Origin of the sequence: Curtobacterium sp. SP.BCp, from assembly GCF_051903255.1 — a bacterium.
Classification (GTDB): Bacteria; Actinomycetota; Actinomycetes; order Actinomycetales; family Microbacteriaceae; genus Curtobacterium.
The window spans coordinates 3051752-3161440 of the sequence record NZ_CP194338.1; the positions used below are offsets into that span (position 1 = coordinate 3051752).

Here is a 109689-nt window from a genome sequence, read left to right on the forward strand (position 1 = left end):
CTCGTCCGCCAGGGTGATCGGGATCGACGCCGGGCCGACGTTGCCGTAGCGCTCGTAGGTCGTCGGCACCTTCGACCGCGGGACGCCGATCGCGTTCACGAACGCGTTGGTGTGCACGTCGGAGACCTGGTGCAGCACGTAGCGGTCCATGTCGGACCAGTCGAAGTGCGCCTTGGCCTCGTTCCAGGCCTCGACCACGAGCTCCATGCCGCCCTTGAGCAGCATCTTGGCGTCGGTGAACATGCCGTCCGGGCTGCCGACGCACAGGTCGTACCACTGCGTCGCCGCACGGGTCACGCCGCCGATCAGCCGGTGGCCGGTCGGGTGGGCGTCGGTCCGGCCGAGCACGGCGGCCGCGGCGCCGGACCCGAGGGTCAGGCTCGCGAACTCGCTCATGAAGTCCTTGCGGTTCCGGCCGCCCTGGTTGAGCCGGGCGATCGTGTTGAGCTGCACCTGGTCGGCGTCCTCGCCGTCCACGATGAGCGCGTACTGGATCTGCCCGGAGTCGATCATCCCCGCGGCGACGCTCATGGCGTTGACGAACCCGAGGCACGCGTTCGCGATGTCGAAGTTGATCGCCGACGACGGCAGGCCGAGGCCGTGGTGCAGCCGGACCGCGACCGAGGGTTCGAGGTGCGGACGGGTCACCGAGGTGTTGATGAGCAGCCCGATGTCGTGCGGCTGGACGCCCGCCTCGGCCATCGCACGACGACCGGCGTCGATCGCGGCCTCGTGGAAGGTCTGGCCCTCGCCCCAGTTCCGACGTTCCTTGACCCCGGCCACGCGTTCGAGCAGGCCGCTCGGCAGGCGGAGGCGACGGAGGGCACCGCGGAGGCGCTCCTCGATGTCGGCGGAGGTGGTCACGCGGTCCGCGGTGGTCGTCGCGACCGACAGCAACGAGACGTTGCGGTGCTTCGCGGTGGCGTTGCCGGGTCGCGCTGTCTCCGCTTCGGACGTCGGGTCGACGGGGCGGTCAGCGAGGATGGTCACCGGCTCATCATTCCGCACAAGTGCTGGACGTGCGGTCCGGGTGCCCTCCACGCGCACTAGGACTGCTCGGTGACGGCGTCCTTCGGCAGCTTCCGGACCTTGCTCCGACGCTTCCGGCGGTCCGGGATCATCGAGCGCATCTCCTCGAGCTTGCCGAAGCAGAGCAGCCGGTCGCTGGCCTGGAGCGTGACCCCGCTGCGGGGGTTCGGGATCACCGTGGCCCCGCGGTGCAGGGTCAGGACGGTGATGTCGCGGTCCCAGAGCCCGGACTCCTTGATCGTCTTGCCCACGAGGTCGGCGTTCGTGTGCACGAGGAGCTCCGCGACGCCGTACCCCGTCGACACGCTGAGTCGCTGCCGGACGTCGATCTCGGGGAACGCGACCTGGTTGCCGATGAAGTCGATGATCGCGCCGGCGACGTCGAGCCCCGTGGCACGCTCGATGCCCTCGAGGCCCGGCGACGAGTTGACCTCCATGACGAGCGGTCCCTCATTGCCCTCGAGCATGTCGACACCGGCGACCCGCAGCCCCATGATCTGCGCCGAACGGACCGCCGCCTCCTCGTACTCGGGCGTCAGCGTGACCTTCTCGACGGTGCCGCCGCGGTGCACGTTCGAGCGGAACTCGTCGCCGGACGCACTGCGGCGCATCGCGGCCACGACCCGGTCGCCGACGACGAGCGCCCGGATGTCCTTCCCGCGGCTCTCCGAGATGAAGGACTGGATGAGGACGTTCTGCTTCGTACTGTGCAGCGTCTCGACGATCGACTCGGCGACCTTCGCCTCGGGCGCGAGGATCACGCCGATTCCCTGCGTGCCCTCGAGCAGCTTGATGACGACCGGAGCGCCTCCGACCCGGTCGATCGCGCCGCGGACGTCGGCCCGGCTGTTCACGAACGTCGTCGCCGGCATGCCGATGTGGTGCCGCGACAGGATCTGGTTCGCCCGGAGCTTGTCGCGCGAGTTCGTGATCCCCGTGGCCGTGTTCGGCGTGTACACGTCCATCTGCTCGAACTGGCGCACGACCGCGGTGCCGTAGTACGTGATCGAGTTCCCGATGCGCGGCAGCACGGCGTCGTAGTCGCTGAGGAGCTTGCCGCGGTACAGGAGGTCCGGTTCGTCCGCGGTCAGGTCGATCGCGAACCGGAGCGTGTTCAGCACCTTGACGTCGTGCCCACGGTCGATCGCCGCGGCGCGGAGACGCTGGGTCGAGTACGCGTGCGGGGCGCGCGACAGGATGGCGAGTTTCATCGGGGGTGCTCCGCTGGGTGTTCGGGGTATCGACGGCGACGCTCCATCAAAGCATGCGACAGGATGGGCACATGAGCCGCACCCCGACGATCGCAGGATGGCGCGAGTGGGCTGCCCTGCCGGGGCTCGCGCTGCCGTGGATCAAGGTCAAGCTCGACACCGGCGCCCGGAGCTCGGCGCTGCACGCGTTCGACCTCGAGGAGCTCCCCGGCGACCGGGTCCGGTTCTCGGTGCACCCGTGGCAGGACACCGACGCCGACGCGGTCACCGTCGAGTGCGACATCCACGACCGCCGGACCATCCGCAGCTCCACGGGGCACACCCAGGAGCGCATCGTCATCCTCACCCCGATCACCCTGCACGAGCAGACGGTGGATGCCGAGGTCACCCTGAGCAACCGCGACCAGATGGGGTTCCGGATGCTCGTCGGCCGCGAGGCCCTGCGCCAGGGGTTCCTCGTCGACCCCGCGCGCTCCTTCCTCGGCGGTCGCGCCCCGAAGGCGATCCGACGCCGGAACCGGGGTCGGGCGTGACCACGGCGCGGGCCGCCCTCGACCGCTTCGTCGCGGCCGTCGATGCGGAGGGCCTCGGCGCGTACGGGGTGCACGTCCGTGTCGGCGACGACGAGGTCGCGCACCGGTGGCGGAGCGACGACCGCGAGAACGTGTACTCGGTGTCGAAGGGCGTCTGTGCGCTGGCCGTCGGCATCGCGGTCGACGAGGGCCTGCTCACGCTCGACACCCGCGTGCCCGAGCTGCTGCCGGACGTGCAGCTCGGCGAGGGCGTCGACCGTGTGTCGGTGCGGCACCTGCTCACGATGACGAGCGGCATCGACTTCGCGTGGTTCGGCGACGAGCCCGTGCCTGGTGACGACCTCGCCGCGACGATGCTCGCCCTGCCGGCGACAGGGACGGGCGAGCGCTTCCGGTACACAGATTCGAGCCCGTACGTCGCGATGCGGATGCTCGCAGCGGTGGTCGGGGACGTGCGCGACTGGCTGCTCCCACGGCTGTTCGATCCGCTCGGCATCGACAACCCGCAGTGGCACCGCTGCCCGCTCGGCTTCGTCGTCGGTGGGAGCGGGCTCGAGCTCCGGACGTCCGAGCTCGCACGCATCGGTCGTCTGCTGCGGGACCGCGGCTCCTTCGCGGGGCAGCAGCTGGTGTCGGCGTCGTGGGTCGACGGGATGCACGCGGGCTGGGTCGAGGCGGGCACGGACGGCCCGTTCACCCGGTACGGCCTCGCGGTGTGGGACGGTCCGGGCCCGGCGTGGCGGCTCGACGGCCGCTACGGGCAGTACGTGGTCGTGGACCAGGACCGGGACGCCGTCGTCACGGTGACCGCGCACGAGGAGACGCACGACCACCGGCTCGCGGAACTCGCGGTGTCCTCCGTCCGATCGGCCTGACACGGCGACGACCGTGTGTTCCGCTCAGGCGTTGGCCGATCCGGTGGTCGGGTGCCGACCGTCGCGTACCGGATCGGCCACGACGCGGAGAGCGGAGGCGGTGCCTGCCGGCATCGGTGTGGGCACCCGCACCGGCACCGTGACGCCCCGTGACGCCCGCCGGCCCGCAACGCCCGCGTCGTGCCTACGCTCCATCCACCGGCGCCGCAGCCGGCACCCGACTCGAGGAGCACGACCGTGACCGACCAGACCATCGCCCGCCAGGTGGAGACGTTCAACGAGGGCTTCACCGCCCAGATCGGCCCGGAGCTCTCCGCGGTGTTCGACGGCGAACAGCGGGACCTCCGCGACGCGGGGGTCCCCGACGGCGTCGTCGCCGTGGGCGACACCGCCCCTGATGCACCGCTCGTCACCCCGACCGGCGACACCACCTCGTTCGCCGAGGCCCGCGGCACCACCCCGACCGTCGTCGTCTTCTACCGGGGCGCCTGGTGCCCCTACTGCAACATCACGCTCCGCACGTACCAGCAGGAGCTCCTGCCGGCGCTCCAGGAGCGTGGGGTCGAGCTGGTGGCCGTGTCGCCGCAGACGCCGGAGGCCGCGGAGCAGTCGATCACGAACGGCGAGCTGGCATTCCCGGTGCTGACCGACCCCGAGAACGTCCTGGCCGGGCGGTTCGGGATCGTGACCGAGCCCAGCGCCGCGGCTCGCGGCGCGCACACGCAGCTCGGGTTCGACGTCGCGGACAGCAACGCGGACGCGACGGCGGCGATCCCGTTCCCGTCGGTCTTCGTGATCGACGCCGACGGCGTCGTCCGCTTCGCGGACGTCCACGTGGACTACACGACGCGCACCGAGGTGGCGACCGTCGTCGCAGCGGTCGACGACCTGCTGGTCGCGAACCGCTGGCGCGGATCGGCCAGGGCCCACGCCGCCGGTTCGGAGCGACGCGCCAGCGGCGGTCCGGCCGTGCCGGTGGGGAGAGGCACGGCACGGGTGCCGCGCGTGTCGGACGCGAGCCGTGCCTCCCGTCCGCTGCCCGCGTCAGGCGTGCAGGTGCCGCGCGAGGAACGTGATCTGTGCCGGGGCCATGCGTCGCCAGAAGGCGGCGTCGTGGGCTCCGGGCTCGAAGCCGCCGGCCGGCGCCGTGTCGAACCCGTCGACGTAGGTGCGCACGGCGGGTTCGAAGCCGTCGCCGTTCCCGACGTCGATGCGCACCGGAACGCCGTCGAGCTCGCGCTGCCGACCGAGCACGGTGTTCGCGCGGAAGTCCGCGGCGTCGTCGAACGCTCCTCGGGCGGTGTCGCCTGCGCTGGTCCACAGTGCAGGGCTGAGCGCTGCGACGGCACGGACCCGCGAGGCCCGGAGGAGGCCGCCGAACCGGAGTGCGCCGTAGCCGCCCATCGAGTTGCCGGTGAACGCCAGGCGCCCGGTGTCGAAGCCGTGCTGCTCGAGCATCGGCACGAACTCGTCGAGGACCATCGCGCCGGGGTCGTCCCCGTCCGCCCGACGGTGCCAGTAGCGGTTGCCGCCGTCGACCCCGGCCACGGCGAAGGGCGCCCCGCCGTCCGCGATGTGTCGTGCGAGGAACCGGTCGTACCCGAGTCCGTTGCCGAAGAAGGTCCGGTGGGAGCCGCCGTAGCCGTGCAGGGCGACCGCGATCGGCAGCGGCCCGGCCGACTCGGGCGCCGCGATCGTCCAGCCGACGGTGCGGCCGCCGCGGGCCTTCGACACGAACGAGCCGGAGGTGGTCGGGACGGGCGTGACGTCGGGGATCTCGCCGGGCTGCCCGTTCAGCCCGAGCGCGCGGTACATCGACGAGCGTCCCGGTAGCCAGCGGAGGTTGACGGCCTCGGCGACCGCTGCGGCGGCGACCACGGCGCCTCCCCCGGTGATGAGGGCTCGACGGGTGATTCGGGACGCGGTCGGGTGCACGATCGGAGCGTAGTGTCCGGCGGTGCCGTCGTGAGCCTTGTTCAGCCGGGTGTTCCGTGTGAGGTCGTGCAGGCGCCGTCCGCGCGGTGGGCCCGCACTACCGCGTCGGCGACGGCGCGGGCGGTCGCCGTGCCGGTGCGCCGATCGCGGAGTCGCATCGCGAGGGCGCCGGACACGACGAGCAGCAGGTCCTCGGCGAGCGCGGGAGCGTCGGCGGTGCCGACGAGCGGCTCGGCGGCGCCGGTGAGTCGGTCGCGCAGGGTGTCGGTCTCGCGGGCGAGGACCGCGCGGACCTCCTCGGGGGCGTCGGCGAGCTCGGCGGCGGTGCCGAGGAAGGCGCACCAGCGGGAGCCGGTCGGGGTCGAGCGGAAGGCGTCGAGTGCCTCGAACACGGCGTCGAGCCGGGCACGGTCGTCCGGTGCCGCGGCGATCGCGCGGTCCCACGTGGCGGTCCACTCGTCGTGGCGGCGGTCGAGGGCCGCGGCGACGAGGGCTTCCTTGCTGCCCCACTCACGGTAGAGCGTGGCGGAGGAGACGCCGGCTCTGTCGAGGACGGCGTCGACCGGGGTGGCGGCGATGCCGTGCGTGAAGAACAGTTCCTCGGCGGCGTCGAGGAGCTTGCGCCGGGTCCCTGTGCGCATCGCCATGGGTGCAGCCTAGGCTCCGAGAAGTGAAACGATCGTTTTCGTTACGGAGGGCCGCCCTCCTCGGCTCAGGGCTGGCGCTGATCGCGGTGACGTACGGCCTGGTCCGACTCGCCTTCGGACTCTTCCTGCCCGACGTGCAACGTGACCTCGACCTCGAAGCGACGGCCGCCGGGTGGGTGTCCGCCGCTGCGTCCGCGTGCTACTGCGTCGGAGCGCTGGCGGGGTTCGTGCTCGCTCGGTCGCACGCCCGGGCGCTCGTCCTCTCGGCCGCCGTCACGGCCGCCGCGGGGGCGCTCGGGATGGCGGCGAGCTCCGGCGCCGTGCTGTTCTCGATCGCGGCGGTGGTCGGCTCGGCGAGCGCCGGTCTGGCGTCGCCGTCGCTCGTGCGGCTCGTGGAGGAGCGGGTGTCCGCGCCCGGTCGTGCCCGGGCGCAGGCGTTCGTGAACGCGGGGACCGGCCCGGGTTCGGTCGTCGCGGGGGTGCTCGCGCTCCTGCTCCTGCCGGACTGGCGGACGGCCTGGGCGGTGTCCGGTGTCGCAGCGGTGCTCGTGGGTGCGGCGGTGCTCGTCGCCGCCGGCCGTCGCGACGAGCACGACGGCGGTCGGGGACCGTCGACCCCCGGGCGTCGGTGGTCCCGTGCGCACGCCCGGCTGCTCGTCGTCGCCTTGCTGTACGGCGCCGGGACCGCGAGCGTGTGGACCTTCGGTCGGTCGACGCTCGTCGATGCCGGGGCCTCGACGGTGACGTCGGTGCTGCTGTGGCTCACGGTCGGGGTCGGTGGCGCGGCGGTCACGGTCACGAGCCGTCGGACGGCAGGACTCCGGGCGCGGACAATGTGGCTGGTGACGGCCCTCGTCACGGCCGCTGCCGTCGCCGTCGAAGGGGTCGTTCCGGCATCCGGTGCGGTGTCCCTCGCGGCCGGGGTGGTCTTCGGGTGGGGCTACACGGCCGCGACCGGTGCACTCATCGCGTGGACGACGGAGATCGCCCCCGAGCACGCCGCGGCGGGCACGTCGGTGCTGTTCGTCGTGCTCGTCCTCGGTCAGGCTGTCGGGGCGGCCGGCCTGGGGGCCGTGCTCGACGCTGCGGGTCCGGCGGTGGCGTTCCTGCTCGCAGCGGCGGTCACCGCCATCGGTGCCGTGGGGTCGGTCCGGTCGCGTCGGTCACAGGAGCGCGCGGAGCTCGACCTTCCGGTTGCAGGCGCGTGACGCCTCGGTCGCGATCCGCTCCGCGGTCTCCCGGTCCGGGAGGTCGAGGACCCAGAAGCCCGCGACGTACTCGGCGGCTTCGACCGCCGGCCCCGGTCGGACGATCGGTCCGGCACCGCGGGCGTCGACGACCGTCGCGTCGGCGGGTGCCGAGACGCCGGCGGCGAAGACGATCCGGCCGTCGGCGTCGAGTCGCTCGTTGAGGGCGTCGACCGCTGCCGCCTCGGCTTCGGTCGCCGACTCGGTGCGACCGACCGCGGCGGCCTGGCCGTCGTCGATGACGTTGACGAGGAACCGCATCGTGCCTCCCGCTCCGGATGGCCAGGAGACCACGCCCGGCGGAGCAGCGCGGTTCGGTACCGTGGACGCATGGGGGCGACGCCGAGCGAGTGGTCACGTCTGCCGGTGGGCCGGCAGGAGCTGCGGCAGGATGCCGTGCTCGCGGGCGCGCTCGCGCTCGGCATGGCCACGACGGTCACGCTGTACGGGTCCTCGGGGGCGTACGACGACGACCAGGCCGCGTGGTGGGTGTCCGCGCTCATGGTGCTCGCGAACACGGTGCCGATCGCGTTCCGGCGGCGGTTCCCGATGTCGGCGCTCGTGGTGGTCGCGCTCGCCTTCGTCGGCACGCAGCTGCTGCACGTGCCCGAGCTCTTCGTCGTCAACTTCACGCTGTTCATCGCGCTGTACACCGTGGGGGCCTGGTGCTCGGACCGGGTCCGCGCCGAGGCCGTGCGGTGGGTGGTGATCGGCGGCATGTTCACGTGGCTGTTCCTCGCGATCGTGTTCGGCTGGTCGATGCCGACGGCGCTGCCGAACGACGGCGAGGCCCTCATCCCGCCCTACATCGCCTACTCGCTGCTCAACGTGCTCATCAACGTCGTGTACTTCGGGGCCGCGTGGTACGCCGGCAACCGTGCGTGGAGCGCCGCGGTCGCCCGGCACGAGCTCGACCTGCGCACCGCCGAGCTCACCGCGGAGCGCGAACGCTCGGCGGCGCAGGCGATCACGCTCGAACGGGTCCGGATCGCCCGCGAGCTGCACGACGTCGTCGCCCACCACGTCGCACTCATGGGCGTGCAGGCCGGCGCAGCACGTCGCGTGCTCGGCCGTGATCCCGAGCAGGCCGCGTCGTCGCTCTCGGTGGTCGAGGACAGCGCCCGCACCGCCGTCGAGGAGCTCCGGCGGATGCTCGGCACCCTGCGCGCGCACGACGTGGGCGACGCCGGTCGCGACGGTGCGGCCCCGGCGGGGAGCACCGCCGCCGGCGCCGCGCCGAGCACCGAGGGGATCGGTCGGATCGCGGAGGTCGTCGAGGCGGCCCGGACCGCGGGCCACCCCGCCGACTGGTCCGTCGTCGGCGAGGAGCGGCCGGTCCCGCCCACGGTCGCCGCGGTGGCCTTCCGGGTCGCGCAGGAGGCCGTCACGAACGTCCTCAAGCACGCCGGGCACGGTGCACGAGCGGACGTCCGGCTCCGGTACCTCGCCGACGCCGTCGAGGTCGAGGTCACCGACGACGGCCGCGGCGGCACACGGGACACCACCGGCAGCGGTCTCGGCCACGTCGGGATGCGGGAGCGGGTCGCCGCCGTCGGCGGGACCGTCGAGATCGGGCCGCGCGCCCGGGGAGGGTACCTGGTGCGGGCATGGCTGCCGACGACCTGACCATCGTGCTGGCGGACGACCAGGACCTCGTCCGGGCCGGCTTCAAGGTGATCCTCGAGTCCGAGCCGGGCCTCCGCGTCGTGGGCGAAGCGGCCGACGGGGAGCAGGCCGTCGACGCGGTCGTGCGGCTCCGGCCCGACGTGGTGTGCCTCGACGTGCAGATGCCCGGCGTCGACGGCCTCGAGGCAGCCCGGCGCATCGCCGCCCTCGACGACCCGCCCGCGGTGCTCGTGCTCACCACGTTCGACCACGACGACGCGCTCTTCCAGGCGCTCGAGGCCGGCGCGAGCGGGTTCCTGCTGAAGAACGCCTCCCCCGAACGGCTGATCGAGGCCGTGCGCACGGTCGCCGCCGGGGACGCCCTGCTCGCGCCGGACGTCACCCGCCGGGTGATCAGCCGTGCCACCGCGGCGCCGGTACCGACCCCGACGACGCCGGTCGACACGACCGCGATCGCCGCGGCCGCCGTCGCCGGCGCGGGCCTGACCGAGCGGGAGGCCGAGGTGCTCCGGCTCCTCGCCCGGGGTCTGAGCAACGCCGAGATCGCCCGCGAGCTGTTCGTCGGGGACGCCACCGTGAAGACGCACGTGTCGAACGTGCTGCAGAAGCTCGGACTGCGCGACCGCATCCAGGCCGTGGTCTGGGCGTTCGAGCACGGCGTCGCGGGCTAGTCGTCCCGCTTGGCGCAGGTGACCGTCGCGGCGCTCTGACCCGAGACGTTGTCCGGCAGCGGCGCCGCCGAGGTCCGCGGGGCGCTCGGCGTGCCCGCCGGGGCCGATGCCGCACCGGCCGGGGCCGATGCCGCACCGGACGACGAGCCTGTGCCCGAGGACGCACCCCCGGACGGCGAACCGGACCCCGACGACGGCGACCCCGACCCGGAGCCCGACGACGACCCGGTCCCGGCCGACGGGGACGCGCTCGCGTTCGGGTCCTTCACCGCTGAACGACCGAGGCTGTCCTCGCCGAGCACGACCGGCTCGTTCGCCTTGAGCACCGCGTTGAGCTGGGAGGCCGCGTCCTCGGAGACGATGACCCGGTTCGTGTCGGACGGGTCGTCGGCCACCGGGTACTGCACGAAGACCATCTGGGACAGCCCGACGTTCTGCACCGCGAGTGCCATCCGGGCGAGCGTGGTCGGGTCGGCGAGCGTGTCGGACAGCGTCATGTGCTTGGCCGCGGTCTCCGCCAGCCGCAGGACCCGCCCGGGGTTCGTCAGCGTGCCCGCGGACACCGTCTGCCGGGCGAGGGCGGACATGAACGTCTGCTGGTTGCTGATCCGGCCGAGGTCGCTCCGGTCGCCGACACCGTGGCGCGAGCGGAGGAAGGCCGCGGCCTCGGCCCCGGAGAGCTCCTGGTTCCCGGCCTGCAGGTCGAGTGCCGGGGAGACGTCGGTGTCCACGATCGGGGTCGCGAGGCAGACCTCGACGCCGCCGACCGCGTCCGCCATCGCGACGACGCCGTCGAAGGTGATCATGCCGGCGTAGGGGATCTGCAGGCCGGTGAGGTCGGAGATCGTCTTCGCGACGCACCCCAGACCGTGCTTCTCGCCGCCGCGGGACAGGGCCGTGTTGAGCATCGCCCCGTCGGTCGCCGGGGTCACGGAGCCGTTGTCGTTGGTGCACGCGGGGATCGGGATGACGAGGTCACGGGGGAAGCTGACCACGGCCATGTTCGTGTGGTCCGCGGAGATGTGCACGAGCAGCGTGGTGTCGTTGTTGCCCACGCCGGAGCTCGCCCGACGACTGACGGGGTCGTCGAAGCCGGCACCTTGGCCGTCACGGGTGTCCGTCGCGACGAGGAGCATGTTCACCTCGCCGGACTGCGCGGTCAGTTCCGGAGCAGCCTTCGCCGTCGTACCGGGCATCGCGAGCGACACCGGCGGCTTGGCCTGGCTGACGACCTGGTAGGAGGCGATCGCGGCGACCGATCCCGCACCGACCAGCGCGACGGCGGCGGACATCGCGACGACGCGGGCGGCGAAGCCGATCGGGCTGCGCGGGGCGAGGCGTCCGTGGCGGACGACCGCTGCCGGTTCCTCGACCGCGGTGTGCTCCTGCTGCTCGGTCACGTGCTCCCCCTCGACGGTGCTGCGCCCGGTCGGGACACGGGCTTCGGCCGCGCCCTGCGCGCGGCGACGCGACCCTCTCGGGAAGGAGCGCGGTCGCCGCATCGTACCGACGGCCGCCGCCGGATCGCTGGGACGCGCCCGGCGCCCGGGGCGACACCCCTCAGCGCGACGGTCGCCCCCCTGCCGCGGCGTCTCCCCCGTACGACGGAGGCGACCAGCTCGGGAAGTCCCGCCGACAGCCGGAGGCGAGCCGGGCCTCCCGGCAAATAGCGTCGAGACGTCGGCGAGGTGCGTCGACGGAAGGGGAACCAGCGATGCTCACCATCGAGGGCGTGACGAAGCGCTTCGGCGAGCGCCGGGTCCTGGACGACGTCGGGTTCGACGTCGGCCGCGGACGCCTCACCGGCTTCGTCGGCGGCAACGGCGCCGGCAAGACCACGACCATGCGCATCCTGCTCGGGGTGCTCGAGCCCGACGCGGGGACGGTGTCGATCGACGGCAGCGCCATCGGTCCGGCGGACCGGAAGCGGTTCGGGTACATGCCCGAGGAGCGCGGCCTGTACCCGAAGATGCGGGTCGCCGAGCAGATCACCTACCTGGCCCGGCTGCACGGCGTCGGGAAGCGCGAGGCCGCCGACCGGACCGGGCAGCTGCTGGAGCGCCTCGAACTCGGGAAGCACGCCGACGACGAGGTCGAGAAGCTGTCCCTGGGCAACCAGCAGCGGGTGCAGGTCGCCGCCGCACTGGCGCACGACCCCGAGGTGCTCGTCCTGGACGAGCCGTTCTCGGGCCTCGACCCGATGGCCGTGGACGTCGTGCTCGGCGTCCTGCGCGAAGCAGCGGGCCGGGGCGTGCCGGTGCTGTTCTCGAGCCACCAGCTCGACGTCGTCGAGCGCCTGTGCGACGACGTCGTCGTCATCGCCGACGGGCGGATCCGGGCGTCCGGGCCGCAGGAGGACCTCCGGAAGCAGGCCGGGCCACCGGCCTGGGAGCTGCTCGTCGACGGCGACGTCGCCTGGCTCCGCGACGAACCGGGCGTCAGCGTCCGCGAGTTCGACGGCGGCTACGCCGTGTTCGAGGCGTCCGATGCGGTCGCCCAGTCCGTCCTGCAGCGTGCGGTGTCGTCCGGCACCGTCGGTTCGTTCGCTCCGCGGGTCCCCCGGCTGAGCGAGGTCTTCCGGGAGGTCATCCGGTGAACGGTTCGTTCGTGTCCGCGGTCCGGCTCGTCAGCGCCCGGGAGATCCAGGCGCGCCTCCGGAGCAAGGCGTTCATCGTCTCGGCGCTCATCCTCGTCGTCATGGTCGTCGCGTCCATCGTGATCGCCGGCGTGGTCGGCAACGCCACGTCCGACGACAAGACGCCGGTGGCGGTCGCGGAGGGCGTCAGCCTGCCGTCGTCCGCCGGTCTCGACGTCACCCCGACGGCGACGACCGCGGCGGCCGAGCGTCTCGTCCGGAGCGGGGACGTCGACGCCGCCATCGTGCCGTCCGACGATCCGCTCGGCTTCTCGGTCGTGGGCCTCGACTCCACCCCGACCGGTGTCGTGCAGGCGCTCAGCGTCTCGCCGAAGGTGGAGCTGCTGGACCCCGACGCGCTGCCGGAGGGCCTCGTGTACATCGTCGCGCTCGCGTTCGGCGTCGTGTTCTTCGCCTCGGCGGTGACGTTCGGACAGTCGATCGCGCAGAGCGTCGTGGAGGAGAAGTCGACCCGGGTCGTCGAGATCCTGATGGCGGCGATCCCAGCCCGTGCGCTGCTGGCGGGGAAGGTGCTCGGCAACAGCATCATGGCGTTCGCGCAGATCGTGGCGGTGGCGATCGCGGCGACCATCGCGCTCGCCCTGACCGGCCAGGACAACCTGTTCACGCTGCTCGGCCCGAGCATGCTGTGGTTCGTCGGCTTCTTCGCGATCGGGTTCGTGCTCATCGCGTCGCTGTTCGCCGCGTCCGCGGTGCTCGTGTCGCGGCAGGAGGACGTCGGCAGCGTCACGACGCCGGTGATGATGCTCGTGATGATCCCCTACGTGCTGATCATCGTCGCGTACTCGAACCCGACGATCCTCGGCGTCATGTCGTACGTGCCGTTCAGCGCGGCGATCGGGATGCCGATGCGGATCTTCCTCGGCTCGGTCGAGTGGTGGGAGCCGGTGCTGTCGCTCCTGGTGCTCCTCGCATCGGTGGTCGTGGTCATCCTCGTCGGCGCGCGCATCTACGAGAACGCGCTGCTCCGGACCGGCGGTCGCGTGAAGCTGTCGGAGGCGATCCGCGGCTGACGCCGCGATGCCGGACGGGAGGCCCGGATCACGTGAGCAGGTGCGCTCACGTGATCCGGGCCTCCGGTCCGTCGAGCGGGTACCCGGCTCAGGCCGGGAAGGCGCGGAGCGCGCGCTCGACGACCGCCGCGAGCGCGGCGCGCGGTGCGCCGCCGCTCGCCTGCACGGCCAGTCCGGCCGACACCGTCGACACGTACTTCGCGAGTTCGACGGGGTCCTCGGTGTCGGGGAGATCGCCGTCCTCGACCGCACGACGGAACCGCTCGACGAACCGCTGCTCACCGCCGGCCCGGCTCTCGGCGAGGAAGTCGACGATGCGCTGGTCGCCCTCGCCGGCGGCCAGGCCGCCCTGGATGGACAGGCACCCGGCAGGCCGCCCAGGGGTGGTCACCGCGGCGACGTTGCTGCGGAGGTAGTGCTCGGCCACGGCGCGGGCGGTCGGCTCGGCGAGGGCGTCCCCGACGTAGGCCATCTCGACCTCGGCGTAGCGCCCGATCGCCTTCTTGAAGGTCTCCTCCTTGTTGCCGAACGCGGCGTAGAGGCTCGGCCGGTTGATGCCCATCGCGCCCGTCAGGTCGTCGAGGCTCGTCCCCTCGTAGCCCTGCCGCCAGAACACGTCGACCGCACGGTCGAGGGCGGCGTCCGCGTCGAAGGACCGTGGTCGTCCACGAGTGGCCATGCGCACACCTTCCCTTTCTGTACCGCTCGGACCACAATAGCCCCGTCAGACCGAGAGGAACCCGCATGCCCACCGTCCACGAACTGCTCGACGCCAACCTCCACGAGGTCTTCGGCAACCGCGACGCCGATGCCCGACGCGCCGCCGCGGAGCGCATCTACTCCCCCGACGTCGTCCTCGTCGACCCGGAGGGCGAGAACGACGGGCGGGAGGCACTGCTCGCGAAGGCCGCGGAGCTCCTCGGCCAGGTCCCCGACTCCTTCGTGTTCGCCGCGGATGGCCCGCACTACGCATCCGAGGACACCGGCGCCCTGGCGTGGGCACTCGGCCCGGCGGGCGCACCCCAGGTCCGGGGCATCGACGTCGTCACCGTCGCGGACGGTCGGATCACGCAGGTGCGGACGTTCTTCCTGAGCGCCTGACGACCCACTTCCTTACCGTTCGGTACAGATTTGACAAGTGCGCCGGACGGGTCTACGTTCCACTTCTGTACCGAACAGTAAGGAAAGGGAACCGACCATGAACGACTTCACCGACACCACCGCCCTCGTCACCGGCGGCTCGTCCGGCATCGGGCTCGCCGTCGTCCGACGACTCGTCGCCGAGGGCGCGCACGTCATCGTGACCGGACGGCGGCAGTCCGCCCTCGACGCCGTCGGCACGGAGCTCGGCGACGCGGTCACGACCGTGCAGGGCGACGTCACCGACCCGGCGGCGATCGAGCGCATCGTCGACGCCGTCCGGGCGCGCGGCGGCTCCCTCGGCCTCGTGTTCGCGAACGCCGGCGGCGGCTCGTTCGCCGCGCTCGGCGACATCACGTGGGAGCACTTCACCGACACGTTCAACGCCAACGTCGGCGGGGTCATCAACACCGTCCAGGCAGCCCTGCCGTTCCTGGGCCGCGGCTCGGCGATCGTCCTCACCGGGTCGAACATCGACGTCAAGGCCAGCCCGGCCTTCAGCGTCTACGCCGCGACCAAGGCAGCGGTCCGCTCACTCGCCCGGAGCTGGGCGGCCGAGCTCGTCGACGCGGGCGTGCGGGTGAACGTCGTCGCGCCCGGGCCGATCGGGACGCCGGGGCTCTCCGGCCTGGCGGACACGCCGGAGGACGCGGGCTCGCTGCTCGACGGTCTCGCCGCGGGTGTCCCGCTCGGTCGCCTCGGCACCGAGGACGAGATCGCCGACGCTGTCCTCTTCCTCGGCTCACCGCGGAGCAGCTACGTCACCGGCGCGGTCCTGTACGTGGACGGCGGCGCGAGCCAGGTGTGACGCCGGCCGCAGCCGGCTCCGCCGGCCCTGTCGGACGGGAGGCCCGGATCACGTGAGCAGGTCTGCGCACGTGATCCGGGCCTCCAGTCCGGCACCCGCGCCCGGTCAGTGGAACGCGACGATCGGACCGCGGTCGACGGCGCGAGGCGTCAGCTTCACGAGTCGGTACTGCGTGTCGCCGCGGTAGGCGATCACGACGGTGTGGGCGCCCCAGGTGTACGGGTAGGCGCTCGGACGCGGCGTCGCGGTCGCTGCCGAGAGGACTGCGGACCGGGTGATGCCGTGGCCCGTCGACTCGTACAGGGCGACCTCGTCCGGGGTGCTGCCGGTCGCGCCGTCGCAGGTCGTGTCGACGAGCCAGGACGTGTGCCCGTCGCCGCGCAGGTCGCCCGTGGCGGTGACGAGCGACGCAAAGTCGCCGCTGCAGAGCTCGAGGCCAGGGTGGCTCGCGCGGTCCACGGCACGGGTCAGACCCTGCACCGAGTCGGTCGACCGGTAGTGGTCCTGGCGACCCGGCTTCGGGGGCTGGGCGGTCCGAGCCGCGAGGACGTGTGCGGCAGCGTGGACCGTGGTGTCGTGCGCGGGTGCCGCCTGGGCGGAGGCCGACGTAACGGCCCCGCCGAGGACGGCCACTGCGGCCGCCGATGCCAGGAGCGCTGTGGTGGAGAGCTTCATGGTGGTCTTCCCTTCCGTCCGCGCCAGTCGTTCGCTCGCGTCGGACAGGTGGGACGGTAGGGACCGTGCGTCGCAGGTCCGCGGCGGACGGTCCGTTCGGCGACGGTCGACGGAGGCCGATCGGCGTGGCGGCGCAGACGACGTCGTCACCGGATCGTCACACGGCGGTCGGGGCCTGCGGGTGCTCCGGAGTGTCGGCGTTCGTTCGGCTCACAGCACTACGTTCGGCCACGATCGTCCGCCGTCGTCTGTCATGATCGGGCAGTCGGCACCCGAGGGAGGGCTTCGTCCAGTGCAGATCCGGTTCACGACGACCGACGACTCGCGGCTGTGGGATTCGCTCGTCGCAGCGAGTCCGGGCGGGACGAGCTTCCACGACTGGTCGTGGTTGCACCTCATGACGGACATGTTCGGGTGGAGGTTCACCCCGCTCCTCGTCCTGCGGGACCGTGGACCCGTCGGGGTGTTCCCCGTGATGATGCAACCGTCCCTGGTGCCGAGGGCCGTCGAGCCTCCGTTCCCCTACGTGGGGCCGCTCGTCCCCGAATCCCTCCTCGTGCCCACGCTGCGGGCGTTCCGGAGCTGGCAGGTCCGGCACGGGCGCCCCTTGGTCCGGTTCGAGTTCGGGCCGGGGGTGGCGGGCAGCGCCGAGCGTGCGCTGGCTGAGACACGGTGCGAGTGGCACGCCGACCGCACGATCACGGTGGACCTGGTCGGTGCCACCCCGGAGTCGCTCACGGCCGGGATGAAGAGCAACACCCGGTACCACCTGCGCTCCGGCCTGCGGCGGGGCGTCGAGGTGCGGCCAGCGCTCCCGGGCGAGATCACGACGCTCCTGCCCCAGCTCCTCGAGGAGGCCTACGGCAGTCGCGGGGTCCCGTCGCCGTACCCGGCGGACCTCGGCGCTCGCCTGGAGCGCTGGTCGGCGGGCCGCGAGGACTTCTACGCGTCCACCGCGGTGATCGACGGGGAGCCGGTGGGGTTGCTGGTGGCGCTGGCGAGCCACCCCGTCGTCTGCGGCTGGGTCGGTGGGTCGCTCCGCGCGCATCGTGCGGCCAGTCCCAGTACGGTCCTGTACCACGACGCACTCCAGTGGGCGCTCCGCCGAGGGCACACGGCGGTCGACCTCGTCGGCTACATCGACGAGGGCGTGGCCAAGTTCAAGACGGGGTTCGGAGGCAAGGAGGAGCCGTACCTCCGAGCCGTCTCCTCGACCGTGCCCGGTGTCGTCCGGTCGGCCGTCGGCGCCGTCCGCGCCCGCACCTGAGTCGACGCGGGCGCGGCCGGTCATGCCGCGCCGAGCACCTTCCGCCAGGCCGCGGTCAGTGTGTCGTACTCATCGTCGGAGACGAGGTCGCGCACCCCGGTCGCGAGCACCGCGGACCGGACTGCTTCCTCGGCACCGGCGCGGTCGCGCAGTCGCGCGTCGGAGTGCCGGACCGCGCGCCCGGCCTCCTGCGCAGCTTCGATCTCCTCGACGCGTCCCGCTGCGCCGGCGGCGTCCAGCGCGTGCTGCCAGGCAGCGATGAGGTCGGCGTTCGTGACCATCCGCCCGTCCGCACCGCCCTGGATGGCGAGCGACGCACTCGGTTCCGGGAGCAGGATCCCCTCGTCGGCCTTCCAGGTGGCGTCGAGCGTCTCTGCCTCGTCAGCAGTGATCCGCCCGGCGCGGTCGATCATCGCCTGCAGGGCGGCGTTGCTGGTGTCGTCCGACACGGTGTCCTCTCCGACCGACGCGCTCGCGTGGTCCGGTCCATCTTGCTGGGTGCCCGTCGTCCCGCGTCCAGCCGCCACCCAAGCCAGGGCGAACCGCCGCCGTCACGGTCGACGCACCGAGAAGAGGTCGCCCGGCTGGCAACCCAGGACGTCACACAGGGCCGTCAGCGTCGAGAACCGGATCGCGCGGGCACGGTTGTTCTTCAGCACGGAGAGGTTCACCACCGTCACCCCCACCCGGTCCGCGAGTTCCGTGAGGGTCATGCCCCGTGCGGCCAACAGGTCGTCGAGGTGGCACACGACCGCGTGCCCGTCCTCCTCCGGCGGCATCAGACCAAGCCGGCCTGGTCGCGCACCATCCGCTGCGACGCGGTGAGGGCGAACCGGAAGCACGTCACGACGAGGACCCCGAGGTACACCGGCACGAACTGCGGTTCCACGAGCGGCTCCGGGAGACGGCCGTCCCACCCGAGCGAGGACACGATCCAGTTCCACCCCATGCGCCGGACGAAGTCGGGCAGGAGACCGGCGACGACGGTCAGGACGACGACCCCGTCGAGCAGTCGCGGCGTCGACCGATCGAAGAGTCCGCCGCGAGCGACACACCACACGACCGTCCCGACGAGTGCGATGAGGGCCGCGACGGCGACGACCTCGACGCCGTCGCCGACGCGGACGTACGCGAGCGCAGCCCCGGGGACGTCACCGGTCGGGACCTGCACCGCGACCGCGTCAGCCCGCAGGGCCACGCCGCTGGGCGGTCGGAGCACGTCGGCCGTCGAGGCGGTCCGCAACGGCACCGTGACCGTCCCGACGCGGAGCGAGTGCACCAGGCCGGCGACGTAGGCCCAGCCGACCCAGACGACGCCGATCGCGCACGCGATGACGTAGGGCAGCCAGGAGCGGCTGCCACGGGGCGGGTCGTACACGGGTGCGGTCATGGTCGGTTCCCCTCGTCATCGGACCATCGATTGTCGATAACAACGATAAACGATGGGTGGCGATGCGGCAAGGGTCGTCAGAGCATTCCGAACGCCGCCTGCACCCCGAGGCTCGTCCCCGCCACGAGCGCCCACAGCACGATGCCGAGCACCATCGGCCGGAACCCCGCCCGCCGGAGCGCACCGAAGTCCGTCGACACCCCGATCGCGGCGAGCGCCACGGTGATGAGGAACGTCGCCACGGACGCGAAACCGGGGGCAGCGGCAGCCGGCAGCACCCCGACGGTCCGGAGCAGCACGACCACGAGGAACCCGATCAGGAACCACGGGACCAACCGGAACACGCGGACGCCCCCGGCGCGACCGGCGGCGTCACCGACCGCAGCCTGTGTGCGGGCGGTGCGCCGCGCCTCCAGTCCGGCCAGCCCGATCACGATCGGGATGATCATCAGCGTGCGCACGAGCTTGACGACGACGGCGGTGTCGGTCGCCTGGCGACCGTAGACCGTCGCCGTCGCGACCACCGACGAGGTGTCGTTGACCGCCGTGCCGGCGAAGACGCCGAAGGCGTGCTGCGACAGGCCGAGCGCGTGTCCGAGCAGGGGGAAGAGGAACACCGCGGCGATGTTGCAGAGGAAGATCGTCGACATCGCGTACGCGACGTCCGCTCCGACGGCGCCGATGACGGGCGTGACGGCCGCGATCGCGGAGGCGCCACAGATGCCGGTGCCCACGCCGATCAGCGTCCGGAGCGTCGACGACACCCGGAGCGCTCGGCCGAGGAGCCAGGCACCGACCAGGCAGACGACGAGCGTGGTGAGCATCACCGGCAGCGTCTCGGCGCCGATCCGGAGGACCGCTCCGATCGAGAGCTGTGCACCGAGCAGCACCACGGCCGCCTGCAGCACCCGGCTCGACGCGAACTTCACGCCGGGGGCCAGGTTCCCGAGCTCCCCCTCCGTGCGACGGCGGACGAGCCAGCCGACGAGGACGCCGAGCACGACCGCCGGGACCGGACCGCCGACGACGGGCACCAGGGTGCCGACGACGGTCGCGACGATGCCGACAGCGAGGGCGACGACGATGCCGGGCAGGGCGGGACGGAGGGTGGCGAGGGGCGCTGGCACCGTCCCAGCATGGTCGACGCGGACCGCGGTCGCCAGCGGCGGGGCCCGGCGACACCGCGACGACGGGGCGCGGCCCGGCATCGCACCGGCGACGCGACCTGGAGGCACGGGTCGTGGACCGCACGCAGCACACGTGGGCAAGATGGCCGGGTGGAGTACGAGGCCGACCGGTGGGTGCAGCGGCTGCGGGACGGGGTGGCGCCTCCACGCTGGGGGCTCATCGTCGCAGTGGTCCTGCTCGTCGTGGTCGGAGGCGGGTCGCTCGCGCTCGAGGTCCCGCACCTCGACTGGTTCACGAGCGGACACCGCCGCCTGTCGTTCCTCCTGCTCCCGCTCGTGCTGCTGGTGTGGGGCGTCTGGATCGCCGTCGGGTCGCGTTCGCGCGGTCGGTCGGACCGCCGCACGCTCGCCCGCATCCGAGCGCACGGGCCGGTGCGCTTCCACCTCCCCGTCGAGCCGGTCGGTGACCCCGCGCCGACGATCTGGACGGTGGACGGCAGCGGGCTGCACGGCTGGACGCCGGACAGCTCCGAGCCCGTTGCCCACCTGGCGTGGGACGACGTCGACCACATCGACCTCGTGACCGAGGAGCGACGCGGGCAACGGGTCGACGTCGCGCTCCGCATCACCCGGACGGACGACGGGGTCCTCGTGCTCCTCCCCCGGACGGCGCTCGGCCGCCCGTACACGGCCGGGCAGGTGAAGCTCGACGTCCTCATGCGCGTGCTGCGCTCGCTCCGACGCGAGCGCGCCCGCTGACGGTCCGGCAGGGTGCTGCACGTCCTGCCCGTCCTGCCACGAGACTCGGCCTCAGCGACACTCCTCGCGGCCATGAGCGCGAAGGGTGTCGCTCACCGCGAGACTCGCGCGCCGCATCGCGAGACTCGCGCCCCGCTCGGGCTCCCCGGGATCGTCCGCCCGGCGCGGATCCGCACAGATGATCCACAGGTCGTGACGCACCGACGGGGTCGGACGTATCCTTGACCCCCGGAAGCAACGGCGGTTCCGCGTCCCCACCCTGATCCCTCCAGCACGAAGAGCTTCCCGTGTCCGAACACCGCATCGAGTACGTCGCCCGCGACCGCACGGGCATCACCGCCGTCGTCACGACCACGAGCGTCATCGACGTCGACACCGTCATCCGCAACATCAGCGCCGGTCACTCCGGGTACTACGTCGCCCGGAACTGGAAGCGCACGCCCGTCCGGAGTCTCACCTCGTTCGGCGGCGCGTACCTCTTCGCGAACTGGGACGGCTCGAAGCGGAACATGCTCCACGACCTCGCGTTCCCGGCCAGCACCCGCTCCGTGCCACTGGCGATCCGGCGGCCCTCGCGTCTCCGCGAGGCCGTCGCGGCACTGCTCGGCCGCCGCTAGCCTTCTCGGTCCGGGGCGAGCGCCGTGTCACGTCCCAGTACACGCAGCGCAGCCCGGTTCCTCCAGAGGGTGCTCCCCAGTGCCACCACGAAGAGCACGAGGCCAGCGGGGATGATCCACCGCGTGGCTGCCCACCACTCGGTGGTCTGCGAGACGACCGAGGCCTCGAGTAGCACAGCGCCCACGAACACCACGACTTGTCGTGGTGCGAACACGACGATCCGCCGGGCCGTGTTCCGGACGAGGTCCTCCGTGCCGGACGGCGCGACGGCGCGACCGATCGCAGCTCGCCCGATCAACCACCGGTCACGCCGGGTGAGCGTCCGCATCCCGGGAGGGGTGGTGGAGAAGACCGTCCCCCGAGCGGCCGCGACGAAGAACAGCACACACCCGGTGATCATCGCGGCGAGTCCGACGCACTGGAACACGAACCGTACGATCGCGAACGGTTCGCCTTCCGGCGCCAGCCGCAACACGACCGCCAGGACGATGGCGACCGCCGCCACGACCACGCTGCCGACCTCCGCCCATCGTGGCAACGGTCGTGTCCCCGACTCCATGACGACGAGTCAACACAATTCGACTGCGAGCCAGACGGCGGGAGGCCCGGACCACGTGAGCTGACCTGCTCGCGTGATCCGGATCCGGGCCTCCCGTCGGTCCGTCGACGTCGTCAGACGTCGCGCGACCGCGCCGCGGCGAGCGCGATCGCGCCGATCACGACCACCTCGCCCGCGAGGACCCCGAAACCACCCCAACCGCCGAGGTGCAAGCCGTCGCCCTGCTGCGCACCCGAGTCGAACGTGTACAGCTGCGCCCCGGCGGAGGACGGCAGGAACTGCGAGGCGTCCATGATCCACTGCTGGTTGGTCAGCCCGCCGATGATCTGCACGATCGTCGGCAGGACGAGCAGGATGCCGAGCGTGATGGCGATGCCGCCCGCGCTCGACCGCACGAGGAGTCCGATGCCGAACGCCAGGAGCGCGACGAGCGTCACGTAGACCGACGAGCCGAGGATCGGCATGAACACCGCCGGGTCCGCGAGGTCGGGGCGGATGTCCCGGCCGGCCTGCAGCGCAGTGGTGATCGCCACGCCGATCCAGGTGGCGACGACGCTGACCACGAAGGTCGTCAGCGCGAGGACGAACGCCTTGGCGAGCACGACGCCGGTGCGCCCGGGGTCTGCGGTGAAGGTGGACCGGATCTGCCCGGTGCCGTACTCCCCCGTGATGATGAGCACGCCGAGGACCCCGACGACGAGCGCGGTCAGCGACACACTGGCGGCGCTGACCTGCACGATGAGCTCGTTCGCCACGGCGGTCGGTGCACCACGCTGGACGCCGGTGTCGACGGCGCCGAGCAGGTAGGCCATCGCGAGGGTCAGGACGACGACGATGGCGTAGCACCAGACCGTCGACCGGATGCTGCGCAGCTTGATCCACTCGCTCCGGACGAGGCGCGGGAAGGAGAGGCTCGTGGAGCGGGGCATGGTGACGGCGCTCATCGGACGCCCTCCGATCGGTACTCGACGTCGTCGCGGGTGAGTGCCATGTAGGCCTCCTCGAGGCTGGCGCCCATCGGGGTGAGCTCGTGGATCGGTGCGCCGACCTGTGCGGCAACGTCGCCGATGCGCTGCGCGTCGGGGCCGACGACCACGAAGGCGCCGTCCTCGCGCGGGGTGATGGCGGACGCGGCGGAGCCGATCGCGCCGAAGAGCTGGTCGGGCGCGGGCGTCCGGACGAGCACGCGGTTGCCGCCTCCGTTGCCACCTCCCGCGACGAACTCGGCGATCGGGGCGTCGGCGAGCACCCGGCCGCGACCGAGCACGACGACACGGTCGGCCGTCTGCGCCATCTCGCTCATGAGGTGGCTGGAGAGGAACACGGTGCGGCCGTCGGCGGCCATGCGGCGGGCGAGCTGGCGGACCCAGAGGACGCCGTCGGGGTCGAGGCCGTTGACCGGCTCGTCGAGGATCAGGGTCTTCGGGTCGCCGAGCAGTGCCGCCGCGATGCCGAGGCGCTGCCCCATGCCGAGTGAGAACCCACCGACGCGCTTCTTCGCGACCGCGTCGAGGCCGGTCATGTCGATGACCTCGTGCACCCGGGCCTTCGGGATGCCGTGCGTCGCCGCGAGTGCGAGCAGGTGGTTGTAGGCGCTCCGCCCGGAGTGGACCGCCTTCGCCTCGAGCAGCGCCCCGACCTGCCGGAGCGGGTCGGAGAAGCTGCGGTAGGGCGCGCCGTTGACGATCGCCCTCCCCGAGGTGGGGCGGTCGAGGCCCATGATCATGCGCATCGTCGTGGACTTGCCCGCGCCGTTCGGCCCGAGGAAGCCGGTGACGCTCCCGGGTCGGACGACGAACGAGACGTCGTTCACGGCGATCTTCTGGCCGTAGTGCTTGGTGAGGTGCTCGACTTCGATCACGCAGCCAACGCTAGGGGGACGCTCAGGCCACGCGCGTCCCCCGCACGACGGAGATCTGGTCCGAGCCACGCACCCCCAGAAGGAGGGGGGCCAGTCCGCCGAGCGCAGTGACCCGAACCGGGTCCACAGGCAACGTGCAGGCTGGATCGGCACAGCACACCTGGCGCACGACGGAGCAGCAGCCGGCACGGCGGGAGTTCGCACGAGCCCCTCCAAACCACCGGATGGTCCGCTCCGAAGAACCTGTGCGACTGGGACAGTTCCGTGGCGATCTCCGCCTCGGGCCCATCGAGTTCGAACCCACCGTTCGGAAGGACCGCACCATGACCGCACACACCTCACCCGCCCGCACCGGCTTCGCCGCCACGTTGACCCAGAAGGTCGCGCTGCTGTTCGGCGTCGTGTTCCTGCTCGTCGGCATCGCCGGCTTCATCCCGGGCCTCACGATGGACATGGGCTCGATGTCGATGGCCGGCCACGGCTCGATGGCGCTGCTCGTCGGCGTCTTCCAGGTGTCCGTCCTGCACAACATCGTGCACCTGCTCTTCGGCGTCGTCGGCGTCATCGCCGCCCGCTCGCACGTCGGCTCGCGGAACTACCTCGTGATCGGCGGCATCGTCTACTTCGTCGTCTTCATCTACGGCCTGTTCACGGCCGGCATGGCCACCGGCGCGAACTTCGTGCCGCTGAACAGCGCCGACAACGTGCTGCACCTCATCCTCGCGGTCGCGATGGTCGTCCTCGGCCTCGTCGTCCCGCGCATCGGCGCGCGCACCGCGCGCTGACGTCGTCGGGTGGGCCGGGCGACCGGCCCACCCTGCGGTCGCCGGGGATCAGGGGCGACCAGACGTCGGCCTGGAGGCCCGGTACCAGCTGGTACCGGGCCTCCAGTGCGTCAGGCGGTCACGTCGGCCGCGGGGCGGACGTGCAGTGCTCGGACCTCAGCCGTCGCGACGGTCGTCGCGACGTGAGCGCGTCCGCCGGAAGCGCTTGCCCGTCTCCTCGTCCACGGCGATGCTGCCGGTCGGCAGGTTCGACATGTCCGGCGCGATGACCGTCGGCTCGCGGCCGGAGTCCGGCAAACCCATCGTCGGGAGGCCCTCGGGGGTGTCGAGCACGAGCACGGGGGTCCGGGCCGTGAGCGTCCGGCCCGCGAAGAAGTCGGGCGACCGCAGCCACCACACGACCATGAGCACGACGCCGATCAGGATCGCGCCGATCCCGACCACCGCGACCGCTCCGATCCCGAGGATGGTGACGTCGTGGCCGGCGTCGTCCTGCAGCCAGTCGGGCTGAGCGAACTGCACGAGGCCGTAGACGAACGTCACGGCGAGGACGATCCCGCCGGCGAGGGGCACCAGGCCGCGCATGACGGCGTTCCGGACGCTCGAGAACAGGGTCCGCCGGTACACCCACACGCACGCGAACCCGGTGAGGCCGTAGTAGAACGCGATCATCAGGCCGACCGACCCGATGAGGGCGGTGAGCAGGTTCGTCGAGATGACGGTGAAGAGCACGTAGAACCCGATGGACGCGAGGCCCATGCCGACCGTCGACCACGTCGGGGTCAGGAACCGCTTGTGGATCCGGGCGAACTGGGTCGGCAGTGCCTTGTACGCGGCCATCGAGAGCGCGGTGCGGGCGGTGGGCAGGATCGTCGTCTGGGTGGACGCCGACGCAGAGGTCAGGATCGAGAACGCGAGCAGTGCCATCGCGGCGTGCCCGATGAACGAGTCGCCGAAGAGCGTGGGGCCGATGGCCGAGAACACGTCGTCCGCGTTGGTCTGCGACCCGAGGCCGATGCCCTTCGTGCCGACCCCGGCGAACGCGATCGCGGCGATGGACACCAGCGCGTAGATCACGAGCAGCAGCACGGTGCTGATGACCGCGGCGCGACCGGGGGTCTTCTCCGGGTCCTTCGTCTCCTCGTTGAGCGACACCGCGGTGTCCCAGCCCCAGTAGATGAAGATCGCGGTGAGCATGGCGGGCGCGATCACGGACCCGAAGTCCATGCCGCTCGGCCAGAGCCAGCTGAGCGACGGGGTGATCGATCCGTCGACGCCGTGGCCGGTGCCGACCCGGACCAGGGCGACCGACGCGAACATCACGAGGACCAGCACCTCGACGCCGAGCAGCACGTACTGCAGGCGAGCCGAGACCTCGACGCCGACGTAGCAGATGAAGGTCATCACGGCGATCCAGAGCACGCCGGCCACCGTCGACCAGAGGGTGCTGCTCCCCAGCGCGCTGATCGCCGGGTCGTTCGTCATCACCCCGACGAAGGTGTACCCGTACGAGCCGGCGATCTGCGCGAGGTTCGCCATCACGATGATGTCCGCGGCGATGATGCCCCAGCCGCCGAGCCACCCCGTGACCGCCCCGAACGCCCGGGTCGCCCACGTGAAGGTCGTGCCGCAGTCCGGGTCCTCCTTGTTGAGCTCCTGGTAGGCCACGGCGATCATCCACATCGGGATGAACGCGAGCAGCATGATCGCCGGCGCCTTGACGCCCGCGAGCAGCGCCCCGCCGCTCGCGACCACCAGGCCGAGGCTCGCAGCCAGGCTGTACGCCGGCGCCGTGGACGAGATGCCCATGACGACGCTGCCGAACAGGCCGAGCGCACCCGTCCGCAGGCCCTTGTCGACCGCCGTCGTGTCGGTGGCCGCAGTCACCACTCCGCCGTCCCGCATGACCAGCCACCTCTCGGATGTGTCACGCGACGAAATCCGTCGCCGAGGATCCACTGCACCGTGCATCCGAGCACTGAAACTAGCGCCTCGCGACGGGATCCGCACTACCCTGTGATGATCGTGATCCGCCGCCGAGAGGAGCACCAGCGTGGGAACCGCCTCGTGGGACGTCGTCGTAGTGGGTGCGGGGGTGGCCGGGCTCACCGCGGCACGGCTGCTGCAGGACGCCGGGCGCCGGGTCGTGGTGCTCGAGGCGCGCGACCGTGTCGGCGGGCGGGTGCACACCGAGCGGACCGGCGGGCAGGTCACCGACCGCGGGGCGTCGTGGATCCACGGGATCGACGGCAGCGCGGTCGCGGACGCGGTGCGGGCGTTCGGGCTGCCGACCGTGGAGTTCACCGTCGGCGGCTACCAGGTGGACGGCCGTCCGATCGCGTACCACGCGCCGGACGGCCGCCGTGTGTCCGACGCCGAGGCCGTACGGTTCGCCGACGACGTGCACGCCGTCGACCGGACCCTCGTGGACGTCATCGCGGTGTCGGCCCCGGCGGACTCGTACCGCATGGTCGTCGAACGGGCGGTGGCCGCGCAGGGGTGGGACGCCGAACGCGCCGAGCGGGTCCGCGAACACCTCGAGCACCGCAGCGAGGAGCAGTACGGGGTGGGCGCGGACGAGCTGGCGGCGCACGGCCTCGACGACGACACCATCGAGGGTGACGAGGTCGTGTTCCCGCACGGGTACGACGAGCTGCCGGCGCACCTCGCCGAGGGGCTCGACGTTCGGCTCGGGCACACCGTCACCGCGGTGTCGCGCGGTCTCGGAGGGGTCGTCGTCACGGTCGACGACGGCGCACGCTCCACGCCGTTCGCCGCGGGCAGCGCGGTCGCGACCGTGCCCGTCAGTGTGCTGCAGGCCGGCACGATCACGTTCGACCCGCCGCTTCCTGATCGACACCGGGAGGCCCTCGGCCACCTGCGGATGAACGCCTTCGAGAAGGTGGTGCTGCGGTTCCCGGAGCGGTTCTGGGACGAGGACGTGTACGCGGTCCGGCAGCTCGGTCCCGAGGGATCGTGGTGGCACTCCTGGTACGACCTCACCCGGATCGACGGCGAGCCGACGCTGCTGACGTTCGCGGCGGGGCCGGCGGGGCGGGCGATCCGCGGGTGGTCCGCCGAGAGGGTCGCTGCGTCGGTGCTCGACCAGCTGCGACGGCTGTACGGCGACCGGGTGGCCGCGCCGACCTCGGTGCTCGTGACCGCGTGGCAGGACGACCCGTGGGCGCTCGGGTCCTACGCGCACATGCTGCCGGGGTCGACCACTGCCGACCACGACGACCTCGCGGAGCCGATCGACGGCGTGCTGCACCTGGCTGGCGAGGCCACGTGGACGGACGACCCGGCGACGGTGTCGGCAGCGCTGTACTCGGGGCACCGTGCGGCCGAGCGGGTCCTCGGGCACGCCGTGCCGGTCGAGCGGCTCTGGGCCTGATCTGCGCCCGCTGTACGCGCCGGCTCAGGCGGTCGCGGCCTCGGAGTCGTCCTCGATCCGGAGCGCCGTCGCGACGAGCTGGTCGACCTCCGGTGTGCGCCGCCCCTCGGGCCAGCCGAGCACGGTCGTGGCGATCGGCGCGTCGAGCACGGGCACCGCGGCGTGCTCCGGCCACTGCCACGCACGGCTCGACCGGGGGATGACGAGGAGCGTGCGGCCGAGGGCGACGAGCTGGGCGAGCTGCGACTGCGAGTGCACCTCCGGGCCCGGACCCGGCGGGTAGCTCCAGTCGGCGAGGGGCCACCGGGCGATCGGGAGATCGGGTACGGACGACACCTCCGTTATCGTCAGCGAGCGGCGTGCGGCGAGCGGGTGCGACGACGGCACGATCGCGACCTGCGGCTCGGAGTGCAGGTCGACGGACTCGATGCCGGTGAAGTCGTCGAACGGACGGTGCATCACCGCGACGTCCGCCGTACCGTCGAGGAGGAGCCCCGCCTGCTCCCCGATCTCGCACAGCTCGACGTCGATCGGGACGGCGTCTGGGACACCGGCGTCGACGGCGGCCTGGTGTGCGTCGAGCAGGGACTGCAGGAACGCGTGCGACGATCCGGCCTTCGTCGCGAGCACGAGCCGCCTCTCCGGAGCACCCGCGCGGCGTGCCCGCCGGACGGCCGCGCGCACGCTGTCGAGGGCGGCAGGAGCGTCACGGAGGAGCACCTCACCCGCCGGGGTCAGGCGCACGCCACGTCGATCGCGGTCGAAGAGCTGCACGCCGATCCGCGCCTCGAGCTGCCGGATCGCACGCGACAACGGCGGCTGCGCCATCCCGAGTCGGAGCGCTGCTCGTCCGAAGTGTCGCTCCTCCGCCACGGCCAGGAAGTACCGGAGCTCGCGGGTCTCGACGTCGTCCACGTCCAGAGCGTACGCCCGGTGATACCCGTGGGGTACCACCGATGACCGGATCGGTGTTGGACACAGCGACCTGCTCGGACCGACGATCGGGTCATGGACGAGCACGACGACGCAACAGCCACGACAGCCACGAACGACAGGACCACCGCGCTGGTGACGGGCGCGAACAAGGGCATCGGGTACGCGATCGCCGAGGGCCTCGGCGCCCGGGGCCTCCGCGTGCTGGTGGGTGCCCGTGACGACGACAGTCGGTCGGCGGCCGTCGAACGGCTGCGCACGCAGGGCATCGACGCGCACGGCGTCCGGATCGACGTCACGGACGACGACGGGGTCGTCGCTGCCGCCGCGGAGGTCGAGCGGCGGTTCGGGCGTCTCGACGTCCTCGTGAACAACGCGGGCATCTCGGGTCCGTTCGACCCCGTCACCTGGACGCAGGACCCGACGACGCTCGACCTCGACGTGGTCCGCCAGGTGGTCGACGTCAACGTCTACGGGGTGGTCCGCGTGACGAACGCGTTCCTGCCGCTGCTCCGCCGCTCCTCCGCGCCGAGGATCGTCAACGCCTCGAGCAGCATGGGTTCGCTCGGCCGGCAGCCCGGGCCGGTCATGGCCGCGTACGCGCCCTCGAAGACCTTCCTCAACGGCATCACCACCCAGTACGCCCGGACCTTCGCGGACACGCCGATCATCGTGAACGCGGCCTGCCCCGGCCTCGTCGCGACGGACTTCAACGGCTTCGCAGGCGACCGGACGGCCGCGCAGGGCGCGGCGACCGCCATCCGGCTCGCCACCCTGCCCGACGACGGCCCCCGCGGCGGGTTCTTCGAGGACGACGGCGTCGTCCCCTGGTGAGCCGCGGCGTCGCCGCGCTGACGCGAGACTCGCCACGACGGACAGTTCCGCGGCCGCGGAGCCGCGGAACTGTCCGCCGAGCCGAGACTCGGGGACCGGGCTGGGCCGGCCCGGCGCGCGTCGTGATGGACGGACGGGAGGCCCTGCCCACGTTCCGCTCGCAGCGGACGTGAGCAGGGCCTCTCCCCACCGACACGGCCTGCACGCCGCTGGCGCGTCGCGCAGGAACCGGCGGCGTGGGCCCCGGCCGTCACGCGGGTCGTCAGACCGCGGCGGCGACCGTGTCGAGCGTGGCCGCGAAGGGGTCGAAGCCCTCCGGCAGCGACGCGATCGGCGCGACGGTGGACTCGACGTCGACGAACGCACGGCGCTCGACCGACTCCTCCACCGCGACCATCGTGTCGAGCACGTGGTAGCCGACCTCGCCCGTCGCGATGTGCGAGCCGCCGCCACGGATCGCCCGCGCCATGTCGAGCACGCCCAGCCCGCGGCCGGCGGTGGGCTCCTCGTCGAGGACGGTCTCCCACTCCTGCTCGAACGGGAACGAGACGTCGGCACCGAGCGGCCGTGCGATGCGGATCGGGTGCCCGCCGCCGAAGGTGTTCGGGTCGGGCAGGACGATCGTGCCCTCGGTGCCGTTCACCTCGAAGACGCCGTGCCGGAACAGCGGGGTGTCGAACGAGAGCAGCGACTGCGCGGAGCCGCCCTGCTCGAAGGAGGTCAGGACGGAGAGGTGGGTGGGCACCTCGACCGGGAACTCCTGGCCGGCGTTCGGCCCGACGACGAGCTGGCGGGTGTCCCGCGACGTCGAGCCGGTCGCGACGACCGAAGCGATCGGGCCGAGCAGGTGCACGAGCGCCGTGAAGTAGTACGGGCCCATGTCGAACAGGGGCCCCGCGCCCTTCGCGTAGAGGAACGACGCGTTCGGGTGGAACACGTCGGGGCCCTGCCACTGGAAGCTCGTCACCGCGGTCAACGGGGTGCCGATCGCGCCGGACTCGATGGCGCGCTTGGCCGTCTGCCATCCGGAGCCGAGCACGGTGTCGGGCGCGATGCCGAGCCCCAGCCCGAGCGACTCGGCGAGGGCGACCAGCCCGGCGGCGGACGCACGGTCGACCCCGATCGGCTTCTCGCTCCACACGTGCTTGCCGGCGCGGAGGGCGGCGGTCGAGACCTCGACGTGCGTGGCCGGCAGCGTGAGGTTGATGACGATCTCGACGTCCGGGTCCGCGAGGACGTCGTCGCCGGTGCCGGACGCCGCGACGCCCCACTTCGCAGCCGACGCCGCCGCACGCTCGGTGTCGATGTCGCCGATGCGGACGACCTCGACGTCGGGGAACCGCGTGAGGTTCGTGAGGTACTGCTCGCTGATCATGCCGGCGCCGATGAACCCGATGCCGACCTTCCCGGTGCGGGTCATGCGGAGACCGCTTCCTTGTTCAGCGTGGCGTCGAGCCACCGGTAGGACTGCTCGACCCCGTCGAAGATCTCCCCGTCGAAGCCGTCGAACTCGATGACGGCGTACTCGAGCGCAGGGGCTGCGGCGATGGCTTCGGCGAGGCGGACGTCGCCCTGGCCGGCCGGGGTCTGGTCGGTCGGGATCGAGGCGGTGGAGATCCCGTCGTGCATCGGCCCGTCCTTCACGTGCACGGCGACGATCCGGTCCCCGAGCTCCTGGATGAACGGCACGAGGTCGATGCCGGCGGCCGACGCCCAGTACAGGTCGAGTTCGAGCACGACACGGGGGTCGAGCAGCTCGGCGAGCACCTGGAGTGCGGGCTTGCCGTCGATCTGCGGCCGGAGCTCGTGGTCGTGGTTGTGGTAGCCGACGCGCATGCCGTGCTCGGCGGCCTCGGCGGCGGCTTCGTTCAACCGGGCAGCGACGCGCTCGACACCCTCGCGGGTGGTCCACTCGTCGGCGCCGACGAACGGGTCGATCACGATCTCGAGACCGAGCTCAGCGGCCGCCGCGAAGGTCTCGGCGTGGGACGGTGCGGTCATCACGGAGCCGTCGGGCAGCGGGATCTCCTGCTGCACGAGGAAGGCGTGACCGGTCTTCGCGGTGATGCCGTGCGCGTCGAACGCCCGCTTGAGTTCGGCGGACCGGCCGACGAACGCGAAGGCCTCGACGGTGTCGAAGCCGATCTCGGCGAGGCGGCGGACGCCGCCGTCGAGGTCGGGCTCCAGCGCGGCGTTCACCGTGTAGAGCTGCAGGGAGATGGCGGGTGCCATGGTGGGTCCTTTCTGCCCGCGTCGTCGCGGGGCTGGCGGTGACGGCCTGGGCCCACACCGCCGGTTCCTGCGCGACGCGCCAGCGGCGTGCAGGCCGTGTCGGTGGGGAGAGGCGCGACACGCGTCGTCGACGCGGGTCGCGCCTCCAGGCGGTTGCGGTTGGTCAGCCGCTACTTGACCGACTTGATGGGGAAGATGACGAGGGCCCCGAGCAGGACCGCGACGCCGGCGCCCCAGAGCATGAGCGTGTAGTTCTGCCCGCCGCCGATGCCGAGGAGGAAGAGACCGACGGCCGGTGCGAGCGACTGCGGCAGGGCGTTGGCGATGTTGATGACACCCAGGTCCTTGCCGGGACGCTCCGGGTCGGGCAGCACGTCGACGATGAGCGCGGTGTCGATCGCGGCGTAGATGCCGAAGGCGAAGCCCATCACGATCTCGGCGAAGTAGAACCCGCCGACGGTGTCGACGTGCGCCAGGATGACCAGGCCGACCGCGGTGAGCGCGGTGGAGCTCCAGACGAACACCTTGCGGCGACCGACGCGGTCGGAGACCCAGCCGGAGAGCGCGGCGCTGACGAGGAGGGCGACGGTGTAGAGGAGCACACCGAAGGCGACGACCCCGACGGCCTCTTTCTGCGGGAGTCCGATCCGGTCCTGCATGTAGAGCAGGCGGTACGTCGTGAACATGAACGTGCCGAAGGTGATGAGGAAGCGGCCCCACCAGGCGAGCCCGAAGTCCGGGTGCTTGATCGGGTTCGTCCAGAACGAGCTGATGAGGTTGATCCAGCTGAACGGCTTGATCGGCGTGGTCGGCAGGTCGTCGCGGCAGATGACGGCGTAGACCACGATCGCGATGATCGCCAGGATGCCCGGCGCGATGAAGAGGATCGGCAGGTTGCCGACGAGGTACACGGCCAGGTAGAGGCCGGCGAGGATGGCGATGTTCTGTGCCAGAGCGATGACACTCGATGCCTTGCCGCGCTGGAACTCCGGCACGTTGTCGGCGAAGCTCGCGGTCAGGGTGGCGAGGACGGCGTTGGCAGTGACCTGTGCGAGGACCCACGCCAGGGTGAGCTGGAGCACGTTCGGGGAGAACGCCAGCCAGGCGAGCGCGCCGACGAAGACGACGACGCCGCCGATCATCCACGGGCGGCGGCGACCCCAGCGGGTGCGCGTGCGGTCGGAGACGGCACCGAAGAGCGGGTTGGCGAGCAGTGCGCCGAACGCGCCGAACGGCAGGACCGAACCGACGACCGTCTCGGGGCTGGCCGGGTTGAGCTGCTCGGCCTTGATCGACATGCTCACGAAGACCGGGGTGAGCAGGGCGACGAACAGGCCGAACTGGGCGAAGCTGAGGCCCCAGAGGTAGCCACGGCCGACTCGGACACTGCTGACGGCCTGCGTGATGCCCTCGACTGAGAACGCACGCGATGCCGCTGCATGGTCGGAGCTCGTCGCGCCCGCGGCCGCGGTGACCGGCGGGTTGGCGGTGCCGGCGAGACCGGACTTGGGTTCTTCCTTCGACGTCGGTGTCGACATGACTCCTCCTCGAGCCACAGGGGGCTGACGCCCGTCTGAATACCTAGTGCTGGTAGGTGACGGCGACAGTAGCACCCAAAACCTCCGGGCGGAAGTTTTTGGTGAGATTGTTTCGTGCGCGCCGGGCCCGCTCCCGGTCGCGCCGTAGCCTGGGCAGGTGAGTTCCAACGTGGGAAGCGGCGTCCGGGGTCCGTACGCCAAGGGGATCCAGCGGCGGCAGGAGATCCTCGACCGGACGCTCGACGTCGTCGCGACCCGTGGGATCGACGGCACCTCGCTCCGGGCCATCGGCGACGCGATCGGCATCTCGCACGCGGCGCTCCGGCACTACTTCTCGTCACGCGAGGCCCTGCTCGTCGAGGTGCTCCGGGAGCGGGACGTCCTCTCGGGCAAGACCCTCACCGAGGTCCCGGGGGTCGTCGCCGGCATGACCGCGGTGGCCGACCGGAACGTGCAGGAGCCGGCCCTCGTGACGCTCTACACGACGCTGCTCGGCGCCTCCGTCGAGCCGGGGAACGAGGAGGCGCGGGTGTTCTTCACGGAGCGGTTCGACTCCGCACGGGCGGACCTCGCGGCGCAGCTCCGGGACGAGCTCGCGGCGTCGGGGCGGTACTCGGACGCGGACCTCGAGCAGGTGGCGTCGCTCATCATCGCGGCGTTCGACGGGCTGCAGGTGCAGTGGTTGCTCGACCGGAGCATCGACATCGCGGGGACGCTGCGGTTGCTCGAGCGGGTGCTCTGAGTCCTCCGCGCGGTAGGCTGTTTGCATGCAAACACCGATCGGCGACACGGCACACACGACCCCGATCTACTCCCTGACGGAGGCAGCGCAGATCGTCCGCGCCCCGTCGACCTCGTTCGCGCGGTGGGCGCACGGGCACCGGTTCAGGCAGCGGAGCGAAGGCGAGTGGGGGTGGAGTGCGCCCATCCTCACCGGGGTGCGACCAGGGCGGAGCTTCACGGTCCCGTTCAACGCGCTCGCAGAGGCCTACATCGTGGAGTCGTTCCGCCGTGCCGGTCTCCCGATGGCTCGGATCCGGCCCGCGGTCGACGTCCTCCGCCAGGAGATCGGACTGGAGGATGCCCTGCTCAGCGAGAAGCTCCGGACCGACGGCGCCGAGATCCTCATCGAGAACGGCGACCGAGACCTCGTCGTCGTCCGGAACCACCAGGGCGTGTTCCGGGACGTCGTCGACCAGTACCTGCAGAGCATCGTCTACCGCGAGGGGTTCGTGGACTTCCTCCGGCTCCCCGCCTTCGAGCACATCGAGGTGGTCGTCGATCCACACCGCAACTCGGGTCAGCCGACCGTGGCGAAGATCGGCGTCCGTGTCGAAGACGTGGTCAGCCGGGTCCGCGCCGGCGAGGCGATGTCGGACGTCGCGGACGACTTCGGCCTCGAGCCGGTGGAACTCCGGTCGCTCCTCCTGCAGGCCGCATGACGATGGGCGAGTGTCGCTTCCTGCTCGATCGTTCCGTCGGCGGCCGCCTCCTCATCGCGCGCCTCCGGGGCGCCGGGTGGGACGCCGTCACCCTCGCGGAGCAGTTCGGCGACGAGCGTGCGCAGCGGATGGCCGACGAGGAGTGGATCGCGGCGGGGACCCGGGCCGGGTTCGTGCTCCTCGCGAAGGACCACCGGATCGCAAGCCGACCACTCGAGGCGCTGGCCGTCCACGTCAACGACGCACGTGTGGTCACCTTCGCGCGAGGCGAGCTCACCGCTGCCCAGATGGGCGACCTCTGCTTGCTGCACGAGGCTGCGATCCACCGGCTCGCCTGCGTGCAACCGCCGTTCGTGATGGCGCTCACCGCAGCAGGGCTGCGACGGAAGCGGCTCAACGTTCCCTGAGACGCAGTCGTCGGCTCCGGCTCCGGCGGTCAGCGCGTCGTCGGCGCCGGCTGGCAGCGGGGACACCACCACACCCGCCGCGCGGGCGACCCCGCCACCTCGACGTCGTCGCGCGCCCGCACCCGGGTCCCGCACCGGAGGCACGGTCGCCCGGCTCTCCCGACGACCCAGTGTCGCTCCCCGCGTCGCAGTACCCCGGTCGTCACCTGGTAGGCGTCCGGCACGGTCGCCGAGTGCCGCAGCATCCGGCGCGCCGTGTCGAGGGCCGACGGGACGTCGACGTCGCCGACCGGACGGTCCGGGTGGATGCCGCGGACGAAGCAGAGCTCGTTCACCCAGAGGTTCCCGAGGCCCGCGACCCGGCGCTGGTCGAGGAGGACCGTCCGGATCGACGCGTCGGGGTCGCTCGTGCAACGACGGACGGCTTCGTCGCGGTCGAAGTCGTCGTGCAGGAGGTCGGGGCCGAGGTACCCGATGACGCGGGACTCCTCGGCGGTCGGTACGAGCTCGACGACCGGCAGGTCGATGCCCCACACCGTCCGGCCGTCGTCGAGCGCGAGTCGCACGCGGGCATCCCGCGCCACGTGGAGCGGCAACCGTCGCCCGGAGGCGGTCACGGTCCACGAGCCCTGCATCCGCATGTGCGTGTGGAGGGTCGTGCCATCGTCGAAGCGGGTGAGGAGGTGCTTGCCGTGTGTGGCGTGGCCGCTGACGCGCTGCCCACCGAACGCGTGCCCGGCGTCCGGGCCGCCGCGGAGCTCACCGGCACGGACCCGTGCCCCGTCGACCGCTCGGAGCCGCGCGGCGAGCCGGTGGACGGAGTCACCCTCGGGCATGGCCGCACAGTACGTCCGACGACCGACAGCGACCGCCGTCGGGCGTCAGTTGATGATCTCGGCGCGGTCGCGCTGCATCGTCGCCAGCCGCTCCCGCCACGTCTCACGCGCCTCGGGCGTCAGCCGCGTCCAGTCGTGGACCTCGCGTACGATCCGCAGCGGCGCCGTCGTGCGGTACGACCGCGTGGGGTTGCCGGGGAACTTCTTGTCGGTGACGTTCGGATCGTCCTCGAAGGGCCCGGTCGGCTCGACCTCGTAGACGTGCGGGGCACCGGCGCCGGCGAGCAGGACCGCGAGCTCCGCGGCGAGTCCACCGCCGTCGGGGAGCGCCGTGAAGTAGACGTGGTTCATCACGACCTCGGGGCGGTAGTTCGAAGGCCGACCCGCCACGAGCAGGTCCCCCTCCCGCAGCACCGCGAGGGTGCCGTGGAAGAACGGTCCCGTCTCGTCCGCTGCCGCCACGGTCAGTCCTGCGGCCGGAACACGGCGATCGGCGGGCCGTCGTCACCAGGGTCGTGCGTCTCGTCGGTGGCCACCCAGGTCCGGCCGTCGTGCTCGACCGACTCCGGCAGCTCGCCACGCACCAGCAGGCGGACGGACGGCTCGTCGCCGTCGACGAGGTCGATGCCGTACGCGTCCGGCTCCTCGGGTCCGGCGGCCGGGTTGTCCCTCACGAACTCGCTCATGCGCCCAGCGAACTCCCACGCGGCCGGGAATCCGCCGACCGTCCGAGCAACGCCGCCACCGCGTCGACGACGGCCTGCCGCCGCCGCCGCGGGGCCACTGCCGCGACGGGACCCTCGGCCTCCGGCGCGGTCTCCGCCCAGAACGCCGCCAGGTGCTCGACCAGCCCGAGCAGCACGGCCGGTCGGAAGGTCCGGGGCAGCACGCCAGCTCGCTGTGCTGCCTCGACCGTGGCGACGGCGTCCGCCCGGGCGCCCTCGAGCGACTCGACCGGACGGCCCTCGAGCCGGTGCCAGGTCAGGAGCCGCGGCACCCACGGCCGACGGGTGTAGGCGTCGTGCAGACGACCGGCGTACTCGGCCAGGTCGTCGACGTCGAGCGGGGCCTCGGCGGCGAGCTCGGTCGCGGTCTGCTCGAGGAGCGCCTCGTACAAGCCGTCCTTGCCGCCGAAGTAGTGGAACAGCTGGGCCTTGTTGCTGTCGGCAGCGGCGGCGATCCGCTCGACCTTCGCCCCGTTCACCCCCTGCGATGCGAACTCGTCGCGGGCCGCGTCCAGGAGTCGTCCGCGGACGGCGTCGGCCGGCGGCGGTGTGAAGCGGGGCATGCCGACACGCTACCGGTGCGCCTGCACCACCGCGTCGCGGACGGCCTCGACGACGGCGCGGACGGTCGCCGAGCGGGCATCCGGATCCTCCGTCTCCGACTCGTGCAGCCAGGCGGTCGCGCCCCTGCGAGCGCCGCAGTAGTCGACGATGCCGTGCTCGACCTGCGCCGTGAAGGCCTGGTCGTAGCCGTGCCGTCCGTACCGTCCCGCGTCGTCGCCGGCGATCGGGACGAAGTGCACGGTGAGGTCGCCGAGGAGCCGCACGATCCTGCCGTCCGGTCCGACGCGGAATGCCCAGCCGTTGCCGAAGACCCGGTCGACCCACCCCTTCAGCAGCGCCGGCATCGACCACCAGTACACGGGGAACACGAGGACGAGGTCGTCGACGTGGTCCAGCCGCGCTCGCTCGGCCGCGACGTCGGCCGGAGCGTCGTGCCCGGTCCGGTACGCGTGTCGGTCGGCGAGCGTGAAGCGAGGATCGAACGCCTCCGCGTCGAGGTCGGCCACCGCGACGGGCGCCGCTCCGTCGCCCTCCAGCGCGCGGGCGAGTGCCCGCGCGATCGCGCGGGTCAGCGACTCGGGATCGGGGTGGGCGGTGACGATGAGCACGGACACCACCCCATCCAACCGGTACCGTGCGGTCGTGACCACCCGTGTCCCCGGCCTTCCGCCCCTCCACTGGACCGGTCTCGACGGCACCGCTCACCTCGACGCCGACACCGGTTCACTGACCCTCGTGTCGGCCGCAGGGGTGGACTGGACGAACGACGCTGCCGGCGGGCCGCAGCAACACGGCGCCACCGCCCTCGCCTTCCCCGCACCCGACGGCGACTTCGTCTTCTCCGCCCGCGTGACCGTGCACGGTGAACGGACCACCTTCGACGCCGGGGCACTCGCGCTGTGGTCGGATCGGGACCGCTGGGCGAAGCTCTGCGACGAGCACTCCCCGCAGGGTGAGGACATGGTGGTCAGCGTCGTGACGGACGGCTTCTCGGACGACGGGAACGGCTGGCTGCTCTCCGGTCCGAGCGTTTCCCTACGGATCGCCCGCGTGGGTCCTGCGTTCGCGTTCCACGCGTCCGACGACGGCGTGACGTGGGACTTCGTCCGGACCTTCCGCCTCGACCCCGGCGCGCAGCCGTTCTCGGTCGGCTTCCTCGCGCAGGCCCCGCTCGGGGACGGCTGCACGGTGACCTTCGACCACATCGCCTTGGCCGCCGGAACGCTCGCCGACCTCCGCGACGGTTCCTGAGAGCGGACACCGCCTGAACGAACCCGCTGCCGGACCCGGGCGGATCTCCGGCTTCCTCATCGACGCGGGCACCACATTGCCGTCATGACCATGCCCGAGCGCACCGGCGCGCGTCCCGCCCGCTGGCTGCACCAGCCGCGGCGCCAGCTCGCCGTCCTCGCCCTCGTCGTCGTGCTCGGCGCCGTCCTGACGAGCTGGAACCTCGCACGGGGCGGCGACTCGGACTTCTACGCCGCCGCCGCCCGCTCGATGTCAGAGTCCCTGCCCGCCTTCCTCAGCGGTTCGTTCGACCCCGGCGCGACCGTCACGCTCGACAAGCTCGCGGGCTTCGCGGTCCCCCAGGCGATCAGCGTGCACGTGTTCGGCATGTCCACCGCCGCGCTCGCGCTGCCGCAGGTGGTCGAGGGCGCGGTCACGACCGTGGCGGTGTCGGTCGTGGGGCTGCGCTGGGCCGGCGCGCGGGTCGGACTCGTCGCGGCGGCCCTCGCGGCGGCCACCCCGATCTTCGTGTCGATGTTCGGCCACCCGATGGAGGACGGGCTCCTCACGATGGCCCTCGCCGTCGCGCTCGTCTGGTGGCAGCGTGCCGCCCTGACCGGGCGCTGGTGGCCGCTCGTGCTCGCGGGGCTCTTCGTCGGGGTGGGTTTCCAGGCGAAGATGCTCCAGGCGTGGCTGGTCGTCCCCGCGCTCGTGGTCGGGACGGTGGTGGCGCTGTCGGCCCCGGGGGCGCGGTGGCGTCGCACGCTCGGGCACGTCACGGTGCTCGTCGCGTCGACGCTCGTCGCGAGCCTCGCGTGGTCGGTGGTGGTCGAGCTGCTGCCGACGGCGGACCACCCCTACGTCGACGGCTCGACGGACGACAGCGTGTTCGCGATGGTGTTCGGGTACAACGGCGTCGACCGGTTCCTGCCCGGCGCCTGGCCCGGCGCCGTCAACGCGCTCGGCGGTGCGTTCGCCCGCGCGGGAGCGCACCTTGCCCGCGGCTTCCACGGCCTCGACGGGGGGCCGCACCGCACCGGGACGACCCTGCTGCAGCTCTTCTCGCCGCGGTACGCCTCGCAGGTGGGCTGGTCGTGGCCGGCCGCGGTCGCCGGCATCGGGATCGGTGCTGTCCGGTGGTGGCCCCGTCGCACCGGCCGGGAGGCACGTCCCGCCTTCGCAGCGCTCGTCACGGTCTGCGTGTGGCTGATCACGGCGGTCGTGGTGCTGTCCGTCATGCGACTCCCGCACACCGCCTACGTCGCCGGCATCGGCGTCCAGCTCGCCGTGCTCGCTGCGGTCGGCTGGTGGGGCGCGGCGTCCCTGGTCGACGCTGCGGACCGACGGCTCCGCGCCGTCCCGGTCGGGCTCCTCGTGGTGCAGGGCGCCTGGTGGACGTGGCTCGCGCGGTCGTCCGCCGAACCGGTGGTGCTCGGCGCGGTGGCGGTGGGGCTGACGATCGCCTCGCTCATCGCGCTGCTCGTGCACTGGGGCGGTGTCTCCGTGCGGACCGGCACGCGCGGGCGACGGGCGACGACGGCTCTGCTCGTCGCCGCGGTCGTCGCCGGGCCGGCCTGTTTCTCGCTGCAGGCCCTCGACGCGGCTCGGGACGGCAGCGGCGGGGACGCCTCGGTCGGCACCGGGACGGGAGCGTTCGCCTTCGGCGGTCGCACGCCGGACCGCTCGTTCGCGCTCGCCCGGGCGGGGATGCTCGGCGCGGACCGGAGCGTCGTCCCGAGTTCCGCCTTCCGCGTCTCGGCACCGGACGTCTGGGGCGGCCACTCGAGCCTCACCCCGGCAGAGGCTGCCCTGGTCCGCACGGCCGAGCAGGACGGTGGCGGGAGGGACGGCCGGCCGCTCTTCCTGTCCGACTCGTGGCGCATCTCCGCGGACGTCATCGGCGACACCGGGCGTGAGGTCCTCACCGACGGCGGGTTCTCCGGGCACGTGCCGGTGTTCACCGCGGCCCAGATCGAGCGACTCGTCGCGACCGGGACCGACCGGCTCCTCGTCGTCGCGTCCTCGGCCACGAGCAGCGACCCCGTCGTGCAGGCGACCGACGCGCTCGGGTGCACGACCGTGCGGCACTGGGGGTCGACGTCCACGTCGAGCGGCCCGTCCGGAACCGGCCGCGGTGGGTTCGACGCCGAGCCGTCCTTCACCCTGGAACGCTGCCACTGAGCGCGGACCGGCCACGTGCAGCGACACGGCCCGCGTGAGGTCGAGCGGTGCGTGGCGGAGTCGAGCCGTGCCTCCAGGCCGGTAGCGTGCGGACGTGTCCGCCCTCCCGTCGTTCGACGCCGTCCTGCTCGCAGGCGGACGCGCCGCGCGTTTCGGGGGCATCGACAAGACCGCGCTCGGCGCGCCCGGTGACACCCTCCTCGACCGCGCGGTGCACGCCGCCGCCGGCGCCCGGCGGACGGTCCTGGTGGGGTCGAGGGAGGACGCCCGAACGCCGACCGGGATCGTGCTCGTCCGTGAGGACCCGCCGTTCGGCGGTCCGGTGAGCGGGCTCGCAGCGGGCCTCGGCGCGGTTCCGGCGAGCGCCCCGCTCACGCTGGTGCTGGCCTGCGACCTGGTCCGGCCGGTGGAGGCCGTGACGCTCCTGCTCCGAGCCGTCGATCCCGCAGACGACGATGCAGATCGGGACGGGTGGGTCGCGGTCGACGACGACGGACGCCGCCAGCCGCTCCTGGCGTTGTACCGGTCGACGGCCCTCCGGACTGCGGTCGACAGCCTCGACGAGGTCGTCGGTGCGTCGCTCCGTCGGCTGACCGCTCCGCTCACGCTCGTGGAGGTCCCCGTGCCCTCCGCACTCTGCGCGGACGTCGACACCCCGGACGACGCCGAACGGCTCACCTGAGCCCGTCGCGAGGCCCGGTGTCCCCGGCACTGCTTGACTGGCGACATGACCACAGACGACGTCCTCGCAGGGTGGAGGGCCGAGCTCGCCGAGGCGCTCGGTCTGCCCGCAGACTCCGCCATCGACATCGGTGTCGTGCTCGACCTCGCCCGCGACGCCGCGCACGGGGTGGCACGGCCGGCCGCGCCGCTGACCACGTTCCTCGTCGGGTACGCGGCCGGGCTCCGCGGCGGCAGCACCGAGGACCTGTCCGACGCCGTCGCCACCGCGACCCGCCTCGCCGCGGCGCGCGCCGAGCAGGACGGAGCGTGACGGGCGGCCCGGCGCAGTGGGCCGACGCCCGGGCAGCGGCGCACGCGGCCGGGGCTGCACTGTGCGAGCCCGGTGTCCGGGTGGAGCTCGCGGACGGTCTCGGGCGGGTGCTCGCGTCGGACCTGACCGCCCCCGGCGCCGTCCCCGGCCACGACGGCGCCGCGATGGACGGCTGGGCGGTGGCGGGCGAGGGCCCGTGGTCGCTCGGCGCCGCGATCGTCGCCGGGGCGGCTCCGTCGACCGAGCGGCTCGACGCGGGTCGGGCGCGGCCGATCACGACCGGGGCGCCGATCCCGCCCGGGACGACGTCGGTCGTGCGCTCGGAGGACGCCGACGTCGTCAACGGACGGCTCGTGCGGCACACCATCGGGATCCGTCGACACGTCCGGCCCGCGGGCGAGGAGGTCTCCGTCGGGGAGCTGCTCTTCGCCGCAGGGACCGTGCTCACACCGCCCCGGATCGCCCTCGCCGCCGCTTCGGGCGTCGACGACCTCGACGTCGTCCCCGCGCCGACCGTCCGCGTCGCCGTGCTCGGGGACGAGATCGTCGGGCGGGGTGTCCCGGAACCCGGTCGGGTCCGGGACGTGTTCACCATGACGCTCCCCGCCGTCCTGCAGGGGTTCGGTGCGTCGACGGGTACCGCCGTGCGGGTGTCCGACGACCCCGCGGCGACCGAACAGGTGCTCGGTGACGCCACCGAGCGGTTGGTCGTGACGACGGGCGGGACGGCCGGGTCGTCGACCGACCACGTCCGCGGCGCACTGGGACGGATCGGCGCGGAACTCGTCGTCGACCGCGTCGACGTGCGACCCGGACGGCCGACGATGCTCGCCCGATGCGGCCGGACGCTGTACCTCTGCCTGCCGGGCAACCCGATGGCGGCGATGGTCGGCGCGGTGCTGCTCGGCGGTCCGCTCGTGGCCGGGATGACCGGACGTGCCCTCGACGAGCCGGACCGGGTGCCGATCGCCGCCGACGTGCCGAACGAACGCCCGGGTGCGCTCGTCCTCGCGTACCGGTCGACCCCGGACGGCGCGGTGCCGACCACCCACCAGTCGCCGGCGATGCTCCGCGGGCTGGCGGACGCGGACGGGCTGGCGGTCGTCGAGGCGGGCGGCGTGCGGGCCGGTGCCGTCGTGCCGGCACTCCGTCTGCCGTGGACGTGACCCGCACCGCACTGGTGGGCGACGGGTGCGGGTGGTAGACCCGAGCCATGAACCGGATCACCGCACGGAAGCGGGTCACCCGCATCACGGTCGGCACCTCGCGGTCGGTCCGGGAGGACCTGCTCGCCGTCGAGGAGCCGCTCGAGATCCGGGTCGGCGGCTCGTCCCTCGCGATCACGATGCGGACCCCGGGGAACGACGTCGACCTCGCCGCGGGCTTCCTCGTGTCCGAGGGGGTCATCGCACGCGGTGACGACTTCCTCACTGCCCGGTACTGCGCCGGAGCGACCGAGGAGGGGCTCAACACGTACAACGTGCTCGACGTCACCCTCGCGCCCGGTGTCCCCGCGCCGGACCCGAGCCTGGAGCGTGCCTTCTACACGACGAGCTCCTGCGGGCTCTGCGGCAAGGCGAGCATCGACGCCGTCCGCACGACCTCGCAGCACACCGTCCTGCACGACGACCTCGTGCTCGACCCGGCGCTCCTCGCGACGTTCCCCGACCTGCTCCGCGACCAGCAGGCCGTGTTCGAGAAGACGGGCGGCCTGCACGCCGCAGCGCTCTTCGACGGACGCACCGGGCGGATGCTCGTCCTCCGCGAGGACGTCGGCCGGCACAACGCCGTCGACAAGGTCATCGGCTGGGCGGTGAAGGACGGGCGTCTGCCCCTCACCGGCACCGTGCTCATGGTGAGCGGCCGCGCGAGCTTCGAGTTGACACAGAAGGCTTCGATGGCCGGGATCCCGGTGCTCGCCGCGGTGTCCGCACCGTCGTCGCTCGCCGTCGACCTCGCGAAGGAGGTCGGCATCACGATCGTCGGGTTCCTCCGCGGCCAGAGCATGGTCGTCTACAGCCGACCCGAGCGCATCGTCGAACCCGACACCACCACCGACAGCAGCAGCGACCGAGAGACCGTGAGCGCCCGATGACGAAGCAGCCCCCGACCGACGACGTGACGGACGCCGGCCTCGAGGTCGGTGAGCCGAAGGACTGGGCCGCCGGGGTCCCCGGCGTCCTGCACTCGATGGGGCCCGCGCTCGAACAGCTCGGTGCCGCGCGGACCGCCAAGCTCATGCTCGCCCTGAACCAGAAGGGCGGGTACGACTGCATGAGCTGCGCCTGGCCCGACCCGGACAAGCGCAAGACCGCGGAGTTCTGCGAGAACGGCGGCAAGGCCGTGGTGTGGGAGGCCACCCCGGTCACCGTGCCGCGGACCTTCTGGGCGGAGCACTCCGTCGACGACCTCGCCGGCAAGACCGAGTACTGGCTCGGTATGCAGGGTCGCCTGACCGAGCCGGTGTGGAAGCCCGCGGGGAAGGACCACTACGAGCCCGTCAGCTGGGAGCGCGCGTACGAGCTCATCGCAGAGCACCTCAACGGCCTCGACAGCCCGGACCAGGCGTCGTTCTACACGTCCGGACGCACCTCGAACGAAGCGGCGTTCGTCTACCAGCTCTTCGTCCGGGCCTTCGGGACGAACAACCTGCCGGACTGCTCGAACATGTGCCACGAGTCGACGAGCCTCGCGATGGCCGAGGTCGTCGGCATCGGCAAGTCGACCATCGCCTACGACGACTTCGAGCAGACCGAGCTCATCATCGTGATGGGGCAGAACCCCGGCACGAACCACCCCCGCATGCTCACCGCGCTCGAGGACGCCAAGCAGAACGGCGCGGAGATCGTCGCCGTGAACCCACTCCCCGAGGCCGGCCTCCGCCGCTACAAGAACCCGCAGCGCGTCCGCGGGGTCGTCGGCCACGGCACCCAGATCGCCGACCAGTTCCTGCAGATCCGGCTCGGCGGCGACATGGCGCTGCTGCAGGCGGTCGCGAAGCGGGTCGTCCTCGCCGAGCAGGCGGCCCCCGGCACCGTGGTGGACCGGGCGTTCATCGACGAGCACACGAGCGGCTACGACGCGTTCGTGCAGCACATCCTGCAGGTCGACGACGACGAGGTCGTCCGCGCCACGGGACTGTCCCTCACCGAGATCGACGAGCTCGCCGACCGCTACCTGCGCTCGGAACGGACGATCATCACGTGGGCGATGGGCATCACCCAGCACACCAAGGCCGTCGACACCATCAAGGAGATCATCAACCTCCTGCTGCTCCGCGGGAACATCGGCAAGCCCGGCGCCGGCGCCTCCCCGATCCGCGGGCACAGCAACGTGCAGGGCGACCGCACGATGGGGATCTGGGAGCAGATGCCCGACACCTTCCTCGACGCCCTGGCGGAGGAGTTCCACTTCGACCCGCCACGTGAGCACGGCGTCGACGCGCTCAAGGGCATCCAGGCGATGCAGCGCGGCGACGTGCGGTTCTGGATGGGGATGGGCGGCAACCTCGTCGGCGCGATCTCCGACTCCCAGCTCGCCGAAGCGGCGTTCCGCGGTACCGAGATGACCGTCCAGGTGTCCACGAAGCTGAACCGCTCGCACGCCGTCGTCGGGAAGGAAGCCCTCATCCTGCCGACGATGGGCCGCACCGAGGTCGACGTCCAGGCCTCGGGACCGCAGTTCGTCTCGGTCGAGGACACCGTCTGCTCCGTGCACGGCAGCCACGGCCAGGTGCCGCCGGTCGCGCCGGGCCTCCGGTCCGAGGTCGCGATCGTCTGCGAGCTCGCCCGCGCCGTCCTCGGCGACCGGGTGCCGATCGCGTGGGAGGCGATGCGCGACGACTACGGCGTCATCCGTGACCACATCAGCCACGTCGTGCCGGGCTTCGACGACTACTCCCGCCGAGCCGGCAGCAAGGAGGGCTTCGTGCTGCCGAACGGCCCCCGCGACTCGCGGACCTTCGCCACCAAGACCGGCAAGGCGATGCTCACCGTCAACGAGCTCGAACACGTCGAGCGCCCGGAGGGCACCCTGCTGCTGCAGACCCTGCGCAGCCACGACCAGTACAACACCACCATCTACAGCCTCAACGACCGGTACCGCGGCATCAAGAAGGGGCGGCACGTCGTCTTCGTGAACCCGGAGGACCTCGCCGAGCTCGGACTCGAGGACGGGCAGCACGTCGACGTCACCACGGTCTGGCACGACGACGTCGAGCGGGTGCTCCGCGACCAGCGCATCGTCGCCTACCCGAGCGCGAAGGGCTGCGCGGCCGCGTACTTCCCCGAGGCGAACGTCCTCGTGCCGCTCGACAGCGCCGCGAGGGGCAGCAACACCCCGGTGTCGAAGGCCGTGCCGGTGCGGCTCACACCGGTGGCCGGCTGACCCCCGCATGTGGCCGACGGAGGACGACTGGCGCCGGACGGTGCCGGACCGGCTCGCCGCCGCCGTCGCGCGGTGGGACCTCCGGCTCGGTCCGGAGATCACGGGCGGCAGTGTCTCGCACGTCCGGACGGTGACGACCGCCGACGGCCTCCCCGCTGTGCTCAAGCTGTCGTTCCCGCACCGTGAGGCCCGCGACGAGGCCGCCGCGCTCGCCTGGTGGGACGGCCGCGGCGCGGTCCGCCTGCTCGCGTCCGACCCGGAGGACCCGTTCGTGCTGCTCCTCGAGCGCTGCGCGCCGGGCACACGACTCGTCGACCGGGAGGACCTCGGCCCGACGGAACGGCTGACGATCGGGGCGGACGCCGTCGCCCGGCTCTGGGCCGCCGGTGTCCCCGAGTCCTCCCCGTTCGAACGGCTCGTGGACGTCTGCGACGAGTGGGCGGACCTCGCGGAACACCGGATGCAGACCCTCGCGCCGCCGCTCGACCCGGGGGTGGTCCGGCAGGGCGTGGCGCTGCTCCGAGAACTCCCCCGGACTGCCACGCACGAGGTCGTCGTGCACGGCGACCACAACCCGGGCAACGTCCTCGCCGCGGAGCGTGAGCCGTGGCTCGTGATCGACCCGAAGCCGATGACGGGCGACCCCGCCTACGACCTCTGCCCGCTGCTCATGCAGGTCGACGACCCGTTCGCACTGCCCGATCCGGTGGCCGCCGTCGTCGACCGGACGGCGCTCGTCGCGGACCGGACGGGCCTCGCCCCGGATCGCGTCCACGCCTGGTCGGTCGCGCGGCTCGTCGAATCGGCGCTCTGGTACGTCAGCCGAGGCGAGCTGCCGGAGGCGCAGGACAACGCGGCACGCGCCGCGCGCATCGCTCACCTGATCGGGTGAGGCGGTTCGCCCCCGGCGCACGGCCGGGTCGCACCGGACGGGAGGCACGGTGCGGGCCCGCCCCGCGCCTCCCGTCCGGTCCCCCCAGCGGATGACGACATCGCGCGAGCCGATCCGTAGGGTCGATCGGACGCACCGGGCCGCCGGTGCCGGAAGGGGACGACCACGTGTTCGTGGGATTCACCGGTGTCCATGTGCTGATGCTGCTCGTGTTGCTCGCGCTCACCGTCGCCGCGCTCGTGCAGGTCTGGCGCGACCGTCGGCGGAGTGACGTCGTCAAGTGGCTCTGGACGGTCGTCATCCTGTTCGTGCCGGTGATCGGCGTGCTCGGCTGGGCCGTGAACTGGCTGCTCGGCAAGGCAGCTGATCGTCTGAACCGCGGCTCGTCGGCCTGACGCGGCCCGAAGCTCAGTCCACCCTGAGCGTCGTCCCGACCACCGTCGACAGGTCCGCGGCTGCGGGGTCGGCTCGGTCGACCAGGACCGCGCGCATGCCGGCACGGCGTGCGCCGGCGACGTCCCGCTCGGGGTCGTCGCCCACGAAGAGGCATGCCGCCGGATCGACCCCGAGCCGCGCGGCGAGGATCGTGAACGCGCGTGGGTCGGGCTTCTGCACGCCGATCCGCTCCGAGACGCACACCGCATCGAACGCCTCGTCGAGGCCGGTCCGGGCGAGCTTGTCGAGTTGCTGCGCCTCGGAGCCGTTCGTGAGGAGGCCGACCCGGTACCCGCGCTCCCGGAGCGACCGGAGCAGCGGCGCGACGTCCGGGAAGACACACCAGGCGTCCCGGTAGGCGGCGAGGTAGTCGTCGAAGAGCGCGTCGAGCCCCGCCTCGTCCGCCGGCAGCGCGACGCCGAGGGGCGGGAGGACGATGCGGAGCCGTTCCCGCCGCTGCTCCGCGAAGTCGATCTCGCCCGTCCGCCACCGTTCGTACTGCTCGTCCTCAGCTCGGAACCACTCCGCGAGGACCGCCTCGTCGACGTCGACACCGAGGTCGCCGAGGAACCGTCGGACGCCCGTGCGGGCCGCTCCTCGGTGGTCGAACAGCGTGTCGTCGAGGTCGAAGCAGACCGCACGGAGCTGGTGCACGTTCAGCCCGCGGTGACCGCTCGGGTGCGGAGGTCCGACGCGAGCATCATCTCGGTCGCCGCGTCGATCAGGCCGTCGGCGTCCGCACGCGCGATCCGGCGTGATGCGACGAGCGCGGCGATGCCCTGCATGGTGGCGGCGAAGAGCATCTTGAACGCGGTCCGCGAGGCCTCGTCGACAGCGTCGTCCGGCCGGGGTCCCATGGCGCCGTCGAGCACCGTGAACAGGGTCGCTGCGGACTCCCCCGCCGGTCCGACGCCGCCGCCGGCCTTGGCCTGGAACATCAGCTCCATGAGCGCGGCGTCGTCGATCGCGAAGTCCACGTAGGCGTGCGCGACCGCCCGGAACCGCGCTGCGAGGTCGGCTCCGGAACCGCCGAGCGCCCGGCGGACGGCAGCGGTCAAGCGTTCGAAGCCGCTGGCGGCGAGCGCGTCGAGCAGGGCCTGGCGGTCGACGAAGTGGCTCCGGGGTGCGCCGTGACTCACGCCGGCCCGTCGGGCGAGGTCACGCAGGGACAGCCCGTCGACGCCCGACTCGCGGAGCACGGCGACGGCCTCGTCGAGCAGCACCGCTCGCAGGTTGCCGTGGTGGAAGGGCCGGCCGGTCACGCCCTCATCCTAGTCCCGAACTAGGCATTGACTACTTACTAGTCAGTGCCTAGATTGGCACCATGCAGATCCTCGTGTTCGGCGCCACCGGCCAGACCGGCCAGCACTTCGTCCGGCTCGCCCTCGCAGCGGGCCACTCCGTCCGGGCCGTCGCCCGTACCCCGTCCAAGCTCACGACCACCCATGCCGACCTCGACGTCGTCGAGGGCTCCGTCGCCGGCCCGCTCGACCTGGACGCGCTGCTCGACGGTGTCGACGCGGTGGTCTCGATGCTCGGGGACCGGCAGGCGCAGGAGACCCGGATGGTCTACACCGAGTTCGTCCGGCGCCTCGTCCCCGCCATGCGGCAGCAAGGGGTCCGGCGCTTCCTCTACCAGGCCGGCGGTCTCAGCGCGAAGCCCGGGAAGCGTCTGCCGATCCCGCTCCGGATGGTCCGCCGGACCATCGCGAAGAGCTTCGACGGGCAGCACCGGGACAACGAGGCGGTGATGCAGTACCTCGACGCCGAGGCCCGCGACCTGCAGTGGGTCGTGCACCGCGCGGGCATCGGGTCGGACGGGCCGTCGAAGGGCCGGCTGCGCCGGTCGTCGTGGTGGATCAGCATCGGGACGTTCGTCGACTGCGCCGAGTACTCGCTGCGGTTGCTCGATGACGACGATGCTGTGCACACGTGCGACGGCAGCGCGTACGCCCGGGGTCGGCGCAGCTGACCGCACCCACGTCAGGCTGCGGCGGTCCGCACGTCGACCGACTCCGCCCGCCCCTCAGCCGCGTCGATGAACCAGTCGAGCCGCTCCCGCAGCTCGGTCAGCTCCGCGATCTGCGCCGCCAGCTTCGCCCGCTCCCCCTGCAGCAACGCCCGCTGCGAGCCGGTCGTCGTGCCGCTGTGCATGCACGGCATGATCTCCGCGATCACCTTCGTCGGGAGCCCGGCGCGCAGGCAGCACCGGATGAGCCGCACGTACTCGACGGCATCGTCCGCGTAGTCCCGCTGCCCGCCGCCGGTCCGCTCCGACCGCAGCAGGCCCTGCTGCTCGTAGTACCGCAGCGACCGGACGCTCGCACCGGTCGCCTCCGCGAGCTCGCCGATCCGCATCCCGCACTGCCCTCCGTCGCCCTGCTTGCACCTGACACTGATGTCAGGTCCTACGGTCACCGTACAACCCACACGGAAGGACCACCACCATGCAGATCACCGGAGCCGTCGCCCTCGTCACGGGAGCGAACCGAGGTCTCGGACGCGAGTTCGCTCGCCAGCTCGTCGAACGCGGCGCGACCGTCTACGCGACCGCCCGGCGGCCGGAGACCATCGACCTCGAGGGCGTCGTGCCGCTCGCGCTCGACATCACCGACGCGGAACAGGTCGCGGCGGCAGCCGAGCGCGCGCAGGACGTCACCCTGCTCGTCAACAACGCCGGCATCTCGACCGGGGCCGATCTCGTCACGGGCGACCTCGAGCTGGCACACCGCGAGATGGACACGCACTTCTGGGGCACCGCGTCGATGCTCCGCGCGTTCGCCCCCGTCCTCGGCCGGAACGGCGGCGGCGCGGTCGTGAACGTCCTGTCCGCCCTGAGCTGGTTCAGCATCCGTGGCGCCGGCGCCTACCACGCGGCGAAGGCCGCGGAGTGGGCGCTGACGAACAGCGCGCGGCTCGAGCTGGCAGAGCAGGGCACGCTCGTCACCGGTGTGCACCTCGGCGCGGCGGACACGGACATCGCCCGCTGGTACGAGGGACCGAAGGCCACGCCCCGCGAGGTGGTCGACGCCGTCCTCGCCGGTGTCGAGGCGGACGCGACGGAGGTCCTGGTCGACCAGTGGTCGGAGCTCGTCAAGACGACGCTCGCGGACGCACCGGAGGTGCGCGACGCGCGGATCGCGACGGCGCTGGCCGGCTGACCGACGCACCGTCGCGCCGAGCAGGCGGCCGACCAACGGCCTGGAGGCACGGGTCGGACCCGACCCGTGCCTCCCGTCCGTCTCGTCGCACGCCGCCGCAGGGGCGGACCCGTCAGCGACGGACCGTGAAGGTCCCGGAGGCCGTACGACCCGAGCCGTACCCCTGGGCGGAGACGGTGTGCTTCCCGACGGTCCGGGTCACCCCGATCTTGAGCGTCGCGGTGCCCGCCGCGTTCGCGGTCACCCGCTGGGGCGCGCCACCGTCGATCCGCATCGTCACGGACTCGCCGGCGCGGAAGCCGGTGGTCGTGAGGGCGACGCCCTTGCCGCGCTTCGGCTGGGTCGGGTTCGCGGTGACGGTGCCCCTGGCAGCCTGCGCCTCGGCGCAGGCCTCACCTGCCTTGCCGACGGGAGGCGCCGACGCCCGGGTCCGGCCGTCGACCGTGACGCCGTCGTCCTCGCGGAGCGTCAGGGTGCCGGTCCCGTCGCCGAGCACCGCGCCGCCTTGCGTCAGGCTGACTGAGATGGGGTAGGCGGTGGTCGGGGACTCCGACGCGCGACGGTTCCCCACTTTCCTGACCGCGACCGAGTGACAGGTCTCGCCCGGCTGGAAGACGACGGACTGCACGGTCGACCGGACGGCCCCGTCGTACGCGTCGAGGTCGAACGCCACGGTCGCGGTCTGCTCCGCCGGACGCGAGAGCACGATCGCCACCCCGGTCGTGCCCGTGGCGTTGCCCTCGTCGACGAACCGGTCGACGACGCGGACGCTGGGGCGGTCGACCACCTTCGGGGTCCCGAGCGACGACGCGGGCACCGCGGAGAGGTCGCTGAGCAGCAGGCCGCTCTTCCCCTTCGGCACGACGACCGCGACCTGCCGGACACTCGTGAGGTCGACGCCGGTGAACGAGGCGAGCGGCACGTGGGCCTCCTGCAGGAGCGTCTTGCGCACGGCGTCCCGGGAACCCGGCAGGAGTGCACCCGCGAGGCTGACGTCCGACAGCCGCACGCTCGCCGTCGCACCGGCGGCGTCGGTCAGGCGGACGCTCACGTCGACGCCCGACGTCGCACGGTCGTCGGGCGTGAGGCGCAGCGAGAGCGCCGAGAACGACGACAGGTCACCCGAGGACGGGCTGAGGGCGACCCGGACCTCCCCGCCGGTCGCGCTGCCGGTCGGGGTGACGTGGAGGGCGGGTGTCGCCGGGACGGACGGTGCGAGCCACGCCGGCACGTAGTCGGGCGCGGTGGTCTCCCCGGTGACGCAGGTCGGCAGCGTGGCCGTGACGGCGATCCCGTCCGAGCTCGCGCACGTGGCGGCCCGGAGCGCTCCGGTCGTCGTGACGGCGGGGTCCGGCGCGGTGAAGAGCGCGAGGTCGCGGCGGGTGCTCCCCGGCAGGGACGCGGTCACGCGGAGGTCCGCCTTCCCGAGCGCGGCCGGGACCCGTCCGCTGCCGTCGAAGTACGGCAGGAACTGCTGCTCGCCACCGAGCGTGAGGCGGAAGAAGCCGCTGACGAGGCTCGTGCCGACGGCGTACTGCGCGGACGAGGACAGCCGGGTCGTGCCCTTGGCCTTCGCGCCGCACACCGGATCGGAGTCGTCCCACCAGTCGTCCGAGGACTCCTTCGGGTAGGTGGCCGGGGTCCACACACTGTTGAAGAAGTTGTGGTTCGCGCCCATCACGAGCACCGAGGAGCGGAGGACGTCGTCGCCGTACGCCGTCCGCGAGTCGTCGAAGAAGTGCTGCCCCTGCAGGTCGGACACGTCACCGTCGCAGTACGGCAGCACGACGGCGGTGTCGACGTCCGGCAGGGTGGTCCGACCGAAGTCCGTCGGAGCGAGCGGCAGCACCGAGACGATGCCGAACGGCTGCTTCCGCTGGCTGTTGAGCAGTGCCGCACGGACCACGCCGTCGCCGCCGCGGGAGTGCCCCATGAGCCCGACGTGCCGGAGGTCGAGCTTCCCGACGAGCTTCGACGACAGCTTCGGCTCCTGACCGGCATCCGCGCGCTGCAGGAGCGCGAGGTGGTCGAGGACGAGCTGCCCGCGGGCCTCCGCTCCCCCGTCCGCCGCGTAGGTGCCGTCGAGGGCGTTGATCGCGTTCGCGGAGATCGACACGACGACGACACCGTTGCTCGCGAGGGCCTGCGCCGCCGCGGTGTAGCCGAGGTAGCTCGGGATCACCGTCTGCCCCTTGCCGCACGGCCAGCCGGCCCTCGACGGGGTCCCGCCCGAGCACACCTCGTGACGGCCGTGCAGGAACACCGCGACCGGACGCTTGCCCGGGGCGTTCGTCGGCAGCCAGACCGCCGCCCGCATCTCGCCCTTGCGCCCGGCGAACCCGCGGATCGTCTCCGCCTGGTCACCGAGGTCGTAGTCGGCACGGACGACGGAGTACGGCCCCGCTGCGGCTGGGTCGGCGTCGAGCGGCGCCGGGGTCTCCCGCGGGACGGCCTGTGGCTTCGTCTGCACCTGCGGGGTCGAGCCGCTCGGCCGCTGCACGCCGCCGGTCGACCCGAGCACGACGCTCGTCGCGTCCGCCACCGACGGGTCCGTCGTGGTGACCGTGAGGGTGCGCTGGTCGAGGCTCGTCGTCGCGACGCCGATGTCGGTGCCGTCGACCACGAGCGTCGGGGCCGCGGCGCGGACGGGCAGCGGCTCGTCGAGCGTGAGGGTGACCGTGTACCCACCGTCGGTCGGGGTCACGGTCCAGCCGGGCCCGGACGCGACGGGCGCCGCACCGGTCGAGATCGTGGTGCCGGAGCTGCCGGAGGTGTCCGTCGCGCCGCCCGTCGCGGATGTGCCGCTCGACGCGCCCCCGACCGCGACGGCCGTCGGGTCGTCCGACGGGGCGGCGACGGCGGGCAGCGCGACGAGGCTCCCGGCGAGGGCGGATGCCGCGACGAGGGCGGCGGCCACGGTCAGGTGCGTGCGACCCGCGCGGCGGTGGCGGCGAGGGCGGAGCTGGCGGTGGTGACGGTCCACGTCGGGGTACCCCTGTCTGCGAGCGCACGCCCCGAGCGGCACGCGGTCGAGGTCACCGTAGCGAGACCGGTCGGCCAGCCGGATCATCCCGCAGGATGACCGTCCCGGACGGGGGTCAGGACCTCTCCGCGCACGATGTCGAGCGTCGCGCGCTCGGTTCCGAGCGTGGGGCCCCCGGGCGCGCAGGAAAGCGCTGGAAAGTGGCAAGAATGCCGCTCGGACTCCTCATTAGGATTCCGTCAGGACCGCCGTTCGAGGCGGTCCGGCCATGTACGCCGGCCCAACGACGGGAGGTTCGAGATGTCGCAGTTCGTCCAGAGGTTCACCCAGGACGCCATCGTCGGAGAGCCCGAGGTCGTCGAGGACCGCCCGGTCCGCGAGGACCGCCCGGCCAGCGCGGACCGGCCCGTCCGCGAGGTCGCCACGCACCCGGCCTGGCTCCGACTCAAGGACGCCGTCGTCACGCTCCAGGGCCTGCAGGCAGCGGACGGCTCCGTCCCGGACCCCGCCGACCACACCGCCGCGTCCGAGCTGCTGGCCGTGGTCGTCCCCGCCATCGCCGAGCTCGCCCCCGCCTTCCCGCACGACGCCGAGTACCTCGACCTGCTCGCGCGGGACTTCGCAGCGTGGCAGGACCGGGGCTTCGGCGTCCCGGACTTCCTCGACTCGCTGAACGCCTTCCAGCCGCAGCAGCACCGGGTCGACGGCCTCGGGCACCTCGTCGTGTTCCCCATGTACACGCAGAACGGGAGCGCCTCGCGCTTCGTCGAGGCCCTGCTCGTCGAGGTCATCTGGCCGGACTTCATCGCCGAGCTCGAGGCCGGCGACTACGGCAACAAGCTCTTCGTCGCCCTGCGCTTCGTCGACTTCACGCCCGGGTACGACACGAACTCCGCCGTGCTCTTCCCCGAGACCGTCTCGATGCGCGAGGTCCCGGCGTTCACCTGGGGCGCGATCTTCCAGGACCGCGAGGCCGCCCGCTACCGCCGGGTCGTCCGCGCCGCCGCCGAGATCACGAAGCTCGACCTGCCCACGGACGCCGCGGCGATGCTCGACGACCAGGAGCTCACCGAGCGGGTGTTCGTGATGTGGGACATCATCCACGACCGCTCGCACATGCGCGGCGACCTGCCGTTCGACCCGTTCATGATCAAGCAGCGGATGCCGTTCTTCCTCTACTCGCTCGAGGAGCTGCGCTGCGACCTCACGGCGTTCCGCGAGTCGGTTTCGCTGCAGCGCTCGCTGTCGGAGGTGCCGGACGCCGAGCTCTCGGACGCCCAGCGTTCGATCCGTGACCACGCGAAGCTCGTGCAGTACGCGGTGCTCTTCGACCGGGTCTTCCGCTTCGCGATCACCGGCAGCCGCGTCCGCAACTACGACGGGCTCGGCGGACAGCTCCTCTTCGCGTGGCTGCACCAGCACGGGGTCCTGCACTGGACCGACACCCAGCTCACGATCGACTGGGACGCCGTCCCGGACGTCGTGATCGCCCTGAGCGATCAGATCAACGAGCTCTACTGGCGCTCGATCGACCGCCCGAAGTCGGCGCACTGGCTCGCCGCCTACGAGATGCTCACGCAGACGCTCACGCCGCACCCGGCCTCGGTGTGGGCGAAGGGGCTGCCGCAGGAGACGCTCGCCGGGCCGCCGAAGGGCTACACGGACGCCGTCCTCGACGACGAGTTCCCGCTCTCGATGTTCTACGAGGCGCTGAACAAGAAGATGGCGACCGTCATCCAGTCCACCGCGGGCATCACCGGGACGACGGACGACGCCCCGGCTGCCGCCGCGTGAGCGGCGGCGCACTCGCCGGCCGCACGGTGCTGGTCGCGGGAGCGACCAGCACCAGCGGCGCTGCCGTGTCGCGAGCACTGGTTGCCGCCGGCGCGGCGGTCATCGCCGTCGGTGCCCGGGAGGACGGCCTGGAGGCACTGCGCGCGTCCGTCCCGCAGGTCACGACCCAGCGGTGCGACCTGGCGGACCGCGACGCGGTCGACGGACTCGTGTCGCGCCTCCGGTCCGAAGGAACGCACGTGGACGGCCTCGTGCACCTCGTCGGCGGTTGGCGGGGCGGCGGCGGGCTCGCCGGCCAGTCCGACGAGGACTGGGACTTCTTCGACCGGGGCTTCCGCACGCTCCGGAACACGACCCGCGCCCTGTACGACGACCTCGTGGCCTCGCCCGCCGGGCGCCTCGCCACCGTGTCGTCGACGAGTGTCGAGTCCCCCACCGCCGGAGGTGCGAACTACGCCGCTGCCAAGGCGGCGGCGGACGCCTGGACCCGGGCCGTCGCCCAGGGCTTCCGGAAGCACGCCCCGGCCACCGCCGCCGCGGCCGTCTTCGTCGTGAAGGCGCTCGACGGGCTGGAGGCACGCCTCGGGGACGAGGTCGTCCGACTCTGGGACGCCGAGCCGGCTGCGGTGAACGGCATCCGGATCCCCCTGGCGCCCGAGCCCTCCGCCACCGAACCTAGGATCGACGCGTGACCCTCCGACTCCACGACCTCGACCTCCGCGGCTTCGCCTCCGACAACTACGCCGGCATCCACCCGGAGGTCCTCGACGCCATCGCCGCCGCGAACCAGGGCCACCAGATCGCGTACGGCGAGGACGTCTACACGGCACGGCTGCAGGAGGTCTTCACCGAGCACTTCGGCGACCAGGCGCAGGCGTTCCCGGTGTTCAACGGCACCGGCGCGAACGTCGTCGGCCTGCAGTCGATGCTCCCCCGGTGGGGCGCCGTCGTGTGCACCTCGACCGCGCACATCCACACCGACGAGGCCGGCGCACCCGAGCGGGTCGGCGGCATCAAGCTCCTCACGGTCGACGCCCCCGACGGCAAGCTCACACCGGAGCTCATCGACCAGCAGGCCTGGGGCTGGGGGGACGAGCACCGCGCGCAGCCGCTCGTCGTGTCCATCACGCAGACCACCGAGCTCGGCACCGCGTACACGGTGGACGAGGTCCGCGCGATCGCCGACCACGTGCACGGCCTCGGCATGAAGCTGCACATGGACGGCGCCCGGATCTCGAACGCCGCCGCGACCCTCGGCCTCCCGCTCCGCGCCTTCACCACCGACGCCGGGGTCGACGTCCTGAGCTTCGGCGGGACGAAGAACGGCCTGCTGTACGGCGAGGCCGTCGTCGTGCTCAACCCGTCGGCGTCGGAGGGGCTGCACTACCTCCGGAAGCTCAACATGCAGCTCTCGTCGAAGATGCGGTTCGTGTCGGCGCAGCTCATCGCCCTGCTCACCGACGACCTCTACCTCCGATCGGCCCGGCACGCCAACGCCATGGCCGCCCGGCTCCGCGGCGCCCTCGAGTCGGGCATCGCCGACGGCAGCATCCAGGGCGTCGGGTTCAGCCAGGACACCCAGGCGAACGGGGTCTTCGCGACCCTGCCAGCAGGGGTGGCCGATCGGCTCCGCGAGCACTTCCGGTTCTACGACTGGGACGCCAGCCGGAACGAGGTGCGGTGGATGTGCTCGTTCGACACCTCGGAGCAGGACATCGACGACTTCGTCGCGGCGCTGACGCGGGAGCTCGCCGCCGTCTGATCCCACCAGTTGCAGGAGCACGCCCCAGATGGGTAGCGTCGTGCACATGGACGTGATGTATCTCATTACGAGCGCGATCTGGGCGTTGGTCCTGATCATCGTCGTCGTGATGACGACGCTCGTGGTGAAGTTCGTTCAACCGCTTCGGCGAGCGCGGGAGGATCGCGAAGGTGTCACCGACTCTCGTGTGCGCGCCGAGCTCCGGTCCGAGGGCTTCACGGCAGAAGAGGCAGAGCAGGCACTCCGCGATACAGAATCGTGAAGGGGAGCCGCGCACCCGACTCCCCTTCATGATCATCACCCAGTCACTCGTTCACGGATCCTTCCGAAGGCTCATCGACGAGACCTTCTTGTTGAGGATTCCGAGGTCCGGCGAGTTCCCGTACGGGCCACGCTTGGTGCCTCGGAACTTGGTGTGCTCGTAGACATTGAGTTTGCACCCCTGCGCCACCTGGTACGACGACATCGTGTCGTTCCAGAACATGTTCGCGAGTGATTCGTACTGGCCGTAGGGAAGGCTCGCGTAGTACCGACAAGGTGGCTCACTCAGCGAAGACGACCAAGTTTGAGAGATCCCGCGATACCTCGTGTCGACGAAGCCCCGGATGAGCAAGTAGCTGACGCGAGCATTTCCGCGAGCTTCGCCTGTCGCACGACGCTCGGAGTCGACCTTCGCCTTCGCACGCTTGCTCGGGCCGGTGACTTGGTCGTCGACGACTTCGCCGGGTCGCGCCTGCAAGATGATGCCGTGCGTCCGGTACATCTTCTCGGCGAGCGCATCGAGGGTCTTTCCGCACATCGACGTTCCGGACTCGACTTCGGTCCAGCAGTGCTCTGCCGGCTCACTCACAGTCGCAGCGTGGCTTGGTGCGCCGGAGAGAACCGACACGACGAGCGTGGCGCTGGCGACAAATGCCGCTGCTGTTGTGAAAGAGCGAACGACGATGGTGTTCTTCACAGAAGCCTCCAGTCTCAACGACGTTGTTGCGCCTGCATTCTACCACTGAAACATCAGCATGGCAAATGTCTGAGCATCGGGAATTGGAGCACCGAAGCGACTTCCTCGCCGCGCTGACACGCGAGCTCACCGCCGCCTGAGTCAGGCCTCCCGGGGTCGGTCGTACCGCTCGCCCGCAGGGTCGGACCGCAGCGCGAACAACACGATCAGCGCGATGCCGCCCGCGACGGGGACGAGCTGGAGCAGCTGCCACCAGCCGCTCCGGGCCGTGTCGTGCAGGCGTCGAGCGCCGACCGCGAGCGTCGGCACCAGCAACACGGCGCTGATCGCGTACTGGATGCAACTCGACGGTGACCGCAGGTCGTCGACGAGCGACTGCAGGATCCAGGTGTCGTCGGTCGCGGCCTGGGCTGCGGCGAGCTGCGCCGCCGTCCACCCGGTCGCAGAGTCGACGGCCGCGCCCACGATCGTACCGCCCACGGAGATGATGGCGGTCCACACGACCACCCACCAGTACTCCGATCGGCTCGCCCGCCCGCCGAAGTCGGCGTACTCCCGGAAGAACCGGACGATGGACCGTGTGAAGGGGATGCCATACCAGGGTCGCCAGATCGCCGGTTCCGATTCCTGCATGTGGTCGCAGCCCCGAACACCCGCCCCGGGTTCATCACCATCTGTTCAGCGGTCACCCTGGGCGTGGCGGGCATGTACACCGGCACCGCGCTGCGGCTCCGCCGCTCGCGAGGCCGACGATGACGACCCCCACTGCCCGGACGTCGGCGCTCGTGGTCTTCGGCGGCACGGCAGCGACGATCGGAGCCTGGCTCGCGCTGGGTCTGCCGTACGCATGCCTCGGGGCCCTCGCCACGCTCGCGTACGCCGCGTCCATGCCGAGCGTGATCGGTTCAATGCGCGTGCCGGAGGGCGCTGCTCCCGATCCGCGCGACGTCAGGAGATGGCGTGAGGAGCACCCGGGCGCGACCATCAGCGAGGCGATCGCCGCGGTCTCGGAACGGTGACCGGACGACGGACGGGAGGCACGTGGCGGACCTGCCCCGTGCCTCCCGTCCGGTCGTCGGTCGCGTCAGCGACCCTGCCACTCAGTCGTTCTCGACCTCGAAGTCCCACTCGGCGAGGGTCTTCCCGCCGCCGGGAGCCCAGCGGAGCACACCCTCGCCGACCTTCATGACGGTGCGGACCTCGAACGTCGTGCGCTGCCCAGGACGGAGCACGCTCGGCGGTGTGCCCTTCCCCGGGACCGGGGACAGCCGGTAGGCGTTCCCGAGCTGGTCCGTCGTGGTCAGGTCGGTCAGGGATACCGGCACGCTGCCGGAGGCGTCCCGCAACGACACCGTCCACGTGCACGTCGTCGTCTCGCCCTGGTACGGCAGCCCCTCACCGGGGACGACCGGACCGGTGACGGTGGCGAGCACCGTCGCGCCGCCGTGCAGGTGCACGCGGACCGCGTCCCCCTCGGAGGTCAGGGCCGGCCGGGCCGCGGTGCCGTCGAGCACCGCGTCCGTGGTCGACGGGATCCCCGCGAGGTACGCCGGCATGCCGCCGTAGGTGTCCTCGGCCTTCGGCTCCACGTGCGACGAGCAGCCGACGAGCGCCCCCGCGAGGACCGCCACCCCCGCCACCGCGACCGCGAGGGACGCGGTGCGTGAGCGGGTCACCGGTGCCTCGCGTTGTTGAACACGTCCGGTCCGTAGGGCTCGAGGCCGGCCTGGCCCGCGTACCCGAGGTGACCGCGACCGTCGACGCCGCCGGACACGGTGCCGCCGGGCAACCGCTGGTGGTCGTCCCCTCGGCTCACCCCGAACACGTCCTCCATCGTCCGCAGCCAGCTGTAGTGGTTGTAGTAGGTCGTGGACACGGTGCCGGGCTTGATGAGCGGACTGATGAGCACGCTGCCGGTGTCGCCGCCGCCGGGGGTCGCGTCGGTGGCGTCGTACAGCGGGTCCGCGGTCTGCCCGGTGCTGAGGAACCCGGGTGCTCCCTCGGCGCTGAGCGTGAGGCTCGTGACTGCCCCGGTCGGCGTGACGGGGTTGCCCGAGGCGTCGAGGAGCTGGAACGAACCGTTGACGACCGAGCCCGAGGAGGTCGTCGGGAACTGCGGACCGGTGTCGCTGACCGCTCCGACGAAGGTGTCCTCGGGGATCGGGCTGGTGCCGCCAGGACCGGTCGTGTCGGTCGTGTCGACCACGCCGCGGCCGGTGTCGGTCGCGACGATCGACTGGTCGGAGACGTAGCTCGACGCGGTGTTCGCGGCGACGGCGTCGGTGCGGGCTCCTGGGGTGTTGCCCGAGCCGCCCCGGACGATGCCGGGCACGCAGTTCGCGGGCACGAGCGTCGGGGAGGTCTGCGTGCACACCGGCGGACGGTCGATGAAGGCGTTGTCGCCGGGGCCCGGGTAGAGCTGGTTGCCCTTCGCGTCCTTGCCGAGCGTCGAGTTCGGGCCGGTGGGCTCGAAGGCGACGTTCTTGCCGTACAGGTTCTCGCCGGCACGGTCGGCCGCGATGCCCGAGGAGGCGTTCGGCTTGTCGGACAGCGTCGGTCCGTAGTGGTCCGCGTTGTTGAAGCTGTTGCCGGTGTAGGTGAACGGCGGGTTCGCCTCGTCGAACGTGATGTCGATGAGGCCGCCGTCCTTGAACGCGGCCGAACGCTCGATCATCGGGACGTAGTACTTGAGGAAGAGGTCCGAGGCGTACAGGCCGCCGGTGTGGTTCTTCGGCGTGGTCGACTCCGGCGCGGGCGTGCCCGACTGGTAGACCGGCTGCCCGCTGCTCGTGAACGACCCGGACAGGTTGTTGCCCTTGCAGACCGCGTCGTGCGCGTCACTGCAGTTGTTCGGCGTGATCCAGCTGAACGCCGGGGTGGTCTTCTCGTGCTGCAGGTCGCGGAAGAGCCCGCTCGAGGACGAGTCGAGGTTCGCGATGTGCGCCGAGTCGCAGTCGGTGCCGCCCTCGGCGGGCTTCGTCAACGAGGTCGCCGCACGACCCTTGGCCCCGGCCGCGCCGGTCAGTCCCTCGAACCACGGGAACGGGAAGTGCTTGGCGACGTACTGGTCGTTCGCCTGCGCCCCGGTGAAGCTCGTCACGCCGGCCGCTGCCGGGTGGTCGGACGTCGGGGTGAGGTAGGTCGGGTTGTTCTCGGGGTTGTTCTCGGCGGTCCCGGGTGCACCGCAGACACCGTCCTCCCGACCGGGCTGGTTCCCGAGGTCCTGCGCGTAGCCCTTCCACGTCTTGTGAGCGGCGTCGAGCTGGTTGAAGAGGGTCGGCGTGGAGTGCGGGTAGGTGCAGCCGTTCGAGCCGTCGGGCGCGTTCGCGCCGCTCGGCTGCGCAGCGTTCGCCAGCGACCGCACCTGGCCCTTGTCCGAGCCGGAGCGGATGACGCTGTGGTCGGACCCGAAGCGGGTGTTCACCACGTTGCAGTCGGACTGGGTGTCGGCCTGCGGACCCTGCCCCGACACCATGGAGATGTAGTTGTCCATGCTGTAGTGGCCGGTGCCGTAGGAGTTCTTCAGCAGCACCCCCTGCGCCGGCAACGTCTTCCAGAGGTAGCTGTTCTGGTTGAGCCCGGTGAACGTCGCGTCGTACGACTTGTTCTCGAGGATGATCAACCAGACGTGCTTCACCTGCCCGGGACGCAGCCCGGTCGAGGTGATGGTGGCCCCGCGCTGCGCCGTGCTGGCGTCGGCGGCTGAGGCGGTGGAGGTCGCGATGCCCGCGACGGCGGCGGCGAAGATGCCTGCCGCGGCGACGAACGCTGCTGCGCGACGCCGACCCTTGGTCCTGCCGGAGAACTTCATGTGGGAAGTCTCGCGCTGTGCTCACCCCCGCTCGGGGGACGGCAGGTGAACGGGTCGTGAGGGACCGCACAGCGTGCGGTCGCACCGGACCGGCCGGGAGGCGCGGGTCGTCTCCCGGGTCTGGTGGGGTGGGTGGGTGGTGCGGTCTACTGCACGCGGGTGGGTTTGGCCAGGGCGGCGCGGGTGCCGCCGGTGAGGTGGACCAGGATCGGGACCTGCCGGCCGAGGGTGCGGTCCAGCACGCCGATCGCGTGGTCGACGGCGTCGAGGACGCTCACCGCGTCGCCGCCGCGGCGCACGGTCACCCGGATCCGGGCGGCGCGCTGCCGCTTGACCAGGTACGTGTCGACCTTCGAGCCGACGACGTCGCGGACGTCGGCGAGTTCGTGGTCGATGACGTCCCGCACGAGCGCGACGTTGATCGTGACCTGGTCCTCACCCGAGCGTTCCCGGACGGCGACGCTGGTGCCGCCGCGGCCGCGGGTGAACACCCACAGCAGTGCCAGCACGATCACCACGACGCACGCCGCAGCGACGGTCCACAGCGACGCCGCGGGCACGGTGAGGCTCGACGGGAACGTGAGGGAGGGCCCCAGGGCGTCGCGGACAGCGGGCAGGACGCCGGCGCCGATGGTGAGGCCGACGAGGACGGCGGCCAGGCCGAGGACCAGCAGGATGATGCGGTTCAGGGTGCGGTTGCTCTTGGTCATGCCAACGTTCCCTTCTCCTCCACACGGACCTTCACACGCTTGCCGAACCGGTCATCGAGACGACCGAGTCGTTCCTCGACCGCGGACCGGACCGAGGCCTCGTCGACGGGCACACCCGAGAGCGGGACCAGCCGGACCTCGGACGAACGTCCACGGGCCGAGGCCTTCACGTTGCCCTCGGGGAGGCCTGCCGCGAGGGCCGCGGCGTTCGCGGCCGTCGAGGCGAGGATCGCGGTGTCGATCACCACGGCACCGCGCTCGTGCGCCACGGCCGACCGGTGCTGCCGGCCGGGCTTGAGGGCCAGGACGATCAGCACGATCCCGAGGACCACGAGGACGACCGCGACGACCTCGACGATCGTCACGAACGCGGCGTCGGGCTTGAGTGCGGCGTCGACGACCGTGTGCGGGTCCGCCAACAGCGGCGCCGCGCCCACGGCCTTGAGGACCGACTCGGTGCCGATCCACGCCGCCACGAGCACGAGGACGACGAGGGACACCGACACGGCGCCGGAGCGGGAACGGTGGATGCTCCGCCGCTGGATGCGGCGCTCGAGCGAGGTGGTGCTCACAGGTTCCTCCTCCTACCGGACCCGGCCTTCGTGCTCGTGCACGATGCCGGTCAGTTCGATGTGGGCGCTGCCGACGCGTCGGCCGGACAGCTCGCCGAGCCGTTCACGGACACGTTCGGCGGCGGTGGCGGCCGATCCGACGACGTCGTCCTGCGTGCGGATCGGACCGGTGACCTGCAGTGCGAGCCCGCCCGCGTGGTCACCGAGCTCCACACGGACCCGCCGGGCGGGCGCGCCGAGCCGTTCGGCTGCGACGGCCCGCGCCAGCGAGGTCAGTGCACGAGCAGAGATCTCCACGCGGCCCGGGACGCCCGGGCCGGCGGTCACCGGGAGCTCCGACGTCCGGTCAGCACGTCGGTCAGGGCGCCGCGGTCGATCTTGCCGGTCGTGAGCGCGGCCACGAGGGCCCCGATCGCACCGAACACGACCACGAGCACGAAGCCACCGAACCCGAACTGGAGTGCGACGACGGCGAGGATCGCCCCGATCAGGGCGCCTGCGAACGTGTTACTCAACGCGGGACTCCTTCTTCTCGTCGTCGTTGTCGTCGTCACCCGGGATGTAGACGTCCTGGACGGTCACGTTGACCTCGGCGACCTCCATGCCGACGATCTGGGTCAGCGCGCGGGAGACCGACGAACGCACACCGTCGGCGACCTGCTGCAGCGACACGGGGTACTCCGCGACGATGACGATGTCCGCGGCGACCTGCTTCTCGCCGACCTCGACCTTGACGCCCTGGCCGAAGTCGCGCTGGCCGATCGCGTCGCGGATCGCACCGATCGCACGGGCAGCGCCCTTGCCGAGCGAGTGGACGCCGTTGACCTCGCGGGCGGCGATGCCGGCGACCTTCTCGACCACGGTGTCGTCGATGACCGTCTTGCCCGAGGGGTTGGAGCCAGCGGCAGGGGTGCCTGCGGCGCGGGAGCCGGCGAGGGTGTTGGGGGTCGTGGTGTCAGCCATGTCGATTCCTTCCGTTCGTCCCGCCGGGCGTTCCCAGCGGTTGCTGTTCACGGAGGAGACGGGGCACCCCAGACGGAAGTCACGCCGGGCTGAGATCCTCCATCGACTTCCCAGACAACGGCCGTTCCAGCACGTTCTTGTCCCCCGTTCTGCTCGCGCGGAGAGCGACCGTTCGGAAAGCGGCCGCACCGTGACGCGGCGTGACCGGAAAGCGCGCATCCGCGATGTACCCCGGTCGGGAACGCGCGGCGACGCTGCCCCGGTGGTAGAGAACCCGACGCCAGTAGCGGTCAGCGCCAGCGGAGTCGGCGTCCGGCCGCGGTGTCGTTCCACGAGGCGGTCAGCGCCTCGTCGCCGGTGGAGTGGGGTCCCGCGTGGCCGTCCTCCCGGCCGCAGCGCCACCGGTCGAAGACGCTCATGCAGAGGTCCCGGACGGGAGCCTGCGGATCGAGTGCGGCGGCGGTCGGCGCGGTGTCGTGGGCGGAGGTCGGCTCGGTGGCCTCGGGTGTGGCGTCGTCGTGCATGTCCCCAGGAAGACGTCACCGCGGGGCCGGATGTCACGAAACCGTCGTCGTCGCTGCTTCCCGGGCACGTCGTCGTCCGGTGGTGCATGCTCGGAGTTCCGATCGACCGGTCGGGGCCACGACGGACCGGAAGGCGGGGATGAACGACGACGATCCTCTCCGACGCGGGTCCGACGCGACACTCGTCGCCCGGGCGGCCGACGGTGACGTGCTCGCGTTCGAGGTGCTCGCCCGACGGCACGGTGCCCTGATGCGCGTGTACGCCGAGCAGGTCCTCGGCTCGACCATCGAGTCGGACGACGTCGTGCAGGAGGCCTTCCTCACGGGGTGGCGCAAGCTGTCCGACCTCGAGGACCCCGCGCGCTTCCGGTCGTGGATGCTGCAGATCACCACGAGGAAGGCGCTCGACCGACTCCGGCGCCGACGGCACCACGACGAGCTCGGCGACGTCGAGGCCCCCGCCGACGCGGCACGCAGCCCGGAGCGTATCGTCGAGAACAGGCTGCAGTTCGACGCCCTGCTGACGGCACTCGACCGGCTCCCGGCCGACCAACGCCGCTGCTGGCTCCTCCGCGAGACCGCCGGGTACAGCTACCAGCAGATCGCCGACGAACTCGAGCTGTCCACGTCCACCGTCCGCGGACTCCTCGCACGAGCACGACGGTTCCTCGCTGCCGAGATGGAGGGATGGCGATGACCGACCACGACCTCCCGAGGCCCGACGACGACCTCCCGCTCCCCGACGACGACCTCGACGGGCACACCATCGAGGAGCTCGCCGACTACCTCGACCACGGCCGCGAACCCCGTGACCCGTCCATCGAGTCCTCGCCCGGGTGCCGGCTCGCCCTGGCGAACATGCAGCGCCTCCGCGAGCTGTCCTTCGGCGCGCTGCAACGCCGTGCCGAGGACGAAGCCGGCCGTGAGACCGCCTGGATCGACCGGCTGCTCGACACGATCCGCGCCGAGGTCCGGTCCGGACGGGACGTACCGATCGCGCACCCCGACCCGCGCCTGCGTCTCGCGATGACCGAGGCCGCGGTGCGCGGGGTCGTGCGGCGTGCCGGCGACGCCCTCCGCGAGGTCGTGATGGGACGCTGCGAGCTCGACGGCGACGTGGACGTGCCGGGGGCGCCCGTGCGGGTCGCGGTGACCGCGGGACTCCTCTACGGCGCCTCCGCCGAGGCGACCGCCGACCGCCTCCGCGACGCCGTGGCCACCGCACTCGCCCGCCACACCGAACTCACGATCGAGTCGATCGACGTCCGCTTCGACGACGTCGTCCTGCCCTGAGGAGCCCGCTGTGGACGATGCAGCGCTGTCGAGTGAACTCACCGCCGCGATCCGCGCGGTGCCCGGCGTGGTGGCGGTCTACCCGCCCCGACCGATCGTGCACGCCGCGGCCGAGGTCGTCGCCACCGCCCTCGCCCTCCGGGAGCCGGACGTGCTCGTGGACATCGACCGCCACGGCGCCACCGTGCGCATCGCCGCCGGCATCGCGGTCTCGGGCGACCGGCCCGCACCGGACACGGTCCGCGACGTCGGCGAACGCGTCCGCGACCTCGTCGACCCGCGGGTCGACGGCGGAGCCGACCTCGTCACGGTGACCATCCGCCTGGTCGAGGACGCGGTCACGCCCGGCGCGACCACCTGACGGCCGGGAGGCGCGTGGCGGCGCCGCCACGCGCCTCCCGGCCGTCACCTGGTCGGCACCGTGGGAACCTGCCCGTTCTGCCCCGTCGACTGGGGTATCCGTCGAGCCTGCCCGCCGAGCACCTCTCTCCGAATGATCCTCACGCATCCACCCGAGGATCGGACCGCACCGTGCTCATGCCCGCCCCCGTCGCCGACCCGGCGACCTTCGCACCGATGGTGCACCGCCACACCCGTCTCGTGCACGCCGCCGCGATGAGCGTCCTGCACTCCCCCGCGGACGCCGACGACGTGGTGCAGGAGACCTTCCTCGCCGCGTGGACCCACCTCGACACGATCGACGACCCGACCGCGATCTGCGGCTGGCTCGTGACGACCGCGCGCCGTCGGGCGTACGACCGGGTCCGACGCGCTGCCCGACGGCCGCTCGACGAACTCGACGACTCGGTGCCCGCATCCGACGACACCACGCCGACCCACGTGTGCGAACGGTCGTCGCTCGTCGAAGCGGTCGGGGCTGTGCTCGCGTCGATGCCCGCCCTGCAGCGTCGGTGCTGGGAGCTCGGGCACCTCGACGGGCTGGCCTACGGCGAGGTCGCGGCGGTCCTCGGTCGGCCGGTGTCGACCGTCCGTGGGATGCTCGCTCGGGCACGGCGGACGCTCGAGCAGGAGCTGGCCGGCTGGCGGTAGCGTCGACGCATGCCGTCGTACTCGATCCGCTCCACCCGCGAGGACGATTGGCCGCTCGTCCGTGCCCTCCGCATCGAGAACGCCACGGACAACGCGATCTCGTACGGAGCGACGCCGGACGCCACCCGTGCGATGACCGAGGACGACTGGCGGATGCGCGCCCGTCGGGGCACCGCGCCCGACGCCACGAGCCTCGCCGCGACGGAACTCCGAACCGGGCGGTGGATCGGGATGATGAGCGCGCAGACCGGGGACGCCGACGGCCCCGAGCCCGTGCTCACCGGGGTGTACGTCACCCCCGGGTTCCGCGGCCGGACGCACGGCGTGGCCGACGCGCTCCTCGACGGCGTCCTCGCATGGGCCTCCGGACGCGCGTCGGTGCTCCGGCTGTACGTGTACGAGCACGCGGAACCCGCACGCCGCTTCTACGACCGTCGGGGGTTCCGACCCACCGGGCGGACTCGGGACCTGCACGTCCTCGGGGCGGACGTGCGACCGGAGGACGGTCGCACGATCGAGATGGCCCTGCCGCTCGGTTGACGGACCGCGCGGACGTTCGGTACGCGGCTCCTGCCCGACCTCGTGCCGGGCCGACGCGTGCGCCTGAGCGGTTTCAGGCCTCGCCGGTGGCCCAGAAGTACTGGAGTTCCGCGCCGTTCACGAGGTGGTCGCCGATGATGCGCTGTTGGAACACGAGCGGGTTGTGCGAGGACAGTGTCCGGGCGTTCCGCCAGTGCCGGTCCAGGGCCCGGTCGCGGTCGGTGGCGCTCGCTCCCCCGACCTCGAACAGCGCGGTCGTCGCGCGGAGCACGAGTTCGACGACGTTCTGCTGCACCTGGATCGTCCGGAGCTCGGCGGCGGCCACCAGCTCGGCCGCGTCCGCCGTCCCGTCGGCCAGCGCCTCGTGCGCCTCGCCGATCGCCCGCGCCGCGTGCAGGACGAGCGCTTCGGCGGCGACCGCGTCCGAGGCGATCCGCCCGACCACGCCCTGGACGAGCGGGTCGGTCGCGGCGGTCGGACCGGCGCCGTGCTGGTAGTGCCGCGTCCGCCCCCGCACGAAGGCGACGGCGTCGCGTGCGGTGGCCCGGCCGACCCCCGCGAGCGACGCGAGGAGCACGGTCTGCAGGAACGCGGGCAGTGGCGTCCGTCGATCGTCCCGCTCGGCCCGGAGCTGCCACAGCTCGACGGGCACGCCGTCGAACCGGGTGGTGCCGCTGCCGGTGAGCCGCTGCCCGAACCCGTTCCAGTCGTCGCGGACGTGCACGCCAGAGGCGTCCACCGGGACCGTGACCCCGACGACGTGGCCGTCCGGTGTCTCCGCGGTCACGGTGGTCCAGTCGGCGAAGAGCGTCCCCGTCGAGTAGTGCTTCTCCCCGTGCAGCCGCCAGCCGTCACCGTTCGGCACGAGGTGCGTGGACAACCGCCCGACCGCGGCGCTGCTCCGCTCGTGGCTCGCGTTGCCGAAGACGTCTCCGGCGGCGATCCGGTCGAACCAGTGCGCACGCCGGACGACGCTCGGGTCGAGCAGGAGCTCCTCGACGAACGAGAAGTGGGCACGGAGCAGCTGGGGCAGGTTCGAGTCCGCCTCGCCGAGTCGGACGAGCAGCGCGAAGAGGTCGCTCGGGGCCGCACCGGAGCCGCCCGCCTCGACGGGCAGCGTGACCGCGGTGAAGCCGGAGTCGGCCAGCCACCGCACCGGTTCGTGCGGCAGCGTCCTGGTGCGTTCGCGCTCGACGGCACCAGCGGCGATGCGGTCGAGGACGGGTGCGAACCGTTCGAGCAGCTCGGACAGGGTCGGGCGGACCCGGACGGGTGTCGTGGTCGTGGTCGTGGTCGTGGTCATCGTTCCTCCTGGTGGTGACGACGGGTGCGTGCCCCGGGGACGGCGTCGAGCAGCCCGCGGGTGTACGGGTCCCGTGGCGACGAGAACACCTGCTCCGCCGTTCCCGTCTCGACCACGCGCCCGTGCCGGAGCACGAGCACCCGGTCGCTGACGTGGTGGATGACGCCGAGGTCGTGCGAGATGAAGAGGACGGCGACCCCGTACGCCTGCTGCACATCGGCGAGCAGGTCGAGCACCTGCGCCTGCACGGACACGTCGAGTGCGCTCACGGCCTCGTCGAGGACGAGCACGTCGGGGTCGGTCGCGAGTGCGCGGGCGATCGCGACGCGCTGGCGCTGCCCGCCGGACAGCGTGCGCGGGTGCCGAGCGCCGAGGGACGGGTCGAGCCCGACGCCGCACAGCAACGCCTCGACCCGACCGGTCGCGACGGTGCCGGTCGCCGCACGCAGTGCCGACTCGACGAGCTGTCGCACGGACTTCCGCGGGTCGAACGAGCTGAGCGGGTCCTGCGACACGGTCGCGATCCTCGGTCGGTGTGGGCGCCGCTCGCGCTCGCGGAGCTCGGACCACGCCCGTCCCTCGAACAGCACGCGCCCGCTCGTGGGCTCGGTCAGCGCGAGGGCGATCGCGGCGGTCGACGACTTGCCCGAACCGGACTCCCCGACGATGCCGAGCGTCTCCCCTGCGTGCAGTTCGAACGACACGTCGTCGACGACGGTGCGGTCGACACGGTCGGGCCCGCGGTAGGTCTTCGAGACGTGCTCGACCGACAGGACCGGTGTGCCCGGTGCGACGGCGGGTCGGTCCGCACGGGGCGGCCGGGGTGCGAGCGGGGCGACCGGGGCATCCGAGAGCCGGGCGCCCGGTGCGTGCAGCGAGGGGATCGCCGCGAGCAACCGCTTCGTGTAGGGGTGCTGCGGGTCGCCGAGGACCTGTTCCGTCGGGCCCTGCTCGACGACCACGCCGTGCTGCATCACGAGGACCTCGTCGGCGAGCTGCTCGACGACGCCGAGGTCGTGGCTGATGACGAGCAGACCGGTCCCGCCTGACCGGAGTTCGTCGAGGAGGTCGAGGATCTGCGCCTGCACGGTGGTGTCGAGCGCGGTGGTCGGTTCGTCGGCGATGAGGAGCGCCGGGTCGAGCGCGACCGCGGCGGCGATGAGCGCACGCTGCCGCAACCCGCCGGAGAGCTCGGCGGGCAGCTGTCGCGCACGCAACGCCGGCTCGGGTACCCGCACCCGGGTCAGCAGCTCGAGCACGCGCTCCTCGCGCGCGGCCCGGGGACGGACCCCGTGCTCGCGGAGCGCGTCGGCGACCGAGGCCCCGACCCGACGCAGCGGGTCGAGCGACACGAGGGCGTCCTGCAGCACGTACCCGACCTCCGCCCCGCGGATGCGGCGCCAGGCCCGGTCGTCGAGGTCGGTGAGGTCACGCCCGCCGAGCGCCAGGGTCGACGCTCGCAGGCGGGCTCCTGTGCCGTTCAGTCCGAGGAGGCTCCGCGCGGTCACGCTCTTGCCGGACCCGGACTCACCGACCAGGGCGAGGCTGCGACCGCGCTCGAGCGAGAACGAGACGTCACGGACGACCGTCCGGTCGCCGAAGGCGACCGAGAGCCCGGCGACCTCGACCAGGGGCGAGCCGAGGGTGGAGCCGAGCGACGCGTCGTGGAGCGGACCGTGCGCCGCACCGGACGCAACGGACGCAACGGGTGGGGCCGCGACGGGCGGGGAGACGACGGTGGGACCGCCGGGGGTGGGGCCGACAGGACCGGTCATCGCGCGCCTCCAGGCTGGGTCAGGGTCTGCACCGCTCGGCCGACGGCCGTCAGCGAGAGGGCGAGGAGCACGATCACCACGCCCGGGAAGAAGTCGAGCCACCAGGCCTGCTGCAGGTAGTTGCGGCCGGCGTTGAGCATCGCGCCCCACTCCGGAGCCGGTGGCTGCACGCCCATCCCGAGGAAGCCGAGCGCCGAGGCCCAGACGATCGCCTGCCCGATGCCGAGCGTGACGAGCACGGTGAGGGGGCGGAAAGCGTTCGGGAGCAGGGTGTGGAACAGCACGTGCGCCGCCGAGTGCCCGAGCGCCCTCTCGGCCTGCACGTACGGGGCACCGCGGACCGCGAGGACCTGGCCCCGGACCATCCGGGCGTAGCCGGGGATCGTCGCGATGCCGACGGCGAGGATCTGCGTCCCCGCGCTCGACCCGAACACGGCGATGAGGATGAGCGCGAGCAGGATGCCCGGGAACGCGTAGAGCACCTCGATCACGCGCGTGACGACGGCGTCGACGGCACGGCCGCCGAGCGCGCCGAGGACCCCGAGCACGAGCGCCCCGGCGAGCCCGAGCGCGGTCGCTCCGACACCGATGGAGACCGACTGGCCGGCGCCGTGCACGACCCGGGAGTACACGTCGCGGCCGGACTGGTCCGTCCCGAAGACGTGCGCGGCGCTCGGGGCGTCGAAGCTCGCACCGAGGTCGATCGCGAGCGGGTCCTGCGGCGCGAGCAGCGACGGCCAGACGGCCGCCAGTGCGACGAGCCCGATGAACGCGGCCGCCAGCCAGAAGGAGACCCTGCGGATCGGACTGGAGGCACGGCGCGCCTCGCGGACGTCGGCTCCGGCCGGTCCGGTGGCGGGCTCCGTGACGACGGGCCCTGCTGGCGCAGGTGGTGCGGTGACGGTCGTGGTGCTCATGCTGCGGCTCCGATCGAGCGGCGGAGGCGGGGGTCCACCGCGACGTAGGCGATGTCGGTGAGGACGTTCGCGACGACGTACACGAGTGCGACGACGAACGTGATGCCGATGACGAGCGGCAGGTCCTGCGCGCTCACGGCGGTGACGAGGACCTGTCCGATGCCCTGGCGGGCGAAGACGACCTCGGCGATGACGGCTCCGGACACGAGGGAGCCGAGGCCCCAGCCGGAGAGGGTGATGCCCGGCAGCGCGGCGTGCCGGAGGACGAAGCGGGACCGGACGGCCCCCTCCGACAGTCCGCGTGACCGGGCCGAGAGCACGAACGGTTCCTGCTGCTTCTCCTCGAACTCGTCGCGGGTGACCTGGCCGAGGAAGCCGGCGAGCGGGATCGCGAGGGTCAGCGCCGGCAGGACGATGCCGAGCGGACCGGAGCCGATCACCGGGAACCAGTGCAGCTGCACCGCGAACACGAGCAGCAGCACGAGTCCGAGCCAGAACTGGGGCAGTCCGGCGGCGACGGTCTCGACGACCGAGCCGATCCGCCCCCACACCCCGGAGCGCCCCGCGGTGAGCAGGGTCGAGGCGATCGACAGCACCCAGGCGAGCACGAGTGCGGCGACGGTCAGCGCGAGCGTCGGTCCGATCTGCCCGGCGATGACGCTCGTCACCGACTGCTTCAGCGTGTAGGACTCGCCGAAGTCGAGTCGGAGGAGGCCGGCGAGGAAGTCGCCGTACTGCACGAGGAGCGGACGGTCGAAGCCGTACTGCGCGGTGACCGCGGCGACCGCCTCCTTCGTGGGGTGGGCGGCCGCGCCGCCGAGGATCGCCACCGCGGGGTCGCCGGGGACGGCGTGCTCGAGGAAGAACACGATCGTGCCCACGGCGAGCAGCAGCAGCACGGCCTCGGCGATGCGCCGGGCGATGCGGACGGGCCAGCCGGTCATCGCTTGCCTCCGTCGGTGAGGTAGGCGTCGGCGAGGACGGGTTCGCCCTCGCTGGGTTCGATCCAGACCCCGCGGACGCGGTCGGAGATGCCGAGTCGGGTCTGGATCGGGTAGAGCGGCAGCGTCCACGCCTTCGACGACAGCAGTGCCTGCGCCTTCGAGTAGGCCCGCTGCTGCGCGGCCGGGTCGGTCGTCGCGGTCCCGGCGATGAGCAGCCGGTCGAGCTCGTCGTCGTACGCGAACGCGGAGTTCTGCCCGTTGTCGACGTCGTAGGTCGCCTTCGAGTACTTGATGTACATGACGTGCGGCGTCGGGCTGTTCCAGTAGTTCCCGAGCAGGTCGTACGCCTTCGGGTTGCCCCAGACCGCGTTCATGCTCGACGAGTCGAGGGCCTGCAGCACGACCTTGATGCCGACGCGCTTCTCCATCGCCTGGATGTCCTGCAGGATCGTCAGGTCGGCGGGCGGGGTCTCGGCCGAATCGGCGTTGTACGGCAGCTCGACCGTGAGTGTCTCGCCGTCCTTCGTGCGGTACCCGTCGGTGTCGCGACCGGTCCAGCCCGCCTCGTCGAGGAGCCGCTCGGCCTCGGTCGGGTCGTACGGGAACGGCTCGTGGTACGCCGCGTCGTAGTGCGGCGTGCCGGAGCTGACGTTGTTGCCCTCGTAGGGGAAGACGCCGTTGTACGCGCTCTCCACCGCTTCCTTCGCGTCCGACGCGTGCACGAACGCCTTCCGGACGCGGATGTCGCTGAACACCGGGCTCTTCGTGTTGAGGTCGAGGCTGAACGGCGAGCCGGAGTGCACGAACGACTGCAGCGAGATCGACGGGTCGGCCTTCGCGAGCCCCTCGCTCTCGGGCGGGACGTTGAAGATGACGTCGGCCTCGCCGGAGCTCAGCGCGCCGTACCGGGTCGTGTTGTCCTTCAGGAACTTCCACGTGATGCCGTCGAGGTACGCCGGGCCCTGGTGCTCCGCGTCCTCCGGTGCGCTGTTGTACTCGTCGTTGCGCACGAGCTCGACGTCCCGCTCGTGGTTCCACCGCACGACCTCGAACGGGCCGGTCCCGACCGGGGACTCGCAGTTCGCCGCGAGCCCCCGCGCCATGGCCTTCGGCGACTCCATCCCGAAGAACGCCTGCGACAGCGCGGCGAGCAGCGGCGAGTACGGCCGCTGCAGCGAGATCCGCACGACGTGGTCGCTGACGACGGTGGCCTTGTCGAAGTACCCGGTCAGGTAGAGCAGGTCGGTGCTCGACTGCGTCGCGGGGTCGAGGATCTGGGTGAAGTTGTCCACCACCGCCTGCGCGTCGAACGGGGTGCCGTCGGTGAACCGGACGCCCTGCTTCAGCGTGAAGTCGTACTGCTTCCCGTCGGGCGAGATGTCCCACGAGGTCGCGAGCCACGGCTTGACGCTGCCGTCGCGTTGCAGGGACACGAGCGAGTCGAGGTACTGGCGGGCGATGTACGTCTGCGGCATGTCACCCGAGTTGTGCGGGTCGAGACAGGTGGGCTCGCGGTCGGTGGCGTACACGAGGGTGCCGCCGCGGACCGGCCCGTCGGACCGCGACGACGCCGACGACGCGCCGCTGCACCCGGCGAGCAGCACGACCAGGGCGACGGTCGAGAGGGCCGCCGCGACGGTCCGCAGTGAGTGGGAGCGGGTCATGACAGGGGACGCTAGGGCCGGCTCCGCGGCGAGCGCGACCGCTCGGCAACACCGGGCAACGCACCGTCTCCCGACGTCACGGAGGGGCCGACACGTGTCGTCGTGCGACGTCCGCAGGTGCCTTCCGCGACCTCCGTCGCAACCTGGGGTCACGCAGGGCTGGTCCTGGTCGGACACTGCCTAGCCTCGGACCATGCCCAAGCGACTCCTGCTCAACGTGTTCGAGATGAACTGCGTGGGACACATCACGCACGGCCTGTGGCGACTGCCCGGCAACCAACGCCACCGCTACACGGACATCCGGTACTGGACGGAGCTCGCACGCACCGCGGAGGCCGGGCAGTTCGACGCGGTCTTCATCGCCGACGTGCTCGGCGCCTACGACGTGTACCAGGGGTCCACGGCGCCGGCGCTGCGCGAGGGACTCCAGATCCCGAACAACGACCCGATGCTCGTCGTCCCGGCGATGGCCGCGGTCACCGAGCACCTCGGCTTCGGGATCACGTTCTCGACCAGCTACGAGCCGCCGTTCGCGTTCGCCCGCCGCATGTCGACGCTCGACCACCTGACGAACGGCCGGGTCGGGTGGAACGTGGTGACGAGCTACCTCCCGAACGCCGCACGGAACTTCGGGCTCGCCGAGGAGATCCCGCACGACACCCGGTACGAGATCGCCGACGAGTACCTCGACGTCCTCTACCAGCTGTGGGAGGGGTCGTGGGAGGACGACGCGGTCCTGCGCGACGCCGAGCACGGGGTGTACACGGACCCGGACAAGGTGCACTCGATCGACCATGTCGGGACGCACTTCAGCGTCGCCGGACCGCACCTGTCCGAGCCGTCGACCCAGCGCACGCCGACCCTGTTCCTCGCGACGGGCTCGCCAGCCGGGATCCAGCGCGCCGGCGCCCACGCAGAGGTCGTCTTCACGGGCGGACACGGTGTCCAGCGCACCGCCGACGCCGTCCGGGACGCCGCGGAGGCCGCCGGACGCGAGCGCGGTGACGTCAAGTTCGTCACCCAGGCCGCGGTCATCACGGCCCCGACCCAGCGCGAGGTCGAGGACAAGGTGGCGCAGTACCGGGCGTTCCGGAGCGAGGAGGGGCCGCTCGTCCACGGCAGCGTGCCCTTCGACGCCCTGCGGCACCCGCGGAACCGTACCGTTCGCGATGCGCTCGAGGCCGAGGGGGTCGAGGGCGGCGAGCGGCTCGTGGGGCGGATCGCGCTCGACAGCACCGTCGGCGAGCTGCTCGACCGGGTGGACGAGGCCTGGCACGGTGCGTTCTGGGCGGCCGGCGTGCCCGAGGCGGTGGCGGACCAGATCGAGGGGTGGCTCGACGACGACGGGATCGACGGCATCAACCTCCGGCAGTACCACTCGTTCGACACCGTCCGGGTCTTCGGGACGTACGTCACCCCGCTGCTCCGGGAACGCGGACGGCTGCCCGAGCGGTACACCGACGGCGAGACCCTGCGGCAGCGTGTGCAGGGCGGCGGGTCCTCCCGGCTGCCCGACCGGCACCCGGCCGCGCGCCACCGGGCCTCCCGCGCGGGCGCGTCGGTCGGCGGCTGAGCGGCATGACCGACCTCGCGGCGGACGGGCCACGGCCGGACCGCGGCTGAGGGACCGCGGCTCCGTCAGTCGGTGATCCCGAACAGTCGACGGGCGTTGCCGGACGCGAAGGCCGCCCGGTCCCCCGGGTCCACGAACTCGGCGAGGAACCGGTCGATGTCCGCGGCGCTCGGCCGCTGGAACGGGTGGTCGGTCGAGAACAACAGACGATCCGGGCTCGTCACACTCAGTGCGTGCCGGAGCATCGCCGGGTCGAGCATGCCCGACGCCGTGATCCAGACGTTCTCGCGCAGGTACTCCGTGATCGAGCGCTCCGTCCCCGCGGCGCGAGCCAACCCGTCCGCCCGGTCGTGCCAGAGGAGCAGCAGCTCGCCCCAGTGTCCGAGCACCAGCTGGAGCGCCGGGTGCCGGTCGAGCACACCGCGGGCCATGAGCCGGAGCGCCGCCGTCCCCGCCTCGAGGTGCCAGCCCCACGCGAAGGTCGCCATCGCGAGGTCGGGCAGGTCGCCGAGGCCCGAGTAGGACACATCCCGGACGGTGCGCGGCGGGATCTGCGGGTGGATGAACACCGGCTGACCGAGGCGCTCGGCGACCGTCCAGAGCTCGTCGTACCGCGGGTCGTCGATCAGCACGTCGCCGGTCCGCCCGTGCAGCATCACCCCGACCAGGCCGAGGCCCGCGGCACGCGCGAGTTCGACGGCGGCTGCGGGCGGATCGGCGAGCGGCAGGGTGGCGAAGGCGCGGAACCGACCCGGTGACGCCGCGACGGTGGCCGCGACCTGGTCGTTCGCATCCCGGCTCAGCACGACGGCATCAGCGGCGTCGAGGCCCTGCGTCCCGGGCGGGGCGAGGGACAGGACCTGCACGTCGACCCCCTGCGCGTCCATCGCCGCGAGTCGCCCGCCGCCGGTGTCGGCGAGCTGCTGCGCGACGTCGCCGTGGTCGTTGAGGAGCAGGCTGTCGTCGCGCCGGTCCGGCGGCAGCGCACGCTGCGCGCGGTCGATCCCCTCGTGGATCCAGTGCTCCTCGATGCCGATCAGTCCGTCGCGCACCGCGACCTCCGCTCGTTCGTGTTCAGGTCCCTCGAGCATCCTCGGTTCGTGCGCCGTCCGTCCCGGCAGGGCCGACGACGGACGATGCCGCCGCCACGGCGCCGGTGGCCCACTCGCGGAAGCGCTCGGCAGCCGGGGTCCGCACCCGGTGGAGCACCCCGCCCTCGTCCTCCTCGAGTCGGACGAGCCCCATCCGGCGCAGGTACGGGGTCTTCCGGTCGCTCGCGGCGCGGTCGGCGACGACGGCGTCGGGGAGCTCGAACTCCTCGACGTTCCGCCCGCCCGCGGCGTACGACCAGTCCACGAAGTCGAACAGCGGCCACCACGTGAACCCACGGACGTCGGTCCCGGACGCGGCGAGCGCCCGCACGGTGTCGGCGGCGTCACGGACCCAGGCGGACCGGAGTTCGTCGGCGCCCTCGATCGAGGTCTCGGTGACGAGCATCGGCAGTCCGTACCGCCCGGCGAACCGTCCGAGTGCCTCGGCGAGCCCGTCGGTCCAGCGGTCGTGCGCGTGCTGGACCGTGCCGTCGACCCCGGACACGAGTCGTCGCGGGGTGAGGTCGGGGTAGTAGTTCACGCCGAGCAGGTCGACCGCGACGGCTCCGTCGACCAGTTCGCGCAGCCCCGACTCGGTCGCGCCGTGCTCGAGCAGCCAGCCGTGCGCCGGGTGTCCGGGGACGACACGGCCGAGCACGAGGTCGGTCGGGACGGTGCCGACCAGTTCGAGCAGTCCCGCTTCGGCCGTCGTCTCCGGATCGCCGTCGCCGGACTCGACGAGGGTGCTCGCCTCGACGTGCACGACCACCGCGTGGGGGTTCGCCGCACGCACGGCACGGACGCTCCGCTGGATGCCCGTGGCGATCGCGAGGACCACGCACGTCCATCCCGACCACCCGGACAGCCCCGGCGGCCAGACGCCGCGGAGCCCCGCGAACGACGCGGTCGTGATCGGCTCGTTGAGCGGGGTGACGTGGTCGACGACCCCCGCGTACCGATCGGCGAACGCACCGGCGAACTCCGCGATCGCGTCCGGGTACCGCGGGTCCGCGAAGGAGTCGTCGAGCCAGGTCGGTGTGCCGTAGTGGACGAGGTCGGCGATGACGGTGACACCGCCGTCGGCCGCACGGGGAAGTCGCTCGTCGAGGACGGACCAGTCGAACCGGCCGGGGCCGAGGTGCACCTTCGGCCAGTCGACCCCGTACCGCAGGGCCGTCGCGCCGAGGTCGCGCACCGTGTCGAGGTCGCCGCGCCAGGCGTCGTCGTGCCCGGTGAGCACGTGTTCGTCGAGCGGCGCCATCGCGAAGCGGGCCGGTGGGTAGACGCACGTGTCCTCGATGCCGAGGGCCCAGGTGAACGTCCCGGGCGCGAACGCTTCCCCCGGCCGCTCGACGCCCGACGTGCCGCGCGTCACTTCAACCCCGAGGTGGCGACGCCCGCGACGAAGTACTTCTGCGCGAAGAAGAACCCGAGCGCGATGGGCAGGAGGGAGATCACGGCCCCGGCGAGCAGCACCGCGTGGTCCGTGACGTGCGCGCCACCGAACAGCGTGAGCCCGGCGGGCAGCGTCAGCATGTCGTTCGAGGTGCTCACGACGAGCGGCCAGAGCAGGTCGTTCCACAGCGCCATCCCGTTGAGCACGGCCACGGTCGCGATCGCCGGCTTCGCCAGCGGCAGGATCACCTGCCAGTAGATGCGCCAGTGCCCGGCGCCGTCGATGCGCGCCGCCTCGTCGAGCTCCGGCGGGATGTCGATGAAGAACTGCCGGAACAGGAAGATCCCGAACGCACTCGTCGCCCTGGGGATGATGAGCCCCTGGTACGTGTTGAGCCACCCGAGGTGGAACAGCTCGACGAACACCGGGATGAGGGTCACCTGGAACGGCACCATGAGCGTCGCGATGACGAGCACGAACGCGACGTTCCGCCCGACGAACCGCATCCGGGCGAGGGCGTAGGCGCACATCGAGTCGAACAGCAGCGTCAGCACGGTGGTCACGACCGTGAACACGAGTGAGTTGAGCAGCAGCCGCAGGAACGGCAACTGCTGCCACACGCCCTCGTAGCCGTGCAGCGTGATGCTCGTCGGGAACAACGACGCCGGGTGTCCGAAGAGGTCTGCCTCGGACCGGAAGCTCCCGCTCACCATCCAGACGAAGGGGACGAGCGCGAACACGAGTCCGATCCCGAGGTACACCCACTTCAGGACGGAGCCGGTGACGACGAGGCTGCTCCGGCGACCGTGTCGCCCCGGTCGGTGGCCGGCAGACGGCCGGGAGGCACGGGTCGGCTCCGCCACGGGCGGTCGCCGGGTCGCGGTGTCAGTCGACATCGTCGTACCGGAAGAGTCGGAGCTGCAGGAGCGAGATGAGCATGATGATGACGAAGAGGACCCAGGAGATCGCCGAGGCGTAGCCGGTCTGGTAGTTCACGAAGCCGTCCCGGTAGAGCAGGTTGACGAGGGAGTCCGTCGCGAACACGGGGCCACCGCCGGTCATGACGTAGACGAGGTCGAAGACCTGGAACGACTGGATCGTCAGGATCATCGACGTGAACAGGAGCGTCGGGCGGATGCTCGGCAGGGTGATCCGCCAGACGGTCTGCCAGCGGTTCGCACCGTCGAGCTCGGCGGCCTCGTACCGCTCCCCCGGCACGCCCTTGAGGCCGGCGATGAAGAGGATCATCGCGAAGCCGATGCTCTTCCACACGGACACGAAGATGACGGTCGGCAGCGCGAGCGAGGTGGACTGCAGCCAGGCGACGCTCGGCAGGCCGAACACTGCGGTGAGCCCGCCGACGAGGCCGATGTCCGGGTCGAGGAGGAACTTCCAGACGAGGCCGATGGTGACGAGCGACACGATCGTCGGGAAGAAGAACACCGAGCGGACGACCCGGTTGAGCAGGGTGTCCCGCTGGAGCAGCAGTGCGGCGACGAACCCGAGCACGACGAGCAGCACGACGGACACGACCGTGTACTCGAGCGTCACCCGCAGGGCGTTCCAGAACTGCGGGTCGTGGGCGAGCTGGACGTAGTTCCCGAACCCGACGAACTGTTGCGCAACGGCGCCGACGGTCCAGTCGAAGAACGAGTAGTACAGCGAGCGCAGGATCGGGAAGAGGACGAACACGCCGAGGATGAGCAGCGACGGGGCCATGAACAGCCAGGCGGGCTGGAAGCGGCGCGTCCGGCGGCGGGTGGGGCGTGCCTCCCGGCCGGCGGTGGAGGCGGGGGCCCCGTCACGCGTGCTGCGTGACGGGGCCGACCCGGTGAGCTGGTCGGTCACTGGCTGCAACCGGTCAGACCGTCGATGGTCTGCGCCGCTTCCTTCGTCGCGTCGGCGACGGAGGTGCCGCGGGTGATCTTGCCGATCATCGGGACGTAGGCGTCGGAGTCGACCTTGGTGGCGTTCGTCACGTGCGGCAGGTAGAGACGGGAGTCGGGCACCTGGCTCGCGAACACCGAGACGGTGGCGTCGGCCTTGAGGTCCGCGTCGTCGGAGAGGTCGGTGCGGAGCGGCGGGAAGCCGGTCTGCAGCGAGAACTTCTGCTGCGCGGTCTTCGAGGTCCAGTAGGCGAGGAACTCCTGGGCCTGCGTCGGGTACTTCGTCTTCGCGGAGATCGACAGCGGAGCGATCGAGCCGAGGGTCGTCGACTTGCCGTCGACACCGACCGGGACCTTCACGATGCCGAGGTCGATGCCCGCCGACTTGTACCCGGGTGCTGCCCACGGTCCGTTGATCTCCATGGCGGCCTTGCCGGCGGAGAACAGCGAGTCGGCCTCGGCGCCGGTCAGGCCGACCGGGCTGACCTTGTCCTTCGCGACGAGGTCGCCCCAGGTCTCCAGACCCTGCTGCGAGGCCTTCGTCTGGACGGCGCTGCACCCCTTGCTCGTGACGATGTCCCCGCCCTCGAGCCACTGGAGCACCGGCCACATCTGGATGGTCTGGTTGTCGGCGAGCGCGATGCCGTACTTGCCACCGGTCGTCAGCTGCTTCGCGTCGGCAGCCATCTCCTGCACGGTCGTCGGTGGGTTCGCGATGCCGGCGTCGGAGAAGAGCTTCTTGTTGTAGTACAGGCTCAGCGTCGCGAAGTTGGCCGGGACGCCGTAGAGCTTGCCGTCGTAGGTGAACTCCTCCACCGTGCCGGGTGCGAACTCCGAGGTGTTGATCTTGCCGTCGCCGCTGCCGGTCATCGTGATCGGCAGCACCGAGTTCGTCTTCACGTACTGTGCGACCGCGTTCGGGTCGCTCGACACCGCGGCCACGTCGGGGCCCTGGCCGGTGAGCCACGCCGAGGGGAGCTTCTGCTGGATCGTGTCCCACGGCTGCACGGTCATCTCGACCTTGATCTTCGGGTGGGACTTCTCGAAGTCCTTGACGATCGTGGCGTAGCCGGGACGGTCACCGCCGGTGAACCCGGTCCAGACCTTCAGGGTGACGGGGCCGTCACTGCTCGCCGCGCCGCCGGCGGAGCAGCCGGTGAGGACGAGGGCGAGGGCGGCGGCCCCGGAGACGACCGCGAGGGTCGTGCGTGCGTGCTTCATCGTTGTAACGCTCCTTTGCGTCGCAGTGGCGCGCGGGTCGGTGTTCGGTGTCGGACGGTGCGCTGTGGTGGATGGGTCGGAGAGGAGTTCAGGGGGCGGCGAGGCCCGCGTCGTCGTCGCAGCCGCACGATCCGCGGAGGACGACCTCGACCGGCAGCTCGGTGTGCTGGTCGGTGTCGGTGTCGTTGCCCCGCGTCCCGTCGACGAGGCCGAAGAGCCGCTCGGTCGCGATCCGGCCCATCTCCTCGGCGGGGACGCGGACGGTCGTGATCCCCGGGGTCGTCACGCGGGCGAGGCCGAAGTCGTCGAACCCGACGACCGAGACGTCCTCGGGCACGCGGACCCCGGCGCGGCGCAGGACCCGCAGACCCCCGACGGCCATGTCGTCGTTCGCGAAGACGATGCCGTCCGGCAGCTCGTCCTCGTCACGGGATCCGGCGAGCAGCTGCTCGACGGCGGCGGCGCCCGAGGCTTCGGAGAGGTCCCCCTCGATGACGGACACGTCGGTGAGGCCGTGCCGATCCGCTGCACGGCGGAACCCCTCCCGGCGGTCGAGCCCGGTCTGGTGGTCGAGCGTGCCGGTCACGTGGAGGAGTCGACGCCGCCCGTGGACGGAGACGAGGTGGTCGACGAGCCGCTCGGTCGCCGCGACGTCGTCGATCCCGACCGAGACGGCGCGGGCCAGGTGCGGGTAGTTGCCGATGAGGACCACCGGCAGCCCGCTCGCGACGAGGGCCTGGACGTGGTCGTCGTCGATCGCGGCACTCGTGACGATGGCGCCGTCGGCGGTGCGGGACCGCATGACCCGCTCGTAGGCGACCCCACCGGTGGAGGTGTCGGCGTTCGTCGAGACGATCACCTGCGCGTCGTGGGCGTTCGCCGCGGTCGACATCCCGGTGAGGACGTGCATGAAGTACAGGTGGCCGAAGACGTGCGTCGACGAGTTCGGGACGATGAGGGCGACGGCGTCGGCGCGCTGGCTGCGGAGCGCACGGCCGGCGGAGCTGGGGACGTAGCCGAGCTCGTCGGCCGCCTGCTTGACCGCGGCCCGGGTCTTCTCGCTGATGCGCTCGTGGCCGGACAGTGCCATGCTCGCAGCCGCGGAGGTCACGCCGACCTTGGCGGCCACGTCCTTGAGGGTCACGGACTTCGGCACGGGCGCCTCCCTGCTCGCTTTATCGATTAACTGGGATCATCATGCACCTGCTTGATCGATTCAGCAAGGGTTTCGTCGAAACCGGGGTCCAGACCGACGGGAGGCCCGTGGCGGTGTCGCCACGGGCCTCCCGTCCGTCCTGTCGAGCGTCCCCGATCAGTTGAACCGGAACACCTGCGGCGCCTGCCCGTTGCAGTCGTAGAGCTGCAGCGGGGTCTGGTTCGCGGTGTTGCCGGACGGCACGTCGAGGCACCGTCCGGACTGCGGGTTGAGCACCGAGCCGTTCGCCTGGGGCACCCACTGCTGCCCGCCGACACCGTTGCAGGTGTACAGCTCCAGGTGCGTGCCGTTCGCCGTCGCGTTGCCGTCGAGGTCGAGGCAGCGGCCGAGCGTGCGGATGGTGTGGTCGGTCGCGTTGTAGGCCCACTGCTGGTCGGACGTCTGCTCGTCGGTCAGCAGGGTCTGACAGTCGTACACCTGCACCTGCTGCCCGTTCTGCTGCAGGTCGTTCCCCGCGACGTCCACGCACTTGTCACCGATCGTGCGGATCGGCACCGAGGCCACGAACTTCTGCGCCTGGTTCCCGTTGCAGTCGTAGAGCTGCAGCGGCGTGCCGTTCGCCGTGTTGCCGGACGGGTCGTCCAGGCAGCGACCGGACTGCGGGTTCTTGATCGACCCGTCGGGTTGCACGATCCACTGCTGACCGCCCACACCGTTGCAGTCGTACAGCTCGACGTGCGTGCCGTTCGCCGTGCCGTTGCCGTTCACGTCGAGGCACCGCCCGAGCGTGCTCAGCGTGTGGGCGCCGTACACGTTCCCGAGCCAGTGCTGGTCGGCCGCGAGCGCCTGGCAGTCCCAGAGCTGGACGACCGCGGTGTTGCCGCCGGTGTCGTCCCCGGACACGTCGACGCACTTGCCACCCGGTCCGGTGATGAACGAGCCCGGACCCCCGCCGGTGGACACGCCCTGGTAGTTCTGCGCGACGACGTTCGCCTGCACGGCGTTGTCCGCAGCGTCGGAGGAGTACCCCGACGTCATGACACCCTCGAAGAAGGACTGCGTCCCGCGGTTCGAGTTGTCCCCGCCGGCCCCGAGCACGATCGAGCCCTCGAGCTTCATCGGCGTGTAGCCCTGCCCGTCACCGTCCTTGTCGGTCGGCAGCGGCCCCTCGTACCACTTCGACAGTGAGCCGCCCTGCGCGTCACCGCCCTTCAGTGCGAAGTTCGCGACACCGTCGTTCTTGAGCAGCGCCGTGACGAACTTCGTGCTGTTGCCGGTGTTCGCCGTGTTGATCGCCGTCCTGCCCTCGTAGACGCCGTTCTCCAGGTCGGCCTGCACCCAGGGTCCGCGACCGGCGCTGCCCGTGCCGTTGAGCATCGAGAGGTTGAGGGCGTCCATGTGCCCCTTGCCGGTGTCCTTCTCCTGGGTCTCGACGTTGCCGAAGTCGGAACAGCACCCGTGGTTCACGTTGGTGCCACTCGCGACCTCGTACATCGACTCGGGGCTCGCACCACGCGCGGTCCCCTTCGCGAGCGTGCTCGAGATGCGGTAGGCGACCTGCTGCGGCATGAAGATGCCGTACGCCTTGTGGCCGGCCACCGTGATCGGCAGCGCCGTGGCGTTCGCGGGGTTGTTCGCCGGACCCGCATCACCCGCCGGGGCGACGGTGAGGTCGTTGTGGTTCGACGACTGGTCGTAGATCTTCGGGATGGTGCACGTCGTGCCGGAGCAGAACGTGTCCTGCGCCGCGGCGTTCGCGTACCCACCAGCGGCGAGGAGTCCGATGTTCGTGGTCGCCCCGTCCGAGGCGCGCTGCACCTGGTAGAGCGGCCCGTTGTACGAGGAGTACAGCGCCCGGGTGGAGCTGTACGCGGCGACACACGAGGTGCCGGCGCTGGCGTAGGTGTCGCACGGTCCGGCGCTCGCGGCAGCAGCGCTGCCGGTCCCTGCCGAGACGGCGAACAGGCTCCCGGTGACGAGAGCGAGAGCCCCGAGGAGGGCGGCGACGGTGCGCCGTGACCTCGAGGTCGACCCGATGTGCATGGATGCGGTCCTTCCGAGCGTCGTTGCTGGGGATGGCGGTCGATCGTCGGGTTCGCGGCGAATGACACTGCTTAATCGATTAACCACCATTAAGGCTACGCCGGTTCCGGACGGCAGGCAAGCGGTGCAGCACACTGGGCCGGTGGATGCAGCACGGACGGAGCGACTCCGGCTCCGCCCCTGGACGGTCGCCGACGCGGTGTTCCAGCGCCGACTCTGGGAGGAGCGCGACCCCCGGGTCCCTGCACACCGACGCATCTCCGCCGACGGCCGTCCAACCGTGGTCGAGCTGGAGGACCGACTCCGGGCGTACGAGCACGCGCCGGCTCCCGGCCTGCTCGTCGTCGAGGAGCTCGGCACCGCGAGGCCGCTCGGGTACTGCGGCCTCGTGCCCAACAGTGTCGGCGTCCCTGACGAACCCGAGCTGGCGTACGAGTTCCTCCGCGAGCACTCGGGGCGGGGCTACGCGACCGAGGCGGCGCGTGCGGTCGTCGACTGCGCGACATCGATCGGGTACGGGCATCTCGCGTCGACGGTCCGGGAGTGGAACACTGCGTCACTGCGCCTGCTCGACAGGCTCGGCTTCGTCGACACCGGCGAGCGCGAGGTCGACCCGGTGCACGGCGACTCGATGCTGCTCCGGCTGCACCTGCACTGAGCAGCTCCTCGGTGGCCTCGGTGGTTTCGGTGCCAGACTGCACCGATGACGTCACCCCAGGCCCTCGACGAGGCGGACCGACGGCTCGTCGCGGCCTGGGCGGCGGACTGCGCGGAGCGCGTGCTCGCACTCTTCGAGGCCGAGGCGCCGGACGACGGCCGGCCGCGCGACGGGATCGATCGGGCGCGCCGCTTCGCCTCCGGCGAGCTGGACACCCCTGGACAGATCCGCGATCGGTTCGTCGCCGGTCGCGCCGCGCACGCCGCGAGCTCGGACGCCGGACGGGCGGCGGCACGCGCCGCAGGACAGGCGTCGGGCGTCGCACACATGGGTGCGCACGCGCTCGGCGCGGCTGCGTACGCAGCGCGCGCCGCGGAACTCGCGGCCCCCGGCGCGGGCGGCGACGAGGAGTTCGCCTGGCAGCTCGCACACGCGGGCGAGCCGGTCCGCGCGGCACTGCGACGCCTGCCGCTCCTCGGCGAGGACACGTCCGGCCCACTCGGTCCCGGCCTGCTGGCATCCGGAGCGCTCGGAGCGCACATCGAGCGGCTCCAGTCCGCGATCCGGACCACCTGACGGACTGGAGGCGCGGTGCGGGCCCGAACCGTGCCTCCAGTCCGGACCTGGTCGCGTCAGCGCCCCCCGGTCACGTCGGGCCGTCGGGTCGCGGCCGCCGGGTACAGCGGCTCTCGGCTGGCCGTACGACCACGGGCGCAGGATGGCGCAGTGTTCATCCCCACCCGCGCGGCTGGCCTCGAGGCCCTGCACGACTTCGTGCCCCGAGCCGGCGCCGACTACCGACGCGACCGCAACCACGACCTGGGCCCTTCGCGGTCGAACGTCTCGGGGCTGTCGCCGTACGTCCGGCACCGGCTGGTGACCGAGAAGGAGGTCGTCGACGCCGTCCTCGAGCGCCACAGCCTGCACGCGGCGGAGAAGTTCGTGCAGGAGGTGTTCTGGCGGACCTACTGGAAGGGGTGGCTGGAACAGCGTCCCGAGGTGTGGCGGCGCTCCCGGCACGAGGTCCGCGACCTGCTCGCGGGTGATCCGCCTGATGGGTACGAGGACGCGGTGGCAGGCCGGACCGGCATCGACGCGATGGACGCCTGGGCGCGCGAACTCGTCGAGACCGGGTACCTGCACAACCACGTGCGGATGTGGTTCGCGAGCATCTGGGTCTTCACGCTCGGGCTCCCGTGGCAGCTCGGCGCAGACTTCTTCCTCCGGCACCTGCTCGACGGTGACGCGGCGTCGAACACGCTCTCGTGGCGGTGGGTCGCGGGGCTGCAGACACGGGGGAAGACGTACCTCGCGACGACGGAGAACATCGCCCGCTACACCGAGGGCCGCTTCGCACCGAGGGGACTCGCGACGACCGCGCGGCCGCTCGACGAGGAGCCGTTCCCACCGGCGACGCCGATCGCCCCGGAGGACGTCTTCGGGGAGGTCGGGTCGCGGGTCGGGCTGCTGCTGCACGAGGAGGACCTCGAGCCCGCCTCCCTGCTGACCGCGCTGGGCCCGGCCGCACCCACGCTGCGTTCGGCGGCGGTGTTCGCCGATGCCGGAGCCCGCTCGCCCGCGCCGGTGTCGCCGCTCGTCGAGGCCTTCACGACCGGAGCCGTCGCGGACGCTGCCGCTCGGACCGCCGATGCCACCGGGCTCCCGGCGGCGACCCTCGGCGCCGCCGATGCATCGGCCGTCGTGGACTGGGCCCGGTCGGCAGCGCTCGACACGGTCCTCGTGCCGTACGCCCCGGTCGCGCCGGTGCGGGAGCGGCTCGACGTGCTGCGGTCGGCACTCGCCGCGGAGGGCGTGGGGCTCGTGACGGTGCGACGCCCGTGGGACAGCCGCGCGTGGCCGTTCGCATCGCGGGGGTTCTTCCCGTTCAAGGAGCGGATCCCGCGGCTGGTCAGGGCGCAGTAGTAGGCGGTACTAGGGCAGCATCTGCTGGAAGATCGCGACGCTCCGAGCGATGCCGATCACCAGGCCGATGACGAGCAGGGCGATGTTGGTCCAGAGCGGCCACATGGGTCGGCCGGGCGCGACCTTCCGGACGACGACGTACCGGCCGATCAGGTACAGGATCGGGGACAGCAGGAACGCCCAGCCCCACGGGAACGGACGCACCACACCGCGCCGCTTCAGCTCGCGGTGGTCGAAGTACGCGAGCACGACGGTCGCGGCGTAGACCAGGACGGTGAACCCCTGCACGAGCAGGTACCCGGCGGTGTAGATCGACCGTGGATCGACGGTCCGGACGCCGCCCGGGAGGACCTCGTAGCGGAACTCGGGCTGGTACAGGAGCGAGACCGGCAACGAGACGATCGGCAGCAGCGCCATGATCCACACCCACACGGTGTCGGTCGGCACGTGGTCCGGGATCCGCGGGCGCGGCATCTGCGACGTCGGCGGCCCGACCTGCTGCGTCCACTGCACGCCGTCCCACCACCGGGTGCCGTGCTGACCGGAGGGGTCGGGGTACCAGCCAGGGGGTGTCGTGGACATCGGTGCTCCTCGGAGGGTCGGCGGGAGCGACGAGCCCCCGCGACCGACGGTAGAGCAGCGGGGCGCTCGAGGGTGCGATCGGGACATGACGATCGCTTCAGGTTCCCGACCGGCGACGACGGGCCCAGGAGCGGCGGTAGCGTGCACGCATGGACGACGACGTCGCACCGCAGCCGGCCTGGTCCGGGACGATGCTCGTCGCGCGCGGAGCGGAACCGCTCGTCGAACGTGCGGTGGGGAACACCGCTGGACCGGAATCGCCGCCGATCATCCTCGGCACGCGGTTCCAGGCGGGGTCGATCAGCAAGCAGCTGATGTCCGTCGTCGCCCTCGACCTCGTCGCCCGCGGACGCCTCGCGCTCGACCAGCCGATCGCCGAGCACCTGCCCGCCCTCCCCGGACACCTGCGTGCGGTGACACTGCACCACCTCCTCAGCCACACCTCCGGGCTCGGGCACTGGAGCAGCCTCGACGGTGTCCCACCCCTGCTCGACGTCCCGTCGTCGCACGAGGAGCTCGTCCGGCTGACCCTGACCGCGGAACCCGACGCCGCGCCCGGTGAACGATTCCGGTACAGCGGACCGGGCTTCCTCGTCGTGGCGCGGGTGATCGAGGCGGTGACCGGCCGCCCCTACGCGGAAGCCCTCGGGGACGTGGTGCTCGGGCCGACCGGGATGCGCGACACGACGTCCGGGCAGTTCCCCGAGCGCGGGGCTGCGGTCGGACACGTGGACGGCCGGACGATCACCGTCGAGCAGGGCTTCGCCGACCTCCCCGGTACCGGCGACCTGTGGACGACGGCCGGAGACCTGCTCCGGTACGGCCGGGCACTGCGGTCCGGGCAGCTCATACCCCAGACCCTGGTCGCGGAGATGCTTTCCCCGCAGGCGATCCTCGAACCGCCGGACCCCGTCGACCGCTCACTCTCGGCGAAGGCGTACGGCTACGGCACCTTTCTCGGACGGGTGCTCGGCGACGACGGCTGGTTCGTGCCAGGGGACAACCCCGGCTTCCAGTCCCTGCTCGCCGAAGTGCCCGGCGAGGACACCGAGGTGGTGGTCCTGAGCAACGACGCGAGCGGTGTCGAAGCCGCGCTCCACGAGTGGGCCGCGACACGATGACCGACCTGAAGGACCTCCTGCTCGACACGCTGCGCGCCCAGCGGCGCCGCGTCCTCAGCACCCTCGACGGCCTCCCCGACGAGGCGCTGACGAGCTCGGCCGTCCCGTCGGGCTGGACCCCGCTCGGCATGGTCCGTCACCTGACCTCCGACGTCGAGCGGTTCTGGTTCCAGGGGGTCGTCGCCGGCGAGGCGCTCGACCTCCCGACCGACGACGAGGTGTGGCACCCGTCACCGTTCCCGAGCCGCCAGCAGATCCTCGACGACTACGCGGCCGCCGCGGCACGCTCCGACCGCGTCATCGAGTCCACGGCGCTCGACGCGCGCCCCTCGTCACGGGCCCTGGCGCTCTACCCCTGGGCGCCGGACCGCTCCCTCCTCGAGACCGTCCTGCACGTCATCACCGAGACCGCCACGCACGCCGGCCACCTCGACGTCGCGCGGGAGCTCGTCGACGGCCACCAGCACCTCGTCCTCACCGAGTTCACCGATCGAAGCGACACCCCGACCCCGTGACCGATGCGCGCCCGGCCGGCACGAGGACGCCTGTACCGTGTCGGCATGCGACGCCGCCACGACCCGTCCGTCGACCGGTGGGCACCCCTGCCGGTCGCCGACGTCAGTGATCTCATCGCAGACGGTCGCGCATGGCTCTCCGGCGGAGTCGCCCTCGATGTGCTGCTCGGGTACGAGTCCCGCGCGCACGGCGATGTCGACGTCAGCGTCACCGCAGAGGACTTCCCCGACTTCGTCGCGACGCTCCCCGACTGGCTGCACCGCTTCGCAGCGCAGTCCGGGATGCTCACGCCGCTCGACAAGGCGCCCGACCACGAGCCGTTGGTCAACGTGTGGTGCCTCGACAGCCGGTCAGGATCGTGGTGTCTGCAGATCAACCTCGAGGCCGGTGACGAGCACGCGTGGCGCTACCGGCGGGAGCCGACCATCGACCGCGCCTGGGCGTCCGCCGTCCTGAACGTACAGGGGATGCGGGTCGTGGGCCCCGAAGTACAACTGCTCTGGAAGTCAGCTGCTCCGCTTGCGAAGGACGACGCGGACCGGGCGGCAGTGACCCCGCTGCTCGACGACGAGGCGCGCGACTGGCTCGACGCGGCGATCCGCCGCGCGCATCCGACGTCGCCTTGGCGAGACCTGTTCCGCTGACCGTCGCGGCAGGGCGCGAGGTGACCGGCCTGGAGGCGCGACCTGCCTTGTGAGGGCGGGTCGCGCCTCCAGGCCGGTCACCGCGACAGCGGTCGACGCGCGACCGCCAGCTGTCGCGACCCGCCCACCCGCCTACCCGCCTACCCGCCTACCCGAGCGGCTCGACCCCGTAGCTGGTGACCACCGCGCGCAGCTCGTCGAGGTAGGTCTGCGCCTGCACCGTGAGCGGGACCGAGGCGTGCGCGATCCAGCCGATCTCGATCCGCTCGTCGACGTCGAGCGGGATGGCGACGATCTCGGGGTCGAGGTCGTCGCTGATGAGGCCGGTGGAGATCGTGTAGCCGCCGAGTCCGATCATGAGGTTGAAGATCGTCGCACGGTCCGACACCCGGATCTCCCGCTTGCTCGACATCGCGGAGAGGATCTCCTCGGCGAGGTAGAAGGAGTTGTTCGCGCCCTGGTCGAACGTGAGCCGCGGCAGGTCGGCCAGGTCGTCGAGGGTCGCGCGCTCCCGGGCGGCGATCGGGTTCCGACGGGCGACGAAGATGTGCGGCTGCGCGACGAACAGCGGGGTGAACACGACCCCGGCGTCCCGGAAGAGCTTGCCGAGCACCTGTCGGTTGAAGTCGTTGCGGTAGAGGATGCCGACCTCGCTGCGGAGTGTGCGGACGTCCTCGATGATGTCCCACGTGCGGGTCTCACGGAGGGAGAACTCGTACTCGTCCGCTGCCGCCCCCTCGACCATGCGGACGAAGGCCTCGACGGCGAACGAGTAGTGCTGCGCGCTCACCCCGAGCAGCCGACGTGATGCCTGCCGGCCGACGTAGCGCTGTTCGAGGAGCGACACCTGCTCGACGACCTGTCGGGCGTACCCGAGGAACTCGACCCCGTCGACGGTGAGCACGACGCCGCGTGCCGACCGCGTGAAGAGCGGGCGCCCGATCCGCGCCTCGAGGTCCTTCATCGCCGCGGACATCGTCGGCTGCGACACGTAGAGCAGGTCGGCGGCTGCGCTGATGGAGCCCTCGGACGCGACCTCGATGAAGTAGCGCAGCTGCTGGAGGGTGATGTCGTTCGCAACCCGGGCCATAGGCAGAGGCTATACCGCCGCATAGCGTCTCCGTATTACCTGATGACCCGTGGTTCCGGTCATGATCGAGGAACCCCTTCCCAGTGCCTCTGGGCCGCTCAGCAGACGGATGGCTCACCATGACGGACGACCTCACCTTCAGCATCACCAGGACCCGGTTCGACGAGGACTACTCCCCCTCCGACAGCTCCCGGTTGACGACGAACTTCGCGAACCTCGCGCGCGGTGAACGGCGGCAGGAGAACCTCCGCAACGCGCTCGGGATGATCGACGGGCGGCTGAACGAGCTGGCCGGCGCCGCTGGGTCGTCTGCGGTGTCGAGCGCGACCAGTGACCGGTACCGTGCCGAGCTCGACATCGTGTCGGTGTCGATGGAGTTCGTCGACGAGGGCGCTGCGGAGCGCTTCCCGCTGCTCGAGATGCTCGACGTCACGATCGTCGACCAGCACACCGGTGAGCGCCACCACGGGATCCTCGGCAACAACTTCTCGTCGTACCTCCGCGACTACGACTTCTCGGTGCTGCTGCCGTCACTGCCGTCGCTGCCGTCCGACTTCGGTGTGTTGCACGGGGTCCTCTTCCAGCGATTCCTCTCGTCGTCGGCGTTCGGTTCCCGGTTCACGACGGAGCCCGTCGTCTGCATCAGCGTCTCGACGAGCCAGACCTACCGGCAGACGGGGTTCGTCCACCCGGTCCTCGGCGCCGAGTACGACCACGAGCACTCCTCGCTCACCGACGACTACTTCGGCCGGATGGGCATGCGGGTCCGGTACTTCCAGCCCGCCGGAGCCTCGGCCCCGCTCGCGTTCTACTCGCGCGGCGACCTGACCGCGGACTACTCCGACCTCCAGCTCATCGGCACCATCGCCACGATGGAGACGTTCCAGAAGATCTACCGCCCGGAGATCTACAACGCGAACACCCCCGCCGGCGCGACCTACCGCCCGACCCTCGAGCACACGGACTTCACGGTGCCGCCGGTCACGTACGACCGTGAGGAGCGCAGCCGCCTCGGCGTCACCCAGGGCCGGTGGACCGAGGAGCACCTCGTGACACCGCACCGCGCGCTGCTCGCCCGGTTCGCCGCCGACGCCGCCGTCGCTCTCTGACTTCCCTCTTCCCCGACAGGACCCGCACTCGCATGACGTCTCTCCTCCCCACTTCCATCGTCGGCAGCCTGCCGAAGCCGTCCTGGCTCGCCGAGCCCGAGCGCCTCTGGTCGCCCTGGCTGCTCGAGGGTGCGGCGCTGGCCGAGGGCAAGCAGGACGCCCTCCGCTCTGCCGTCCACGAGCAGGAGCACCGCGGCATCGACATCGTCAGCGACGGCGAACAGACCCGGCAGCACTTCGTCACGACGTTCATCGAGCACCTCGACGGGATCGACCAGCAGCGCAAGGAGACCGTCCGGATCCGCGACCGCTACGACGCCGCCGTCCCCACCGTCGTCGGCGCCGTGAGTCGCCCCGCCCCGGTGTTCGTGGACGACGCCCGCTTCCTGCGCACCCAGACCGACCGACCGATCAAGTGGGCACTCCCCGGCCCGATGACCATGATCGACACCCTCTCCGACCAGCACTACAAGTCGCGCGAGAAGCTGGCGTGGGAGTTCGCCACGATCCTCAACGAAGAAGCCCGGGAACTCGAAGCGGCCGGGGTCGACATCATCCAGTTCGACGAGCCCGCCTTCACCGTCTTCCACGACGAGGTGCAGGACTGGGGCGTCGCCGCACTCGAACGTGCCGCCGAGGGCCTGCACACCGCCGAGACCGCCGTGCACATTTGCTACGGCTACGGCATCGAGGCGAACAACAAGTGGAAGGAGACGCTCGGCGCCGAGTGGCGGCAGTACGAGCAGTCGTTCCCGCTCCTCCAGCAGTCCTCGATCGACATCGTCTCCCTCGAGTGCATCCACTCCCACGTGCCGCTCGACCTCGTCGAACTCATCCGCGGCAAGAAGGTGATGCTCGGCGCGATCGACGTCGCCACCGAGACCGTCGAGACCCCGGAGGAGGTCGCCGAGGTGCTGCGTCGAGCGCTCGAGTTCGTCGACGCGGACAAGCTCATCCCGAGCACCAACTGCGGGATGGCGCCGCTGGCACGCGGTGCTGCGCTCGCGAAGCTGGGGGCGCTGTCCGCCGGGGCGAACATCGTGCGGGCCGAGCTGGTGGGCGCGGCCGTGCCGGCCGGCCGCTAGCACGACGCGTCGCGCTCGTCGCGTCGGCCGTTCGGTCAGCTTGCAGAGCGGCCGGGAGGCGCGGCTGCTGCCCGGCGGTGACGTCGCGCTGGTCCTGGCGCCACGTCGTCATCCCCACCGGCCGCTCCGAACGCCCAGTACGGGACGCCTGTCCACACCGGGGCCGCGAGCATGAGCCACCACGCTGCCGGCCCCAACGTCGACGAGGCCAGCCCCACCAGGATCACCCAGCTGACGGCGAGCACGGCGACGAAGCCGGCGGTGACCGCGCACGCAACGCGCGCCTTGCGTCGGTCCTCGGCGAGTGCAGACATCGTCGAAGCCGCGAGGAACACCGCTTGGAGCGCACCAACGACGATCGCCGCCACTGACGGATCTTCGTACCCGCTCGGTTCGCCGTCCGGGCCGAACGTCGTGGCGATCCGGGCGGGTAGCCGGCCCCACCAGGCGCACGTGACCGCGCCGGCGCCGGCCATGGGAAGCGCCGCCGCGACGATCGCGAGGACGGTGCGGCGCGAACGGACAACGGCGCGCCGTCGTCGCGTCATGCTGCGAGCTCCTGCTGGATGAGTGCCGTGGCAATTCCATCGGCGGCGTGCGGGGCTTTCGCGAGCGCGTGGACCACCGCGGTGATCCCTCGAACGTTCACGATGGACGCCCCCGCCGCCCGGACCTCTCCGTTGATCCACGTCGTTGCTCCTTCACGCCGCCAGCTCACCGACCGCAGCCGGTCCGGGCCGGACTCCAGCACCCAGTCGGCGTAGCGGCAGAGGTCCTCGAACGTCGACCACATCCCGCCAGCAGCTGCGAACGACGAGTTGCCGAGATCCCAGGGCCGCACGGGACGCCCGAACAACTTCGGGACGGCGCGCTCGGTCGACGGAGGCGCCAGCGTTGCCGACCTCACTCCTGCAGGCTCGAGGACGTGCTCCCGAGCAGCAGCGAACCAATCGCCGTGCACCCTGTCGAGGACCGCTCCGAGGACGGCGTACCCGAGGTTCGAGTACACGTACTGGCCACGATGGCCGGCCGATACCACGAGCGCCAGGTCCAGCGGCACGCCGACCGCCTGGTGGTACGGATCGCCGAAGACTCGATCCCGCATCGTTGCCGGCAGCCGAGGCAGTCCCGACGTGTGGTGCACGAGGTCAGCAACGGTCATGTCGGGATCGGGCACGTCGGGCAGTTAGTGCACGACCGGCTGTTCGACATCGAGCGTGAGCACGGCCGTCGCGCCCACGACCCCCTTGGTGATGCTTCCCCACTCGATCAGCGACGCATCGGCGTAGGGCCCGCGGGGCTCGCGGACCACACGCCATCCGTCGGCCGTCCGGAGACTCGCACGCCAGAATCCAGAGGCATCGAACGGACTTCGCACCGTGCTCCTCCTCGGGAAGTTGACTGCTCGCCGGTGAAACATTACCGTTCGACACCATGGGAGGAGCAATGGTGTTCGCGTTGTCGCTCGAGATCGGCGCAGCCGCCCTGGTGACCTGGCTGACCTGGCGCGCTGCCACCGGAACACTCGCCCGGAACGATCTCGCGGGCGTCCGGACGCGGCTGACGATGTCCAGCGACGCCGCTTGGCGCATCGGCCACCGCGCAGCGCTGCGGCCGACCGTGATCGCCGGAGCCACCAGCGTGCTGTGGTGCCTGGTCAGCATCGCCATTCCGGTGCTGCGGCACCCGATATCGGTGCTCGTGGCCGCGATGGTCCTGCTCGTCGGAGCACTCCTGTCCATCCCCGCTGCGCACCGTGCCGTCCGCCGCGGTTCGTCCTGCGACGAACCGCTCTCGTCGCCCTGAAGCATCAGGCGTACGGCGTTGACTACGCCCATGATCGCCGAGAGCCTCATCCGCCGGGTCGAGACCGCGACGGTCCGTGATCGCAGCGGTGCGTCGATCGGCAAGGTGACACAGGTGTTCCCCTTCGATGAGGACGGAAGCGCCGCCTACGTCAGCGTCGCAACGGGGGTGCTCGGGAGGCACCAGGCCCTGATCCCGGTCGAAGACGCCACCCTCGACGGCACGGACCTGCACGTCGGGTACACCAAGGAGGCGATCAAGGACGCGCCGGTCCTCGGAACCGGACACACTCTTTCCCTGGTCGAAGCGAATGCTGTTCGCAAGCACTACGGACTGTCCGCCGTCGGCGCAGCAACTGGAGACATGGGCGACCCGCACGAGAACCTCGATGAGGCCGGGACCGGTCCGGCTGGCTCAGACGACACCGAGGGCGCCGGGACAACGCCGCCGGAGTGACGGCGGCCAGGGCCGCAGCCGAATCGCGTGGTGGTCCGCTCATCGATGTCAATCCGGCGATCGTGCGGTCAGGGCGATCGCTTGGGGGATGCCGTGTGCCTCCGTGAGGGAGTACGTCACTTCGACGCTCGCCAACCTGCCGCCATCGTTGACGACAGGCAGCACCTTGGTCGGAGGCTCGTTCCCGACGAGGGCGGGCACATCGTGCATGGTCACGGCTGGCGCAGCGCCTGGTGACGACACTGCGAAGCTGCCACACCCGCACTCGCAGTTCGCCGCGACGAGCATCACCGACGCTTGCGACCGGAGTGCATCCGCACTCCTCCTACGAGTAACGCCGGCAAGAGCATCCACGATCGCTCGTTCTCGAGCGCTGGGCGCACGAAACGGCTCGGCTGCGTCTCCTGCGCTCCGCGTGCTCATCTCCGCGCCCGCCAGGACACGACGACGCCGCACAGCACGTAGACGCCGAACAATCCCGCGAGCACACCCCAGACGGCAACGCTGCCATCTGCGCGGTGAGGCGAAAGCAGCGTGATCGCGCCAACAGCGACCGCAAACAACCCGATGATGGTCGGCGGAACGAGGTTCCCCTTCATCCTGAACATGCGGCGCTCCTCTCCCGCGGGGACGACGGGTGTGTCCGAAACGATCGCGAGCGGTGCATCGATGCAACCAGACCGAGCGGCCGGCGTCCGATCACCGATCGGAAACCTGTCACGGATGGAGGCGGGCACGGCGGTACGCCACTGCGGAACACACCAGGATGACCACGGCACAGACGAGCGTGATCCATCCGAACACACCGGAGGTGCTTCTCGAGAGAAGCACGATGGAGACTGCACCGAACACGAGTCCGAGCAACAGGAACACCACCCAGAGCACGTTCGTTCGACTCATGCGACGAACCTAGCTGTCGAGTGTCACCGAGGTTCGTACACCGCGGTTCGTGAAGCACTGGCTGGCTCGTCAGAGGAGCGGCGGCCCCAGCCCGAAGATCAGGAAGATTCCGCCGAGGACCGTGGCGAAGAACGTCACGGTCACGACGACAGCGGCGACGACCGCGATCACCGTGATCAACAACGTCAGCAAGCCGACCAGACCGACGGCGCGGATTGCGTTGCGGGGCGCCGGAACAGTTTCCTCGCCCTCCGTGAACAGATCGGCCATGCTGCGGGGCGGCTGGTCGTTCATCCGACCAGGCTACGTCGCGTCCGTTCCTGTCGAGCGGACGACCTTCTCGTCGACCAAGCTTCCGAAGGGACGCCGCGCTCAGCCTCGAAGGATCAACGCGAGGAGCAATCCGGCCGCGACCACACCGGTGAGCACGAAGCCGAATCCGAGGTATCTCGTTCGCTCGGGAGTGAGCTGACCTCCCCAGAACTCGCCTTGCACCTTGCGCGAGAATCGAGCGATCAGCTCGGGGAAGCTGAGGAGGATGCCGCCCCAACAGAGGAAGATCACCGCGGCCAACCCCAGCCAGAGCGCACTCACTGGGCGAACGTTACTCGTGCACAGTTCCGCAAACTGATCAGCAAGGAGACGGTTACCGCCAGCCTCCGAGACGTCGGCGGCCCACTGCTGGGAGTGGCACCCAGTCCCCCGACTTGCATCGTCAGGACAGAGACTTCAGCTCACTGTGGTCGGCGGCAGCCCTCGGCAGCGTCCAACACGTGGACCCAGGACTCATGCTGGTCCTCCGCAAAACGCTCTGGCTGGCGGTGTCCCGACAGCCCGTCGCCTCAGAAACCAGCCAAGGCGGGGACGCCGATTGTGCCCCATCGTCTTCAGGACAAGATTGTGAGGAGCCGGTTCCCGAAGAGTGCTGCGTAGCGTCCCTGCCTCCCCAGGATCTGCTTCACGTGGTCGGCGATCCGTGGGAGTCGTTGAGCGAAATCGTCGAAGCCGGACAGGATCAGGACGAGGCCCGTCTCGGTTCCGTCCCACCCGTAGTTCGCCACGGCTACGTCTGACATGCAGTCGTCGAGCGCGTCCAGGTTCCTCCCGAAGTGGCTGGGGAACTGCAGGGCCGTCGCGAAGGCGATGTGCATCTGCATGCCTTCTCTCCATGCCCCGGCGTCCAGCTCGATGACCCGATAGCCCTCGCGCCGAAGCCACGTCTCGCCATTGCGCAACGCAGCATCGCCTTGCAACCTCCGCACGAATCCGTCGCGGGCAATCTCGAAGTCCAGCCTGTTGCCGAGGATGTCGTCGTTGGAGAACACGGGCACGCTCGAACCGTAGTACGTGAGGAGGCCCTAGGACAGCCGCGACCGATCTCGCAGAAAGAGCCGTCGCTGCCCATCAACGTCTCCGATGGAGATCCTGTTGGCCGTCCGACAGCCGGTCCGCACCGAACACAGCTTCTTGCAACGCACGCAATGCGACTGCCGTGTCGCAGATAGCCCGACCGAATCGAATCTCGATGAAGTTCCGCTCTCCGACCAGTCGGCGACCGCGCCCCTGAACGACGAACGCCCCGCTGGCCGAAGCCAGCGGGGCGTTCCCACGAGTCAGCCCGGGATCAGAAGTCCCAGTCCTCGTCCTCCGTCACGACGGCCTTACCGATGACGTACGACGAGCCCGACCCCGAGAAGAAGTCGTGGTTCTCGTCCGCGTTCGGGGAGAGCGCCGACAGGATCGCCGGGTTCACCTCGGTGAGCTCCTTCGGGAACATCGGCTCGTACCCGAGGTTCATGAGCGCCTTGTTCGCGTTGTAGTGCAGGAACTTCTTGACGTCCTCGCTCAGCCCGACCTCGTCGTAGAGGTCCTGCGTGTACTGCGTCTCGTTCTCGTACAGCTCGAAGAGGAGCGAGAACGTGTAGTCCTTGAGCTCCTGACGCTCGGCCTCGGTGACCTGCTCGAGACCCTTCTGGTACTTGTACCCGATGTAGTACCCGTGCACGGCCTCGTCGCGGATGATGAGGCGGATGAGGTCGGCGGTGTTCGTCAGCTTCGCCCGCGAGGACCAGTGCATCGGCAGGTAGAAGCCGGAGTAGAACAGGAACGACTCGAGCAGCGTCGAAGCGACCTTGCGCTTCAGCGGCGATTCGCCCTGGTAGTAGTCCATGACGATCTGGGCCTTCTTCTGCAGGTTCGGGTTCTCCTCGGACCAGCGGAAGGCTTCGTCGATCTCGGGCGTGGACGCCAGGGTCGAGAAGATCGACGAGTAGCTCTTGGCGTGCACCGACTCCATGAAGGCGATGTTCGTGTAGACGGCTTCCTCGTGCGGGGTGATCGCGTCGGGGATGAGCGACACGGCGCCGACGGTGCCCTGGATGGTGTCGAGCAGCGTGAGGCCGGTGAAGACCCGCATCGTCATCGTCTGCTCGGCCGGCGTCAGCGTGTTCCACGACTGGACGTCGTTCGACAGCGGCACCTTCTCCGGCAGCCAGAAGTTGTTGACGAGACGGTTCCAGACCTCCACGTCCTTGTCGTCCTGGATGCGGTTCCAGTTGATCGCCTGGACCCGATCAATGAGCTTCAGCTTCTCGACCAACGCACGTTCCTTTGATTACTGACTGACGAAGATGCGGACTGGAGGCGCGGTGCGGGGCCGCCCCGCGCCTCCAGTCCGGAGGGTGATCGCGTGAGCGATCAGAGCATGCAGCTGACGCAGCCCTCGACCTCGGTGCCCTCGAGGGCGAGCTGGCGCAGACGGATGTAGTAGATCGTCTTGATGCCCTTGCGCCATGCGTAGATCTGGGCCTTGTTGATGTCGCGCGTGGTCGCGGTGTCCTTGAAGAACAGCGTGAGCGACAGACCCTGGTCGACGTGCTGCGTGGCAGCGGCGTAGGTGTCGATGATCTTCTCGGCACCGATCTCGTACGCGTCCTGGTAGTAGTCCAGGTTGTCGTTCGTCATGAACGGCGCCGGGTAGTAGACGCGACCGAGCTTGCCTTCCTTGCGGATCTCGATCTTCGACGCGATCGGGTGGATCGACGACGTCGAGTGGTTGATGTACGAGATCGAACCGGTCGGCGGGACGGCCTGCAGGTTCTGGTTGTAGATGCCGTGCTCCTGGACGGACGCCTTCAGCGCCTTCCAGTCGTCCTGCGTCGGGATCGCGATGTTCGCGCTGGCGAAGAGCTCCGCGACGCGGGCGGTCGCCGGCGTCCACGCCTGGTCGGTGTACTTGTCGAAGAACTCACCCGACGCGTACTTCGAGTCGCGGAAGCCGTCGAAGGTCTCCCCCGTCTCGATGGCGATGTTGTTCGAGGCGCGCAGGGCGTGGAACAGCACCGTGTAGAAGTAGATGTTCGTGAAGTCGATGCCCTCTTCGGAGCCGTAGTACACGCGCTCACGAGCGAGGTAGCCGTGCAGGTTCATCTGGCCCAGGCCGATGGCGTGCGACTTGTCGTTGCCGTCCTCGACGGAGCGGACCGACGAGATGTGCGACATCTGCGACACCGACGTGAGGCCGCGGATGGCCGTCTCGATGGTCTTGCCGAAGTCCGGCGAGTCCATCGTCAGCGCGATGTTCAGCGATCCGAGGTTGCAGGAGATGTCCTTGCCGATCTCCTTGTACGAGAGGTCCTCGTTGAAGGTGGTCGGCGTGTTCACCTGCAGGATCTCCGAGCACAGGTTGGACATGTTGATCCGACCCTTGATCGGGTTGGCCTTGTTCACCGTGTCCTCGAACACGATGTACGGGTAGCCCGACTCGAACTGGATCTCGGCGATGGTCGTGAAGAAGTCACGCGCCTTGATCTTCGTCTTCTTGATGCGCGAGTCGTCGACCATCGCGCGGTAGTTCTCGGAGATCGGGACGTCGCCGAACGGCATGCCGTAGACCTTCTCGACGTCGTACGGCGAGAAGAGGTACATGTCCTCGTTGTTCTTCGCGAGCTCGAACGTGATGTCCGGCACGACGACACCGAGCGACAGCGTCTTGATGCGGATCTTCTCGTCCGCGTTCTCGCGCTTGGTGTCGAGGAACTTCATGATGTCCGGGTGGTGCGCCGACAGGTAGACGGCACCGGCACCCTGACGCGCACCGAGCTGGTTCGCGTAGGAGAAGGAGTCTTCCAGCAGCTTCATCACGGGGATGATCCCGGAGGACTGGTTCTCGATCTGCTTGATCGGGGCGCCGGCCTCACGGATGTTGGAGAGCAGCAGGGCCACGCCGCCGCCGCGCTTCGAGAGCTGCAGCGAGGAGTTGATGCCGCGCGAGATCGACTCCATGTTGTCCTCGATGCGGAGGAGGAAGCAGGAGACGAGTTCGCCGCGCTGGGCCTTCGCGGTGTTGAGGAACGTCGGGGTCGCGGGCTGGAAGCGGCCGGCGATGATCTCTTCCACGAGGTCGATCGCGAGCTGCTCGTTGCCCTGCGCGAGGCCGAGGGCGGTCATCACGACGCGGTCCTCGAAGCGCTCGAGGTACCGCTTGCCGTCGAACGTCTTGAGCGTGTAGCTCGTGTAGTACTTGAACGCACCGAGGAACGTCTGGAACCGGAACTTCTTCGAGTACGCCAGGTCGTTGAGCTTCTGGATGAACTCGAGCGAGTACTGCTCGATCGTCGCGGCTTCGTAGTACTCGTTCTCGACCAGGTAGTCGAGCCGCTCCTTCAGGTTGTGGAAGAAGACGGTGTTCTGGTTGACGTGCTGCAGGAAGAACTGCTTGGCGGCCTCACGGTCCTTGTCGAACTGGATGTTCCCGTCCGAGTCGTAGAGGTTGAGCATCGCGTTGAGGGAGTGGTAGTCCATCCCCGTCTGCGGCGACGTCAGATCGACGTCTGCAACTGCTGCGTCCAAAATGCTTCCAATCCAGTGGTGACTGCGTGCACGTCGTCAGGCGTGCCGAAGAGCTCGAAACGGTAGAGGACGGGGACGCCGCACTTTTGTGCGATGACGTCCCCCGCGAGGCCGTAGGCCTCGCCGAAGTTCGTGTTGCCGCCGACGACCACACCGCGGATGAGCGATCGGTTGCGTTCGTCGTTGAGGAACTTGATGACCTGCTTCGGGACCGCTCCCTGCCCGTTGCCGCCCCCGTAGGTCGGCAGCACGAGGACGTACGGCTCGTCCGCGTGGAGGAACGGGTCGTTCGGGTAGAGCGGGATCCGATCTGCCGGCAGGCCCAGCTTCTCGATGAAGCGGGCCGTGTAGCCGGACACGCTCGAGAAGTAGACGAGGCGACTCATGTGCGCTCCCTGGTGAGAGGTGCGGACAGCAGATCAGGGGTAGGTGTGTTTCCGGCCCCTACGGGGCCGGAAACACACCTAGTGGATCACGCGAGCTCGGCGCTGAGCGTCGCGATCTTGTCGGGACGGAAGCCCGACCAGTGGTCGTCGTCGGTCACGACGACCGGGGCCTGCAGGTAGCCGAGGCTCTTGACGTGCTCGAGGGCTGCCTCGTCCGTGGAGACGTCGTGCACCTCGTACTGGATGCCCTTGTTGTCGAGGGCCCGGTACGTCGCGGTGCACTGGACGCAGGACGGCTTGGTGTAGACGGTGACGGCCATGATCTCCCCTGTGTTCTCGGCCCGTCGAGCGGGTCGTTCAGTGGTGCTGGTGGTTGTGCTGCTGTGGTGCTTCTGAAGCCTGCCGGGTCTCGCAGAGAGCGAGTGCTGCGCCCGCAGAGAGCGGGTGCGAACCGGTGACTCGATACTACATCTAGTGGCCGACACCGGGACCGACCACAAGAGAAAGTGTTACAGCCGTGTAGTTCTCCACAACGCCCTCCACAGTGTGAACAGTCGGGAGAGGCCCGTGATTCCGCCAGTCTGACCCTCGCCACCGACACTCCTCCACACCTTGTGGACACATCCCTCCACGCCTGTGGGCAGAACACGATCGGCGTGTCGCGGAGCCCGGCACCTGACCGTGCACAGGTGCCGTCCGTGCACACCTCCCCGACCGGGGGACAGGCCGTCCGTCCGGTCCGTACACTCCTCTTGTGAGTACGTACGGGCCCCTGCTGAAGACCCCCGGCGTCGGTCGTGTCATCGCCGCGCAGCTCACCGCCCGCTTCCCGTTCGGGATGCTCTCGCTCGCGTACCTGCTCCACGTCGAGCACGTCTTCGACTCGTACGGCGCGGCCGGACTCGTGCTCGCCACGACGAGCATCGGGCAGGCGATCGCGGGCCCGCTCACCAGCCGGTGGATGGGCAGCTGGGGCATGCGTCCCGTCCTGATCCTCACGAGCATCGTCGCGCTCGCGAGCATGGGCGTCGTCGGGTTCGTCCTGATGCCGCTCTGGGGCTACGTCGTCGTCGGGTTCATCGGCGGGCTGGCGGTGCCCCCGGTCCAGCCGGCCGTGCGCACCATCTACCCGAAGATGGTGACCTCGGCGCAGCTCACGCCACTCTTCTCGCTCGACGCGAGCGCGCAGGAGCTCATCTGGGTGGCCGGCCCGGTCATCACGACCTTCGTCGCCACGCAGATCGGCACCGTCGAGGCAATCGTCGTCGCGATGGCGTTCCTCGTCATCGGCGGCGTGTGGTTCATCGCCTCCCCCGAGCTCGGCCGCGTGCGCATCCCCCGCTCGAAGCGGGCGTTCGGCGTCGTCCTGCGCCGCCCCTCGGTCGTCGTCGCCACCCTGACCGGCCTCCTCCTCATCGGAGCGTGTGCCGCGGTCGAGGCCAGCGTGACGAGCGTGTTCGGTGAGGGCAGTCCGAACGCCGGCATCGTCCTCGCGGTGTTCGCGATCGGCTCACTCGTCGGCGGGCTCGCGTTCGGCCACCGCCCGATCTCGCCGAACACCCTGTGGACCCGCATGACGATCGTCTTCGTCGGCCTCGCCCTTGCGGTCGGTGGCACGGACTTCTGGTGGCTCTGCCTGGCGCTCCTCATCGCGGGTGGCGGCATCGCCCCGGCCCTCGCCGTGATGTTCGGCTCGGTGTCGGCGACGGTGAAGTTCTCCGACACCGCCGAGGCCTACGGCTGGATGGGCACCGGCCAGCTCATCGGCGCGGCTGGCGGTTCCGCTGTCGCCGGGTTCCTCATCGACCTGCACGGCCCGACCGGCGGACTCATGGTCGGCGCGGGCATGGCGCTGGTCGGCGTCCTGCTCCCGCTGGCGGCGAAGCAGTGGCTGCCCGACCTGCGTGGCCGCGACGCGAGCCCCATCCCCGACACCGAGCCGGTCAACCTCCCCACCTAGTCCGGACCTCCCCCGCGAAACGCGCGCGTTTCGACACCGCACACGTCGATCGACGCGCGTGACGTCGATCACGTGGTGCGAACAGCGGCCGGGAGGCACGACGCGCGCCCGCCACGATCGGCAGGATGGGTGCATGGTCACCTGGCCCCATGCGCACGGCACAGACCGTCCGGAAGGCGTGATTCAGTGCACCTTTGACACGAGCTGACGACGACTCCGCTTCCCGTCGCGGCGCTTCGGCCGGAGGGCGCGGACGGCCTTCCACGGAAGCGGATCTCCGACTCGCCACATGACGACCAGCAGGACACCGAGCATCGACACGAAGAAGGTGATCAGTCCGAGCACGAGCGCGAAGACGAGATGCATGAACACGGCGAGCGCAAGAGTCATGAGCCGCGTCTTGCGCTGCCGTGCCGCGAGAACGGCGAAAGCGAGCACGTACTCCACCACGATCACACCCCAGGTCGTTGCATGGAGCAGCGGCGCTTGCATGAGAGCTACTCCGAGAAGATCGCGCACCTCAGGACGCGCTCCGAAATTAGGCTGCTGCATCCAGTACCACAGCGCACTTCCGTCCGCCCAGATGGGGTGCACCTGTTTGACTGTGGCAGCCTCGAGGTACACGTAGGAGACCTGTACGCGAAGCCCGAGCAGGAACACCTGTGCCGGGATGTGCGACACCGACGGTCTTGCGGTGCCTCGTGGTGACCAACCGTGCAGCCGACGGTCCGTCGCGCACACCAGCACCAGGACCGCGCTGGTCGTGGCGACAAGGAAGTCCCCGCCTTCGATGCCAACGGTGTTCGACGCCACCGTGAACGCGGCGTAGGCATGCATGGGCGCGGCGACGATCGGCACGAGACCGAGCAACGCAGGCATGCACAGGAGGATCAACAGCCACCGAACTTGCTCCGCCGATTCCGGCGGTACCAGGCAGAAAGCACCGAGCGACGCGAGGTTGTCGCAGGAGGTCGGAGACAGGCCCGCGTTCAGCGGATCGTGCAACAGCACTTGAGCGCCGTTGACTGCGAGCACCATCACCGTGGACAACGCGAGGATCGAGCGAGCCACAGTGAGCTGCAGCCCGTGAGGCGATCGTTCCCAGTGCCGAGCAATGGAGCGAGCCACATTCTCCACGACGCTCATCAAGGCGAGCATGCGATTCGCACCGGGAGGACGGCACCGGGCGGCGTCGCGCGGAACGGAGCGAACGACACTGGTATCGGAGGTTGACGGATGAGTGCTACCTCCCCGCAGAGCAAGTCCGTGGAGGTGTGCAGCCTCACTCGCGGTGCGGTCCCGAAGTCTTCGGCCGCCAAGCAGGACCCTGGCCTCGATACCGACTCGCACGGGGTCCAACGAGGATCAGCCGGCAGGCTCTCCAGGACCACGGCAAGGTCCTGATCGAAGTTGCGAGAGCCTCGCGACAAGCCGAACAAATTTCCGCTCGACGACGTCAAGTTGCCCTCTCGCACCACCCATCGCCCACGCTCGAACCGCGCGGTCCGCACGATGTCTTCTCGCGCGTCTCGAGTGAAGAATCCCCATCCTTGGCGGAACAGCTGCGCTACTGGTTGCCCGTCGAGCCGATGCCCTGCAGGGTCACTGACCGTTCGGGGTGCCTTGTTCCCGAGGAACGAGAGAAGCGCGACGGTCACGCAGCACATGACCGCAGCGCCGGCAACACCGATGCTCACGGCTGGCCGGCGGCTACTCACGACTCCGCGAAGACCGCCGCCACGCGGGCAGCCACCTCAGTCTCGACCAAGCGCGGGTACTCCACAGCGATTGCCGCAGCGTCCGACGTCGGCAGCCCCCCGCTCGAGGACCGGCTGGAGCGAGAGTTCCAAACGCCGTTGTTGGTCCAGAGACCGTTCTGGTTGACAACCATGTTCACGTTCCCAGCGACGTTGAAGTTCACCGCGGCGATCGCGGTGCCCACGGCGATGGCGAGGACCACCGCGGCAGCACAGACAGTCGGACCGCACACCTTTGGTGTGTTCGGGGTCGGCGCCGCCGTCACGGCCTCGGGATAGAGCGCCTTCAGGGATGCCGAAAACCCGTCGCGCAAGGTCGAGAAGCCGTCCAGCGTTCGGTACGGGTCTCCAGACTTGAGGTCTCGAAGAGCGCTCTCAGTGCGCCGGTCGGGTACTGCGAGCATGTCGGCAACGACCCGGTCAGACAGCGTTGCGTAGTGCTGCAACTCTGCCTCGTCGAGCGAGGCCGGGAGGGCGACATCCGTCTCGATCTCCCGCGCGAACGACCCTTGCCCGAACACGACGCCTCGGACGATCTCCTCGTCGGACCAAGACTTCGTCGTACTCGCCTGGGCGATGCCGACGCCTCCTGCGATCACGGTGGCAAAGAGGGCGATTGACGCGGCGATTGCTTTCATGGTGTTCCTGTTCGTTCTTTGCGTGATGAAGCGGGCCTGTGCGTCGGTTGGTTCGACTCAGTGCTCGCGATGATCTGCTGTTCGTTCCTCGGCCGCGTCGTCCAGCCCTTGCGCAGTGCGATGAGCGACGAAGGCACCGATGAGCAGGAGGGCCAGACCACCCGCCATCCCCACGAGGAGGCCCGTCTCGGCAATGCCCCGGGCGGCGGAAAAGCTCAGGATGCCAGCGCCACCGATCGCCACGGCTGCTCCGTGCATCCACCAACGCGCGGCGCGGTGCCCGGCCTTCCACGTGTCTTCCGTCCTCATCACTGATGCAATGCGGATGCCAGCCCCACCATTGCGTCGCAAGACTCCCCGAGCAGCGAGCTCGGCGGTGAGTGCGACGGCGAGCCCACTGCAAGTCAGGGCGATTCCGGAAAGCAGCATGAGGATCAGTGAAACGCTCCTCCGGCTGCTCGTCAAGTATCAAATGCACAATATTTTCATCCGCGATCGCGTCTGCTGGTCGCGGCGTCTCCGGCTCGGAGGCACGACGCACCCCCGCCACGATCGGCAGGATGGGTGCATGGCCACCTCCATCCCCCTCCGTGACGGTCGCAGCATCCCCGCCGTCGGCTTCGGCGTCTACAAGGTCGACGACGCCGAGGCCGCCGTCGCCGTCCGCACGGCGCTCGACGCCGGGTACCGCCACGTCGACACAGCCGAGATGTACGGGAACGAGCGCGGCGTCGGGGAGGCGATCCGTGCCTCCCGGCTTGACCGTGACGACGTCTTCGTGACGACCAAGGTGTGGAACGACCACCAGGGTCGCGACGCGACCCTGCGGGCGTTCGACGCCAGCCTCGACCGGCTGGGGGTCGACGCCGTCGACCTGTACCTGATCCACTGGCCGGCGGCGGCCCGCCACCAGTACGTCGAGACGTGGCGGACGCTCGTCGAGCTGCGTGCGTCCGGACGTGCGCGGAGCGTCGGGGTCTCGAACTTCCAGGTGCCGCACCTCGAGCGGATCATCGACGAGACCGGCGGGGTGCCCGCGGTGAACCAGGTCGAGCGGCACCCGTGGTTGCCGCAGCGCGAGTTGATGGCGTTCCACGCCGAGCACGGCATCGTTACCGAGGCATGGTCGCCGCTCGGTCGGGGGCGTCTCGTGGACGAACCGGTGCTGACGACGATCGCGGAGGCGCACGGAGTGAGCGTCGCGCAGGTGCTCGTGCGGTGGAACGTGCAGCAGGGCGTGGTGGTGCTGCCGAAGTCGGTGACGCCCGAGCGGATCCGCTCGAACGTCGACGTCGACGGGTTCACGCTGACGGAGGACGACCTCGCGGTGATCGCGACGCTCGAGTCCGGGCAGCGGACGGGCTCGCACCCGGACTCGGTGTCGTAGGGCGGGTCTCAGCCCTCGCGCAACAGGCCGCTGAACGCGGCGGTCGCCATCACTGTTCCACCGATGGCGAGGCCGATGCCGATGACGCGCACGAAGCCCGGTGTGAGCGGCTTCCCGTTCATCAACTCGTCGCCGCCGATCCGCTGCGCCCACCGATTGAACACCGCGACGGTGACGCCCCAGACCGCTGCTACCAGGCCACCTATCGCGAAGAACCAAGCCGGACCGCTCACTCGCCCCTCCTGCGAGCGAGCTGCTGGCGCAGGTTGCGGACGAACAGGACCTCCATGCCCAGTGCGACCGCGGTCAGGACCACGGCGAAGGCGATGTTCACCGCGCCCTGACCTCGGGAGAGCGCTGCGATCGGCAGCCCCACCACGAGCACGGCACACACGACGACGTTGAACCACGCCCCGACGACCCCTCCGGGGGTCCGGCCGGTGCGCTCCATCCAGGGAACGGGCATGCGCCGGAAGCTACTCGTCGAGCCTGAGCCGGCGTCTGCCGATCAGCCCTGGCGGTCCTCCTCGGACTGCCACGGCAGGTTCAGGTCGCCCGGTTCCGGTTCGACGTCGCCGGCGTCGTCCGCGCCGCCGGTCCCCGGTGCCGCGACGACACGGGACGGGTCGATGCCGTCCTCACGGAGGCCGGCGTCGTCGCGCTGCTCCGTCTGGGAGGCGACGGTCTCGCGCTCGCTCGACGGACTGTAGGACGTGTCCGCCGCGCGCTGGGTGCGGTCGTCGAGACCGTCGGCGCCCTCGTGGTGCGCAGCGTCGCGCAGTTCGTCGTCGCGGGCGCGGTCGTCGGACTCGTCGGGGCCGGGGGCCTGGGGGATGCTGTCGCTCATGGGCTGCACAGTAGGCCGCTCCCCTCCGGCAACGGTTCGGTCACGACCGCCGTCGTCCGGTTCCCGTTGCCCTGTCCGCGCGGAGGCATCGCACTAGGGTCGTTTCAAGGGGGAACGACGTGGAACGAAGGACCAGGACGATCGCGGCGCTCGGGGCGACGGCGGTGGCAGTGTCGACGATGCTCGTGCTCAGCAGTTGCTCGCTGTTCGGCGGCGACGACGCCGTGCCGGCGCCCACGAGGACGGCTGCCGCGGGACCCGACGGCGGATCGTCCGACGCGACCGAGCCGGTACCGACCCCGACCACCTCCCCCGTGCTCACGCCGGGCAGCGTCGCCGCCGAGACCGAGGTCGTGTCGAAGTCCGGCGACACGAGCCTCCACGTGCGGATCGTGCAGCGGCCGGACGGGCTGTTCGACGCCGAGCTGTCCGACTACCGGACCACGAACCCGCAGCCCATCGCCCTGCAGTTCCGCCATCGTCCTGCTGCGTACGCCGATGGGTACGACACGGTGGTCCGGAGCCAGGTGCAGTGGAGCGGGACATCGGCGCCGGTGAAGGTTCCGCTCGACGATGCCGGCAGGACACCGGACTACCTCTCCAGTGCGGTGCTGGTACCGATGCCGAACGAGGACGGCTCCGAGTCCGACGACCGACCGTGGGTCGGCTCCGTCCTGGCGATCGGCGCCCTCGACTGGAGGCTCCCGAACCCCTACCCCCAGCTGGAGGTGACCGTCGGGAAAGCCCGCCCGGGCGCCTACGGCTGGGTCCGCGACGCCGACGGCGCCCCGAGGACCTACGGTGTCTCGCACGGCGACGAGCTCTCGACGGTCAGCGAACGGTTCGGCGTCACCCCGGCGCAGCTGCGCTGGATGAACCCGTACCTCGAGACGCGCGGTGCCGAGGAGTGGCTGCTCGAGGGAACGACGCTCAACCTGGACCCCGCAAAGCGCTGACGTCCCCGACCTCCGTTACGGTGGTGCAGCACCCGCACCACCTGGAGGTCCCATCGTGACGATCGTCGCCGCCGCAGACGGCTCCGCTCTCGGCAACCCCGGCCCGGCCGGCTGGGCCTGGTACGTCGACGACGACCGATGGGCAGCGGGCGGGTGGCCCAAGGCGACGAACAACCAGGGCGAACTCACCGCCGTGTTGCAGCTGCTCCGTGCCACGAAGGACACCGGCGAGCCGCTGCACATCCTGTGCGACAGCCAGTACGCGATCAAGGCGTGCACCGAATGGCTCGCCGGGTGGAAGCGGAAGGGCTGGCGCAAGGCCGACGGCAAGCCCGTGCTCAACGTCGAGATCATCAAGGAGCTCGACGCCGAGCTGCAGGGACGCCAGGTGCGGTTCGAGTGGGTCAAGGGACACGTCGGACACGAGATGAACGAGGCCGCCGACGTCCGCGCCCGTGGTGCCGCGACCGCG

125 protein-coding genes and 1 pseudogene (2 of these 126 only partly in view) are annotated in these 109689 nt (G+C 71.1%); 55 read left to right on the forward strand and 71 right to left on the reverse strand.

Features of this window, described 5'->3' with window-relative positions; translation table 11 throughout:
- Positions 1–990, reverse strand: the 5' portion of a protein-coding gene (locus tag ACRQ4C_RS14480) for a 3-oxoacyl-ACP synthase III (protein ID WP_290133972.1). It extends 93 nt beyond the left edge of the window; the window shows 990 of its 1083 coding nt (coding positions 1–990); the start codon lies at positions 988–990; its stop codon lies beyond the left edge, outside the window.
- Between the two features lie 56 nt (positions 991–1046).
- Complete coding sequence (gene rimK / locus ACRQ4C_RS14485; protein ID WP_400415642.1) at positions 1047–2240, reverse strand: 30S ribosomal protein S6--L-glutamate ligase; 1194 nt, start codon at positions 2238–2240, stop codon at positions 1047–1049.
- A 71-nt stretch (positions 2241–2311) separates the two neighbouring features.
- On the opposite strand from rimK, the gene ACRQ4C_RS14490 reads away from it, so the two are divergent.
- From ACRQ4C_RS14490 to ACRQ4C_RS14500, 3 genes and pseudogenes are all read left to right on the forward strand, one after another.
- Entirely contained in the window at positions 2312–2773 is a 462-nt protein-coding gene (locus ACRQ4C_RS14490) for an ATP-dependent zinc protease family protein (protein WP_058724280.1), read from the forward strand.
- The gene (locus ACRQ4C_RS14495; protein WP_439689158.1) at positions 2770–3648 is read left to right on the forward strand and encodes a serine hydrolase domain-containing protein; all 879 of its coding nucleotides are present in this window, start codon (positions 2770–2772) and stop codon (positions 3646–3648) included. Before ACRQ4C_RS14490 ends, ACRQ4C_RS14495 begins: the two co-directional genes overlap by 4 nt.
- 378 nt (positions 3649–4026) lie before the next feature.
- Positions 4027–4503: pseudogene (locus tag ACRQ4C_RS14500) on the forward strand (peroxiredoxin-like family protein); the annotation flags it as partial.
- Positions 4504–4692: 189 nt separating this feature from the next.
- On the opposite strand, the gene ACRQ4C_RS14505 reads toward ACRQ4C_RS14500, so the two are convergent.
- On the reverse strand, positions 4693–5583 hold the full coding sequence (locus ACRQ4C_RS14505; RefSeq protein WP_439690944.1) for an alpha/beta hydrolase: 891 nt from the start codon (positions 5581–5583) through the stop codon (positions 4693–4695).
- Positions 5584–5624: 41 nt separating this feature from the next.
- Positions 5625–6230, reverse strand: a complete 606-nt coding sequence (locus ACRQ4C_RS14510; protein ID WP_439689159.1) for a TetR/AcrR family transcriptional regulator — start codon at positions 6228–6230, stop codon at positions 5625–5627.
- Positions 6231–6253: 23 nt separating this feature from the next.
- Between ACRQ4C_RS14510 and ACRQ4C_RS14515 the strand changes: the two genes are divergently transcribed.
- On the forward strand, positions 6254–7438 hold the full coding sequence (locus ACRQ4C_RS14515; protein ID WP_439689160.1) for an MFS transporter: 1185 nt from the start codon (positions 6254–6256) through the stop codon (positions 7436–7438).
- On the opposite strand, the gene ACRQ4C_RS14520 is transcribed toward ACRQ4C_RS14515, so the two are convergent.
- Positions 7394–7738, reverse strand: a complete 345-nt coding sequence (locus ACRQ4C_RS14520; RefSeq protein ID WP_400415655.1) for a YciI family protein — start codon at positions 7736–7738, stop codon at positions 7394–7396. The genes ACRQ4C_RS14515 and ACRQ4C_RS14520 overlap by 45 nt on opposite strands.
- 69 nt (positions 7739–7807) lie before the next feature.
- Here ACRQ4C_RS14520 and ACRQ4C_RS14525 point away from each other — a divergent pair, with 69 nt between their 5' ends.
- Together ACRQ4C_RS14525 and ACRQ4C_RS14530 are read left to right on the forward strand one after the other, a co-directional pair.
- On the forward strand, positions 7808–9103 hold the full coding sequence (locus ACRQ4C_RS14525) for a sensor histidine kinase (RefSeq protein WP_439689161.1): 1296 nt from the start codon (positions 7808–7810) through the stop codon (positions 9101–9103).
- Positions 9085–9774 carry a response regulator gene (locus ACRQ4C_RS14530; protein ID WP_290133963.1) on the forward strand — a complete coding sequence of 230 codons (690 nt, stop codon included), beginning with the start codon at positions 9085–9087 and terminating at the stop codon, positions 9772–9774. Before ACRQ4C_RS14525 ends, ACRQ4C_RS14530 begins: the two co-directional genes overlap by 19 nt.
- On the opposite strand, the gene ACRQ4C_RS14535 is transcribed toward ACRQ4C_RS14530, so the two are convergent.
- The gene (locus tag ACRQ4C_RS14535; protein ID WP_439689162.1) at positions 9771–11174 is read right to left on the reverse strand and encodes an LCP family protein; all 1404 of its coding nucleotides are present in this window, start codon (positions 11172–11174) and stop codon (positions 9771–9773) included. The genes ACRQ4C_RS14530 and ACRQ4C_RS14535 overlap by 4 nt on opposite strands.
- Positions 11175–11488: 314 nt before the next feature.
- On the opposite strand from ACRQ4C_RS14535, the gene ACRQ4C_RS14540 reads away from it, so the two are divergent.
- Together ACRQ4C_RS14540 and ACRQ4C_RS14545 are read left to right on the forward strand one after the other, a co-directional pair.
- Entirely contained in the window at positions 11489–12370 is an 882-nt protein-coding gene (locus ACRQ4C_RS14540; protein WP_290133961.1) for an ABC transporter ATP-binding protein, read from the forward strand.
- 11 nt (positions 12371–12381) lie between these two features.
- Positions 12382–13443 (forward strand): ABC transporter permease, encoded by a 1062-nt coding sequence (locus ACRQ4C_RS14545; protein ID WP_290133960.1) that lies wholly within the window; start codon positions 12382–12384, stop codon positions 13441–13443.
- An 88-nt stretch (positions 13444–13531) separates the two neighbouring features.
- Here ACRQ4C_RS14545 and ACRQ4C_RS14550 read toward each other — a convergent pair whose 3' ends face one another.
- Positions 13532–14122: a TetR/AcrR family transcriptional regulator gene (locus ACRQ4C_RS14550; protein ID WP_058724268.1), complete on the reverse strand. Its 591-nt coding sequence runs from the start codon at positions 14120–14122 to the stop codon at positions 13532–13534.
- Between the two features lie 65 nt (positions 14123–14187).
- Here ACRQ4C_RS14550 and ACRQ4C_RS14555 point away from each other — a divergent pair, with 65 nt between their 5' ends.
- Positions 14188–14544 (forward strand): nuclear transport factor 2 family protein, encoded by a 357-nt coding sequence (locus tag ACRQ4C_RS14555; protein ID WP_439689163.1) that lies wholly within the window; start codon positions 14188–14190, stop codon positions 14542–14544.
- Between the two features lie 97 nt (positions 14545–14641).
- Entirely contained in the window at positions 14642–15391 is a 750-nt protein-coding gene (locus ACRQ4C_RS14560; RefSeq protein ID WP_439689164.1) for an SDR family NAD(P)-dependent oxidoreductase, read from the forward strand.
- 105 nt (positions 15392–15496) lie between these two features.
- Here the strand turns inward: ACRQ4C_RS14560 and ACRQ4C_RS14565 are convergent, their stop codons facing one another.
- Entirely contained in the window at positions 15497–16066 is a 570-nt protein-coding gene (locus ACRQ4C_RS14565; RefSeq protein WP_400415673.1) for a hypothetical protein, read from the reverse strand.
- A 292-nt stretch (positions 16067–16358) separates the two neighbouring features.
- Between ACRQ4C_RS14565 and ACRQ4C_RS14570 the strand changes: the two genes are divergently transcribed.
- Positions 16359–17333 (forward strand): GNAT family N-acetyltransferase, encoded by a 975-nt coding sequence (locus ACRQ4C_RS14570; protein ID WP_439689165.1) that lies wholly within the window; start codon positions 16359–16361, stop codon positions 17331–17333.
- Positions 17334–17353: 20 nt separating this feature from the next.
- On the opposite strand, the gene ACRQ4C_RS14575 is transcribed toward ACRQ4C_RS14570, so the two are convergent.
- The 4 genes from ACRQ4C_RS14575 to ACRQ4C_RS14590 all read right to left on the reverse strand — a co-directional run bounded on the left by ACRQ4C_RS14575 (position 17354) and on the right by ACRQ4C_RS14590 (position 19850).
- Complete coding sequence (locus ACRQ4C_RS14575) at positions 17354–17782, reverse strand: hypothetical protein (protein WP_400415678.1); 429 nt, start codon at positions 17780–17782, stop codon at positions 17354–17356.
- A 102-nt stretch (positions 17783–17884) separates the two neighbouring features.
- Positions 17885–18112 (reverse strand): helix-turn-helix domain-containing protein, encoded by a 228-nt coding sequence (locus ACRQ4C_RS14580; RefSeq protein ID WP_439689166.1) that lies wholly within the window; start codon positions 18110–18112, stop codon positions 17885–17887.
- Entirely contained in the window at positions 18112–18723 is a 612-nt protein-coding gene (locus tag ACRQ4C_RS14585) for a hypothetical protein (protein ID WP_439689167.1), read from the reverse strand. Before ACRQ4C_RS14585 ends, ACRQ4C_RS14580 begins: the two co-directional genes overlap by 1 nt.
- A gap of 77 nt (positions 18724–18800) precedes the next feature.
- Positions 18801–19850, reverse strand: coding sequence for a YeiH family protein (locus ACRQ4C_RS14590; protein WP_290133942.1), 1050 nt, complete (start codon positions 19848–19850; stop codon positions 18801–18803).
- 150 nt (positions 19851–20000) lie between these two features.
- On the opposite strand from ACRQ4C_RS14590, the gene ACRQ4C_RS14595 reads away from it, so the two are divergent.
- Together ACRQ4C_RS14595 and ACRQ4C_RS14600 are read left to right on the forward strand one after the other, a co-directional pair.
- Positions 20001–20609, forward strand: coding sequence for a hypothetical protein (locus tag ACRQ4C_RS14595; protein ID WP_439689168.1), 609 nt, complete (start codon positions 20001–20003; stop codon positions 20607–20609).
- A 287-nt stretch (positions 20610–20896) separates the two neighbouring features.
- A complete protein-coding gene (locus ACRQ4C_RS14600; protein WP_439689169.1) occupies positions 20897–21226 on the forward strand; it encodes a hypothetical protein in 330 nt (109 codons plus the stop codon).
- On the opposite strand, the gene ACRQ4C_RS14605 is transcribed toward ACRQ4C_RS14600, so the two are convergent.
- From ACRQ4C_RS14605 to ACRQ4C_RS14615, 3 genes are all read right to left on the reverse strand, one after another.
- Entirely contained in the window at positions 21223–21786 is a 564-nt protein-coding gene (locus ACRQ4C_RS14605) for a hypothetical protein (RefSeq protein ID WP_439689170.1), read from the reverse strand. The genes ACRQ4C_RS14600 and ACRQ4C_RS14605 overlap by 4 nt on opposite strands.
- A 113-nt stretch (positions 21787–21899) precedes the next feature.
- Positions 21900–22730, reverse strand: a complete 831-nt coding sequence (locus ACRQ4C_RS14610) for an ABC transporter permease (RefSeq protein ID WP_439689171.1) — start codon at positions 22728–22730, stop codon at positions 21900–21902.
- A complete protein-coding gene (locus ACRQ4C_RS14615) occupies positions 22727–23647 on the reverse strand; it encodes an ABC transporter ATP-binding protein (protein WP_290133938.1) in 921 nt (306 codons plus the stop codon). The genes ACRQ4C_RS14610 and ACRQ4C_RS14615 overlap by 4 nt, the downstream gene beginning before the upstream one ends.
- A gap of 323 nt (positions 23648–23970) precedes the next feature.
- Here ACRQ4C_RS14615 and ACRQ4C_RS14620 point away from each other — a divergent pair, with 323 nt between their 5' ends.
- Positions 23971–24432: a DUF4383 domain-containing protein gene (locus ACRQ4C_RS14620; RefSeq protein ID WP_058726631.1), complete on the forward strand. Its 462-nt coding sequence runs from the start codon at positions 23971–23973 to the stop codon at positions 24430–24432.
- A gap of 156 nt (positions 24433–24588) precedes the next feature.
- Here the strand turns inward: ACRQ4C_RS14620 and ACRQ4C_RS14625 are convergent, their stop codons facing one another.
- Positions 24589–26337 carry an APC family permease gene (locus tag ACRQ4C_RS14625; RefSeq protein WP_439689172.1) on the reverse strand — a complete coding sequence of 583 codons (1749 nt, stop codon included), beginning with the start codon at positions 26335–26337 and terminating at the stop codon, positions 24589–24591.
- 148 nt (positions 26338–26485) lie between these two features.
- On the opposite strand from ACRQ4C_RS14625, the gene ACRQ4C_RS14630 reads away from it, so the two are divergent.
- Positions 26486–27826: a flavin monoamine oxidase family protein gene (locus ACRQ4C_RS14630; protein ID WP_439689173.1), complete on the forward strand. Its 1341-nt coding sequence runs from the start codon at positions 26486–26488 to the stop codon at positions 27824–27826.
- 24 nt (positions 27827–27850) lie between these two features.
- Here the strand turns inward: ACRQ4C_RS14630 and ACRQ4C_RS14635 are convergent, their stop codons facing one another.
- Positions 27851–28741: a LysR family transcriptional regulator gene (locus tag ACRQ4C_RS14635; RefSeq protein WP_439689174.1), complete on the reverse strand. Its 891-nt coding sequence runs from the start codon at positions 28739–28741 to the stop codon at positions 27851–27853.
- Positions 28742–28834: 93 nt separating this feature from the next.
- Between ACRQ4C_RS14635 and ACRQ4C_RS14640 the strand changes: the two genes are divergently transcribed.
- Positions 28835–29593 carry an SDR family oxidoreductase gene (locus tag ACRQ4C_RS14640; protein ID WP_439689175.1) on the forward strand — a complete coding sequence of 253 codons (759 nt, stop codon included), beginning with the start codon at positions 28835–28837 and terminating at the stop codon, positions 29591–29593.
- Between the two features lie 262 nt (positions 29594–29855).
- Here the strand turns inward: ACRQ4C_RS14640 and ACRQ4C_RS14645 are convergent, their stop codons facing one another.
- The 3 genes from ACRQ4C_RS14645 to ACRQ4C_RS14655 all read right to left on the reverse strand — a co-directional run bounded on the left by ACRQ4C_RS14645 (position 29856) and on the right by ACRQ4C_RS14655 (position 33363).
- Complete coding sequence (locus ACRQ4C_RS14645; RefSeq protein WP_439689176.1) at positions 29856–31013, reverse strand: Gfo/Idh/MocA family protein; 1158 nt, start codon at positions 31011–31013, stop codon at positions 29856–29858.
- Positions 31010–31825 (reverse strand): sugar phosphate isomerase/epimerase family protein, encoded by an 816-nt coding sequence (locus ACRQ4C_RS14650; protein ID WP_439689177.1) that lies wholly within the window; start codon positions 31823–31825, stop codon positions 31010–31012. The genes ACRQ4C_RS14645 and ACRQ4C_RS14650 overlap by 4 nt, the downstream gene beginning before the upstream one ends.
- A gap of 170 nt (positions 31826–31995) precedes the next feature.
- A complete protein-coding gene (locus tag ACRQ4C_RS14655; protein ID WP_439689178.1) occupies positions 31996–33363 on the reverse strand; it encodes an MFS transporter in 1368 nt (455 codons plus the stop codon).
- Between the two features lie 157 nt (positions 33364–33520).
- Here ACRQ4C_RS14655 and ACRQ4C_RS14660 point away from each other — a divergent pair, with 157 nt between their 5' ends.
- The 3 genes from ACRQ4C_RS14660 to ACRQ4C_RS14670 are packed head-to-tail and all read left to right on the forward strand — an operon-like array spanning position 33521 to position 35212.
- The gene (locus tag ACRQ4C_RS14660) at positions 33521–34105 is read left to right on the forward strand and encodes a TetR/AcrR family transcriptional regulator (RefSeq protein ID WP_439689179.1); all 585 of its coding nucleotides are present in this window, start codon (positions 33521–33523) and stop codon (positions 34103–34105) included.
- 25 nt (positions 34106–34130) lie between these two features.
- The gene (locus tag ACRQ4C_RS14665) at positions 34131–34805 is read left to right on the forward strand and encodes a DUF433 domain-containing protein (protein ID WP_439689180.1); all 675 of its coding nucleotides are present in this window, start codon (positions 34131–34133) and stop codon (positions 34803–34805) included.
- A complete protein-coding gene (locus tag ACRQ4C_RS14670; protein WP_439689181.1) occupies positions 34802–35212 on the forward strand; it encodes a hypothetical protein in 411 nt (136 codons plus the stop codon). The genes ACRQ4C_RS14665 and ACRQ4C_RS14670 overlap by 4 nt, the downstream gene beginning before the upstream one ends.
- 29 nt (positions 35213–35241) lie before the next feature.
- On the opposite strand, the gene ACRQ4C_RS14675 is transcribed toward ACRQ4C_RS14670, so the two are convergent.
- From ACRQ4C_RS14675 to ACRQ4C_RS14695, 5 genes are read right to left on the reverse strand one after another with little or no spacing between them, the layout of a single operon-like run.
- Positions 35242–36048 carry a DNA-formamidopyrimidine glycosylase family protein gene (locus ACRQ4C_RS14675; RefSeq protein WP_439689182.1) on the reverse strand — a complete coding sequence of 269 codons (807 nt, stop codon included), beginning with the start codon at positions 36046–36048 and terminating at the stop codon, positions 35242–35244.
- Between the two features lie 45 nt (positions 36049–36093).
- Positions 36094–36510 (reverse strand): NAD(+)--rifampin ADP-ribosyltransferase, encoded by a 417-nt coding sequence (arr, locus tag ACRQ4C_RS14680; RefSeq protein WP_290133925.1) that lies wholly within the window; start codon positions 36508–36510, stop codon positions 36094–36096.
- 2 nt (positions 36511–36512) lie between these two features.
- The gene (locus ACRQ4C_RS14685) at positions 36513–36734 is read right to left on the reverse strand and encodes a hypothetical protein (protein WP_290133924.1); all 222 of its coding nucleotides are present in this window, start codon (positions 36732–36734) and stop codon (positions 36513–36515) included.
- Complete coding sequence (locus ACRQ4C_RS14690) at positions 36731–37336, reverse strand: TetR family transcriptional regulator (RefSeq protein WP_439689183.1); 606 nt, start codon at positions 37334–37336, stop codon at positions 36731–36733. The genes ACRQ4C_RS14685 and ACRQ4C_RS14690 overlap by 4 nt, the downstream gene beginning before the upstream one ends.
- 9 nt (positions 37337–37345) lie before the next feature.
- Complete coding sequence (locus ACRQ4C_RS14695; RefSeq protein WP_290133922.1) at positions 37346–37951, reverse strand: NAD(P)H-dependent oxidoreductase; 606 nt, start codon at positions 37949–37951, stop codon at positions 37346–37348.
- A 28-nt stretch (positions 37952–37979) separates the two neighbouring features.
- Here ACRQ4C_RS14695 and ACRQ4C_RS14700 point away from each other — a divergent pair, with 28 nt between their 5' ends.
- From ACRQ4C_RS14700 to ACRQ4C_RS14740, 9 genes are all read left to right on the forward strand, one after another.
- Positions 37980–38588: a DUF1349 domain-containing protein gene (locus ACRQ4C_RS14700; RefSeq protein WP_439689184.1), complete on the forward strand. Its 609-nt coding sequence runs from the start codon at positions 37980–37982 to the stop codon at positions 38586–38588.
- An 84-nt stretch (positions 38589–38672) separates the two neighbouring features.
- Positions 38673–40748: a glycosyltransferase family 39 protein gene (locus tag ACRQ4C_RS14705; protein ID WP_439689185.1), complete on the forward strand. Its 2076-nt coding sequence runs from the start codon at positions 38673–38675 to the stop codon at positions 40746–40748.
- Positions 40749–40842: 94 nt separating this feature from the next.
- The gene (gene mobA / locus ACRQ4C_RS14710; RefSeq protein ID WP_439689186.1) at positions 40843–41430 is read left to right on the forward strand and encodes a molybdenum cofactor guanylyltransferase; all 588 of its coding nucleotides are present in this window, start codon (positions 40843–40845) and stop codon (positions 41428–41430) included.
- Between the two features lie 45 nt (positions 41431–41475).
- On the forward strand, positions 41476–41742 hold the full coding sequence (locus ACRQ4C_RS14715) for a DUF6457 domain-containing protein (protein WP_290133918.1): 267 nt from the start codon (positions 41476–41478) through the stop codon (positions 41740–41742).
- Entirely contained in the window at positions 41739–42908 is a 1170-nt protein-coding gene (locus ACRQ4C_RS14720; protein ID WP_439689187.1) for a molybdopterin molybdotransferase MoeA, read from the forward strand. Before ACRQ4C_RS14715 ends, ACRQ4C_RS14720 begins: the two co-directional genes overlap by 4 nt.
- Before the next feature lie 47 nt (positions 42909–42955).
- The gene (gene fdhD, locus ACRQ4C_RS14725; RefSeq protein WP_439689188.1) at positions 42956–43837 is read left to right on the forward strand and encodes a formate dehydrogenase accessory sulfurtransferase FdhD; all 882 of its coding nucleotides are present in this window, start codon (positions 42956–42958) and stop codon (positions 43835–43837) included.
- Positions 43834–46128: an FdhF/YdeP family oxidoreductase gene (locus tag ACRQ4C_RS14730; protein ID WP_439689189.1), complete on the forward strand. Its 2295-nt coding sequence runs from the start codon at positions 43834–43836 to the stop codon at positions 46126–46128. Before fdhD ends, ACRQ4C_RS14730 begins: the two co-directional genes overlap by 4 nt.
- 7 nt (positions 46129–46135) lie before the next feature.
- A complete protein-coding gene (locus ACRQ4C_RS14735) occupies positions 46136–47020 on the forward strand; it encodes an aminoglycoside phosphotransferase family protein (RefSeq protein WP_439689190.1) in 885 nt (294 codons plus the stop codon).
- Between the two features lie 167 nt (positions 47021–47187).
- Entirely contained in the window at positions 47188–47415 is a 228-nt protein-coding gene (locus ACRQ4C_RS14740) for a PLDc N-terminal domain-containing protein (protein WP_439689191.1), read from the forward strand.
- A gap of 13 nt (positions 47416–47428) precedes the next feature.
- Here ACRQ4C_RS14740 and ACRQ4C_RS14745 read toward each other — a convergent pair whose 3' ends face one another.
- Positions 47429–48109 (reverse strand): HAD family hydrolase, encoded by a 681-nt coding sequence (locus ACRQ4C_RS14745; RefSeq protein ID WP_439689192.1) that lies wholly within the window; start codon positions 48107–48109, stop codon positions 47429–47431.
- Positions 48110–48111: 2 nt separating this feature from the next.
- On the reverse strand, positions 48112–48717 hold the full coding sequence (locus ACRQ4C_RS14750) for a TetR/AcrR family transcriptional regulator (RefSeq protein ID WP_439689193.1): 606 nt from the start codon (positions 48715–48717) through the stop codon (positions 48112–48114).
- Between the two features lie 62 nt (positions 48718–48779).
- On the opposite strand from ACRQ4C_RS14750, the gene ACRQ4C_RS14755 reads away from it, so the two are divergent.
- Positions 48780–49427, forward strand: a complete 648-nt coding sequence (locus ACRQ4C_RS14755) for an NAD(P)-dependent oxidoreductase (protein ID WP_439689194.1) — start codon at positions 48780–48782, stop codon at positions 49425–49427.
- Between the two features lie 11 nt (positions 49428–49438).
- Here the strand turns inward: ACRQ4C_RS14755 and ACRQ4C_RS14760 are convergent, their stop codons facing one another.
- Positions 49439–49813 (reverse strand): MerR family transcriptional regulator, encoded by a 375-nt coding sequence (locus ACRQ4C_RS14760; protein ID WP_290133909.1) that lies wholly within the window; start codon positions 49811–49813, stop codon positions 49439–49441.
- A gap of 89 nt (positions 49814–49902) precedes the next feature.
- Between ACRQ4C_RS14760 and ACRQ4C_RS14765 the strand changes: the two genes are divergently transcribed.
- On the forward strand, positions 49903–50616 hold the full coding sequence (locus tag ACRQ4C_RS14765; RefSeq protein WP_439689195.1) for an SDR family oxidoreductase: 714 nt from the start codon (positions 49903–49905) through the stop codon (positions 50614–50616).
- 112 nt (positions 50617–50728) lie between these two features.
- On the opposite strand, the gene ACRQ4C_RS14770 is transcribed toward ACRQ4C_RS14765, so the two are convergent.
- Positions 50729–53533, reverse strand: a complete 2805-nt coding sequence (locus tag ACRQ4C_RS14770) for a hypothetical protein (RefSeq protein WP_439689196.1) — start codon at positions 53531–53533, stop codon at positions 50729–50731.
- 366 nt (positions 53534–53899) lie between these two features.
- On the opposite strand from ACRQ4C_RS14770, the gene ACRQ4C_RS14775 reads away from it, so the two are divergent.
- From ACRQ4C_RS14775 to ACRQ4C_RS14790, 4 genes are read left to right on the forward strand one after another with little or no spacing between them, the layout of a single operon-like run.
- Positions 53900–55393, forward strand: coding sequence for a DUF6421 family protein (locus ACRQ4C_RS14775; RefSeq protein WP_439689197.1), 1494 nt, complete (start codon positions 53900–53902; stop codon positions 55391–55393).
- A complete protein-coding gene (locus ACRQ4C_RS14780; RefSeq protein WP_439689198.1) occupies positions 55390–56085 on the forward strand; it encodes an SDR family NAD(P)-dependent oxidoreductase in 696 nt (231 codons plus the stop codon). Before ACRQ4C_RS14775 ends, ACRQ4C_RS14780 begins: the two co-directional genes overlap by 4 nt.
- A complete protein-coding gene (locus ACRQ4C_RS14785; RefSeq protein WP_439689199.1) occupies positions 56082–57155 on the forward strand; it encodes a threonine aldolase family protein in 1074 nt (357 codons plus the stop codon). Before ACRQ4C_RS14780 ends, ACRQ4C_RS14785 begins: the two co-directional genes overlap by 4 nt.
- 46 nt (positions 57156–57201) lie before the next feature.
- The gene (locus tag ACRQ4C_RS14790) at positions 57202–57417 is read left to right on the forward strand and encodes a hypothetical protein (RefSeq protein WP_439689200.1); all 216 of its coding nucleotides are present in this window, start codon (positions 57202–57204) and stop codon (positions 57415–57417) included.
- 51 nt (positions 57418–57468) lie between these two features.
- Here the strand turns inward: ACRQ4C_RS14790 and ACRQ4C_RS14795 are convergent, their stop codons facing one another.
- Positions 57469–58113: a hypothetical protein gene (locus ACRQ4C_RS14795; RefSeq protein WP_439689201.1), complete on the reverse strand. Its 645-nt coding sequence runs from the start codon at positions 58111–58113 to the stop codon at positions 57469–57471.
- Positions 58114–58254: 141 nt separating this feature from the next.
- The gene (locus ACRQ4C_RS14800; protein ID WP_439689202.1) at positions 58255–58746 is read right to left on the reverse strand and encodes a DUF805 domain-containing protein; all 492 of its coding nucleotides are present in this window, start codon (positions 58744–58746) and stop codon (positions 58255–58257) included.
- Between the two features lie 119 nt (positions 58747–58865).
- Between ACRQ4C_RS14800 and ACRQ4C_RS14805 the strand changes: the two genes are divergently transcribed.
- A complete protein-coding gene (locus ACRQ4C_RS14805; protein ID WP_439689203.1) occupies positions 58866–59132 on the forward strand; it encodes a hypothetical protein in 267 nt (88 codons plus the stop codon).
- A gap of 81 nt (positions 59133–59213) precedes the next feature.
- Here ACRQ4C_RS14805 and ACRQ4C_RS14810 read toward each other — a convergent pair whose 3' ends face one another.
- The 8 genes from ACRQ4C_RS14810 to ACRQ4C_RS14845 all read right to left on the reverse strand — a co-directional run bounded on the left by ACRQ4C_RS14810 (position 59214) and on the right by ACRQ4C_RS14845 (position 64693).
- Positions 59214–59789, reverse strand: a complete 576-nt coding sequence (locus ACRQ4C_RS14810) for a hypothetical protein (protein ID WP_439689204.1) — start codon at positions 59787–59789, stop codon at positions 59214–59216.
- Positions 59786–61924 (reverse strand): hypothetical protein, encoded by a 2139-nt coding sequence (locus ACRQ4C_RS14815; RefSeq protein WP_439689205.1) that lies wholly within the window; start codon positions 61922–61924, stop codon positions 59786–59788. Before ACRQ4C_RS14815 ends, ACRQ4C_RS14810 begins: the two co-directional genes overlap by 4 nt.
- Positions 61925–62070: 146 nt before the next feature.
- Positions 62071–62634 carry a hypothetical protein gene (locus ACRQ4C_RS14820; protein ID WP_439689206.1) on the reverse strand — a complete coding sequence of 188 codons (564 nt, stop codon included), beginning with the start codon at positions 62632–62634 and terminating at the stop codon, positions 62071–62073.
- Positions 62631–63206 (reverse strand): hypothetical protein, encoded by a 576-nt coding sequence (locus ACRQ4C_RS14825; protein WP_439689207.1) that lies wholly within the window; start codon positions 63204–63206, stop codon positions 62631–62633. Before ACRQ4C_RS14825 ends, ACRQ4C_RS14820 begins: the two co-directional genes overlap by 4 nt.
- A gap of 12 nt (positions 63207–63218) precedes the next feature.
- Positions 63219–63533 (reverse strand): hypothetical protein, encoded by a 315-nt coding sequence (locus ACRQ4C_RS14830; protein WP_290133896.1) that lies wholly within the window; start codon positions 63531–63533, stop codon positions 63219–63221.
- Entirely contained in the window at positions 63530–63721 is a 192-nt protein-coding gene (locus tag ACRQ4C_RS14835) for a hypothetical protein (protein WP_290133895.1), read from the reverse strand. The genes ACRQ4C_RS14830 and ACRQ4C_RS14835 overlap by 4 nt, the downstream gene beginning before the upstream one ends.
- On the reverse strand, positions 63714–64169 hold the full coding sequence (locus ACRQ4C_RS14840; protein ID WP_439689208.1) for an Asp23/Gls24 family envelope stress response protein: 456 nt from the start codon (positions 64167–64169) through the stop codon (positions 63714–63716). The genes ACRQ4C_RS14835 and ACRQ4C_RS14840 overlap by 8 nt, the downstream gene beginning before the upstream one ends.
- 290 nt (positions 64170–64459) lie before the next feature.
- Complete coding sequence (locus ACRQ4C_RS14845) at positions 64460–64693, reverse strand: hypothetical protein (protein WP_400415615.1); 234 nt, start codon at positions 64691–64693, stop codon at positions 64460–64462.
- Between the two features lie 139 nt (positions 64694–64832).
- On the opposite strand from ACRQ4C_RS14845, the gene ACRQ4C_RS14850 reads away from it, so the two are divergent.
- The 5 genes from ACRQ4C_RS14850 to ACRQ4C_RS14870 all read left to right on the forward strand — a co-directional run bounded on the left by ACRQ4C_RS14850 (position 64833) and on the right by ACRQ4C_RS14870 (position 67576).
- On the forward strand, positions 64833–65390 hold the full coding sequence (locus ACRQ4C_RS14850; protein WP_439689209.1) for an RNA polymerase sigma factor: 558 nt from the start codon (positions 64833–64835) through the stop codon (positions 65388–65390).
- A complete protein-coding gene (locus ACRQ4C_RS14855) occupies positions 65387–65986 on the forward strand; it encodes a hypothetical protein (protein ID WP_439689210.1) in 600 nt (199 codons plus the stop codon). The genes ACRQ4C_RS14850 and ACRQ4C_RS14855 overlap by 4 nt, the downstream gene beginning before the upstream one ends.
- Before the next feature lie 10 nt (positions 65987–65996).
- Positions 65997–66347: a hypothetical protein gene (locus ACRQ4C_RS14860; RefSeq protein ID WP_439689211.1), complete on the forward strand. Its 351-nt coding sequence runs from the start codon at positions 65997–65999 to the stop codon at positions 66345–66347.
- A 176-nt stretch (positions 66348–66523) separates the two neighbouring features.
- Complete coding sequence (locus ACRQ4C_RS14865) at positions 66524–67036, forward strand: RNA polymerase sigma factor (RefSeq protein WP_439689212.1); 513 nt, start codon at positions 66524–66526, stop codon at positions 67034–67036.
- 9 nt (positions 67037–67045) lie between these two features.
- Positions 67046–67576: a GNAT family N-acetyltransferase gene (locus tag ACRQ4C_RS14870; RefSeq protein WP_439689213.1), complete on the forward strand. Its 531-nt coding sequence runs from the start codon at positions 67046–67048 to the stop codon at positions 67574–67576.
- A gap of 73 nt (positions 67577–67649) precedes the next feature.
- On the opposite strand, the gene ACRQ4C_RS14875 is transcribed toward ACRQ4C_RS14870, so the two are convergent.
- From ACRQ4C_RS14875 to ACRQ4C_RS14895, 5 genes are read right to left on the reverse strand one after another with little or no spacing between them, the layout of a single operon-like run.
- The gene (locus ACRQ4C_RS14875; RefSeq protein ID WP_439689214.1) at positions 67650–68879 is read right to left on the reverse strand and encodes an acyl-CoA dehydrogenase family protein; all 1230 of its coding nucleotides are present in this window, start codon (positions 68877–68879) and stop codon (positions 67650–67652) included.
- Positions 68876–70654 carry a dipeptide ABC transporter ATP-binding protein gene (locus ACRQ4C_RS14880; protein ID WP_439689215.1) on the reverse strand — a complete coding sequence of 593 codons (1779 nt, stop codon included), beginning with the start codon at positions 70652–70654 and terminating at the stop codon, positions 68876–68878. The genes ACRQ4C_RS14875 and ACRQ4C_RS14880 overlap by 4 nt, the downstream gene beginning before the upstream one ends.
- Entirely contained in the window at positions 70651–71571 is a 921-nt protein-coding gene (locus ACRQ4C_RS14885; RefSeq protein WP_439689216.1) for an ABC transporter permease, read from the reverse strand. The genes ACRQ4C_RS14880 and ACRQ4C_RS14885 overlap by 4 nt, the downstream gene beginning before the upstream one ends.
- Complete coding sequence (locus ACRQ4C_RS14890) at positions 71568–72515, reverse strand: ABC transporter permease (RefSeq protein ID WP_290133884.1); 948 nt, start codon at positions 72513–72515, stop codon at positions 71568–71570. The genes ACRQ4C_RS14885 and ACRQ4C_RS14890 overlap by 4 nt, the downstream gene beginning before the upstream one ends.
- The gene (locus ACRQ4C_RS14895) at positions 72512–74179 is read right to left on the reverse strand and encodes an ABC transporter substrate-binding protein (RefSeq protein ID WP_439689217.1); all 1668 of its coding nucleotides are present in this window, start codon (positions 74177–74179) and stop codon (positions 72512–72514) included. Before ACRQ4C_RS14895 ends, ACRQ4C_RS14890 begins: the two co-directional genes overlap by 4 nt.
- 193 nt (positions 74180–74372) lie before the next feature.
- On the opposite strand from ACRQ4C_RS14895, the gene ACRQ4C_RS14900 reads away from it, so the two are divergent.
- Positions 74373–75752 (forward strand): NtaA/DmoA family FMN-dependent monooxygenase, encoded by a 1380-nt coding sequence (locus ACRQ4C_RS14900; protein ID WP_439689218.1) that lies wholly within the window; start codon positions 74373–74375, stop codon positions 75750–75752.
- A gap of 65 nt (positions 75753–75817) precedes the next feature.
- Here ACRQ4C_RS14900 and ACRQ4C_RS14905 read toward each other — a convergent pair whose 3' ends face one another.
- From ACRQ4C_RS14905 to ACRQ4C_RS14935, 7 genes are all read right to left on the reverse strand, one after another.
- Complete coding sequence (locus ACRQ4C_RS14905) at positions 75818–76804, reverse strand: amidohydrolase family protein (protein ID WP_439689219.1); 987 nt, start codon at positions 76802–76804, stop codon at positions 75818–75820.
- Positions 76805–76826: 22 nt separating this feature from the next.
- Entirely contained in the window at positions 76827–78218 is a 1392-nt protein-coding gene (locus ACRQ4C_RS14910) for a family 1 glycosylhydrolase (RefSeq protein ID WP_439689220.1), read from the reverse strand.
- On the reverse strand, positions 78215–79135 hold the full coding sequence (locus ACRQ4C_RS14915; RefSeq protein WP_439689221.1) for a carbohydrate ABC transporter permease: 921 nt from the start codon (positions 79133–79135) through the stop codon (positions 78215–78217). Before ACRQ4C_RS14915 ends, ACRQ4C_RS14910 begins: the two co-directional genes overlap by 4 nt.
- Positions 79125–80087, reverse strand: coding sequence for a carbohydrate ABC transporter permease (locus ACRQ4C_RS14920; protein WP_439690915.1), 963 nt, complete (start codon positions 80085–80087; stop codon positions 79125–79127). The genes ACRQ4C_RS14915 and ACRQ4C_RS14920 overlap by 11 nt, the downstream gene beginning before the upstream one ends.
- On the reverse strand, positions 80084–81346 hold the full coding sequence (locus ACRQ4C_RS14925; RefSeq protein WP_439689222.1) for a sugar ABC transporter substrate-binding protein: 1263 nt from the start codon (positions 81344–81346) through the stop codon (positions 80084–80086). The genes ACRQ4C_RS14920 and ACRQ4C_RS14925 overlap by 4 nt, the downstream gene beginning before the upstream one ends.
- A gap of 88 nt (positions 81347–81434) precedes the next feature.
- Positions 81435–82502, reverse strand: coding sequence for a LacI family DNA-binding transcriptional regulator (locus tag ACRQ4C_RS14930; protein ID WP_290133877.1), 1068 nt, complete (start codon positions 82500–82502; stop codon positions 81435–81437).
- 156 nt (positions 82503–82658) lie between these two features.
- A complete protein-coding gene (locus ACRQ4C_RS14935; RefSeq protein ID WP_439689223.1) occupies positions 82659–84545 on the reverse strand; it encodes an arabinofuranosidase catalytic domain-containing protein in 1887 nt (628 codons plus the stop codon).
- Positions 84546–84687: 142 nt separating this feature from the next.
- Here ACRQ4C_RS14935 and ACRQ4C_RS14940 point away from each other — a divergent pair, with 142 nt between their 5' ends.
- The 3 genes from ACRQ4C_RS14940 (at position 84688) to ACRQ4C_RS14950 (ending at position 87126) form a co-directional block, all read left to right on the forward strand.
- Positions 84688–85203, forward strand: coding sequence for a GNAT family N-acetyltransferase (locus ACRQ4C_RS14940; RefSeq protein ID WP_439689224.1), 516 nt, complete (start codon positions 84688–84690; stop codon positions 85201–85203).
- Between the two features lie 45 nt (positions 85204–85248).
- Positions 85249–85779, forward strand: a complete 531-nt coding sequence (locus ACRQ4C_RS14945) for a putative immunity protein (protein WP_439689225.1) — start codon at positions 85249–85251, stop codon at positions 85777–85779.
- Positions 85780–85929: 150 nt separating this feature from the next.
- Positions 85930–87126, forward strand: a complete 1197-nt coding sequence (locus ACRQ4C_RS14950; protein ID WP_439689226.1) for an FAD-binding domain-containing protein — start codon at positions 85930–85932, stop codon at positions 87124–87126.
- A 9-nt stretch (positions 87127–87135) separates the two neighbouring features.
- Here ACRQ4C_RS14950 and ACRQ4C_RS14955 read toward each other — a convergent pair whose 3' ends face one another.
- A complete protein-coding gene (locus tag ACRQ4C_RS14955; RefSeq protein ID WP_439689227.1) occupies positions 87136–87708 on the reverse strand; it encodes a DUF2510 domain-containing protein in 573 nt (190 codons plus the stop codon).
- A 149-nt stretch (positions 87709–87857) separates the two neighbouring features.
- Here ACRQ4C_RS14955 and ACRQ4C_RS14960 point away from each other — a divergent pair, with 149 nt between their 5' ends.
- The 3 genes from ACRQ4C_RS14960 to ACRQ4C_RS14970 are packed head-to-tail and all read left to right on the forward strand — an operon-like array spanning position 87858 to position 89989.
- Positions 87858–88829, forward strand: a complete 972-nt coding sequence (locus ACRQ4C_RS14960; RefSeq protein ID WP_439689228.1) for a serine hydrolase domain-containing protein — start codon at positions 87858–87860, stop codon at positions 88827–88829.
- Positions 88826–89344, forward strand: coding sequence for a mycothiol transferase (locus ACRQ4C_RS14965; RefSeq protein ID WP_439689229.1), 519 nt, complete (start codon positions 88826–88828; stop codon positions 89342–89344). The genes ACRQ4C_RS14960 and ACRQ4C_RS14965 overlap by 4 nt, the downstream gene beginning before the upstream one ends.
- Positions 89345–89389: 45 nt before the next feature.
- The gene (locus tag ACRQ4C_RS14970; protein WP_439689230.1) at positions 89390–89989 is read left to right on the forward strand and encodes a nucleotidyltransferase domain-containing protein; all 600 of its coding nucleotides are present in this window, start codon (positions 89390–89392) and stop codon (positions 89987–89989) included.
- Positions 89990–90137: 148 nt separating this feature from the next.
- Here ACRQ4C_RS14970 and ACRQ4C_RS14975 read toward each other — a convergent pair whose 3' ends face one another.
- The gene (locus ACRQ4C_RS14975; RefSeq protein ID WP_439689231.1) at positions 90138–91079 is read right to left on the reverse strand and encodes a LysR family transcriptional regulator; all 942 of its coding nucleotides are present in this window, start codon (positions 91077–91079) and stop codon (positions 90138–90140) included.
- Between the two features lie 119 nt (positions 91080–91198).
- On the opposite strand from ACRQ4C_RS14975, the gene ACRQ4C_RS14980 reads away from it, so the two are divergent.
- Both ACRQ4C_RS14980 and ACRQ4C_RS14985 read left to right on the forward strand, forming a co-directional pair.
- Positions 91199–92188 (forward strand): putative oxygenase MesX, encoded by a 990-nt coding sequence (locus ACRQ4C_RS14980; RefSeq protein WP_439689232.1) that lies wholly within the window; start codon positions 91199–91201, stop codon positions 92186–92188.
- A 32-nt stretch (positions 92189–92220) separates the two neighbouring features.
- A complete protein-coding gene (locus tag ACRQ4C_RS14985; protein ID WP_439689233.1) occupies positions 92221–93273 on the forward strand; it encodes a methionine synthase in 1053 nt (350 codons plus the stop codon).
- A 35-nt stretch (positions 93274–93308) separates the two neighbouring features.
- Here the strand turns inward: ACRQ4C_RS14985 and ACRQ4C_RS14990 are convergent, their stop codons facing one another.
- On the reverse strand, positions 93309–93821 hold the full coding sequence (locus ACRQ4C_RS14990) for a hypothetical protein (RefSeq protein WP_439689234.1): 513 nt from the start codon (positions 93819–93821) through the stop codon (positions 93309–93311).
- Positions 93818–94435, reverse strand: a complete 618-nt coding sequence (locus ACRQ4C_RS14995; RefSeq protein WP_439689235.1) for a serine hydrolase — start codon at positions 94433–94435, stop codon at positions 93818–93820. Before ACRQ4C_RS14995 ends, ACRQ4C_RS14990 begins: the two co-directional genes overlap by 4 nt.
- Positions 94436–94707: 272 nt before the next feature.
- Here ACRQ4C_RS14995 and ACRQ4C_RS15000 point away from each other — a divergent pair, with 272 nt between their 5' ends.
- Complete coding sequence (locus ACRQ4C_RS15000) at positions 94708–95079, forward strand: SdpI family protein (protein WP_439689236.1); 372 nt, start codon at positions 94708–94710, stop codon at positions 95077–95079.
- Positions 95080–95109: 30 nt separating this feature from the next.
- Positions 95110–95535 (forward strand): hypothetical protein, encoded by a 426-nt coding sequence (locus tag ACRQ4C_RS15005; protein ID WP_439689237.1) that lies wholly within the window; start codon positions 95110–95112, stop codon positions 95533–95535.
- Positions 95536–95954: 419 nt separating this feature from the next.
- Here the strand turns inward: ACRQ4C_RS15005 and ACRQ4C_RS15010 are convergent, their stop codons facing one another.
- The 9 genes from ACRQ4C_RS15010 to nrdH all read right to left on the reverse strand — a co-directional run bounded on the left by ACRQ4C_RS15010 (position 95955) and on the right by nrdH (position 101992).
- A complete protein-coding gene (locus tag ACRQ4C_RS15010) occupies positions 95955–96143 on the reverse strand; it encodes a hypothetical protein (RefSeq protein WP_439689238.1) in 189 nt (62 codons plus the stop codon).
- Between the two features lie 109 nt (positions 96144–96252).
- Positions 96253–96435 carry a hypothetical protein gene (locus ACRQ4C_RS15015; RefSeq protein WP_439689239.1) on the reverse strand — a complete coding sequence of 61 codons (183 nt, stop codon included), beginning with the start codon at positions 96433–96435 and terminating at the stop codon, positions 96253–96255.
- A 69-nt stretch (positions 96436–96504) separates the two neighbouring features.
- The gene (locus ACRQ4C_RS15020) at positions 96505–96729 is read right to left on the reverse strand and encodes a hypothetical protein (RefSeq protein ID WP_439689240.1); all 225 of its coding nucleotides are present in this window, start codon (positions 96727–96729) and stop codon (positions 96505–96507) included.
- A gap of 78 nt (positions 96730–96807) precedes the next feature.
- Complete coding sequence (locus ACRQ4C_RS15025; RefSeq protein ID WP_439689241.1) at positions 96808–97029, reverse strand: hypothetical protein; 222 nt, start codon at positions 97027–97029, stop codon at positions 96808–96810.
- Between the two features lie 293 nt (positions 97030–97322).
- The gene (locus ACRQ4C_RS15030) at positions 97323–97766 is read right to left on the reverse strand and encodes a barstar family protein (protein ID WP_290133835.1); all 444 of its coding nucleotides are present in this window, start codon (positions 97764–97766) and stop codon (positions 97323–97325) included.
- Between the two features lie 293 nt (positions 97767–98059).
- Positions 98060–99034 (reverse strand): class 1b ribonucleoside-diphosphate reductase subunit beta, encoded by a 975-nt coding sequence (gene nrdF / locus ACRQ4C_RS15035; protein ID WP_022904486.1) that lies wholly within the window; start codon positions 99032–99034, stop codon positions 98060–98062.
- Positions 99035–99132: 98 nt separating this feature from the next.
- Positions 99133–101238 (reverse strand): class 1b ribonucleoside-diphosphate reductase subunit alpha, encoded by a 2106-nt coding sequence (gene nrdE / locus ACRQ4C_RS15040; protein ID WP_439689242.1) that lies wholly within the window; start codon positions 101236–101238, stop codon positions 99133–99135.
- A 17-nt stretch (positions 101239–101255) separates the two neighbouring features.
- Positions 101256–101672 (reverse strand): class Ib ribonucleoside-diphosphate reductase assembly flavoprotein NrdI, encoded by a 417-nt coding sequence (gene nrdI, locus ACRQ4C_RS15045; RefSeq protein WP_439689243.1) that lies wholly within the window; start codon positions 101670–101672, stop codon positions 101256–101258.
- A gap of 86 nt (positions 101673–101758) precedes the next feature.
- Positions 101759–101992, reverse strand: a complete 234-nt coding sequence (gene nrdH / locus ACRQ4C_RS15050; protein ID WP_022904483.1) for a glutaredoxin-like protein NrdH — start codon at positions 101990–101992, stop codon at positions 101759–101761.
- Between the two features lie 434 nt (positions 101993–102426).
- Here nrdH and ACRQ4C_RS15055 point away from each other — a divergent pair, with 434 nt between their 5' ends.
- Positions 102427–103632, forward strand: a complete 1206-nt coding sequence (locus ACRQ4C_RS15055; RefSeq protein WP_439689244.1) for an MFS transporter — start codon at positions 102427–102429, stop codon at positions 103630–103632.
- A 183-nt stretch (positions 103633–103815) separates the two neighbouring features.
- On the opposite strand, the gene ACRQ4C_RS15060 is transcribed toward ACRQ4C_RS15055, so the two are convergent.
- From ACRQ4C_RS15060 to ACRQ4C_RS15075, 4 genes are read right to left on the reverse strand one after another with little or no spacing between them, the layout of a single operon-like run.
- Complete coding sequence (locus ACRQ4C_RS15060; RefSeq protein ID WP_439689245.1) at positions 103816–104778, reverse strand: hypothetical protein; 963 nt, start codon at positions 104776–104778, stop codon at positions 103816–103818.
- Positions 104778–105299, reverse strand: a complete 522-nt coding sequence (locus tag ACRQ4C_RS15065; RefSeq protein ID WP_439690916.1) for a hypothetical protein — start codon at positions 105297–105299, stop codon at positions 104778–104780. Before ACRQ4C_RS15065 ends, ACRQ4C_RS15060 begins: the two co-directional genes overlap by 1 nt.
- 47 nt (positions 105300–105346) lie before the next feature.
- Positions 105347–106027 carry a hypothetical protein gene (locus tag ACRQ4C_RS15070; protein ID WP_439689246.1) on the reverse strand — a complete coding sequence of 227 codons (681 nt, stop codon included), beginning with the start codon at positions 106025–106027 and terminating at the stop codon, positions 105347–105349.
- Between the two features lie 57 nt (positions 106028–106084).
- Positions 106085–106456 (reverse strand): SdpI family protein, encoded by a 372-nt coding sequence (locus ACRQ4C_RS15075; RefSeq protein ID WP_439689247.1) that lies wholly within the window; start codon positions 106454–106456, stop codon positions 106085–106087.
- 139 nt (positions 106457–106595) lie between these two features.
- On the opposite strand from ACRQ4C_RS15075, the gene ACRQ4C_RS15080 reads away from it, so the two are divergent.
- Complete coding sequence (locus ACRQ4C_RS15080; protein ID WP_439689248.1) at positions 106596–107414, forward strand: aldo/keto reductase; 819 nt, start codon at positions 106596–106598, stop codon at positions 107412–107414.
- Positions 107415–107422: 8 nt separating this feature from the next.
- Here the strand turns inward: ACRQ4C_RS15080 and ACRQ4C_RS15085 are convergent, their stop codons facing one another.
- The 3 genes from ACRQ4C_RS15085 to ACRQ4C_RS15095 are packed head-to-tail and all read right to left on the reverse strand — an operon-like array spanning position 107423 to position 108261.
- A complete protein-coding gene (locus tag ACRQ4C_RS15085; RefSeq protein ID WP_439689249.1) occupies positions 107423–107647 on the reverse strand; it encodes a hypothetical protein in 225 nt (74 codons plus the stop codon).
- Entirely contained in the window at positions 107644–107880 is a 237-nt protein-coding gene (locus tag ACRQ4C_RS15090) for a hypothetical protein (protein ID WP_439689250.1), read from the reverse strand. Before ACRQ4C_RS15090 ends, ACRQ4C_RS15085 begins: the two co-directional genes overlap by 4 nt.
- 42 nt (positions 107881–107922) lie before the next feature.
- Entirely contained in the window at positions 107923–108261 is a 339-nt protein-coding gene (locus tag ACRQ4C_RS15095) for a hypothetical protein (protein WP_439689251.1), read from the reverse strand.
- Positions 108262–108380: 119 nt separating this feature from the next.
- Between ACRQ4C_RS15095 and ACRQ4C_RS15100 the strand changes: the two genes are divergently transcribed.
- Both ACRQ4C_RS15100 and ACRQ4C_RS15105 read left to right on the forward strand, forming a co-directional pair.
- Entirely contained in the window at positions 108381–109217 is an 837-nt protein-coding gene (locus tag ACRQ4C_RS15100; RefSeq protein WP_439689252.1) for a hypothetical protein, read from the forward strand.
- Positions 109218–109272: 55 nt separating this feature from the next.
- A protein-coding gene (locus tag ACRQ4C_RS15105) for a ribonuclease H family protein (protein ID WP_439689253.1) crosses the window boundary here: on the forward strand, positions 109273–109689 show its 5' portion. The gene runs 105 nt beyond the window's last position; the window shows 417 of its 522 coding nt (coding positions 1–417); it begins with the start codon at positions 109273–109275; its stop codon lies beyond the right edge, outside the window.

Coding starts and splice junctions, on each gene's coding strand:
- rimK (WP_400415642.1), bottom strand. CDS start 2,240: ATGAAACTCGCCATCCTGTCGCGCGCCCCGCACGCGTACTCGACCCAG.
- ACRQ4C_RS14490 (WP_058724280.1), top strand. CDS start 2,312: ATGAGCCGCACCCCGACGATCGCAGGATGGCGCGAGTGGGCTGCCCTG.
- ACRQ4C_RS14510 (WP_439689159.1), bottom strand. CDS start 6,230: ATGGCGATGCGCACAGGGACCCGGCGCAAGCTCCTCGACGCCGCCGAG.
- ACRQ4C_RS14520 (WP_400415655.1), bottom strand. CDS start 7,738: ATGCGGTTCCTCGTCAACGTCATCGACGACGGCCAGGCCGCCGCGGTC.
- ACRQ4C_RS14525 (WP_439689161.1), top strand. CDS start 7,808: ATGGGGGCGACGCCGAGCGAGTGGTCACGTCTGCCGGTGGGCCGGCAG.
- ACRQ4C_RS14530 (WP_290133963.1), top strand. CDS start 9,085: ATGGCTGCCGACGACCTGACCATCGTGCTGGCGGACGACCAGGACCTC.
- ACRQ4C_RS14540 (WP_290133961.1), top strand. CDS start 11,489: ATGCTCACCATCGAGGGCGTGACGAAGCGCTTCGGCGAGCGCCGGGTC.
- ACRQ4C_RS14550 (WP_058724268.1), bottom strand. CDS start 14,122: ATGGCCACTCGTGGACGACCACGGTCCTTCGACGCGGACGCCGCCCTC.
- ACRQ4C_RS14555 (WP_439689163.1), top strand. CDS start 14,188: ATGCCCACCGTCCACGAACTGCTCGACGCCAACCTCCACGAGGTCTTC.
- ACRQ4C_RS14560 (WP_439689164.1), top strand. CDS start 14,642: ATGAACGACTTCACCGACACCACCGCCCTCGTCACCGGCGGCTCGTCC.
- ACRQ4C_RS14565 (WP_400415673.1), bottom strand. CDS start 16,066: ATGAAGCTCTCCACCACAGCGCTCCTGGCATCGGCGGCCGCAGTGGCC.
- ACRQ4C_RS14580 (WP_439689166.1), bottom strand. CDS start 18,112: ATGCCGCCGGAGGAGGACGGGCACGCGGTCGTGTGCCACCTCGACGAC.
- ACRQ4C_RS14585 (WP_439689167.1), bottom strand. CDS start 18,723: ATGACCGCACCCGTGTACGACCCGCCCCGTGGCAGCCGCTCCTGGCTG.
- ACRQ4C_RS14605 (WP_439689170.1), bottom strand. CDS start 21,786: ATGGAGTCGGGGACACGACCGTTGCCACGATGGGCGGAGGTCGGCAGC.
- ACRQ4C_RS14610 (WP_439689171.1), bottom strand. CDS start 22,730: ATGAGCGCCGTCACCATGCCCCGCTCCACGAGCCTCTCCTTCCCGCGC.
- ACRQ4C_RS14620 (WP_058726631.1), top strand. CDS start 23,971: ATGACCGCACACACCTCACCCGCCCGCACCGGCTTCGCCGCCACGTTG.
- ACRQ4C_RS14625 (WP_439689172.1), bottom strand. CDS start 26,337: ATGCGGGACGGCGGAGTGGTGACTGCGGCCACCGACACGACGGCGGTC.
- ACRQ4C_RS14640 (WP_439689175.1), top strand. CDS start 28,835: ATGGACGAGCACGACGACGCAACAGCCACGACAGCCACGAACGACAGG.
- ACRQ4C_RS14645 (WP_439689176.1), bottom strand. CDS start 31,013: ATGACCCGCACCGGGAAGGTCGGCATCGGGTTCATCGGCGCCGGCATG.
- ACRQ4C_RS14650 (WP_439689177.1), bottom strand. CDS start 31,825: ATGGCACCCGCCATCTCCCTGCAGCTCTACACGGTGAACGCCGCGCTG.
- ACRQ4C_RS14655 (WP_439689178.1), bottom strand. CDS start 33,363: ATGTCGACACCGACGTCGAAGGAAGAACCCAAGTCCGGTCTCGCCGGC.
- ACRQ4C_RS14665 (WP_439689180.1), top strand. CDS start 34,131: ATGCAAACACCGATCGGCGACACGGCACACACGACCCCGATCTACTCC.
- ACRQ4C_RS14670 (WP_439689181.1), top strand. CDS start 34,802: ATGACGATGGGCGAGTGTCGCTTCCTGCTCGATCGTTCCGTCGGCGGC.
- ACRQ4C_RS14675 (WP_439689182.1), bottom strand. CDS start 36,048: ATGCCCGAGGGTGACTCCGTCCACCGGCTCGCCGCGCGGCTCCGAGCG.
- ACRQ4C_RS14685 (WP_290133924.1), bottom strand. CDS start 36,734: ATGAGCGAGTTCGTGAGGGACAACCCGGCCGCCGGACCCGAGGAGCCG.
- ACRQ4C_RS14690 (WP_439689183.1), bottom strand. CDS start 37,336: ATGCCCCGCTTCACACCGCCGCCGGCCGACGCCGTCCGCGGACGACTC.
- ACRQ4C_RS14705 (WP_439689185.1), top strand. CDS start 38,673: ATGACCATGCCCGAGCGCACCGGCGCGCGTCCCGCCCGCTGGCTGCAC.
- ACRQ4C_RS14715 (WP_290133918.1), top strand. CDS start 41,476: ATGACCACAGACGACGTCCTCGCAGGGTGGAGGGCCGAGCTCGCCGAG.
- fdhD (WP_439689188.1), top strand. CDS start 42,956: ATGAACCGGATCACCGCACGGAAGCGGGTCACCCGCATCACGGTCGGC.
- ACRQ4C_RS14730 (WP_439689189.1), top strand. CDS start 43,834: ATGACGAAGCAGCCCCCGACCGACGACGTGACGGACGCCGGCCTCGAG.
- ACRQ4C_RS14735 (WP_439689190.1), top strand. CDS start 46,136: ATGTGGCCGACGGAGGACGACTGGCGCCGGACGGTGCCGGACCGGCTC.
- ACRQ4C_RS14755 (WP_439689194.1), top strand. CDS start 48,780: ATGCAGATCCTCGTGTTCGGCGCCACCGGCCAGACCGGCCAGCACTTC.
- ACRQ4C_RS14760 (WP_290133909.1), bottom strand. CDS start 49,813: ATGCGGATCGGCGAGCTCGCGGAGGCGACCGGTGCGAGCGTCCGGTCG.
- ACRQ4C_RS14765 (WP_439689195.1), top strand. CDS start 49,903: ATGCAGATCACCGGAGCCGTCGCCCTCGTCACGGGAGCGAACCGAGGT.
- ACRQ4C_RS14775 (WP_439689197.1), top strand. CDS start 53,900: ATGTCGCAGTTCGTCCAGAGGTTCACCCAGGACGCCATCGTCGGAGAG.
- ACRQ4C_RS14790 (WP_439689200.1), top strand. CDS start 57,202: ATGGACGTGATGTATCTCATTACGAGCGCGATCTGGGCGTTGGTCCTG.
- ACRQ4C_RS14800 (WP_439689202.1), bottom strand. CDS start 58,746: ATGCAGGAATCGGAACCGGCGATCTGGCGACCCTGGTATGGCATCCCC.
- ACRQ4C_RS14805 (WP_439689203.1), top strand. CDS start 58,866: ATGACGACCCCCACTGCCCGGACGTCGGCGCTCGTGGTCTTCGGCGGC.
- ACRQ4C_RS14815 (WP_439689205.1), bottom strand. CDS start 61,924: ATGAAGTTCTCCGGCAGGACCAAGGGTCGGCGTCGCGCAGCAGCGTTC.
- ACRQ4C_RS14820 (WP_439689206.1), bottom strand. CDS start 62,634: ATGACCAAGAGCAACCGCACCCTGAACCGCATCATCCTGCTGGTCCTC.
- ACRQ4C_RS14840 (WP_439689208.1), bottom strand. CDS start 64,169: ATGGCTGACACCACGACCCCCAACACCCTCGCCGGCTCCCGCGCCGCA.
- ACRQ4C_RS14845 (WP_400415615.1), bottom strand. CDS start 64,693: ATGCACGACGACGCCACACCCGAGGCCACCGAGCCGACCTCCGCCCAC.
- ACRQ4C_RS14850 (WP_439689209.1), top strand. CDS start 64,833: ATGAACGACGACGATCCTCTCCGACGCGGGTCCGACGCGACACTCGTC.
- ACRQ4C_RS14855 (WP_439689210.1), top strand. CDS start 65,387: ATGACCGACCACGACCTCCCGAGGCCCGACGACGACCTCCCGCTCCCC.
- ACRQ4C_RS14865 (WP_439689212.1), top strand. CDS start 66,524: ATGCCCGCCCCCGTCGCCGACCCGGCGACCTTCGCACCGATGGTGCAC.
- ACRQ4C_RS14870 (WP_439689213.1), top strand. CDS start 67,046: ATGCCGTCGTACTCGATCCGCTCCACCCGCGAGGACGATTGGCCGCTC.
- ACRQ4C_RS14875 (WP_439689214.1), bottom strand. CDS start 68,879: ATGACCACGACCACGACCACGACCACGACACCCGTCCGGGTCCGCCCG.
- ACRQ4C_RS14880 (WP_439689215.1), bottom strand. CDS start 70,654: ATGACCGGTCCTGTCGGCCCCACCCCCGGCGGTCCCACCGTCGTCTCC.
- ACRQ4C_RS14885 (WP_439689216.1), bottom strand. CDS start 71,571: ATGAGCACCACGACCGTCACCGCACCACCTGCGCCAGCAGGGCCCGTC.
- ACRQ4C_RS14890 (WP_290133884.1), bottom strand. CDS start 72,515: ATGACCGGCTGGCCCGTCCGCATCGCCCGGCGCATCGCCGAGGCCGTG.
- ACRQ4C_RS14895 (WP_439689217.1), bottom strand. CDS start 74,179: ATGACCCGCTCCCACTCACTGCGGACCGTCGCGGCGGCCCTCTCGACC.
- ACRQ4C_RS14900 (WP_439689218.1), top strand. CDS start 74,373: ATGCCCAAGCGACTCCTGCTCAACGTGTTCGAGATGAACTGCGTGGGA.
- ACRQ4C_RS14915 (WP_439689221.1), bottom strand. CDS start 79,135: ATGTCGACTGACACCGCGACCCGGCGACCGCCCGTGGCGGAGCCGACC.
- ACRQ4C_RS14925 (WP_439689222.1), bottom strand. CDS start 81,346: ATGAAGCACGCACGCACGACCCTCGCGGTCGTCTCCGGGGCCGCCGCC.
- ACRQ4C_RS14935 (WP_439689223.1), bottom strand. CDS start 84,545: ATGCACATCGGGTCGACCTCGAGGTCACGGCGCACCGTCGCCGCCCTC.
- ACRQ4C_RS14945 (WP_439689225.1), top strand. CDS start 85,249: ATGACGTCACCCCAGGCCCTCGACGAGGCGGACCGACGGCTCGTCGCG.
- ACRQ4C_RS14955 (WP_439689227.1), bottom strand. CDS start 87,708: ATGTCCACGACACCCCCTGGCTGGTACCCCGACCCCTCCGGTCAGCAC.
- ACRQ4C_RS14960 (WP_439689228.1), top strand. CDS start 87,858: ATGGACGACGACGTCGCACCGCAGCCGGCCTGGTCCGGGACGATGCTC.
- ACRQ4C_RS14965 (WP_439689229.1), top strand. CDS start 88,826: ATGACCGACCTGAAGGACCTCCTGCTCGACACGCTGCGCGCCCAGCGG.
- ACRQ4C_RS14970 (WP_439689230.1), top strand. CDS start 89,390: ATGCGACGCCGCCACGACCCGTCCGTCGACCGGTGGGCACCCCTGCCG.
- ACRQ4C_RS14975 (WP_439689231.1), bottom strand. CDS start 91,079: ATGGCCCGGGTTGCGAACGACATCACCCTCCAGCAGCTGCGCTACTTC.
- ACRQ4C_RS14980 (WP_439689232.1), top strand. CDS start 91,199: ATGACGGACGACCTCACCTTCAGCATCACCAGGACCCGGTTCGACGAG.
- ACRQ4C_RS14985 (WP_439689233.1), top strand. CDS start 92,221: ATGACGTCTCTCCTCCCCACTTCCATCGTCGGCAGCCTGCCGAAGCCG.
- ACRQ4C_RS14990 (WP_439689234.1), bottom strand. CDS start 93,821: ATGACGCGACGACGGCGCGCCGTTGTCCGTTCGCGCCGCACCGTCCTC.
- ACRQ4C_RS14995 (WP_439689235.1), bottom strand. CDS start 94,435: ATGACCGTTGCTGACCTCGTGCACCACACGTCGGGACTGCCTCGGCTG.
- ACRQ4C_RS15000 (WP_439689236.1), top strand. CDS start 94,708: ATGGGAGGAGCAATGGTGTTCGCGTTGTCGCTCGAGATCGGCGCAGCC.
- ACRQ4C_RS15005 (WP_439689237.1), top strand. CDS start 95,110: ATGATCGCCGAGAGCCTCATCCGCCGGGTCGAGACCGCGACGGTCCGT.
- ACRQ4C_RS15010 (WP_439689238.1), bottom strand. CDS start 96,143: ATGTTCAGGATGAAGGGGAACCTCGTTCCGCCGACCATCATCGGGTTG.
- ACRQ4C_RS15015 (WP_439689239.1), bottom strand. CDS start 96,435: ATGAGTCGAACGAACGTGCTCTGGGTGGTGTTCCTGTTGCTCGGACTC.
- ACRQ4C_RS15020 (WP_439689240.1), bottom strand. CDS start 96,729: ATGAACGACCAGCCGCCCCGCAGCATGGCCGATCTGTTCACGGAGGGC.
- nrdE (WP_439689242.1), bottom strand. CDS start 101,238: ATGGACTACCACTCCCTCAACGCGATGCTCAACCTCTACGACTCGGAC.
- nrdI (WP_439689243.1), bottom strand. CDS start 101,672: ATGAGTCGCCTCGTCTACTTCTCGAGCGTGTCCGGCTACACGGCCCGC.
- nrdH (WP_022904483.1), bottom strand. CDS start 101,992: ATGGCCGTCACCGTCTACACCAAGCCGTCCTGCGTCCAGTGCACCGCG.
- ACRQ4C_RS15060 (WP_439689245.1), bottom strand. CDS start 104,778: ATGAGCGTCGTGGAGAATGTGGCTCGCTCCATTGCTCGGCACTGGGAA.
- ACRQ4C_RS15065 (WP_439690916.1), bottom strand. CDS start 105,299: ATGTGCTGCGTGACCGTCGCGCTTCTCTCGTTCCTCGGGAACAAGGCA.
- ACRQ4C_RS15070 (WP_439689246.1), bottom strand. CDS start 106,027: ATGAAAGCAATCGCCGCGTCAATCGCCCTCTTTGCCACCGTGATCGCA.
- ACRQ4C_RS15075 (WP_439689247.1), bottom strand. CDS start 106,456: ATGCTGCTTTCCGGAATCGCCCTGACTTGCAGTGGGCTCGCCGTCGCA.
- ACRQ4C_RS15080 (WP_439689248.1), top strand. CDS start 106,596: ATGGCCACCTCCATCCCCCTCCGTGACGGTCGCAGCATCCCCGCCGTC.
- ACRQ4C_RS15090 (WP_439689250.1), bottom strand. CDS start 107,880: ATGCCCGTTCCCTGGATGGAGCGCACCGGCCGGACCCCCGGAGGGGTC.
- ACRQ4C_RS15095 (WP_439689251.1), bottom strand. CDS start 108,261: ATGAGCGACAGCATCCCCCAGGCCCCCGGCCCCGACGAGTCCGACGAC.